General features: G+C 71.9%; 105 protein-coding genes, 1 tRNA gene and 2 pseudogenes (2 of these 108 cut by a window edge). 57 read left to right on the forward strand and 51 right to left on the reverse strand.

Features of this window, described 5'->3' with window-relative positions:
* The 3 genes from P2424_RS15540 to P2424_RS15550 form a co-directional block, all read right to left on the reverse strand.
* On the reverse strand, positions 1-380 hold the beginning of the coding sequence (locus tag P2424_RS15540; RefSeq protein WP_276476323.1) for a transketolase C-terminal domain-containing protein. The gene continues 1,537 nt to the left of window position 1, outside the view; 380 of the gene's 1,917 nt are visible here — the first part of the coding sequence; its start codon is at positions 378-380; the stop codon falls past the left edge of the window.
* Between the two features lie 79 nt (positions 381-459).
* Positions 460-1,293, reverse strand: coding sequence for an SDR family oxidoreductase (locus tag P2424_RS15545; protein ID WP_276476324.1), 834 nt, complete (start codon positions 1,291-1,293; stop codon positions 460-462).
* The gene (locus tag P2424_RS15550) at positions 1,290-2,453 is read right to left on the reverse strand and encodes an N-acetylneuraminate synthase family protein (protein WP_276476325.1); all 1,164 of its coding nucleotides are present in this window, start codon (positions 2,451-2,453) and stop codon (positions 1,290-1,292) included. Before P2424_RS15550 ends, P2424_RS15545 begins: the two co-directional genes overlap by 4 nt.
* 296 nt (positions 2,454-2,749) lie before the next feature.
* On the opposite strand from P2424_RS15550, the gene P2424_RS15555 reads away from it, so the two are divergent.
* Entirely contained in the window at positions 2,750-3,814 is a 1,065-nt protein-coding gene (locus P2424_RS15555; protein ID WP_276476326.1) for a LuxR C-terminal-related transcriptional regulator, read from the forward strand.
* 200 nt (positions 3,815-4,014) lie between these two features.
* Here the strand turns inward: P2424_RS15555 and P2424_RS15560 are convergent, their stop codons facing one another.
* Positions 4,015-4,209: a hypothetical protein gene (locus P2424_RS15560; protein WP_276476327.1), complete on the reverse strand. Its 195-nt coding sequence runs from the start codon at positions 4,207-4,209 to the stop codon at positions 4,015-4,017.
* Positions 4,210-4,587: 378 nt separating this feature from the next.
* Entirely contained in the window at positions 4,588-6,702 is a 2,115-nt protein-coding gene (locus tag P2424_RS15565; protein ID WP_276476328.1) for a regulator, read from the reverse strand.
* A 227-nt stretch (positions 6,703-6,929) separates the two neighbouring features.
* Between P2424_RS15565 and P2424_RS15570 the strand changes: the two genes are divergently transcribed.
* The gene (locus tag P2424_RS15570; protein ID WP_276476329.1) at positions 6,930-7,505 is read left to right on the forward strand and encodes an STAS domain-containing protein; all 576 of its coding nucleotides are present in this window, start codon (positions 6,930-6,932) and stop codon (positions 7,503-7,505) included.
* Positions 7,506-7,713: 208 nt separating this feature from the next.
* Here P2424_RS15570 and P2424_RS15575 read toward each other — a convergent pair whose 3' ends face one another.
* Positions 7,714-8,457, reverse strand: coding sequence for a DUF5324 family protein (locus P2424_RS15575; RefSeq protein WP_276476330.1), 744 nt, complete (start codon positions 8,455-8,457; stop codon positions 7,714-7,716).
* A gap of 202 nt (positions 8,458-8,659) precedes the next feature.
* On the opposite strand from P2424_RS15575, the gene P2424_RS15580 reads away from it, so the two are divergent.
* Positions 8,660-9,187, forward strand: coding sequence for a peptidylprolyl isomerase (locus tag P2424_RS15580; RefSeq protein ID WP_276476331.1), 528 nt, complete (start codon positions 8,660-8,662; stop codon positions 9,185-9,187).
* A 133-nt stretch (positions 9,188-9,320) separates the two neighbouring features.
* Positions 9,321-10,220, forward strand: coding sequence for a rhomboid family intramembrane serine protease (locus P2424_RS15585; RefSeq protein ID WP_276476332.1), 900 nt, complete (start codon positions 9,321-9,323; stop codon positions 10,218-10,220).
* A 362-nt stretch (positions 10,221-10,582) separates the two neighbouring features.
* Here the strand turns inward: P2424_RS15585 and crgA are convergent, their stop codons facing one another.
* On the reverse strand, positions 10,583-10,843 hold the full coding sequence (crgA, locus tag P2424_RS15590) for a cell division protein CrgA (protein WP_276476333.1): 261 nt from the start codon (positions 10,841-10,843) through the stop codon (positions 10,583-10,585).
* A 102-nt stretch (positions 10,844-10,945) separates the two neighbouring features.
* On the opposite strand from crgA, the gene P2424_RS15595 reads away from it, so the two are divergent.
* The 5 genes from P2424_RS15595 to P2424_RS15615 all read left to right on the forward strand — a co-directional run bounded on the left by P2424_RS15595 (position 10,946) and on the right by P2424_RS15615 (position 15,146).
* Positions 10,946-11,683: a DUF881 domain-containing protein gene (locus P2424_RS15595; protein WP_276476334.1), complete on the forward strand. Its 738-nt coding sequence runs from the start codon at positions 10,946-10,948 to the stop codon at positions 11,681-11,683.
* Between the two features lie 259 nt (positions 11,684-11,942).
* On the forward strand, positions 11,943-12,152 hold the full coding sequence (locus tag P2424_RS15600; protein ID WP_276476335.1) for a hypothetical protein: 210 nt from the start codon (positions 11,943-11,945) through the stop codon (positions 12,150-12,152).
* Positions 12,149-12,847 carry an aminodeoxychorismate/anthranilate synthase component II gene (locus P2424_RS15605; RefSeq protein ID WP_276476336.1) on the forward strand — a complete coding sequence of 233 codons (699 nt, stop codon included), beginning with the start codon at positions 12,149-12,151 and terminating at the stop codon, positions 12,845-12,847. The genes P2424_RS15600 and P2424_RS15605 overlap by 4 nt, the downstream gene beginning before the upstream one ends.
* Positions 12,844-14,196, forward strand: a complete 1,353-nt coding sequence (locus P2424_RS15610; protein WP_276476337.1) for a class E sortase — start codon at positions 12,844-12,846, stop codon at positions 14,194-14,196. Before P2424_RS15605 ends, P2424_RS15610 begins: the two co-directional genes overlap by 4 nt.
* Positions 14,197-14,255: 59 nt before the next feature.
* On the forward strand, positions 14,256-15,146 hold the full coding sequence (locus P2424_RS15615) for a class E sortase (RefSeq protein WP_276476338.1): 891 nt from the start codon (positions 14,256-14,258) through the stop codon (positions 15,144-15,146).
* 205 nt (positions 15,147-15,351) lie between these two features.
* Here P2424_RS15615 and pknB read toward each other — a convergent pair whose 3' ends face one another.
* The 6 genes from pknB to P2424_RS15645 form a co-directional block, all read right to left on the reverse strand.
* Positions 15,352-17,316: a Stk1 family PASTA domain-containing Ser/Thr kinase gene (gene pknB / locus P2424_RS15620; RefSeq protein WP_276476339.1), complete on the reverse strand. Its 1,965-nt coding sequence runs from the start codon at positions 17,314-17,316 to the stop codon at positions 15,352-15,354.
* A gap of 179 nt (positions 17,317-17,495) precedes the next feature.
* Positions 17,496-18,980 carry a penicillin-binding protein 2 gene (locus P2424_RS15625; RefSeq protein WP_276476340.1) on the reverse strand — a complete coding sequence of 495 codons (1,485 nt, stop codon included), beginning with the start codon at positions 18,978-18,980 and terminating at the stop codon, positions 17,496-17,498.
* A complete protein-coding gene (locus tag P2424_RS15630; RefSeq protein ID WP_276476341.1) occupies positions 18,977-20,401 on the reverse strand; it encodes an FtsW/RodA/SpoVE family cell cycle protein in 1,425 nt (474 codons plus the stop codon). The genes P2424_RS15625 and P2424_RS15630 overlap by 4 nt, the downstream gene beginning before the upstream one ends.
* A gap of 14 nt (positions 20,402-20,415) precedes the next feature.
* A complete protein-coding gene (locus P2424_RS15635; protein WP_276476342.1) occupies positions 20,416-22,110 on the reverse strand; it encodes a Stp1/IreP family PP2C-type Ser/Thr phosphatase in 1,695 nt (564 codons plus the stop codon).
* Positions 22,111-22,131: 21 nt separating this feature from the next.
* On the reverse strand, positions 22,132-22,641 hold the full coding sequence (locus tag P2424_RS15640; RefSeq protein ID WP_019356785.1) for an FHA domain-containing protein: 510 nt from the start codon (positions 22,639-22,641) through the stop codon (positions 22,132-22,134).
* A gap of 10 nt (positions 22,642-22,651) precedes the next feature.
* Positions 22,652-23,461, reverse strand: a complete 810-nt coding sequence (locus P2424_RS15645) for a DUF3662 and FHA domain-containing protein (protein ID WP_276476343.1) — start codon at positions 23,459-23,461, stop codon at positions 22,652-22,654.
* A 434-nt stretch (positions 23,462-23,895) separates the two neighbouring features.
* Between P2424_RS15645 and P2424_RS15650 the strand changes: the two genes are divergently transcribed.
* A tRNA-Leu gene (locus P2424_RS15650) sits at positions 23,896-23,979 on the forward strand.
* A gap of 120 nt (positions 23,980-24,099) precedes the next feature.
* Here the strand turns inward: P2424_RS15650 and P2424_RS15655 are convergent.
* Positions 24,100-24,756, reverse strand: coding sequence for an NAD(P)H-dependent oxidoreductase (locus tag P2424_RS15655; RefSeq protein WP_276476344.1), 657 nt, complete (start codon positions 24,754-24,756; stop codon positions 24,100-24,102).
* 108 nt (positions 24,757-24,864) lie between these two features.
* Here P2424_RS15655 and P2424_RS15660 point away from each other — a divergent pair, with 108 nt between their 5' ends.
* From P2424_RS15660 to P2424_RS15670, 3 genes are all read left to right on the forward strand, one after another.
* Positions 24,865-25,263, forward strand: a complete 399-nt coding sequence (locus tag P2424_RS15660; protein WP_276476345.1) for a helix-turn-helix domain-containing protein — start codon at positions 24,865-24,867, stop codon at positions 25,261-25,263.
* A gap of 125 nt (positions 25,264-25,388) precedes the next feature.
* Positions 25,389-26,294, forward strand: coding sequence for a J domain-containing protein (locus P2424_RS15665; RefSeq protein ID WP_276476346.1), 906 nt, complete (start codon positions 25,389-25,391; stop codon positions 26,292-26,294).
* Entirely contained in the window at positions 26,291-26,638 is a 348-nt protein-coding gene (locus P2424_RS15670; RefSeq protein ID WP_276476347.1) for a rhodanese-like domain-containing protein, read from the forward strand. Before P2424_RS15665 ends, P2424_RS15670 begins: the two co-directional genes overlap by 4 nt.
* A 292-nt stretch (positions 26,639-26,930) precedes the next feature.
* Here the strand turns inward: P2424_RS15670 and P2424_RS15675 are convergent, their stop codons facing one another.
* The 5 genes from P2424_RS15675 to paaA are packed head-to-tail and all read right to left on the reverse strand — an operon-like array spanning position 26,931 to position 30,772.
* The gene (locus P2424_RS15675; RefSeq protein ID WP_276476348.1) at positions 26,931-28,001 is read right to left on the reverse strand and encodes a 2Fe-2S iron-sulfur cluster-binding protein; all 1,071 of its coding nucleotides are present in this window, start codon (positions 27,999-28,001) and stop codon (positions 26,931-26,933) included.
* 2 nt (positions 28,002-28,003) lie between these two features.
* The gene (paaD, locus tag P2424_RS15680) at positions 28,004-28,555 is read right to left on the reverse strand and encodes a 1,2-phenylacetyl-CoA epoxidase subunit PaaD (protein WP_276476349.1); all 552 of its coding nucleotides are present in this window, start codon (positions 28,553-28,555) and stop codon (positions 28,004-28,006) included.
* Positions 28,549-29,271: a 1,2-phenylacetyl-CoA epoxidase subunit PaaC gene (gene paaC, locus P2424_RS15685; RefSeq protein ID WP_276476350.1), complete on the reverse strand. Its 723-nt coding sequence runs from the start codon at positions 29,269-29,271 to the stop codon at positions 28,549-28,551. Before paaC ends, paaD begins: the two co-directional genes overlap by 7 nt.
* Positions 29,268-29,552, reverse strand: a complete 285-nt coding sequence (gene paaB, locus P2424_RS15690) for a 1,2-phenylacetyl-CoA epoxidase subunit PaaB (RefSeq protein ID WP_276476351.1) — start codon at positions 29,550-29,552, stop codon at positions 29,268-29,270. The genes paaC and paaB overlap by 4 nt, the downstream gene beginning before the upstream one ends.
* Positions 29,549-30,772 carry a 1,2-phenylacetyl-CoA epoxidase subunit PaaA gene (gene paaA, locus P2424_RS15695; RefSeq protein WP_276476352.1) on the reverse strand — a complete coding sequence of 408 codons (1,224 nt, stop codon included), beginning with the start codon at positions 30,770-30,772 and terminating at the stop codon, positions 29,549-29,551. The genes paaB and paaA overlap by 4 nt, the downstream gene beginning before the upstream one ends.
* A gap of 235 nt (positions 30,773-31,007) precedes the next feature.
* Between paaA and P2424_RS15700 the strand changes: the two genes are divergently transcribed.
* The 3 genes from P2424_RS15700 (at position 31,008) to P2424_RS15710 (ending at position 33,853) form a co-directional block, all read left to right on the forward strand.
* Positions 31,008-31,643 (forward strand): DUF5819 family protein, encoded by a 636-nt coding sequence (locus tag P2424_RS15700; protein WP_276476353.1) that lies wholly within the window; start codon positions 31,008-31,010, stop codon positions 31,641-31,643.
* A 17-nt stretch (positions 31,644-31,660) separates the two neighbouring features.
* On the forward strand, positions 31,661-33,004 hold the full coding sequence (locus tag P2424_RS15705; RefSeq protein ID WP_276478993.1) for an HTTM domain-containing protein: 1,344 nt from the start codon (positions 31,661-31,663) through the stop codon (positions 33,002-33,004).
* Between the two features lie 105 nt (positions 33,005-33,109).
* Positions 33,110-33,853, forward strand: a complete 744-nt coding sequence (locus tag P2424_RS15710) for a TrmH family RNA methyltransferase (RefSeq protein ID WP_276476354.1) — start codon at positions 33,110-33,112, stop codon at positions 33,851-33,853.
* Positions 33,854-34,014: 161 nt separating this feature from the next.
* Here P2424_RS15710 and P2424_RS15715 read toward each other — a convergent pair whose 3' ends face one another.
* The 10 genes from P2424_RS15715 to pdhA (P2424_RS15760) form a co-directional block, all read right to left on the reverse strand.
* Positions 34,015-34,581, reverse strand: a complete 567-nt coding sequence (locus tag P2424_RS15715; RefSeq protein WP_276476355.1) for a bacterial proteasome activator family protein — start codon at positions 34,579-34,581, stop codon at positions 34,015-34,017.
* 141 nt (positions 34,582-34,722) lie between these two features.
* A complete protein-coding gene (locus P2424_RS15720; protein WP_276476356.1) occupies positions 34,723-35,346 on the reverse strand; it encodes a hypothetical protein in 624 nt (207 codons plus the stop codon).
* A gap of 734 nt (positions 35,347-36,080) precedes the next feature.
* Positions 36,081-37,064: an NAD(P)H-quinone oxidoreductase gene (locus P2424_RS15725; protein ID WP_276476357.1), complete on the reverse strand. Its 984-nt coding sequence runs from the start codon at positions 37,062-37,064 to the stop codon at positions 36,081-36,083.
* Between the two features lie 106 nt (positions 37,065-37,170).
* Entirely contained in the window at positions 37,171-37,338 is a 168-nt protein-coding gene (locus P2424_RS15730) for a hypothetical protein (protein ID WP_019356801.1), read from the reverse strand.
* Between the two features lie 84 nt (positions 37,339-37,422).
* Positions 37,423-38,502, reverse strand: coding sequence for a potassium channel family protein (locus P2424_RS15735; RefSeq protein WP_276476358.1), 1,080 nt, complete (start codon positions 38,500-38,502; stop codon positions 37,423-37,425).
* Complete coding sequence (locus P2424_RS15740; protein WP_276476359.1) at positions 38,496-40,190, reverse strand: molybdopterin molybdotransferase MoeA; 1,695 nt, start codon at positions 40,188-40,190, stop codon at positions 38,496-38,498. The genes P2424_RS15735 and P2424_RS15740 overlap by 7 nt, the downstream gene beginning before the upstream one ends.
* Positions 40,187-41,239 (reverse strand): DUF6457 domain-containing protein, encoded by a 1,053-nt coding sequence (locus P2424_RS15745; RefSeq protein ID WP_276478994.1) that lies wholly within the window; start codon positions 41,237-41,239, stop codon positions 40,187-40,189. Before P2424_RS15745 ends, P2424_RS15740 begins: the two co-directional genes overlap by 4 nt.
* 78 nt (positions 41,240-41,317) lie before the next feature.
* A complete protein-coding gene (locus P2424_RS15750) occupies positions 41,318-42,835 on the reverse strand; it encodes a dihydrolipoamide acetyltransferase family protein (RefSeq protein ID WP_276476360.1) in 1,518 nt (505 codons plus the stop codon).
* Positions 42,835-43,920 carry an alpha-ketoacid dehydrogenase subunit beta gene (locus tag P2424_RS15755; RefSeq protein WP_276476361.1) on the reverse strand — a complete coding sequence of 362 codons (1,086 nt, stop codon included), beginning with the start codon at positions 43,918-43,920 and terminating at the stop codon, positions 42,835-42,837. The genes P2424_RS15750 and P2424_RS15755 overlap by 1 nt, the downstream gene beginning before the upstream one ends.
* Entirely contained in the window at positions 43,917-45,107 is a 1,191-nt protein-coding gene (gene pdhA / locus P2424_RS15760) for a pyruvate dehydrogenase (acetyl-transferring) E1 component subunit alpha (protein WP_276476362.1), read from the reverse strand. Before pdhA (P2424_RS15760) ends, P2424_RS15755 begins: the two co-directional genes overlap by 4 nt.
* Before the next feature lie 269 nt (positions 45,108-45,376).
* On the opposite strand from pdhA (P2424_RS15760), the gene P2424_RS15765 reads away from it, so the two are divergent.
* Entirely contained in the window at positions 45,377-45,874 is a 498-nt protein-coding gene (locus tag P2424_RS15765) for an Lrp/AsnC family transcriptional regulator (RefSeq protein ID WP_276476363.1), read from the forward strand.
* Positions 45,875-45,886: 12 nt separating this feature from the next.
* Here P2424_RS15765 and P2424_RS15770 read toward each other — a convergent pair whose 3' ends face one another.
* On the reverse strand, positions 45,887-46,522 hold the full coding sequence (locus P2424_RS15770) for a TetR/AcrR family transcriptional regulator (RefSeq protein WP_276476364.1): 636 nt from the start codon (positions 46,520-46,522) through the stop codon (positions 45,887-45,889).
* A 229-nt stretch (positions 46,523-46,751) separates the two neighbouring features.
* Here P2424_RS15770 and paaN point away from each other — a divergent pair, with 229 nt between their 5' ends.
* On the forward strand, positions 46,752-48,458 hold the full coding sequence (paaN, locus tag P2424_RS15775; RefSeq protein WP_276476365.1) for a phenylacetic acid degradation protein PaaN: 1,707 nt from the start codon (positions 46,752-46,754) through the stop codon (positions 48,456-48,458).
* Between the two features lie 113 nt (positions 48,459-48,571).
* Here the strand turns inward: paaN and P2424_RS15780 are convergent, their stop codons facing one another.
* Entirely contained in the window at positions 48,572-50,299 is a 1,728-nt protein-coding gene (locus P2424_RS15780; protein WP_276476366.1) for a protein kinase, read from the reverse strand.
* 393 nt (positions 50,300-50,692) lie between these two features.
* Here P2424_RS15780 and P2424_RS15785 point away from each other — a divergent pair, with 393 nt between their 5' ends.
* Together P2424_RS15785 and P2424_RS15790 are read left to right on the forward strand one after the other, a co-directional pair.
* The gene (locus P2424_RS15785; protein ID WP_276476367.1) at positions 50,693-52,315 is read left to right on the forward strand and encodes a protein kinase; all 1,623 of its coding nucleotides are present in this window, start codon (positions 50,693-50,695) and stop codon (positions 52,313-52,315) included.
* Between the two features lie 123 nt (positions 52,316-52,438).
* Positions 52,439-53,470 carry a phosphotransferase gene (locus P2424_RS15790; protein ID WP_276476368.1) on the forward strand — a complete coding sequence of 344 codons (1,032 nt, stop codon included), beginning with the start codon at positions 52,439-52,441 and terminating at the stop codon, positions 53,468-53,470.
* Positions 53,471-53,631: 161 nt separating this feature from the next.
* Here P2424_RS15790 and P2424_RS15795 read toward each other — a convergent pair whose 3' ends face one another.
* Positions 53,632-54,327: a response regulator transcription factor gene (locus P2424_RS15795; protein ID WP_276476369.1), complete on the reverse strand. Its 696-nt coding sequence runs from the start codon at positions 54,325-54,327 to the stop codon at positions 53,632-53,634.
* Between the two features lie 395 nt (positions 54,328-54,722).
* Between P2424_RS15795 and pdhA (P2424_RS15800) the strand changes: the two genes are divergently transcribed.
* The 5 genes from pdhA (P2424_RS15800) to P2424_RS15820 all read left to right on the forward strand — a co-directional run bounded on the left by pdhA (P2424_RS15800) (position 54,723) and on the right by P2424_RS15820 (position 60,971).
* Entirely contained in the window at positions 54,723-56,129 is a 1,407-nt protein-coding gene (gene pdhA, locus P2424_RS15800) for a pyruvate dehydrogenase (acetyl-transferring) E1 component subunit alpha (protein WP_276476370.1), read from the forward strand.
* Positions 56,129-57,133: an alpha-ketoacid dehydrogenase subunit beta gene (locus P2424_RS15805; RefSeq protein ID WP_276476371.1), complete on the forward strand. Its 1,005-nt coding sequence runs from the start codon at positions 56,129-56,131 to the stop codon at positions 57,131-57,133. The genes pdhA (P2424_RS15800) and P2424_RS15805 overlap by 1 nt, the downstream gene beginning before the upstream one ends.
* A gap of 13 nt (positions 57,134-57,146) precedes the next feature.
* Entirely contained in the window at positions 57,147-58,673 is a 1,527-nt protein-coding gene (locus tag P2424_RS15810; RefSeq protein WP_276476372.1) for a dihydrolipoamide acetyltransferase family protein, read from the forward strand.
* A 271-nt stretch (positions 58,674-58,944) separates the two neighbouring features.
* Positions 58,945-59,652 (forward strand): GntR family transcriptional regulator, encoded by a 708-nt coding sequence (locus P2424_RS15815; protein WP_074998999.1) that lies wholly within the window; start codon positions 58,945-58,947, stop codon positions 59,650-59,652.
* Positions 59,649-60,971 carry an MFS transporter gene (locus tag P2424_RS15820; RefSeq protein WP_276476373.1) on the forward strand — a complete coding sequence of 441 codons (1,323 nt, stop codon included), beginning with the start codon at positions 59,649-59,651 and terminating at the stop codon, positions 60,969-60,971. Before P2424_RS15815 ends, P2424_RS15820 begins: the two co-directional genes overlap by 4 nt.
* A 133-nt stretch (positions 60,972-61,104) precedes the next feature.
* Here the strand turns inward: P2424_RS15820 and P2424_RS15825 are convergent, their stop codons facing one another.
* Complete coding sequence (locus P2424_RS15825) at positions 61,105-61,938, reverse strand: maleylpyruvate isomerase family mycothiol-dependent enzyme (RefSeq protein ID WP_276476374.1); 834 nt, start codon at positions 61,936-61,938, stop codon at positions 61,105-61,107.
* 155 nt (positions 61,939-62,093) lie between these two features.
* Between P2424_RS15825 and P2424_RS15830 the strand changes: the two genes are divergently transcribed.
* A complete protein-coding gene (locus P2424_RS15830; RefSeq protein WP_276476375.1) occupies positions 62,094-62,891 on the forward strand; it encodes a carbon-nitrogen family hydrolase in 798 nt (265 codons plus the stop codon).
* A gap of 75 nt (positions 62,892-62,966) precedes the next feature.
* On the opposite strand, the gene P2424_RS15835 is transcribed toward P2424_RS15830, so the two are convergent.
* Together P2424_RS15835 and P2424_RS15840 are read right to left on the reverse strand one after the other, a co-directional pair.
* The gene (locus tag P2424_RS15835) at positions 62,967-64,478 is read right to left on the reverse strand and encodes an FAD-dependent monooxygenase (RefSeq protein WP_276476376.1); all 1,512 of its coding nucleotides are present in this window, start codon (positions 64,476-64,478) and stop codon (positions 62,967-62,969) included.
* 76 nt (positions 64,479-64,554) lie between these two features.
* Positions 64,555-65,166: a TetR family transcriptional regulator gene (locus tag P2424_RS15840; protein WP_276476377.1), complete on the reverse strand. Its 612-nt coding sequence runs from the start codon at positions 65,164-65,166 to the stop codon at positions 64,555-64,557.
* Positions 65,167-65,364: 198 nt separating this feature from the next.
* Here P2424_RS15840 and P2424_RS15845 point away from each other — a divergent pair, with 198 nt between their 5' ends.
* The 3 genes and pseudogenes from P2424_RS15845 (at position 65,365) to P2424_RS15855 (ending at position 67,795) form a co-directional block, all read left to right on the forward strand.
* A complete protein-coding gene (locus P2424_RS15845; RefSeq protein WP_276476378.1) occupies positions 65,365-67,305 on the forward strand; it encodes an NHL domain-containing thioredoxin family protein in 1,941 nt (646 codons plus the stop codon).
* A 34-nt stretch (positions 67,306-67,339) separates the two neighbouring features.
* Positions 67,340-67,695 (forward strand): annotated as a pseudogene (locus tag P2424_RS15850) (hypothetical protein); the annotation flags it as partial.
* Positions 67,652-67,795, forward strand: a complete 144-nt coding sequence (locus tag P2424_RS15855; RefSeq protein ID WP_276479185.1) for a hypothetical protein — start codon at positions 67,652-67,654, stop codon at positions 67,793-67,795. The pseudogene P2424_RS15850 and the gene P2424_RS15855, both read left to right, overlap by 44 nt.
* A 63-nt stretch (positions 67,796-67,858) precedes the next feature.
* Here P2424_RS15855 and P2424_RS15860 read toward each other — a convergent pair whose 3' ends face one another.
* From P2424_RS15860 to P2424_RS15870, 3 genes are all read right to left on the reverse strand, one after another.
* Positions 67,859-68,086: a hypothetical protein gene (locus P2424_RS15860; protein ID WP_276476379.1), complete on the reverse strand. Its 228-nt coding sequence runs from the start codon at positions 68,084-68,086 to the stop codon at positions 67,859-67,861.
* Positions 68,087-68,275: 189 nt separating this feature from the next.
* Positions 68,276-69,574 carry a M18 family aminopeptidase gene (locus P2424_RS15865; protein ID WP_276476380.1) on the reverse strand — a complete coding sequence of 433 codons (1,299 nt, stop codon included), beginning with the start codon at positions 69,572-69,574 and terminating at the stop codon, positions 68,276-68,278.
* A 138-nt stretch (positions 69,575-69,712) separates the two neighbouring features.
* Positions 69,713-71,539 carry an acyl-CoA dehydrogenase gene (locus P2424_RS15870; RefSeq protein ID WP_276476381.1) on the reverse strand — a complete coding sequence of 609 codons (1,827 nt, stop codon included), beginning with the start codon at positions 71,537-71,539 and terminating at the stop codon, positions 69,713-69,715.
* A gap of 117 nt (positions 71,540-71,656) precedes the next feature.
* On the opposite strand from P2424_RS15870, the gene P2424_RS15875 reads away from it, so the two are divergent.
* The 4 genes from P2424_RS15875 (at position 71,657) to P2424_RS15890 (ending at position 77,621) form a co-directional block, all read left to right on the forward strand.
* A complete protein-coding gene (locus P2424_RS15875) occupies positions 71,657-72,232 on the forward strand; it encodes an SseB family protein (protein WP_276476382.1) in 576 nt (191 codons plus the stop codon).
* 484 nt (positions 72,233-72,716) lie between these two features.
* Positions 72,717-74,522 (forward strand): aspartate--tRNA ligase, encoded by a 1,806-nt coding sequence (gene aspS / locus P2424_RS15880; RefSeq protein ID WP_276478995.1) that lies wholly within the window; start codon positions 72,717-72,719, stop codon positions 74,520-74,522.
* A 462-nt stretch (positions 74,523-74,984) separates the two neighbouring features.
* Positions 74,985-75,248: a hypothetical protein gene (locus tag P2424_RS15885; protein ID WP_276476383.1), complete on the forward strand. Its 264-nt coding sequence runs from the start codon at positions 74,985-74,987 to the stop codon at positions 75,246-75,248.
* Positions 75,249-75,524: 276 nt separating this feature from the next.
* The gene (locus P2424_RS15890) at positions 75,525-77,621 is read left to right on the forward strand and encodes a PhoX family phosphatase (RefSeq protein ID WP_276476384.1); all 2,097 of its coding nucleotides are present in this window, start codon (positions 75,525-75,527) and stop codon (positions 77,619-77,621) included.
* Between the two features lie 92 nt (positions 77,622-77,713).
* On the opposite strand, the gene P2424_RS15895 is transcribed toward P2424_RS15890, so the two are convergent.
* A complete protein-coding gene (locus tag P2424_RS15895; RefSeq protein ID WP_276474614.1) occupies positions 77,714-79,393 on the reverse strand; it encodes an IS1182 family transposase in 1,680 nt (559 codons plus the stop codon).
* Positions 79,394-79,681: 288 nt separating this feature from the next.
* Here P2424_RS15895 and P2424_RS15900 point away from each other — a divergent pair, with 288 nt between their 5' ends.
* The 3 genes from P2424_RS15900 (at position 79,682) to P2424_RS15910 (ending at position 83,496) form a co-directional block, all read left to right on the forward strand.
* The gene (locus P2424_RS15900; protein ID WP_276476385.1) at positions 79,682-81,022 is read left to right on the forward strand and encodes an NAD(P)/FAD-dependent oxidoreductase; all 1,341 of its coding nucleotides are present in this window, start codon (positions 79,682-79,684) and stop codon (positions 81,020-81,022) included.
* A 124-nt stretch (positions 81,023-81,146) separates the two neighbouring features.
* Positions 81,147-82,136: a zinc-binding dehydrogenase gene (locus P2424_RS15905; protein ID WP_276476386.1), complete on the forward strand. Its 990-nt coding sequence runs from the start codon at positions 81,147-81,149 to the stop codon at positions 82,134-82,136.
* A gap of 178 nt (positions 82,137-82,314) precedes the next feature.
* Positions 82,315-83,496, forward strand: coding sequence for a magnesium and cobalt transport protein CorA (locus P2424_RS15910; protein WP_276476387.1), 1,182 nt, complete (start codon positions 82,315-82,317; stop codon positions 83,494-83,496).
* A gap of 105 nt (positions 83,497-83,601) precedes the next feature.
* Here P2424_RS15910 and P2424_RS15915 read toward each other — a convergent pair whose 3' ends face one another.
* On the reverse strand, positions 83,602-85,005 hold the full coding sequence (locus tag P2424_RS15915; RefSeq protein WP_276476388.1) for a gluconate:H+ symporter: 1,404 nt from the start codon (positions 85,003-85,005) through the stop codon (positions 83,602-83,604).
* A 43-nt stretch (positions 85,006-85,048) separates the two neighbouring features.
* The gene (locus P2424_RS15920; RefSeq protein WP_276478996.1) at positions 85,049-85,561 is read right to left on the reverse strand and encodes a gluconokinase; all 513 of its coding nucleotides are present in this window, start codon (positions 85,559-85,561) and stop codon (positions 85,049-85,051) included.
* 497 nt (positions 85,562-86,058) lie between these two features.
* On the opposite strand from P2424_RS15920, the gene P2424_RS15925 reads away from it, so the two are divergent.
* The 3 genes from P2424_RS15925 to P2424_RS15935 all read left to right on the forward strand — a co-directional run bounded on the left by P2424_RS15925 (position 86,059) and on the right by P2424_RS15935 (position 88,176).
* Positions 86,059-86,727: an FCD domain-containing protein gene (locus P2424_RS15925; protein WP_276478997.1), complete on the forward strand. Its 669-nt coding sequence runs from the start codon at positions 86,059-86,061 to the stop codon at positions 86,725-86,727.
* A 259-nt stretch (positions 86,728-86,986) separates the two neighbouring features.
* Complete coding sequence (locus P2424_RS15930; protein WP_276476389.1) at positions 86,987-87,490, forward strand: MarR family transcriptional regulator; 504 nt, start codon at positions 86,987-86,989, stop codon at positions 87,488-87,490.
* Between the two features lie 80 nt (positions 87,491-87,570).
* Complete coding sequence (locus P2424_RS15935) at positions 87,571-88,176, forward strand: potassium channel family protein (RefSeq protein WP_276476390.1); 606 nt, start codon at positions 87,571-87,573, stop codon at positions 88,174-88,176.
* Between the two features lies 1 nt (position 88,177).
* Here the strand turns inward: P2424_RS15935 and P2424_RS15940 are convergent, their stop codons facing one another.
* The 3 genes and pseudogenes from P2424_RS15940 to P2424_RS15950 all read right to left on the reverse strand — a co-directional run.
* A complete protein-coding gene (locus P2424_RS15940; RefSeq protein ID WP_276476391.1) occupies positions 88,178-88,390 on the reverse strand; it encodes a hypothetical protein in 213 nt (70 codons plus the stop codon).
* Positions 88,387-88,632, reverse strand: a complete 246-nt coding sequence (locus tag P2424_RS15945; RefSeq protein WP_276476392.1) for a hypothetical protein — start codon at positions 88,630-88,632, stop codon at positions 88,387-88,389. The genes P2424_RS15940 and P2424_RS15945 overlap by 4 nt, the downstream gene beginning before the upstream one ends.
* 149 nt (positions 88,633-88,781) lie before the next feature.
* Positions 88,782-89,030 (reverse strand): annotated as a pseudogene (locus P2424_RS15950) (helix-turn-helix domain-containing protein); the annotation flags it as partial.
* 211 nt (positions 89,031-89,241) lie between these two features.
* Here P2424_RS15950 and P2424_RS15955 point away from each other — a divergent pair.
* From P2424_RS15955 to P2424_RS15980, 6 genes are all read left to right on the forward strand, one after another.
* Entirely contained in the window at positions 89,242-89,691 is a 450-nt protein-coding gene (locus tag P2424_RS15955) for a DNA-processing protein DprA (RefSeq protein WP_276476393.1), read from the forward strand.
* A 107-nt stretch (positions 89,692-89,798) separates the two neighbouring features.
* A complete protein-coding gene (locus P2424_RS15960; protein WP_026004365.1) occupies positions 89,799-89,966 on the forward strand; it encodes a hypothetical protein in 168 nt (55 codons plus the stop codon).
* A 238-nt stretch (positions 89,967-90,204) separates the two neighbouring features.
* Positions 90,205-90,714 carry a DUF664 domain-containing protein gene (locus tag P2424_RS15965; protein ID WP_276476394.1) on the forward strand — a complete coding sequence of 170 codons (510 nt, stop codon included), beginning with the start codon at positions 90,205-90,207 and terminating at the stop codon, positions 90,712-90,714.
* Positions 90,715-90,828: 114 nt separating this feature from the next.
* Positions 90,829-91,443 carry a 2Fe-2S iron-sulfur cluster-binding protein gene (locus P2424_RS15970; protein ID WP_276478998.1) on the forward strand — a complete coding sequence of 205 codons (615 nt, stop codon included), beginning with the start codon at positions 90,829-90,831 and terminating at the stop codon, positions 91,441-91,443.
* A gap of 8 nt (positions 91,444-91,451) precedes the next feature.
* Positions 91,452-92,471, forward strand: a complete 1,020-nt coding sequence (locus P2424_RS15975) for a xanthine dehydrogenase family protein subunit M (protein ID WP_276476395.1) — start codon at positions 91,452-91,454, stop codon at positions 92,469-92,471.
* Between the two features lie 18 nt (positions 92,472-92,489).
* A complete protein-coding gene (locus tag P2424_RS15980; protein WP_276476396.1) occupies positions 92,490-94,628 on the forward strand; it encodes a xanthine dehydrogenase family protein molybdopterin-binding subunit in 2,139 nt (712 codons plus the stop codon).
* 60 nt (positions 94,629-94,688) lie between these two features.
* Here P2424_RS15980 and P2424_RS15985 read toward each other — a convergent pair whose 3' ends face one another.
* From P2424_RS15985 to P2424_RS15995, 3 genes are read right to left on the reverse strand one after another with little or no spacing between them, the layout of a single operon-like run.
* Positions 94,689-95,276, reverse strand: a complete 588-nt coding sequence (locus tag P2424_RS15985) for a hypothetical protein (RefSeq protein WP_276476397.1) — start codon at positions 95,274-95,276, stop codon at positions 94,689-94,691.
* A gap of 14 nt (positions 95,277-95,290) precedes the next feature.
* Complete coding sequence (locus P2424_RS15990; RefSeq protein WP_276476398.1) at positions 95,291-97,639, reverse strand: DUF6571 family protein; 2,349 nt, start codon at positions 97,637-97,639, stop codon at positions 95,291-95,293.
* Between the two features lie 12 nt (positions 97,640-97,651).
* Positions 97,652-98,239, reverse strand: a complete 588-nt coding sequence (locus P2424_RS15995) for a WXG100 family type VII secretion target (protein WP_276476399.1) — start codon at positions 98,237-98,239, stop codon at positions 97,652-97,654.
* A gap of 425 nt (positions 98,240-98,664) precedes the next feature.
* Here P2424_RS15995 and P2424_RS16000 point away from each other — a divergent pair, with 425 nt between their 5' ends.
* Positions 98,665-99,468, forward strand: a complete 804-nt coding sequence (locus P2424_RS16000; RefSeq protein WP_276476400.1) for a DNA-formamidopyrimidine glycosylase family protein — start codon at positions 98,665-98,667, stop codon at positions 99,466-99,468.
* 105 nt (positions 99,469-99,573) lie between these two features.
* On the opposite strand, the gene P2424_RS16005 is transcribed toward P2424_RS16000, so the two are convergent.
* Positions 99,574-100,113, reverse strand: a complete 540-nt coding sequence (locus P2424_RS16005; protein WP_276476401.1) for a CGNR zinc finger domain-containing protein — start codon at positions 100,111-100,113, stop codon at positions 99,574-99,576.
* Positions 100,114-100,229: 116 nt separating this feature from the next.
* Here P2424_RS16005 and P2424_RS16010 point away from each other — a divergent pair, with 116 nt between their 5' ends.
* The 8 genes from P2424_RS16010 to P2424_RS16045 all read left to right on the forward strand — a co-directional run bounded on the left by P2424_RS16010 (position 100,230) and on the right by P2424_RS16045 (position 108,722).
* Positions 100,230-101,135: an alpha/beta hydrolase gene (locus P2424_RS16010; protein WP_276476402.1), complete on the forward strand. Its 906-nt coding sequence runs from the start codon at positions 100,230-100,232 to the stop codon at positions 101,133-101,135.
* Between the two features lie 189 nt (positions 101,136-101,324).
* On the forward strand, positions 101,325-101,906 hold the full coding sequence (locus tag P2424_RS16015) for a GNAT family N-acetyltransferase (protein ID WP_346660095.1): 582 nt from the start codon (positions 101,325-101,327) through the stop codon (positions 101,904-101,906).
* 877 nt (positions 101,907-102,783) lie between these two features.
* Positions 102,784-103,533: a hypothetical protein gene (locus P2424_RS16020; protein WP_276476403.1), complete on the forward strand. Its 750-nt coding sequence runs from the start codon at positions 102,784-102,786 to the stop codon at positions 103,531-103,533.
* Between the two features lie 284 nt (positions 103,534-103,817).
* The gene (locus tag P2424_RS16025; protein ID WP_276476404.1) at positions 103,818-104,549 is read left to right on the forward strand and encodes a ferritin-like domain-containing protein; all 732 of its coding nucleotides are present in this window, start codon (positions 103,818-103,820) and stop codon (positions 104,547-104,549) included.
* Between the two features lie 300 nt (positions 104,550-104,849).
* On the forward strand, positions 104,850-105,365 hold the full coding sequence (locus tag P2424_RS16030; RefSeq protein ID WP_276476405.1) for a CPCC family cysteine-rich protein: 516 nt from the start codon (positions 104,850-104,852) through the stop codon (positions 105,363-105,365).
* Between the two features lie 109 nt (positions 105,366-105,474).
* Complete coding sequence (locus tag P2424_RS16035) at positions 105,475-105,654, forward strand: hypothetical protein (protein WP_276476406.1); 180 nt, start codon at positions 105,475-105,477, stop codon at positions 105,652-105,654.
* A 145-nt stretch (positions 105,655-105,799) separates the two neighbouring features.
* Positions 105,800-106,939 carry a hypothetical protein gene (locus tag P2424_RS16040; RefSeq protein WP_276476407.1) on the forward strand — a complete coding sequence of 380 codons (1,140 nt, stop codon included), beginning with the start codon at positions 105,800-105,802 and terminating at the stop codon, positions 106,937-106,939.
* Positions 106,940-107,285: 346 nt separating this feature from the next.
* Positions 107,286-108,722 carry a VCBS repeat-containing protein gene (locus P2424_RS16045; protein ID WP_276476408.1) on the forward strand — a complete coding sequence of 479 codons (1,437 nt, stop codon included), beginning with the start codon at positions 107,286-107,288 and terminating at the stop codon, positions 108,720-108,722.
* 102 nt (positions 108,723-108,824) lie between these two features.
* On the opposite strand, the gene P2424_RS16050 is transcribed toward P2424_RS16045, so the two are convergent.
* Positions 108,825-109,421, reverse strand: a complete 597-nt coding sequence (locus P2424_RS16050; RefSeq protein ID WP_276476409.1) for a hypothetical protein — start codon at positions 109,419-109,421, stop codon at positions 108,825-108,827.
* A gap of 190 nt (positions 109,422-109,611) precedes the next feature.
* Positions 109,612-110,703, reverse strand: coding sequence for a hypothetical protein (locus tag P2424_RS16055; protein ID WP_276476410.1), 1,092 nt, complete (start codon positions 110,701-110,703; stop codon positions 109,612-109,614).
* A 294-nt stretch (positions 110,704-110,997) separates the two neighbouring features.
* Between P2424_RS16055 and P2424_RS16060 the strand changes: the two genes are divergently transcribed.
* The 3 genes from P2424_RS16060 to P2424_RS16070 all read left to right on the forward strand — a co-directional run bounded on the left by P2424_RS16060 (position 110,998) and on the right by P2424_RS16070 (position 112,178).
* On the forward strand, positions 110,998-111,210 hold the full coding sequence (locus P2424_RS16060; RefSeq protein WP_276476411.1) for a hypothetical protein: 213 nt from the start codon (positions 110,998-111,000) through the stop codon (positions 111,208-111,210).
* A 175-nt stretch (positions 111,211-111,385) separates the two neighbouring features.
* Positions 111,386-111,727, forward strand: coding sequence for a hypothetical protein (locus P2424_RS16065; RefSeq protein ID WP_276476412.1), 342 nt, complete (start codon positions 111,386-111,388; stop codon positions 111,725-111,727).
* A gap of 127 nt (positions 111,728-111,854) precedes the next feature.
* Positions 111,855-112,178: a helix-turn-helix transcriptional regulator gene (locus tag P2424_RS16070; protein ID WP_276476413.1), complete on the forward strand. Its 324-nt coding sequence runs from the start codon at positions 111,855-111,857 to the stop codon at positions 112,176-112,178.
* A 356-nt stretch (positions 112,179-112,534) separates the two neighbouring features.
* Here P2424_RS16070 and tcmP read toward each other — a convergent pair whose 3' ends face one another.
* A protein-coding gene (tcmP, locus tag P2424_RS16075; RefSeq protein WP_346660127.1) for a three-Cys-motif partner protein TcmP crosses the window boundary here: on the reverse strand, positions 112,535-113,365 show its 3' portion. It continues 156 nt past the right edge of the window; only the last 831 of its 987 coding nucleotides appear in the window; its start codon lies beyond the right edge, outside the window — the gene reads right to left on this strand; its stop codon occupies positions 112,535-112,537.

Here is a 113,365-nt window from a genome sequence, read left to right on the forward strand (position 1 = left end):
AACGGCATGTGCGGGGTGCCCACGTCCGGATGGCCGGGCAGCCCGTCGAGCCGCCGCAGCCGGTGGATCAGCCCCTCGTCCAGGTGCCCGAGCCCGGCCAGCAGGGCGTACAGACCGGGCACGTCGTGTCCCTTGGACGAGAAGTAGACGTCCCCGTCGGTCGCGGCCGGGTCGCGCAGCTCGGAGAGGTACAGCTGCGTGACGATGTCGGCGGCGCTGAAGCTGGAGCCCAGATGGCCGGAGCCGGCCCGTTCGATCATGTAGAGCGTGTTGAGCCGGGCGAGGGTGCTGACCGCGGCAGCCCGGTCGTAGGGGTCGGCGATCTCCTCCCGTACCCGGGCGAACTCGGACGCGGGCACCCAGCTCGGGGCATGACTCATGGCGACTCCCTGCGTGTGCGTCGGGGCGGGATGGTCGTTGCGTCGGCTCGATGACGTGCACGTGCGGCGCGGACCGGGCTCACCAGGCGGAGAAACCGCCGTCCACGTGCAGCTCGCTCCCGGTGATGTAGCGGCTCATGTCGGAGGCGAGGAACAGCAGGGGGCCCACCAGGTCGTCCTCGGTGGCCATCCGGTTCATCGGCACCCGCGCGGTGAACTTCTGCTGGAACAGCGGGTCCTGGCCGCCCAGTACACCTCCCGGCGAGAGGGTGTTGACCCGCACCCCGTCCGGGCCCCACAGCGTGGCCAGATAGCGGGTGAGCGAAGCGACCCCCGCCTTCGACATGCCGTATGCGGGCGGCTTGAGGAAGGGCGGATCGACGCCGAGATGCTCGTACAGCGCGGGCTGCGGCGCCACCGACCCGTACAGCGAGCCGATGTTGATGACGGAACCGCGGCCCTGCGCCGCCATCCGGGAGCCGAAGACCTGGCAGGTCCGCAGCGTTCCGGCCGCGTTCACATCCAGCACCGCGGCCGACAGCTCGTCGGGGATGTCCTCGAAGTGGTGGTTCCGGGCTCCGGCCGACGGCGGCTGGTCGATGCCCGCGTTGTTCACGAGGACGCGCGGGGTGCCCAGCCGCTCGACGCAGAAGAAGAGCGCCTCGCGCAGCGAGGCCAGGTCGGTGACGTCGCCCCGGTGGAAGAGAAAGGTGCGGGACTGCTTCTCGGCTGTCTCCGCGAGCTCCTCCGCGACCTCGGGTGCCGGCTCCAGCCTGTCGAGGCCCAGCACATCGGCTCCCGCGTGCAGCAGTGCGGAAGTCCACACCCGGCCGAGCCGGCCGCTGACCCCGGTGACGACCGCGGGGGCGCCGCGCAGGCTTGCCAGTAACGGGTCGCTCCGCGACCCCGTCATCCGACCGGGTCCGGCTTCGGCGGAGCGGCCACGGCGGGATCGGCAGCGGCGACGGCGGACCCAGCGGCTTCGGCGGTCTCGGCGTTCACGGCGGTCTCGGCGCTCTTCGTGCGTGGCCGCAGCAGCTCGGGGGCGAACGCGCCGTCCGCCGGCAACGGCTGGGCCAGCACCCGGCCGAGCAGCTCGCCAGTCCGGTAGGGCTTCATCCCGTCCCCGGGGGACCGGTAGGCGATGTCGGCTTCCGTGACCGTGTGCCCGGCGGCCAGGTCGGACGCGGCGACCAGCTTCTTGCCCATCTTGCGTACCGCCGGCGCCTCCCGCTCGCTGCACACCTTCACCGGCGACCCGAGCGCGGCCCGGGTTCGTTCCAGCGACGCGGTCAGCTTCGCCAGCAGCGGCGGGTCGAGCGAGAAGTGGTGGTCGCTGCCGGGCCGGGTCTGGTCGAGGGTGAAGTGCTTCTCGACGACACGGGCGCCCACCGAGTAGGCCAGCGCGCTGGCCTCGTTGCCCAGGTCGTGTCCGGAGAAGCCGACCACGACCTCGGGGAACTCCCGGCGGTAGGTCTCGATCACCGACAGGTTCAGGTCCTCGGGCGCCGCCGGGTAGACCGCCGTGCACTGCAGCAGCGCCAGCCGGCTGTTGACCGGCAGAATCGTCTCGACCGCCCGCCGGACCTCGTCCATGGTCGCCCCGCCGGTGCTGACGATGAGCGGCTTGCCGGTGCCGGCCGCGTAGCGCAGCAGGGGCGTGTTCGTCACATCCGCCGACGCGATCTTGATGGCCGGCATGTCCAGTTCCGCGAGAAAGTCGACCGATGGAAGGTCGAAGGCGGTCGCGAAGAAGTCGATACCCAGCTCCTGGGCCACCTTGATGAGATACGCGTATTCGTCGTGGCCGAACTCCAGGAATTCCCGGTGTTCGCCGTAGGTGGCGCCATAGCTGTTCTTTCCGGTGTACGGCTGGTGGAACATCTCGCGAGTGAACAGCGTTCTGTTGTGGCGCTTCTGAAGCTTGGCGGCGGAGGCTCCGGCCTCGGCCGCCTTGCGGAACAGCTCCTCCGCTTTCGTCAGGCTGCCCTCGTGATTGTGGCCGATCTCAGCGATCACGTAGGCCGCCGAGTCGTCCGCGATCCGGTTGCCTGCTATCTCGATCTCACGCATGCGCCGTCTTCCTCTCGGAATCCCCACTTACGGCTTGTGTCCCGGACTTGCCGATGCCGGCTGGTCAAGGATTGGAATACCAGCCCGCGTATCGGAACTCGCGGCTCGCGGCGTTCCCGGGGTCGACGGAATTCGTCCCTCGATTCGGCCGACGGAATTGCTCGGCGTACGGGGAGGCGCCACGTTGTGCGAGCGGGACGAGCCTGGCACCGGGAAGTGGGTCGCGACCACAGGGGTGCGCTGTCATAAAATGTCCAGGCAGGTAGTGGATCCTGTCAAACAGGGGGAACTCGGACATGCAGCCGTTAAATGCCTTGCAGCCACCCGAACTGGATGAATCCTGCAGAGCCGCCTACTGGCACGCGTTGCGCGAGGGTTGCTTCGACGAAGAGGGGATCGCCGCCCTCCTCGACTGCGACCCTGCGGAAGTCCGGCGGATCCGCGCCACTCTGACCGAGCTGTGCCTGCTGGCCAGCCACGGCGTGGGGCGGCGGCCGGAGTTGGTCGACCCGGGCATCGCGGAAGCCGTGCTCGCCAACCGGCTCGAAGTCGACATCATCGAACGGCGCAGCCAAGTCGTCCGGGTCTCCCGGCAGATGCGCGAGCTGTCAGGAGTGTGGGCCGAGCGCCGCAAGCGCTCCTCGGCGGCGGGGCCGCCCGCCGTCCGCCTCGTCGAGGACGCGGAGGCCGTGCGCGGCGAACTCGCCCTGGCCGCACGGGAGTGCGAGGAGGAGGTGCTGTCGGTGCAGCCGGGCGGTGGGCGCAGCACGGCCGCACTCAGCGAGGCTTCCAGCCGGGACGCGCTCATGCTCACCCGCGGTGTGCAGATGCGGGTGCTCTACCAGCACACCGCCCGCGCCGACCTGGCCACCCGGGCCTATGTAGGGCACATCACCGAACTCGGCGGCGAGGTGCGCACCACGGCCGAGATCCACGAACGTGTGATCATCTTCGATGCGCGGGTGGCGTTCGTCCCGCAGAACAGAACGGGCCGGCGGGCCCCCGGCGCCGCGATCGTGACCGACCCCACCGTCGTCGGCTACCTCTGGCGCACTCACCACAAGTCCTGGCTCTCGGCGCACCCCTTCGACACCACCGAGGAGAGCGACGATCAGGGCACCTCGGAAGAGCTGAAACAAACGATTCTCCGACTGATGGCGACCGGCCTCAAGGACGATGTCATCGCCCGGAGGCTCGGCGTCGCCACCCGCACCTGCCGTCGCTACATGGCGGCCATCATGGAGGAACTCGGTGCCACCAGCCGCTTCATGGCCGGCGTCAAGGCGGTGGAACTCGGGCTCGTCCAGTCCGTTCCCCTGCTCACCGAGCCGGGCCAGGATCCGGGGCCGGAGGGACGTTGAGGGGTATCAGCGCGCGATGAGCGGCAACAGGGGGCGGGGAGCTGAGGTGCTGGAAGGCAGCGGCTCCGGGGCCGCCACAGCAGCAGGACGGGCCACGGGCTCTCCCTGAGCCGTCCCGTGACCCGCCTGTCGTTCGTGTCGCGCCGTCGATGTACGTGGTGCCGCCGTCCTGTGTGGTGCTGTTGCCGTAGCCGGAAGGCTCAGTCCCAGCCGGTGTCGTCGAGGCCCGAGGCACCGGCCATGCCGGACCGGGGCTCTGAGCCGGTGGCCGACAGGGAGGAGACCGCGGCCGAGGCGGTCCGCGGCGCGGCTCCCGTCAAGGCACCGCCCACCGCGAGCACCGACGCGGCGGCGAGCCCGGTAAGGGCGATACGAGTAAGAGAACGATCGATCATGCTGATTCCCCCGGATGAGTACAAGAGACGCCCGTACATCATTCATACGGTGATCGGAGCTGTGCCCGACAAAAGCCGATCCTGCCACCGATCCACTGACACCGGGCCCCCTTCCTCTGGCCGGAACCGGTCAGGCCCAAAGTGGTCGGCCACTGGACGATGGCGCCCGGCGGGGAGTCTGGCGTCGGACGCACCGCCTACCGGCGCCGCCGGGCCGGGCGCGCGGCGTCCCCGGGGCGGGTGCGGCGCCGTCGAGCGCGAACCCGCCGCAGGACGGACGCAGGCCGTGCACCGCGATGGCCTGGCCGGCCTTCGGGGACGGCTGCCGCACGGGCCGGGAACGGCGTTGGTCACCGGGGGCGCCGGCCGCGCCGCATCTCACCGGCGCGGTTCCGGATCGGGCCGGGTGGCCCAGCCAAGAGCCTGATCGCGGTCGGCGTGCAACGCCCTGTGGAACAGCGCCTGGTACGCGGTGTCTCCCAGCTGCGCCCGGGCCGCGGCCTGCCCCTCGTCCCGCAACGGGGCCACCTCGGGGGTGCCGCGCTGCGGGTGGCCCACGATCTCCCAGTGCTGCGCGGCGGCGCCGTAGGCGAGCGCGGCCCGCTCCGGCTCGCCCTCCCGCGCCTGGGCGGCGGCCAGCAACTCCAGCCCGAGAGCGATGCCGAAGCGGTCCCCGATGCGGCGCTTCGCGTCGAGCATGTCCCGCGCGTGGGCGCCCGCCGGGCCCGGCCGGTCCTCGAAGAGCGCGATCAGCGCCAACTGGTAGTCGGTGTACGAACGGGTCCAGTACTCCCCGAGCCGTACGCACTCCCGGCGCAGGGCCTCGGCCTCGCGGCGGGCCTCCTTGAGCCGTCCGGCGCCGGTGAGCGCGAACAGCCGGGCCAGCCGGCACAGGGTGCTGCCGAAGGCGGGTTCCGGCGCGCGGCCGGTGTCGCGCAGCGCCGCGTCGGCCGTCGCCAGGGCCGCCAGCGGGCGTCCGGCCAGCAGCGCGGCGAGCGCCTCCAGATAGGCGGCCCCGCGCAGCCCTTCCTCGTTCCGCGCGAGGCCGGCCTCCCGCCGGGTCAGCTCGGCGAGCGCGCGGCCCGACTCGTGGTCCCCGTGGAGCACTCGGGCCAGGCCCAGCGACCACAGGCCGCGCGTCCGCGCCTCGCTCGACCCCTCGGTGCAGGCCAGTGCCAGCTCCAGATAGTGGTGGGTCTCGTAGAGGTGACCGCAGCACACCCAGAAGAAGGCCACGTTCCCGGCCAGCTCCAGGGCCGCGGCCGGGTCGGAGGCCAACAGGAACCGCAGTGCCTCGCGCACGTCGTGGTACAGCTCCTCGATCCGCTCGTACCACCCCTGCTGGCGCGCCCCGGGCCACTCGGTGCGGGCCTGCCGTGACAGCTCCACGACCGCGGCGGCGTGCCGGGTGGCCAGTTGCTCGGTCTCGCCCAGTTCCCGCAGCCACATCCGGCCGTACTCGCGGATGCTGTCCAGCAGCCGGTAGCGGCCCCCCTCGACGGTGACGACCGACTTGTTCACCAGACCAGCCAGGCAGGAGCGCAGCTCCCCGGAGGTCAAGGGGCCGCCGCTGCAGACCTGTTCGGCGAGTCCGCCGTCGAATCCGGCGGGGAAGACGGTCAGCCGGGCCCATAGCAGGCGTTCGGTGGGGCGGCACAGCTCGTGGCTCCAGCCCACGGCCGTCCGCACGGCGCTGTGCCGTGCGGGGCGCCGAAGCTCCTCGCCGGGCCCGGACAGCCCGGCAGCGGCGCCGCCCGGCGGCCCGGAGCCGGTGGGCCCGGAGGGCCCTCCCGGGTCGGATCGGCCGGGATCGTCGAGCAGATCCAGCCCGGAGCGGATCCGGTCCGAGGTCTCGGCCAGCGTGTGGTGGCGCAACTGTGCCGCCGCCAGCTCCAGGGCGAGCGGCACGCCGTCCAGCCGGGCGCACAGCTCCGCGGCCAGCCGCTGCTCGGGGACCTCGCGCAGCGGTCTGCCGACCGCCTCCGCGCGCTGCTGGAAGAGGGCGAGGGCCTCGGTGCCGGGCGTCAGTGGCGGTACGGGCAGCACGGTCTCGCGGATGGCGCCCAGCGGCTCCCTGCTGGTGGTCAGCACGGTCAGCCGCGGGCAGGCGGTCAGCAGTTCGCCGACCAGGTGGCGGCAGGACGGGACGAGGTGCTCGCACGAGTCGAGGACGAGCAGCACCGCGCGGTCCGCCACCCAGCCGCACAGGGCGTCCAGCGGTATCCGGGGAGTGTGGTCGGAGAGGCCGAGCGCGTCGGCCACGGTGGCGGCGAGGAGTTCGTCGCTCCGCAGCGGCCACAGGTCGGCCCAGTAGATGCTCCCGACTCCGGGCTGGGCGGTGCTCAGCGCGTGCAGGGCGAGCCGGGACTTGCCCACTCCGGATCCGCCGACGAGGGTCACCAGCCGCTGTTCCCTGAGCGCTTCGGCCAGCCGCGCCAGTTCGGCGGCCCTGCCGACGAAGGACGTGGTCTCCTCGGGGATGTTCTGCTGCACGGGGCCAGTCTTCCTGCCGACCGGCCGGTAGTCCGCCACTTCGGGCATTCTCCCGGATGCGAAGGACTCGTGAGGATGAAGCGTCAACTCGCAAGCAGAATTGGGTTTTTACACTCGTTCGAGTGACGATGCAGGGGTGGCGCAGCGCCACCCCCAAAGGCCCTGCCTATGCTTACGGGCCGATTTCCTGGACTCCTACGGTCACAAGGTCATACGTGAGGGCACCGATGGCACCGCACCCCGACGCGAGCGGCAGCAGGCTGTCCTCCACCGCACCAGAGCAGCTCCGGGCCACCGCCGAACAGCCCTGGGCGGGCGGAGCCGGCACCCCCGGCGAGGGGGCGGAGGCTCCGGCAGGCACGGTGCTGACCCGCGCCGAGCGCGGTCGCAGCGTGGTGGAGCTGCACGGGGAGATCGACCTGGCCGTGGTGCTGGCCACCACGCCCCGGCTCTACGCGCTCACCGCGGCTCCCGCCCCGCAGCTCGTCGCCGACCTGCGGCCGGTCACCTTCATCGACTGCAGCGGACTGGCCCTCCTCGTGGACATCCGGGCCCGGGTGCTGGCGAGCGGCGGCTCCTTCACCCTGGTGTGCGCCGACCCGCGGGTCCTGCGGCTGCTGCGGATCACCGGCCTGGAGGACGTCCTGGTCCCCGTGCCGGCGCCGGAGGCGCTCCCGGAGCAACCGGACCGGAACGCCGCGAACGCCGCGCGCCCCGCCGACGGCAGGGCGGACGTGCCGGACCGGGCGGACGGCCGGGACGGCGCGGACGGTCCGGACGCGGCCGGAGGACGGAAGGGCTGACACCCCCGCTCACCCGACCGGAGCACCCGCGTGCCCGGCGGCGACGGCCGGCGCCCTCAAGGCGCCGCGGCACGCCGCCGCGACACCCGTGCCACGGGCCATCCACGCGCGGCGGGGCACCGCGCCGCCGACAGCCCCGCGCCGTCGCCGTTCGCACAGCCGAGGGGCGGCGCCACCGACGGTCGCGGCGCCGGCCCTCGGAGGCGGGCTACTGCTTGTCGCGGCCCTCGGACTCCGCGTCCTCCTGCTTGGCCCGGACCTCCGGGTCCAGCTCGCTCCCGTCGCTCCCGCTGCTCTCGGCGGGAGAGCCGTTCACGCTGGAGAGCGAGGTGCGGTCGTCGACCTCGGTCGCGGCCGGCGGCTCCACCAGCCAGTCCGGGTTCGCCTGCCGGTCCCACCAGCGCCAGGCGGCGTAGGCGCCGCCCGCCAGCAGCCCGATCAGACCGGCGCGCCGCACGAACCGGCCGGCGCGCGAGCGCCGGCGGCGGCGCCGGGTGAGCTTCTCGATCTCCTCGACCGTCACCTGACCGCGCAGCGCGGCCACCGCCGCGGCCCCGCGCGCCGCCGCTTCCTCGCGGGCCGGTCCGGCGGCGGCGCGGGCCTCCGTCATCGCCGTCTCCAGGCGCGGGCCTGCGTAGGCGGCCGCCCGGCGGGCCGCCTCCCGGGTGTGCTCGGCCGCGCGGCCCGCGGTCCTGTCCACCTCGGGAGGCAGGGCGTCGAGAGCCTGCGCGACCCGGGGGCCGACGTAGTGCTCGTATCCTTCACGGGCGGAGTGGCGAGCCTGCTCGGCGGCCTTGGAGACCTTCGGCCCGAGCCGCGCACTCGCCTCATGGGCATAGCGCGCCGCGGTGTCCTTGGCTTGGCCCGCGTGGGGCTTCACCACTTCCGCGGCATGGCGCACGTTCTCCTTGGCCGTGCCGGTCGCAGCGCGCACGCTTTCCTTGGCGGTCACGGTTCCTCCTCCTCGGTGGCTCATGACTCACGTGGCAGTCTCTCCGACAACGGAGGACAGGAAGTCGTTTTCCACCTGTTTCGAAGATCATGCCTGCCGGTGCTCCGCCCCGCTCTCCCGGTCGGGCATCCGGGTCAGCCATCGCCCCCGGCGTCCGTGGGAGGATCGGGGCGAGACAATGCAGGCAGATGGAAGGTAGACCGTGGCCGAGCAACTCCACGCCATCCTGAAGACCAACCACGGCGACATCCGCGTTCAGCTCTTCCCGAACCATGCGCCCAAGACGGTCAAGAACTTCGTCGAGCTCGCCGAGGGCTCCCGCGAATGGACGCATCCGCAGACGGGTGAGAAGACCACGGCGAAGCTGTACGACGGCACCGTCTTCCACCGTGTGATCAGCGGCTTCATGATCCAGGGCGGGGACCCGCTGGGCAACGGCACCGGCGGCCCCGGGTACGAGTTCGGCGACGAGATCCACCCCGACCTCGCCTTCACCAAGCCGTACCTGCTGGCCATGGCCAACGCGGGTCCGGGCACCAACGGCTCGCAGTTCTTCGTCACCGTCGGTGCCACGACCTGGCTGACGGGCAAGCACACCATCTTCGGCGAGGTCGCGGACCAGGCCGGCCGGGAGGTCGTGGACAAGATCAGCGGTACCGAGACCAACCCTCGCACCGACCGTCCGGTGCAGGACGTCGTGCTGGAGTCCGTCGTCATCGAGCGGCAGTAACCGCGGCAGGCGGCGGCAGCCGGCGGCCGGCACCCGTCGGCGGGCCGGCGGCCCGAGCGGCAGCGGGAACCACACGCCTCACCCGTCCGTATGTCAGGGCGGGTGGGGCGTGTGCGTACGGGACACTGGAGGGGTGAGCGTGGAGCAGGACGGACAACCCGGGGGCGGGGCCGCACAGCCGGCGCCGAAGTACTGCTACCGGCATCCGGACCAGGAGACGGGCATCTCGTGCACGCGCTGCGAGCGGCCCATCTGCCCGGAATGCATGGTGGCGGCCTCCGTCGGATTCCAGTGCCCCGAATGTGTGCGGTCGGGCTCCGGGACCGGACACCGGCCGGGTGCAGATCGGCCCAGGACGGTGGCGGGCGGGCGCGTCACGGGGGATCCGCGGCTGGTCACGAAGGTGCTGCTGGGCATCAACGTGGCCGTCTTCATCGCGGTGCTCGCGGGCGGCGACCGGCTGCTGGACGAACTGCTGCTGTTCGGGCGGGCGGTCACCGAGCCGTACGGTCCGGTGGAGGGCGTCGCGGAAGGGCAGTGGTACCGGCTGCTGACCTCGATGTTCCTGCACCAGGAGATCTGGCACATCGCGATGAACATGCTCGGCTTGTGGTTCCTGGGCCCGCCGCTGGAGTCGGCGCTGGGCCGGTTGCGCTTCGCGGGCCTGTATCTGCTCTCCGGGCTGGCCGGCGGCGCGCTCACCTTTCTGCTGGCCGTGCCGCAGCAGGCGTCGCTGGGCGCCTCCGGCGCGATCTTCGGCCTGTTCGGCGCGATGGCCGTGCTGATGCGGCGGATGCGCTACGACATGCGGCCGATCCTGATCCTGCTGGCCATCAACCTGGTCTTCACCTTCACCTGGAAGAACATCGCCTGGGAGGCGCACGTCGGCGGCCTGGTCGCGGGTGTGCTGCTGGCCTACGCGATGGTGCACGCCCCGCGCGCACGGCGGACCCTGGTGCAGGTCGGTGCCTTCGTACTGCTGCTGGCGGTGGTCGTGGTGCTGCTGGTGGTACGGACACTCCAGCTGACCTGACCTGACCTGACCTGACCTGACCTGACCTGAGCCGGGTCGGGTCAGGCCGGTCGGGCGCGCCGGGTCGGCCGCCGGGGGCCGCCCGCCGGCCCCGGTCTCCGGTGGACAACCGGGTTGCCGGGACCTTCGTACGGTGCTCGAAAGTGGGCTCGACCCTCGGTTGTCCACAGCGGGTGCGGAATCTTGTGCACGGCGTGGTCCACTCGAGGCCGTCTTCGCTCAGGTGTGCGCATCCCTTGCTATTGCAGGGTCGACCTGGGCTCTTCCCGGCGCCGGTGCAGTCACATCGGCGTCAACACCCAGAAAGTTATCCACAGATCTTGTGAGTTATCCAAGGCTGTGGATCAGCCTGTGGATAACTCTTATTTCCACTGGGTGGAGACGACGAAGCCGGTCGCGATGAAGCCGAAGCCGACCACGATGTTCCAGTTGCCCAGCGACTCGACCGGAAGCGAGTTGTTGGTGACGTAGAACACCACGATCCAGGCGAGGCCGATGCCGAACAGCGCCAGCATCAGCGGCGCGACCCAGCGGCGTCCGCCACCACGCAGGTCGATGTTGGTGGCCTTCTTCTCCGGCGGGGGCGTGAAGTCCGCTTTCTTCCGGGTACGTGACTTCGGCACGAGAGACTCTCCTGTCGATGCTCTGCTGACCGCCGTACGGCCCATGGGGACGGTGGTCCGTTAGCGTAGTGCTTTCCCAGGGTGGAGGGAGACAAGGGTACGGTGACCAGATCGTTGATCCGGCCTGCACGGCTGGCTGCCATAGGTGTCTTCGCCCTCGCGGGCCTCATCTTCTGGGTCAGCTTCAACACGGCGCAAGGGACGAACATCCGCAGCGACAGTTCGATGCTGCGGCTCTCCGACCTCATCCAGGAGCGCAGCAGGCAGAACGCGGAGCTGGACCGCCAGGCGGCCGGGCTCCGCCGCCAGGTCGACAAGCTCGCCCGGCGCGACGACGGCAGCACCCGCGACCAGGACCGCAGGCTCGACGACCTGGAGAAGCGCGCGGGACTCAAGAAGCTGTCCGGCCAGGGGCTGACCGTCACCCTGGACGACGCCCCCAGCAACGCCACCGCCAAGGTCCCCGGACTCCCCGACCCCGAGCCCAATGACCTGGTCATCCACCAGCAGGACCTGCAGGCGGTCGTCAACGCCCTGTGGCAGGGCGGCGCCAAGGGCATCAAGGTGATGGACCAGCGGCTCATCTCCACCAGTGCCGTGCGCTGCGTGGGCAACACCCTCATCCTCCAGGGCCGCGTCTATTCCCCGCCCTACAAGGTCAGCGCCGTCGGGGACCGGGAGCAGCTGCGCACCGCGCTCGACAAGGCTCCCGCGATCCGCAACTACCTCGAGTACGTGGACGCCTACGGTCTCGGCTGGAAGGTCGAGGAGCACAAGGCGATGACGCTTCCCGGCTACTCCGGCACAGTGGATCTCCAGCAGGCCGAGCCCGTGCGGTGAGCGTGCCCGCGCCGGGCCCTCCCGGGCCGAGCACGTCCCTGCCGAACAGGTCCGCGGCACGGATGTTCGCGGCCGACGGGAAGCGGGCCGGCAGCCACCGGTCGATCGCCTGGGCGCGGCCGGACGGCACCCGGTCGGCGAGCGTGGGGAAGACGGACGCGCTCACGCGCCGAGGCCGTACTCTGACGCCGTACTCTTGGGTGGGCCGAACGGCATGCGTGCCCGACGGGCGCGGGAGGAGAGAGGACGGCATCGCGGGATGTACGGCTGGATCTGGCGGCATCTGCCGGGCAACGTCTATGTACGCGCACTGATTTCGGCGGTACTGGTGACCGGGGCCGTCTTTCTGCTGTTCCAATACGTCTTCCCGTGGGCGGAGCCGCTGCTGCCCTTCAACGACGTGACCGTGGACGGTGCCGCCGGCCGGGCCGCCGGGATCGCGGGCACGGTCGCGGGAGGCACGCCGTGAGCGCCCGGATCCTGGTCGTGGACAACTACGACAGCTTCGTCTTCAACCTCGTCCAGTACCTCTACCAGCTCGGCGCCACCTGCGAGGTGGTCCGCAACGACGAGGTCGAGCCGGGACACGCCGAGGCGGGCTTCGACGGGGTGCTCCTCTCCCCCGGACCGGGCGCACCCGAGGAGGCCGGAGTCTGCATCGGCATGGTGCGGCACTGCGCGGCCCGCGGTATTCCCGTCTTCGGGGTCTGCCTGGGCATGCAGTCGATGGCGGTCGCCTACGGCGGCGTCGTCGGCCGGGCGCCCGAGCTGCTGCACGGCAAGACCTCCGTCGTCTCGCACGAGGGTGCGGGCGTGTTCGCCGGACTGCCCTCGCCCTTCACCGCGACGCGCTACCACTCGCTGGCCGTCCGCGGTGCGCTCCCGGACACGCTGGAGGTCACGGCCTGGACGGCGCCGGGCGGCGCGGACGCCGCCACCCCCGCTCAGGGGGCCGGCACCGGCGGGGCCGGCCTGGTGATGGGGCTGCGCCACCGCGAGCTGCCCGTCGAGGGGGTCCAGTTCCACCCCGAGTCGGTCCTCACCGAGGGCGGCCACCGGATGCTGGCCAACTGGCTGGTGCGCTGCGGTGACACCGGCGCCGTGGAGCGCTCCGCGGGGCTGGAGGTGCCGCGCGGCGCCGGTCTGGGGACGGTCACCGGGTGACCCCGGGCCATCGCGGTGGCGAGGAGGCGGACGGTCACCGGTACGGGTCCGGGCACGATCCCGAGTACGACCGCTATCGCGCGGCCGTCGACGCCCTCGCGGACCCGCTCAACGACCCGCTCCCGGGCGGACGTCCGCCGGAGCCGCCCCGTGCGCAGCCGGGGCCGGAGCGGCACCCGCACGCGCAGCCTGAGCCGCCGCCGTCCGGCTCCCCGGGACCGTCCGGGCCGCGGGCAGGCCACGAGCCGCCGCAGCCGCCGCCGGGGCCGCAGACGGCGGCTGGAGGCCCGTACGCGGCCGACGCGGGCCAGGAGGCCACCTGGTACTCGGCAGCACCGTACGAGCCGTACACGGGGGCCGCACAGCCGCAGTTCCCGCAGCAGTCGCAGTCTCCGCAGCCGCCCGTGGGGCAGATGCAGTCGGGGCGGCGGGCGCCGACGGCCGAGCCCGAGCCGCGGTTCGTCCGGGGGCCCGTCCCGCCTGCGGGCCCGGAGAACGGCCGGTACGGCGGCGGAGGGCAGCCGGACCGGGACGACCGCAGCACCGTGGGGCTGCGGCAGCCGCGCGCCGAGGAGTTCCCTCCCCGGTCGCGCACGGAGCGCCCGCCCGGGCCGACCCGGTTGGAGGCCCGCAGGGCCGCCCGGGCGCTGCGGCCGGGTCCCGGCATGATCGCCAGCCGGGCCATCGGCGAGGTGTTCATCACATGCGGTGTGCTGATGCTGCTGTTCGTCGCCTACCAGTTGTGGTGGACCAATGTCCGTGCCGACCAGCAGGCGAACGGCGCCACCGACAAGCTCCAGCAGCAGTGGGACGAGCGCGGTTCCGAGGACGGTGTCGACCCCGAACGCAAAGCCGGTGCCTTCAAGCCCGGTGAGGGCTTCGCGATCATCCATATCCCGAAGATCGACATCACCCGGCCCGTCGCCCAGGGCGTCTCCAAGGAGAAGGTGCTGGACAAGGGCATGGTCGGCCACTACGACAAGAAGCCCCTCAAGACCGCCATGCCCTGGGACGAGAAGGGCAACTTCGCCCTCGCGGGGCACCGCAACACCCACGGTGAACCGTTCCGCTACATCAACAAGTTGCAGGCGGGCGACGAGGTCGTGGTCGAGACCCGGTCGAAGTACTACACGTACAAGGTGACGCGGCAGCTTCCGTCCACCTCCCCGTCCGATACGGGGGTGATCGACCCGGTTCCGCCCAAGTCGGGTTTCTCGGAGCCCGGTCGTTACATCACGCTCACCACCTGCACACCGGAATTCACATCCAAGTACCGTCTGATCGTCTGGGGCAAAATGGTGGACGAACGTCCGCGCAGCAAGGGCAAGCCGGACGCGCTCGTCGACTGACACCCGACGGGCGGAGCCCGGGGTGGTGACCAGCGAGACGGCGGCGGAGGCGGCAGCAGGTGAGCAAGGGCAAGCGGGAGACCGCCGGTACGACGGAAACCCCGGACCCGGCCGACGAGACCGCCGCCGCGGAGGGTACGGAGCCCGCGCAGAGCGGTGACTCCGCGGAGTCCGCCGACCCCGCGGGGAGCGGGAAGTCCGCGGATGCCGACGTCCCCGCCGAGTCCGCCGAGTCCGACCAGTCCGGCGAGTCCGCCGAGGACTCCCCGGCGAATCCGCGGCGCGGGGCGATGGCGATGGCCGTGGCGGTGTTCGGCGAACTGCTCATCACCGCCGGGCTGGTGCTCGCGCTGTTCGTCGTCTACTCGCTGTGGTGGACGAACGTGCTCGCCGACCGGCAGGCCGCGAAGGAGAGCAACCGGGTGCGCGAGCACTGGGCGGCCGACCGCGGCCCCGGTAATCTCGACACCCGGGACGGCATCGGCTTCCTGCACGTGCCGTCGATGTCCTCGGACGACATCCTGGTCAAGAAGGGCACCGACCCGAAGGAGCTGAACCAGGGCATCGCGGGTTACTACACCGAGCCCGTCAAGTCCGGACTGCCGCAGGATCAGTCGGGCAACTTCGCGCTCGCCGCGCACCGCGACGGGCACGGGGCCAAGTTCCACAACATCGACAAGATGGACGAGGGCGACGCGGTCGTCTTCGAGACCAAGAACACCTGGTTCGTCTACAGGGTGTTCGCGACGCTGCCGCAGACCTCGAAGTACAACGTCGACGTGGTGGACCCGATCCCGAAGGAGTCGGGCAAGAAGCAGCGCGGCCGCTACATCACCCTCACCACCTGCACGCCCGTCTACACCTCCAAGTACCGCTACGTGGTCTGGGGCGAACTCGTGCGCACCGAGGACGTCGACGAGGACCGGACGCCCCCGGCCGAACTCCGCTGAGCCGCCCGCGCACCACCGGCGAACCCGCGCGCATCCGTCGTGCCCCGGACCCCGGACCCGGACCCCGGACCCGGACCCCGCGTACGCGAACGGCGGGCGCCGTCCGGAGCCGGTACTACCGGCTCGCGGTCGCCGCCCGCCGTCGAAGCGGGTCCGCCGAGCCCGGCCGGCTGTCAGCCGGCCCGGCCCCGGTGCGGACCGCGGGTCAGTCGGAACCCCAGTTCCCGCCGAAGAAGCCGTCGTCACCGCCTCCGCCGCCGTTGCCGTCGCCCGGGCCGCCGGGCCGCGTCATGATGTTGACCTTGTCGCCCTTCTTCCCCTGGGTGTTGGGCGGCGGGTTGGTGGTCATCACGACGGCATTGCCGTCCTGCGGGCCCCGGACGTTGCCGATCTGGAAGCCGGCGTCCTGGAGCGCCTTCTTGGCGTCCTTGAGCTTCTGGTTGGTGACGTCCGGGACGGTGGCGGGCTGGTCGGCGGGGGCCTTGGCGACGGTCAGCGTGATGGTGCTGCCCTCCGGCTGCTTGCCGGTGCCCGGGTCCTGCTTGAGCACGGTGCCGGCCGGCTTGTCCCCGTTCTCCTGCTCGGTCTTGGAGACCTTGAAGCCGAGCGCTTCGAGCTGGCTCTTGGCCTGGTCGAAGGGCTTGTCGACGACGTTGGGCACGGTCGGCCGGGACTCGGTGGCCACGGTCAGCGTGACCTCGGAGCCCTTCTTGGCCTTCTGGCCGACGCCGGGGTCCTGGCTGAGCACGGTCCCGGCCTGCTGGTCCTCGGACTCCTGCTGCTTCTTGACGACCTTGAAGCCCGCCTCGTTGAGCTTCTGCTTGGCGTCCGCGTAGACGTCGCCGGTGACGTCGGGCACGCTGCGGGGCGCCTCGTCCCGCGGTCCCTTGGACATGATCAGGCTGACGGTGCTGTCGGGCTCGACGCTCTCGCCGATGCCCGGGTCCGTCTTGCAGACGGTGTCCTTCTTCTCGTCGCAGTAGACGCTGTCACCCTTGGCCGCCTTCAGCCCGGAGTTGCCGAGTTGCTCCTCGGCCTCGGACGCGGACAGCCCGGTGACGTTGGGGACGTCGACATCGTTGCTGGGCGACTCGAGCAGCGCCTTGCCGACGAAGATCGCACCGACCAGCACCAGGATCACGGCGAGCGCCAGCAGGATCGTCGAGAGCGGGTTCTTGCCCTTGCGGCGGCTGCGCTGTTCGTCGTAGAAGCCGCCGTCGTCCGAGCGCATCGGCGGCAGCATGGAGGTCTGCGGCTCCTGGGCGCGCAGCGCCGCGGTGGGCTGGTCCTCGGGGTAGCCCACCGCGCCCATGGCCGCGGCGGCGACGGGCTGGCCGTCCAGGCACGCCTCGATGTCGGCGCGCATCTCGTCCGCGCTCTGGTACCGGTAGTCCGGGTCCTTGACGAGCGCCTTCATCACGATCGCGTCCATGGCGGGTGCGATCTCGGGGTCGAAGGCGCTGGGCGGCTGCGGCTCCTCGCGGACGTGCTGGTAGGCGACGGCGACCGGGGAGTCGCCGACGAACGGCGGCCGGACGGTCAGCAGCTCGTACAGCAGGCAGCCGGTGGAGTACAGGTCGGAGCGGGAGTCGACGGTCTCGCCCTTGGCCTGCTCGGGGGAGAGGTACTGCGCCGTGCCGATCACGGCGGCCGTCTGCGTCATGGTCATGCCGGAGTCGCCCATGGCGCGCGCGATGCCGAAGTCCATGACCTTCACCTGACCGGTGCGGGTCAGCATGACGTTCGCGGGCTTGATGTCGCGGTGGACGATGCCGTTGCGGTGGCTGTACTCCAGCGCCTGGAGGATGCCGACACACATCTCCATGGATCGCTCGGGCAGCAGCTTGCGCCCGGAGTGCAGCAGTTCACGCAGCGTGGAGCCGTCCACGTACTCCATGACGATGTACGGGATGGAGACCCCGTCGACGTAGTCCTCGCCCGTGTCGTAGACCGCGACGATCGCCGGGTGGTTGAGTGAGGCGGCCGACTGGGCCTCGCGGCGGAAGCGGGCCTGGAACGACGGATCTCGGGCGAGGTCCACGCGGAGCGTCTTGACCGCGACCGTGCGGCCCAGCCGGGTGTCCTGGGCGACGTAGACCTCGGCCATGCCTCCGCGGCCGAGCACCGAGCCCAGCTCGTACCGGCCGCCTAGGCGACGCGGCTCTTCCATAGTCTCCAGCCCTCTCCGGTCTTCCGTGCCGCCGGGCGTGGAGCTCCCCCAGCCTCCGGCTGGGAAGTACCCCCACGCTTGCGGCACGGCGGTGTGCTGCTCGGCATACGGTACCCGCCACAGGGTGCGTGCCCGGTGCGGCCGTGGTGACCGGCCTCACCCGATGCGGGCGGCGTCTGTCAGTGCTTGCCGTCGAGGACGGCCTCCATCACGCCCTTGGCGATCGGGGCCGCCAGCTTGCCGCCCGCGATGTCGCTGCGGAGTGTGTCGGAACTCTCCACCACGACGGCGACCGCGACGGGAGATCCGTCACCGGTCTTCGCGTACGAGATGAACCACGCGTACGGGTTGTCCTTGTTGTTCTCACCGTGCTGCGCGGTACCGGTCTTGCCGCCCACCGTGACGCCGGGGATCTTGCCCGAGGTTCCGGTGCCCTTCTCCACGACGGTCTCCATGGCCGACTGGAGCTTCTGCGCGTTCTCCGGCGAGACCGGCCGGCTCAGCTCCTCCGGCTTGGTCTGCTCGACCACGTTGAGATTCGGCGCGACGAGCTGATCGACCATGTAGGGCTTCATCAGCTTGCCGTCGTTGGCGACGGCCGAGGCGACCATGGCCATCTGCAGCGGGGTGGCGCGGTTGGACGCCTGGCCGATGCCCGCCATCGCGTTCTGCGGACGGTTGTCCTCGGGGTAGATGCTCTTCGCGGGCCGTACCGGGGTGTCCAGGTCGGGGTCCAGCGTGCCGCCCTTGACGTCCTTCTCGAAGCCGAACTTCTCGGCTTCCTCGATCATCTTGTCGTTGCCCAGCTCGTCGCTCATCTTCGCGAAGACGGTGTTGCACGACCACTGGAGCGCGACCCGGATCGAGGCGTTCTTGCACGCCGGGTTGTTGCCCTCGTTGCCCAGGTCGGTGGACGAGTTCGGCAGCCGGTACGGGTCCTCGGAGTCCGTCTTGGAGTCGATGTCGTAGTCACCGCTCTCCAGCCCCGCCGCCGCGGTGACGACCTTGAAGGTGGAGCCGGGCGGGTACGTCTGGCGCAGCGCCCGGTTGAGCATCGGCTGGTCCTCGTCGTCGTCCAGCTTCTTGAACTTCTCCCCGTCCTCGCCGCTGATGCCCGCGAAGGTGGACGGGTCGTAGGAGGGCTTGTTGGCCAGCGCGAGGATGGCGCCGGTCTTCGGGTTGATGGCCGCGACGGCGCCCTTCTTGTCGCCGAGCCCGTCGTAGGCCGCCTTCTGCGCCTTGGCGTTGAGCGTCGTGACGACGTTGCCGCCCTTCTGCGGCTTCCCGGTGATCATGTCGATGGTGCGGTTGAAGAACAGCCGGTCGTCGTCGCCCGTCAGGAACGAGTCGTAGAGCTTCTCCAGCTGGTTGGCACCGATCCGCTGGGAGGCGTACCCCGTGACCGGCGACCACAGCTTGCCGTTCTTGTAGGTGCGCTTGTACTTGAAGTCGGTGCCGTTGACGACCGTCGAGCCGGTGACCGCCTTGCCGTCCACGATGATGTTGCCGCGGGGCTGGGCGTAGCGCGCGATGTCCACGCGCCGGTTCTTCGGGTCGGTCTTGAGCTCGTCCGCCTGCACGAACTGCAGCCAGTTGGTCCGTACGAGCAGGGCCAGGACCAGCAGACCGCAGAAGATCGCGATGCGGCGCAGGGGCTTGTTCACGGTCGGACCACCTGGGTCATCTCGGCGTCGGGTGACGGTGCGGGTGCGGGCGCCGGGCGGCGGGCGGTGTCGCTGATCCTGATCAGGATGCCGATCAGTGCCCAGTTGGCGAGCACCGAGGAGCCGCCGGAGGCCAGGAACGGCATCGTCATACCGGTCAGCGGGATCAGGCCCATCACGCCGCCCGCGACGACGAAGACCTGGAGCCCGAAGGCGCCGGAGAGGCCGACGGCGAGCAGCTTGCCGAACGGGTCGCGGGCGGCGAGCGAGATGCGCACACCGCGCTCGACGATCAGCCCGTAGATGATCAGGACGGCCATCATGCCGGTCAGCCCGAGTTCCTCGCCGACCGTGGCGAGGATGAAGTCGGAGTTGGCGGCGAAGCCGATCAGGTCGGAGTTGCCCTGGCCCCAGCCGGTGCCGAGCACCCCGCCGGAACCGAAGGCCCACAGCGACTGGGCGATCTGGTCGCTGCCGGTGCTCTCGATGGTCTCCTTGGCGAAGGGGTGCAGCCACGCCTGGACGCGGTCCTGCACGTGCGGTTCGAACGTGGCCACGACCGTGGCGCCGCCGGCCGACAGCAGCAGACCGAAGACGATCCAGCTGGTGCGCTCGGTGGCGACGTACAGCATGATCACGAAGAGGCCGAAGAAGAGCAGCGAGGTGCCCAGGTCGGTCTCGAAGACCAGGATCATCAGGCTCAGTGCCCAGATGACGAGGATCGGGCCGAGGTCCCGGCCGCGCGGCAGGTACAGCCCCATGAAGCGGCGGGACGCCAGGGCCAGCGCGTCCCGCTTGACCATCAGGTAGCCCGCGAAGAACACCGCGATGATGATCTTCACGAATTCACCCGGCTGCAGGTTGATGAAGCCCAGCTTCACCCAGATCCGGGCCCCGTTGACCGGCGGGAAGAACACCGGAAGGACCAGCAGCACCAGGCCGACGGCCATCGAGATGTAGGTGTAGCGCTGCAGGACGCGGTGGTCCTTCAGCAGCAGCAGGATCGCCACGAACAGGGCCAGCCCGATCGCGGAGTACAGCAGCTGCTTGGGCGCGTCCGGGCTGAAGCTGCCGAAGAGGCTCTCGGCGCGCTGGCGCAGCCGCTCGGACTGGTCCAGCCGCCAGATCAGCACCAGCCCGAGCCCGTTGAGCAGGGTGGCCAGCGGCAGCAGCAGCGGGTCCGCGTACGGCGCGTACCGGCGCACCACCAGGTGGCCGACCCCCGCCAGCAGCACCATCCCGAAGCCGTAGCCGAGCATGCCGGAGGGCAGCTCGTCGTTGATCGCCAGTCCCACGTTGGCGTACGCGAAGACGGGGACGAGCACCGCGAAGACGAGCATCGCCAGCTCGGTGTTGCGGCGGCTGGGCAGTCCGCCCGAGGACACGGTGGTGTTGCTGCCCGTGTTGGTGAGGTTGCTCATGCCTGTGCCGCCCCCTACGGCCCGGTGCACTGCTTGGCCAGCTCCTGCTGCTTCTCCGAAAGCTCGGGGCTCGGCGAGGGAGTGCTGGAGGCGGCGTCAGTGGTGTCGTTGGTGGAGCCGGAGGTGAAGGCGGTGTGCGCGACGGTGCCCACACCGTTGCCGGCCTCGCCGACACCCGCGGTACCCGTGCCGGTGCCGCCGGTGGTCGCGTCACCGGGTGCGTTCTGCTCGTCCTTGCGCTTCTTCTCGGAGTCGTCCGCCCCGCCGGAGTCCTTGTCCTTGTCGCCCTTGTCGCCCTTGTCCTTGTCCCCGGAGTCGGGGTTCTTCTTCCGCTCGGCGACGATCTTGCAGACCTCGGACTGCGCGCTCAGCTCGTCCAGCTTGGCGCGGGCCTCGTCGCGGCTGTTCATCGCGATCGACTCGCGGAGTTCCTTGCGCTGGAAACCGGCGAGGTACTTGAGTTCGATCTCGGGGTGGTCCTGGTCGACCTTGTGCAGCTTGACGCCGGCCAGCTCCTGGTTGATGCCCCGGAAGAGAGCGACATGGTCCTCGTTGGCGCCGACGTAGTACTGCGTCTGCGTCCACCGGTAGCCGCCGTACAGGCCGCCGCCCGCCACGGCCAGCGCCAGCGCGATCCACAGCGAGCGCTTGAGCCAGCGGCCCTTGCGCTTGGCGGGCTTGGCGAAGTCCTCGTCGGTGTAGGGACCGAACGCGCCGGCCGGCGGGGCCGGGTCGGCGTTCGGCGGGCCGAAGCCCTCGGGGGCCGCGGAGCCGCTCTGCTGGGGCACTCCTCCGCCGCGTCCGAGCTCGGCCGCACGGGCCGCCGGGGTGCTGGGCGCCGTGCCGTCGCCGCCCGGTGCCTGCTGGCTCTCGGCGACGGCGCCCACGATGACGGGGGTGTCGTTGAGCCGGCCGTGCACGGTGTCCTCGGGGTGGAGGGCGTCCACGTCCAGCACGTCGGCGACGATGCAGGTGATGTTGTCGGGCCCGCCGCCGCGCAGCGCGAGCTGGATCAGCTCCTGCACGGTGTCCTGCGGGCCGTGGTAGCCGGCCAGCGTCTCCTCGATCGTCTGGTGCGAGACCACCGCCGAGAGCCCGTCCGAGCACAGCAGGTAGCGGTCCCCGGCCCGCACCTCGCGGATCGAGAGGTCCGGCTCCACATGGTCGCCGCTGCCCAGGGCCCGCATCAGGAGCGAGCGCTGCGGGTGCGTGGTGGCCTCTTCCTCGGTGATCCGGCCCTCGTCCACCAGCCGCTGCACCCAGGTGTGGTCCTGGGTGATCTGGGTGAGCTGGCCGTCCCGCAGCAGGTAGGCGCGGGAGTCGCCGACGTGCACCAGGCCGAGCCGCTGCCCCGTCCACAGCAGCGCGGTCAGGGTGGTGCCCATGCCCTCGAGCTGCGGGTCCTCCTCGACCATCACGCGCAACTGGTCGTTGGCGCGCTGCACGGTCGTCCCGAGGGAGGTGAGGATGTCCGAGCCGGGGATGTCCTCGTCGAGCTGGACCATGGCGGAGATCACCTCGGAGGAGGCGACCTCCCCGGCGGCCTGGCCGCCCATGCCGTCGGCGACCGCGAGCAGTCGCGGACCGGCGTAGCCCGAGTCCTCGTTGTGCTCGCGGATCATGCCGTCGTGTGATCCGGCGGCGAAGTGCAGTGACAGGCTCATGCGCACCTCGCCCGTCGGCTCCGGGTACATCCGCACGGTGCCCACCCTCCGGTCGTCATGTCGGTACTACTTCCGCAGCTCGATGACCGTCTTGCCGATACGGATCGGCGCTTCGAGCGGGATCGGCGTCGGTGTGGTGAGCCGGGTCCGGTCGAGATACGTGCCGTTGGTCGACCCGAGGTCCTCGACGATCCACTTGCCGTCACGGTCCGGGTAGATCCTGGCATGCCGGCTGGACGCGTAGTCGTCGTCCAGCACGATCGTGGAGTCGTGCGCGCGGCCCAGGGTGATGGTCTGCCCCTGGAGGGCCACGGTGGTGCCGGTGAGCGACCCCTCGGTGACGACCAGTTTGCTGGGGGCGTTCCGGCCGCGCCCGCGCCTGCCGCCGCCGCCCTGCGGGGCCTGCTGCGGCTGGGGACGCTGCGCGGGGCGCTGGGCTTCGGCGCGCCGGGCGGTGCGCTGCGTCACCCTGGTGCCGAACAGGTCACTCCTGATGACCTGGATGGACACGATGACGAACAGCCACAGTACGGCGAGAAACCCCAACCGCATGACCGTGAGGGTCAGCTCTGACATTGCCCCCGCTTCACCCTTCGGCTTGCCGGTAAATGATCGTGGTACTGCCCACGACGACGCGTGAGCCGTCGCGGAGCGTAGCGCGCGTGGTGTGCTGTCCGTCTACCACGATCCCGTTCGTGGAGCCCAGATCCTGGATCGAGGAGGGGTTTCCGGCCCGGATCTCGCAGTGCCGGCGGGAGACTCCGGGGTCGTCGATCCGTACGTCGGCCTCCGTGCTGCGGCCGAGTACCAGCGTCGGGCCGGAGATCTGGTGCCGGTTGCCGTTGATCTCGACCCAGCGCCGCGTCTCGGAGCCCGGCAGCGGCCCGGCCGAACCGGAGGGGCCCGGCGCGTAGGACGGCGGGGAGGCGGGCACGGGCGGCGCCGACGCGGGGCGCGGCGGGTATCCGCCGCCGGCGTCGGCCGGGGCCGCGCCGCCCTGCTGCGGGGCCTGCTGGGAGGTGCTGGAGGCGAGGGTGCGGCTGCGCACCCGGTACAGGCCGGTGTCGAGATCGTCGGCCTTCTCCAGATGGACCTTGATCGGGCCCATGAACGTGTAGCGCTGCTGTTTGGCGTAATCCCGCACCATGCTGGCGAGTTCGTCCCCGAGCTGGCCCGAGTAGGGGCTGAGCCGCTCGTAGTCGGGCGGGCTGAGTTCCACGACGAAGTCGTTGGGGACGACCGTGCGCTCGCGATTCCAGATCGTTGCGTTGTTGTCGCACTCGCGCTGGAGGGCGCCCGCGATCTCCACGGGCTGCACCTCGGATTTGAACACCTTCGCGAAGGTGCCGTTCACGAGTCCTTCGAGCCGCTGCTCGAACCGCTTCAGTACTCCCACGACGCACCTCCTTCCCAGCTGTTCTCCGGCCTAGTGCCCGCTACGTCCCTGGCGCCTGTCTCGATGTCTCCGTCCCAGTGTCCCCGGCTTTCGGGCACGACGCTTCCGCGGTACTGCTTACTGATCGTATCCACGCGCGGAGGGAACGACTGGTTCCCCATCGGGGCCCGGTGCTCAAGTGTTGCCCCTCACAGTGGTCCGCGCGTGCCCCCGCCCGCAGTCCCGTACCGCCCTACACCCTTGCATGGATAGTAGAGCGCCCGTGCTGAGTCCCGCACCGAGTGTCCGGTCGGGCACGCGGGCCCCGTGGGCGGTGCCCGGCGGAAGCCTCCGAGGTGGCGGGGTGGAATACGGATGTGAGTCCACCCCCGGCAGCGTGCTAATCTTCTGGATGTCGGCAGGCGCCCGCACCGGGCGAGCCGGCAACACCCAATGCGCGGGTGGCGGAATAGGCAGACGCGCTGGATTCAGGTTCCAGTGTCCGAAAGGACGTGGGGGTTCAACTCCCCCCTCGCGCACAGCGACGAAGGCCCTCACCGGGTTCGGTGGGGGCCTTCGTCATGTTCTGCGGGAGGCGCGGTCCAAGCGCCGGGTCCGGCGGCCGTCGGTCGGGCGCTCGTCAGCCGGGTGCTCGTCGGTCAGGCGGCGAGCCGGGCGGCCAGTTCCTTGCCGCGGCTCTCGGCGGCCTCGTGCGCCCGGGCTCGGGAGGCCCTGGACGGCTCGACGAGGTGCTCCATGCCCGGCGTCGTCTCCGCCAGCGTGAGCTCCGGCACGATGAACTCGACATCCAGCCCGAAGCCCTCGGGGCCCAGCACCGTCTGCAGGTAGGGCAGGACGAACTCGAAGTTCTCACGCGGGGTGCCGGGACCGTAGCCGCCGCCCCGGCTGGCGACCACGGTGGCGGGCTTCCCCGCGGCCGTCCGGGTCTCGGCGGCGGTGGTGCGCCCCATCAGGATCACGTGGTCCAGCCATGCCTTGAGAGTCGAGGGAATCGCGTAGTTGTACATCGGGGCGCCGATCAGCACGGCGTCCGCCGCCTCCAGTTCCCCGATCAGCTGCTCGCGCAGGGCGAAGGCGGCGGCCTGCTCGGCGGTGCGGTCCGCCGGGGGCGTGAAGCCGGCGCCGGCGCCGAGGCCCTCCAGGTGTGGGACCGGGTCCGCGTTCAGGTCGCGGTAGATCACCTGTCCGTCCGGGTGCTGGGCCTGCCAGGCCTCGCGGAAGGAGGCGGTGACCGAGCGGGAGACCGAGCCGCCGTCGGGGAAGACCGAGGCGTCGAGGTGCAGGAGGGTGGCCATGGGAAGCTCCTAGTGATTCGTAAGCTGTCGAACTTTCCGACGTAGCTAGGTATAACACAGGTACTTACTTTTCTGCATCCGCTTGCGGCGGCGCAGTATCCTGGAGCCATGTCAGAGCTTGGAGAGGTGTGCGATCAGTCGCAGGAGGGCGCCGCGGCCGCGATCTGCACCGAGCCGGACAGCGCCGTCACCCGGGTCTTCCACGTGCTCGGCAAGCGATGGACGGGGCTGATCCTGGCCGCCCTGATGAGCGGCCCGGGCCACTTCGCCGAGCTGCGCCGCGCCGTTCCGGGCATCAGCGAGCGGATGCTCTCCGACCGGCTGACCGAGCTGGCCACGCTCGGCCTGGTGTTCCGCTCCGTCGAGGAGGGCCCACCGCTGCGGGTCAGCTACCGCCTCACCGACGCCGGGCACGCGCTGAAGCCCGCCATGGTCGAGCTCACCCGCTGGGCCGACGGCCACCTCCCGGACTCCGCGGGATCCTGCCCCGAGGCATTCCGGCGCTGAGCAGGGGAAGCTCCCCGGCTCCCCGTCCCCGGCGCGGCCGACCCCTCCGGCCCGGTGGAGGTTCCGGCCCCGAGGCGGGGGCTTCCGGCCACGGGGCGGTGCGCGGCGGTCGTAGGGTGGTCCCGATGAACCCCAACTCCCCCGCCCAGGCGAGCGAAGATCCCCCCGCGAGCGGCACCCCGGAGCCACCTGTTTCCGGGGCGGAGGCCCCGGAGGCGAACCGGCCGCCCGGGGCGAGCGCGGAACCCGGCACCGAGCGCCTGGAGAAGGCGGTGCGGGCCGCGGAGGCCGCGCTGATCGAGTACGAGATCGCGGTCGAGACCTTCCGCGTCGAGGTGGAGAACTTCTCCCGGCTGCACCACCAGCGGCTGGGCCCCGTCTACGCGCGGCTCGACGAGCTGGAGGCGCAGATCGCGGAGACCGTCGCGGCCCGCACCGGCGACCCCGAGGACATCCGGAAGGCCGACGCGGCACGTGGCGCCGTCCTGCCCATGCCCCAGGTCGAGGAGCTCTTCTTCGGCTGGATCGACTCGACCGGCATGCTCCCCGAGGCCCAGGCCATGCTCAACGAGGAGCCCGTCAGCCCACCGGGCCGGGTCCGGCCCAGCGAGGAGGCCCGCAAGGCGTACCGGGACCTGGTGCGCAAGGCCCACCCCGACCTCGCGCAGGACGACGCCGAACGCGAGCGTCGGGAGGCCTTCCTCGTGCGGGTGAACAAGGCGTACGCGGACGGTGACGCATCCGCGCTCGCCGCGCTCGCCGAGGAGTGGGCGGCGGGCCCGCTGCCCGGCCCCGTGGCCGAACTGCTGCGCAGCGAGGAGCTGTACGCCCGGCTCGAGTGGCTGGCCCGGCGCAAGGAGATGCTCGCCGACATGGCCGCGGAGCTGGAGGAGAGCGCCATCGGGGCCATGCTGAAGCTGGCGCCGGACGACCCCGACGCACTGCTGGACGAGATCGCCGAGCAACTGCTCGGACAGGTGGCCGAGCGCGAGCAGGAGCTCGCCCGGCTGAGAGAGGGAGAGCAGGAATGAACCCCGTTCCCGGGCAGGTACGGCAGACCGACGCCGCCTCCGTGCCGGCCGACGCACTGCTGCTGGACGTCCGCGAGGACGACGAATGGGCCGCCGGACGCGCTCCCGGCGCGCTGCACATCCCGATGAGCGAGTTCGTCGCCCGGCAGGGCGAGCTGACCGAACGCCTCGGCGACAGCGGTCCGGTGTACGTCGTCTGCCGGGTCGGCGGCCGCTCGGCGCAGGTCGCGGGCTACCTCTCCCAGCAGGGCGTGGACGCGGTCAACGTCGACGGCGGGATGCTGGCCTGGCAGAGCGCGGGCCGCCCCCTGGAGGGCGACGCGGACCCGGCGTTCGTGCGGTGACGACCCACCGGTGACCCTCTCGCCGGGTGCCCTCTCGGGTCTGTGCCGGGCGCCTCTTCGGGTCTCGGCTCGGTGGTCCTTCGGCGCGGCCCGATGGCTTTCCGCCGGTGACCGGTTGCCCGCCCCGTGCCCCACCCCGGCCGCGGGCGGCGCGGGACGCGCCCGCCCGTGCGGCTCAGCGGATGGCCGGGAGTGCCCCGGCCCTCACCCATCCGTTGGGAGCAGGCGGGAATCTCCGGGCCTTCGGGCCTTCGGGCCTTCGGGCCTTCGGGCCTTCGGGCCGGGGAGGATGTCAGGCGTCGAAGTCCACCTGCACCTCCTCCGTGAGGGGGTGGGACTGGCAGGCCAGGACATAGCCGACCGACAATTCCTCCTCCTCCAAGGCGAAGTTGCGGTCCATATGCACCTCACCGCCCAGCAGCCGGGCGCGGCAGGTGCCGCAGACCCCGCCCTTGCAGGCGTACGGGGCATCGGTCCGGTTCCGCAGCACCGCCTCCAGCAGGGTCTCGCCCTCCCGCACCGGCCAGCTGCCGCTGCGTCCGGCGAGGGTGGCGCGCACCGTGGCGGAGCCGGGCACCGTCCGGGTGGGCGGTGGCGGAGCCGCGGCGGCCGCCTCCGCGTGAAAGATCTCCTGGTGGACGCGGTTCGCGGGCACCTCCAGCGTCCGCAGCGCCTTGGCCGCGCCCTCCACCAGCCCCAGTGGGCCGCACAGGAACCAGCCGTCCGTCTCCCTCACCCCGGGGGCGGACAGCAGCGCGGGCAGCAGCGCGGTCAACCGCTCCTCGTCCAGCCGTCCGGAGGGCAGTCCGCTGTGCTGCTCCTCGCGGGAGAGCGCCGTCACCAGATGGAAGCGCCCGGGATAGCGGTCCTTGAGGTCGGCCACCTCTTCCAGGAACATCGTCGAGTCCGTGCTGCGGTCGCTGCGTATCAGGCAGAAGCGCGCTTCCGGCTCGCGTGCCAGCAGCGTGCCCGCGATGGACAGCACCGGTGTGATGCCGCTGCCGCCGACCACGGCGGCGAACCGGCCCGCACGGGGCTCCAGCACGAACCGGCCCATCGGCGGCAGTGCCTCGACGGTGCCGCCCGCAGTCAGTTCCTTGAGCGCGTACGTCGAGAACTCGCCGCCCTCCACCAGCCGGATACCCACCCGGAGCGTCTCGGGTCGAGGTGTCGCCGGGTCGCACAGCGAGTAGGTGCGGCGGATCTCCTCGCCCCGCTCGTTCATCCGCCGCAGGGTGAGGTGCTGCCCCGGGAGGTAGCCGAAGGTCTCCCGCAGTTCGGGCGGCACCTCGAGGGTGAGTGCGGCCGCGTCGTCGGTCAGCGGCTCCACCGAGCGGACCCGCAGCGGGTGGAAGGCGGGCACCCTCACACCTCCTTGAAGTGGTCGAACGGCTCCCGGCATGCGGTGCAGCGCCGCAGCGCCTTGCAGGCGGTGGACGAGAACCGGCTGAGCAACTCGGTGTCCGCCGCGCCGCAGTGCGGGCAGCGGACCGGCTCCGGAGCGGGTGGCCGGGCGTCCTCCGCCGGGTGCCGGGTGGGGGAGAGGCCGACCAGCACCGGCCCCGGGGCGGCGGCGCGGGCCCCGGCGCGCGGCGGGGCGACGCCGTGCTCGGCGAGCTTGCGGCGGCCCTCCGTGCTGATGTCGTCACTCGACCAGGGCGGCACCAGCACCGTGCGGACCTCGACCTGTGCCGCACCGGCAGCCCTGAGCACCTGTTCGATGTCCGCGGCCATCGCCTCGACGGCCGGGCAGCCGGTGTAGGTCGGGGTCAGCTCGACCAGCACATGCCCCGGCTCCGGCTCCTCCACCCGGCGCAGCACGCCCAGTTCGGCGAGAGTGATCACCGGCAGCTCGGGATCGGGCACCTCTCCGGCCAGCGCGGCGTAGGAGCCCGGCCGGGCCGACGCGGTCACCATGCCGCCCCCGGATGGCTGCGGTGCAGATGCTGCATCTCGGCCAGCAGCAGTCCGAACGGCTCGGTGTGCAGCCCCTGGCGGCCCGCACCGGCCGACCAGGCACCCTCGCTCGGGCCTTCCGGGACGGTGAGTCCGGCGCGTGCGAAGACGTCGCCGATGGCGGCGTGCCACTCCTCCGCCAGCGCCGGCCAGTCGACCTCCAGCCCTTCGACGGGCTGGAAGAGCTCGCCCGTGTACCGCCACAGCGTGTCGGCGGCGCGCTGGGTGCGGGCGTGGCTCTCCTCGGTGCCGTCGCCCAGCCGCAGGGTCCACTGCTCGGCGTGGTCGCGGTGGTAGGCCGTCTCGCGGACGGCCTTGGCCGCCAGCGGAAGCACCGGGGACAGCCGGGCGAAGAGCGGCTGCTGGTAGGTGGAGAAGAAGAGCTGCCGGACGATGGTGTGGGCGAAGTCCCCGTTGGGCTGCTCGGTCAACTGGCAGTTGCGGAAGGCGCGTTCCTCCCGGAGGAAGGCGATCTCGTCCTCGCTGCCCAGGATGTCGGAGAGCCCGGCGTAGAGGGCGCGGGCCTGGCCCAGCAGGTCCAGCGCGATGTTGGCCAGCGCCACCTCCTCCTCAAGGACCGGGGCGTGTCCGGCCCACTCGCCGAGGCGGTGGGAGAGGATCAGCGCGTCGTCACCGAGTGGGAGGGTGGCCAGGGCCGGGGGTGCGGGGGCGGTCACAGGTTTCGCACCCCCTCGGGCACCTCGTAGAAGGTCGGATGACGGTAGGGCTTGTCGGCGGCGGGTGCGAAGAAGGGGTCCTTCTCGTCGGGCGAGGAGGCGGTGATCTCTTGGGAGGGGACCACCCACAGGGAGACGCCCTCGGAGCGGCGGGTGAACAGGTCCCGCGCGTTGCGCAGCGCCATCTGGGCGTCCGGGGCGTGGAGGCTGCCCGCGTGGGTGTGCGAGAGGCCGCGCCTGCTGCGGACGAAGACCTCCCACAGGGGCCATTCGGCGCTCATGCTCGACTCCTCGTGCTGCGGGTGGCGGACGGTGCGACCGCGCCGTCCGGTGCGGTGTCCGGCCGTGCGTGACCGGTGGCCGCCTGCTCGGCTCGGTGGCCGACTCGGCCCTGTGCGGCGCCCTCTTCGGTGACCTCCGCGGCATGTGCGGCCGAGGGCTCGGCGGCCTTCCCGGTGGCCTTCCCGGTGGCCTGCCCGGCGGTGTGCCCGGCGGTGTGCCTGGCGGTGTGCTTGGCGGCGTGGGCCGCTGCCGCCTCCCGGACCCAGGCGCCGTGCTCGTGCGCCGTGCGCCGCCGGTGGAGTCGCTGCTCGTTGCAGGGGCCGTTGCCCTTGAGTACCTCGCGGAACTCCTGCCAGTCGATGGCGCCGAAGTCCCAGTGGCCGCGCTCCTCGTTCCAGCGCAGTTCGGGGTCGGGCAGGGTCACGCCCAGCGCCTCGGCCTGGGGTACGCAGATGTCCACGAAGCGCTGCCGCAGCTCGTCGTTGGAGTGCCGTTTGATCTTCCAGGCCATGGACTGCGCGCTGTGCGACGACTCGTCGTCCGGGGGGCCGAACATCATCAGTGAGGGCCACCACCAGCGGTCCACCGCGTCCTGCGCCATCGCACGCTGGGACTCGGTGCCGCGGGTCAGGGCCAGCAGCAGTTCGTAGCCCTGGCGCTGGTGGAAGGATTCCTCCTTGCAGATGCGCACCATGGCACGGGCGTAGGGGCCGTACGAGCAGCGGCACAGCGGTACCTGGTTGGTGATGGCCGCGCCGTCCACCAGCCAGCCGATGGCGCCGACGTCCGCCCAGGTGAGCGTGGGGTAGTTGAAGATCGAGGAGTACTTCTGGCGGCCCGCGTGCAGCTTGTCGAGCAGTTCGTCGCGGCTCGTGCCCAGCGTCTCGGCGGCGCCGTAGAGGTACAGGCCGTGGCCTGCCTCGTCCTGCACCTTGGCCATCAGGATCGCCTTGCGGCGCAGCGAGGGGGCGCGGGTGATCCAGTTGGCCTCCGGCTGCATGCCGATGATCTCGGAGTGTGCGTGCTGGGCGATCTGGCGTACCAGGGTGGAGCGGTAGGTGTCCGGCATCCAGTCCCGCGGCTCGATGCGCTCGTCGGCGGCGACCGCGGCGTCGAAGGCGGCCTGCGCCGCATCGGCCTCCGGCCCGGGACCGGAGCCGTCCGGCTGCCCGTCCGCTTCCGCCGCGTGGCCGCGCGGCGGCGATGTCACCGGTGTCATAGAGCCCCCTGATCCCTCGGTTTCCAGCCGACCGACCGATCGTTCGGTTCAAGGATGAGCGCGGGTTCCGGGGCTGTCAAGAGCGAATGCCGCCGACCGGCGGGGCCGGTCGGCTCCGCCCCAGTACCCTCTGAGAGTCTCTGAGACGGACCAGCCCGGTCATGGGCATGAAGAACATGGGGAGCAGGGGTAGGGCATGGAGCCAGCGGCGCACCAGGCGCCCGGGGGGGAAGGCATGCGCGGAATCGCCGCGCTCTCGCTGCCCGCGCGGATCTTCGTCGCGATAGCCGTGGCCGTCGTCACGGTCGGAATCGCGTTCCACGTGGCGATGGTCTTCCTGCAGACAGCCCCGGACAACACGATCAGCAAGCGGCACGGCGAACTCGTCGACTCCTACGTCTACCCGGAGTTCGAGCGCAACTGGAAACTGTTCGCGCCCAATCCCCTCCAGCAGAACGTCGCCGTACACGCCCGCGCCTCCGTCGCCAAGGACGGCCGCACGGAGACCACCGGCTGGGTCGACCTGAGCGCCATGGACGGCGCGGCCATCCACGGCAACCCGGCCCCCAGCCACACCCAGCAGAACGAACTGCGCCGCGCCTGGGAGTTCTACGTCGACAACCACGACGAGAAGGGCAAGCCCGTCGGGCTCCGCGGCGCGCTCTCCGAGCAGTACGTCAAGCGCATCGTGATGCGGCGGTTCGGCCCCGAGCTCAACGGCGGCAGCGTCGAGCGCATCCAGGTGCGCTCCGCCGTCACCCCGGTCGCCCCGCCCGACTGGAGCGACGAGCGCACCGAGGTGAAGACCAGGTACACCGTGCAGCCCTGGTGGCACGTCACCAGCGCCGACCTGCCGGGAGGCGGCAAGTGAGCGACCAGGGACAGTACATGGGGGTGCACGGCCTGCGGGTACGAATCGAGCGGTGCGTCTCGCGCGGTCTGACCCGGATCACCGCGCAGGCGCTCGGCCCCTACCAGACGGCGATCGTCCGGATCGGGTTCGGCGCGGCGTGGTTCTTCTTCCTGCTGCGCGAGTGGCCGCACCGGCAGGAGCTCTACGGCCCCGACAGCCCGTGGTCGTGGGGGCTGGCGGAGCGGCTCATCGAGACCAACGACGCCTTCTCGGTCCTGATGTGGTCCAGCAGCGACAACTGGTTCCAACTCGTCTACGTCGTCGCCCTGGCCGCGGCCGCCGCCGTGCTGCTCGGCTGGCACACCCGGGCCGCCACCGTGCTGTTCATGGTCGGGGTGCTCTCGCTGCAGAACCGCAGCGTCTTCATGGGGGACGGCGGAGACAACGTCATCCACCTGATGTCGATGTACCTCGTCTTCACCCGCTGCGCGCAGGTGTGGTCCCTGGACGCCAGGCGCGCGGCCCGCACCCGGCGGCGCCGGGAGGCCGCGGCGGACCGCACGGAGGATTTCCGGGCCGCGGAGCAGGGAGCGGACACCGAGGCGCCGGACACCGAGACGCCGGGCGGTGGGCGGCCGGCCGGTGCTCCGGCGGCCGGGAGCGACGCCGGGGTCGGCGGCGTGGTCCTGTGGACCGTGCTCGGCGCGGTTCTGCTGGGCAGCACCGTCGCGGGCGGGTTCACCGTCGGCTGGGCCCTCTTCTACTGGGGGCTGTGGGCCGTGCACGGACTGTGGTGGTCCGTCCGGCGGGCCGCGGCGCGCGGCGGTGCGGCGGTGCGCGAGATGCGCGACGTGTGCGACATCCTCGCCAACCTGGTGCACAACGGCGTGCTGCTCGTCATCATGATCGAGGTCTGCCTGGTCTACTCGACGGCCGGCTGGTTCAAGATCCAGGGCACTCGCTGGCAGGACGGCACGGCCGTCTACTACCCGATGAACCTGGACTACTTCACGCCCTGGCCCGACCTGAGCCACCTGCTGGCGGCCAACGGCATCATGGTCTTCCTGGTCACCTACGGCACCGTCGCCACCCAGGTCGCCTTTCCGTTCACCCTCCTCAACCGGCGCGCGAAGAACGTCCTGCTGGCCTTCATGATCGCGGAGCACCTCAGTATCGCCGTGCTGCTCGGGCTGCCGTTCTTCTCGCTGGCGATGATCGCGGCGGACGCCGTCTTCCTGCCGACCGTCTTCCTGATCTGGCTCGGCCGGAGCACCACCGCGCTGGGCGGCCGAGCGCGAGGCCTGCTGCCGGGCCGCGGCCGCCGAGCGCCCCGGCCGGATCCGGAACCCGCGGCGGAGGTCCCGAAGGTCTCCGTCTGAGGGCCGCCCACGGCTCCCGGGGCACATCCGGGCCCGGGGATGCCACCCGCCGGAGTGCCGGAGGCCCGGGCCGGGTGGTCCGGGGCGCCGCGTAGGGTGGCTCGGATGACGGCGGAGACGGCTGAGAGCCGGTGGGCGCGCCATGCGGCCGACGGCGTGCTGCTGGACGGGTTCCACGCGCTCAAACACGCGCTGCGGTTCGGCGCGCGGGTGCCGGTCGCGCTCGCCACCGACCGCCGCGCCGCGCTCGCCCTCGCCGAGGAGCTCGCCCCCGACCTGACCGGAGCGCTCGACGCCCTGCTGCGGGAGGTGCCCGGCGCGACCCTGAGCGCTCTGGTGCCACGCGCGCACCCCACCGGTGTGGCGGCGCTCGCGCTCCGGGACCCGGCCTCGGACCCGACGGCCGTCGGACCGGGGGACCGGGCGGCGCCGCTCGTCGTCCTCGACGACCCGCGCAACCTCGGCAACGTGGGCGCGGTGGTACGGCTGGCGGCGGGTGCGGGGGCCGGCGGGGTACTCACCACCGGCGACCTCGACCCCTGGCACCCCGCCGCGGTACGGGCGGGTGCCGGACTGCACTTCGCCACCCGGGTCGCGCGGCGCCAGGTGGCCGAACTCCCGGACGGTCCGCTGCTCGCCTTCGATCCGGAGGGCGCCGATCTGCGCTCCGTCGCCGTGCCCGACAGGGCGCTGCTGGCCTTCGGCTCGGAGCGGCACGGCCTCTCGGCCGGGATGCGTGCCCGTGCCGACCGCCTGGTGGCGCTTCCGATGCGCCCGCAGGTCTCCAGCTACAACCTGGCCACCAGCGTGGCGATGGCGCTCTACCACTGGATGGCCGCACCGCGCTGACGGCCGGCCGCACCGCGCTGACGGCCGGCCGCACCGCGCGTACGGCCGGCCGTACGCCGGCGGACGCAACCGCGCCGACAAGGCCGGCCCGCGAGGCGGAACCGGCCCTGTCGCCCTCGATCCGGTGAGCCCCGCGGGCTCGGTCGCACGCCGCAGGCGGGCTACAAGTACGGGCCGCCCGTGCGGTGCTGCGCCTCACCGGGCTGTCCCGCGGCCTCCTCGGGCAGTACCCCCGGCGGCAGTGCCCTGCGCATCTGCTCCAACTGTGCACGCGCCGCCATCTGCTGGGCGAACAGCGCGGTCTGGATGCCGTGGAAGAGCCCCTCCAGCCAGCCCACCAACTGGGCCTGCGCGATGCGCAGCTCGGCGTCGGTGGGGGTGGACTCCTCCGTGAACGGGAGGGAGAGCCGCTCCAGCTCCTCGATCAGCTCGGGGGCGAGCCCGTCCTCCAGCTCCTTGATCGAGCTGGTGTGGATCTCCTTGAGCCGCGCCCTGCTGGCCTCGTCCAGCGGCGCCGCCTTCACCTCTTCCAGCAGCTGCTTGATCATGCTGCCGATCCGCATGACCTTCGCGGGCTGTTCCACCATCTCCGTCAGGGGGACCTCAGCCTGCTCATCGCCCTCGCCGTCGCCGCCCTTGGGGGTGGGACTGCCGAGAGCCATCCCGTCCGGGCCCACGACCAGAACCTGGGGGCTCTCCTGCGACTTCTCGTTGCTCGGCTGTGTCATGCCCCCCATTCTGCATCTGCGGGGAGACCGACGCCGAGCGAGGGCGGGAACATCCCGCGTCCGACCGGGCGGCGCCACCGCCGCCCGGGTCCCGCTCCTGGTGGCGGCGTCCTTCCCGCGCGCCCCCCGGCGAGTGCCCGGTCAGGCGCCGCGGCGAACGCGCAGGGCCAGGAAGGCGAGTCCCAGACCCATGAGCGTCAGACCGGTGCCGAGCGGCAGTACGGGCAGCACCTGCCCGGACGGCTGCGCGGCGAGCCGGCCGCGCCGCGGCTCCTCGCTCTGCGGGCTCGCGTCGTCCGCCGCGTACAGGTCGTGCTTGCCGATGGCCTGGCCGGACGGACGGGGAGCGGTGCCGTTCCCGAAAGAGGCGGGGGGCCGCAGCGCGGCCCGGTGGTTCGGCGGGTCGGTCCGGCGCTGCTGTCGCCGGTCCTGCCGCCGGTCGCCCTCTCCGTGCGCGGGCGGCTGTTCCCCTCGGCGCTCCCTGGGCGCGTGTTCCTCGTGCGCCGTGCGCTGCCGGCTTGTGCCCTGCCGGTGCTGGTCCTGCCGGTGCTGGTCCTGCTTCGCGGCGCGCTCCTCCTGCTCCTCCGCGCGCCGGCCGCCCGGCTGCTCCTCCCGCGGGTGCGGTTTCGGCTGTTCTCCCCCCGGCTGCCGGGCCTCGCGCTCGTTCTCCGCCCCCTGCCCGTGCGCGTCCTCTTCGCCGGGCCGCGGCCCGGTTCCGCTGTTCCCCTCGACGCGCCGTTCGGCCTCCCCGTTGTCCCACCGCACCGGGTGCCCCCTTCGGTCGGCGGGCGCCCGGAAGAACGGGGGGCCGGTGAGGGAGGGTGCCGCGCCGGGCAGTCCCGAGGGCTGTCCGGGGGCGCCGGGCAGTGGGGACCGGGGTTCCGTGCCGGGGAGGCGCGGCGATTCGGGCGGCTGCGGGAATCGGGGCAGCTTCGGCAGGTCCGGAAGCCGCGGCATCCGGGGGGCCTGGGGACGGGGCGCCCAGGTGCGCGGTGGAGCCGCGGGCGGCAGCAGGCCGGATGCCGCGTCCGGAGCGCCACCGGGCGCGGCGGTACCGGAAGCGGGGCCGCTGGGCGTGCCCCCGGACAGGGGAGCGCCGGGGGCCGAGGCGGCCCCGGACGCGGTGCGGTCCCCGTCGGGGACCGCGGGCTCCCCCGCAGCGGCGACAGGCGCGGGGAGTGCCAGGAACGCGCAGGTCAGCAAGGTGACCGCAGTGTTCCGTCGCTGAGTGTGCCGCACGACCGTGACCCTTCCGCACTGGATGGTCCGCAGACCGTCCCAGCGTCACATGAAGGGATAAGATCGGCATTTCGGACAGAGGGAACGGGTGACAGCGCCCGCGTGACTCCGCCGCAACCGGAGCGCGCGCAACCGGAGTCCGCCGTAACCGGGCTCGCGCGGGCGGGCACCGGTGGCGGGGTACGGGGTCGCACCGTGCGGCCCCACGCCCCCTCCCGCAGCCGGGCGCGGGAGGGAGGCGCCGTCAGCGGGTGCAGCCCTCAGCCTGCGGTGACCAGCAGGATCTTGCCGACGTGGCCGCTCTCGTCCAGGAGCTGGTGGGCGCGGGCGGCCTCGCGCATCGGCACCGTGCTGTCCACGACGGGGCGCACCCGGCCGTCCGACAGCAGGGGCCACACGTGTTCGCGGACGGCGGCCACGATGGCCGCCTTCTCGGCCGTCGGGCGGGCCCGCAGCGACGTGGCCGTCACGGCGCCGCGCTTGGCCAGCAGCGCGCCCAGGTTCAGCTCCCCCTTGGTGCCGCCCTGCATACCGATGACGGCCAGTCGGCCGTTCACCGCGAGGGCCTTGACGTTGCGCTCGAGGTATTTGGCGCCCATGTTGTCCAGGATCACGTCGGCGCCCGCGCCGTCGGTGGCCGCACGCAGCTCCTCGACGAAGTCCTGCTCGCGGTAGTTGATCAGGATGTCGGCCCCCAACTCGGCGCACCGCCGCAGCTTCTCCGCCGTGCCCGCCGTCACCGCGACCCGGGCGCCCACCGACTTGGCGAGCTGGACGGCCATCGTGCCGATGCCGCTGGAGCCGCCGTGCACCAGCAGGGTCTCGCCCGGACGCAGGTGCGCCACCATGAAGACGTTCGACCAGACCGTGCAGGTGACCTCCGGCAGACCGGCCGCCGCCGTGACGTCGACTCCTTCGGGTACGGGCAGGAGCTGTCCGGACGGCACCACGACCCGCTCGGCGTAGCCGCCGCCACCGAGCAGCGCGCACACCTGGTCGCCGACCGACCAGCCGGACACTCCGGGCCCGAGGGCCGCGATGCGCCCCGCGCACTCCAGGCCGGGGTAGGGGCTGGTGCCGGGCGGCGGATCGTAGAAGCCCTGGCGCTGCAGGACATCCGCGCGGTTGACGGCACTCGCCGCGACGTCGACGAGGACTTCGCCCTCCCCGGGCTCCGGGTCCGGGACCTCCGCCCAGACCAGGGCCTCGGGGCCGCCGGGTTCGGGAATCGTGATCGCATGCATGCGGCCGACGCTACCCGCACCTCCCGGCACCGGGACGGTTCCGGTCCCCGGCCGTCCCCGGCCGCCGGCCGTCCCCCGGGTACGTGCCACACGCCGGCCCCGGCGTTCAGGCCGCGTAGGTGAAGCGGAGTTTCTGGTCCGGAGTGGGCACGTACGCCTGATGGCAGCCGGTGCAGAACCAGAACCAGGAGTCCTCCTTGCCCGGCCCCGTCTCCCGGGTGTCCTTCCACAGCAGGCGCTCCGGGCAGTTGGGGCAGGTCGGTGGCGGGTCCATCGCGTCATCGTCACGCCTGCGCCCGGCGGTGGTCGGCCGGGCGCCGCACAGTCACCTGAAGGGATGAGGGGCGGGGGTGTGCTGCTACCGCAGGTCGCCGCGCGGTATGTCCGCTTCGGGGCCCTTCCGGGAGGCACGGTGGATGACGACCAACCGGTCCGTGAGCTCCAGCTCCGCGGCCTCCGGGTCGTCGAAGGCCAGTATCCGGTGCCCGCGGACGATGGAGACGACCAGGTCCGGGCAGTCGCGCGGGGAGCGCCCGGCCTCCGCCTTGGTGACCGGGCGCTCCTTCAGATCGAGGCCGGTGCCCTGCTGGATGAGGTTCTCTATCACCGAGCTGGCGTTCGGGCTGAGCATCGCCAGCCCGAGCAGCCGGCCCGCCGCGCTGGCGCTGGTGATCACCTGGTCCGCGCCCGACTGCCGCAGCAGCGGTGCGTTCTCCTCCTCGCGCACCGCCGCCACGATGTTTATCCGCGGGTTGAGCTGCCGCGCGGTCAGCGTCACCAGCACCGAGGTGTCGTCCCGCTGCGGGGCGATCACGATCTGCTTGGCCCGCTGCACCTCGGCCCGGATCAGTACCTCGCTGCGGGTGGCGTCGCCCTCGACCCCGGCGAACCCCTCCGCGTTGGCGGTCTTGACGGCGTGCCCGTGCGGATCGATGACGACGACCTGATTGCGGCCCAGCCCCGTCGACAGCAGGGTCTGGACGGCGGAGCGGCCCTTGGTGCCGAATCCGACGACGACGGTGTGGTCGCGCAACGCGGACCTCCAGCGGTTCAGGCGCCACTGCTGCCGGGTGCGGTCCGTCAGCGCCTCGAGGGTGGTGCCGATGAGGATGATCAGGAACAGCACGCGGAGCGGCGTGATGACGAGAATGTTGACGAGCCGCGCGCTGTCGGACGCGGGGGTGATGTCGCCGTAGCCGGTCGTGGAGAGCGTGACGGTGGTGTAGTAGAGACAGTCCAGGAACGACACGTCGCTGTCGGTGTTGTCGGCGTAGCCGCCCCGGTCCAGGTAGACCAGCAGCACCGTGATCCACAGCACGGCGAGCGCGGCGAACAGCCGGCGGGCGACCTGCCGCTGCGGGCTGATGTCCGGACGCGGCAGCAGCACCGAGCCCAGCCGCTCGGTGGTCGCGCCGGCCCCCTCCGGCCGCCTCACCACGGCAGGTCCAGTACCGGAACGTCCGTACCGGGTGCGCCGCCGCCGGGCGGCACCACCGCCAGCGCGTCGCAGGAGGCCACGCCGCGGAGCATCGCCGGACCGGCGTAGCGCAGCGGCCGGATGCGCGCCCGGAGGCCCGAGCCCTCGTACCGCACGGGTACCAGCCGGGTGTCGTGCGGGTGTCCGGACACCTCCGCGCCCAAGGTGGCCTCCCGCGCTTCGGGCGCCCCGCGCCCGGCCAGTGCGCGCAGCAGCGGTGCGGCCAGGGTGACGAGGCCGGAGAGCGCGGCCAGCGGATTTCCGGGCAGCCCCACCAGGAACCGGTGGCGCGGCTGTCCGCCGGTGCTCTGCCGGTCCCCCGGTCCGAGCACGGCCAGCAGCATGGGATGCCCGGGGCGGACGCGCACACCGTGCACCAGGAGCCGCGCGTCGAGGCGGCGCAGTGTCGGCCGGAGGTGGTCCAGCGGTCCGGCCGCTGTGCTGCCGGTGGTGACGAGCACATCGGCCGTCGAGCCGGCCAGCGCCTCGTGCAGGGCCTCGGCGTCGTCGCCCAGCAGCCGGGTGACGGTCACCTCGGCCCCCAGAGCCGTCAGCCAGGGCTCGACCATCGGTCCGAGCGCGTCCCGGATCCGGCCGTCCCGGGGCAGTCCGCGGTGCAGCAGTTCGTCGCCCAGGACGAGCACTTCGGCCCGCGGCCGGGGCACCGTCGGCAGATCGTCGTACCCGGCTGCCGCGGCCAGCCCCAGCACGGCAGGGGTGACGGCCGCGCCTGCCGGGAGCAACTCGTCGCCCTTGCGGCACTCCTGGCCGCGCGGACGGATGTCGGTACCGGGCTGCGGCGGAGTGGCCGTACGCACCCGCGCGCCGGCGTGCCGGACCGCCTCCCGGCGCAGCACGGCGCTGGCGCCGGGCGGGACGCGGGCGCCGGTGGCGATCCGGACCGCCTCCCCGTCGGCGAGCTGCGGGGGCTCCGCGCGGGCGCCCGCCAGCAGACCGGGGCGCTCGGTGCCGTCCGCCGCGCGGGCGGGCTCCCACGGGCCGGGGCCGGACACCGCCCAGCCGTCCATCGCCGAGGTGTCGAACGGTGGCAGGTCGGTGAGTGCCCGCAGCGGTGCGGCAAGCGTACGGCCCAGCGCGTGTGCGAGGGGGACGGTCTCGGGGGGGAGCGCGGTGACGGCCGAGGACGCCAGCGCCACGGCCTCGGACCAGGTGACCGCCGGCTGCCGGGCCCCGTCGTCGCTCCGGTCCTGCGGGTGCTGCCGCGACTGCCCCCGTCCGTGCGGGTCCTGGCCGGTACCTTCCGTGGTGCCGGTGCCGGTGCCGGTGCCGGTGCCGGTGCTTGTGCTCGTGCCCGTCGGCTGCCGGGTTCCGTCCGCCGCGCCGCTCCCCGGGTGCCCGGCCGGGCCGTCGCCGCCGTGTCCGGACCGGCCGCCGCCTGCCGCGACCCCCTCGGGCGGGTGCGCGCCGCCCGGGACGGCTCCGCGGCCCGTGTCACCCGCAGCAGGCCGGGCCCCGCCCGGGTGCTCGGCGGGGCCGGGGGCGTCGCCGCCGTCGGGGCCCTCGGTGCCGTCGGCGCCCCACTGGATCCGCCGGATGCGTTTGAGGCGCGGTGCGGGGGGTGGATCCTGGCGGATCCGGCCGCTGTTGGCCAGGGCGATGGCCTCGTCGAGTTCGTCGGCGTCGCTCATCGGCCGTCTGTCTGCTCGGAGGGGCTGCCCGGGCCGTCCGTGGCGGGCGGCCCGGGGGTGTTCCCGGAGCCGTCCGCTCCGGGGGTATCTCCGCCCGACTCGTCGGCCCAGCGCCGGGCGAGCCGGGCGGCCGCCTCCGCCGCCCGCGCGACGTCCTGTGGCGAACCGCCCGCCCGCGCCGCCGCATAGCCCACCAGGAACGTGGTCAGCGGCGCCGCGGGGCGCGCGACGCCGTGCGCCGCGTCCCGGGCGAGAGCGAGCAGGGCTGAGGTGTCGACGTCGAGTTCGATGCCGAGCTCGGTCTTGACCGCGGAGATCCATTCATCCAGCACGCTTTCATGCTCCCTGATGCGGGCCCTCGCTGTGGCGATGTCGCCCCAGGTGTCGCAGTCGAGGGCGGCGGCGGTGACGGAGGGCGCGGTCACCCGGTGCAGCATCAGCCCTTGGAGCACCATCCGCAACGGCAGCCCCGTCAGGGAACCGTACTCGGTTCGCAACAGCGCCAGTTCGCGGCGCAGCGGGTCCACCCGGTAGGCGGCCAGCAGCGGTTGGTCGCGGCCGTCGTGGCCGACGGCGGCCTCGGTCCCGTCCGGCACGGACACCAGGGTGCGCACCGCCGACGGTGAGAGGAACGGCAGATCGGCGGAGACGACGAGCACCGGACCCTCCGCCCCGGGCATGCCGTCCCCAGGCCGTCCGCCCGCCGCCCCGTGCCCGGGGCCGGTTCGCCCCGCGCCGGAGCCCGTGCGTGCCCCCGCCCGCGCGTCCGGAGCCGCCGCCAGTGCATCCAGACCCGCCTGCAGGGCCGCGAGCGGGCCGCCGCCGGGGGGCTCCTCGCGAGCCCACAGCACCGGGCGGCACGTCGGACGGCGCGGCCCCACCACCACGGTGGCCGTCGCGTCGCCGCACGCCGCGAGGACCCGGTCGAGCAGCGTGCGGCCGCCGACCGTGACCGCGGGTTTGTCGGCCCCGCCCAGCCGCCGCGCGCCGCCGCCCGCGAGGACGAGGGCCGTGTACGGGCGGCCGGCGCTGTCCGGTGCCGGGCGCACCCGCCCGGCACCGCCCGCCGGGTGCGGGCGGTCGGGCGGTCCGGCTGCCGAGGGAGGTCCTGGGGCCTGCGTCACGCCTCAGAGGGTACGGAGTAGCCGCGCCGGACGCTCCACGCAGTCCGCGACATGGCGCAGGAACCCGCCCGCGGTGCCGCCGTCGCACACCCGGTGATCGAAGGTGAGGGACAACTGCACGACACTGCGGACGGCCAACGCGTCGCCGACCACCCACGGTTTGCGGGCGATGCGGCCGACACCGAGCATCGCCGCCTCCGGGTGGTTGATGATCGGGGTGGAGCCGTCCACGCCGAACACGCCGTAGTTGTTCAGCGTGAACGTGCCGCCGGTCAGCTCGCCGGGGGTGAGGGTCCCGGCGCGGGCCGCCTCGGTCAGCCGGGCCAGCTCCGCGGTGAGCTGCTCGGCGCTCAGCGTGTGCGCGTCGCGGACCACCGGGACGACGAGGCCCCGGTCCGTCTGCGCCGCGAACCCCAGATGCACCTCGGGCAGCACGACGATCTCGCGCGCCTCGGTGTCCACCGTCGAGTTCAGCTCCGGGAAGCGCGCCAGCGCCGCGGTGCACAGCCGGCCCAGCAGGGCCGGCAGCGAGATCGGTGCCGCGGCCGGGTCGCCGTCGGCGGCGGCGTTCATCTCCTTGCGCGCGGCGAGCAGTTCGGTGGCGTCGGCGTCCACCCAGCAACTGGCGTCCGGGATCTCCGCGCGGCTGCGGGTGAGCCGGTCGGCTGCCGTGCCGCGCATGCCGCGCAGCGGAATGCGCCGCTCCTGCCGGGCTGCCCCGGCCCGGGCCCCGCCGGGCTCCGCGGTGCCCTCCGGCACGGGCGCCTCCCGCGGGGGTGCGTCCTCCCGCACGGCGTGCACCGCGCGTTCCACGTCCGCGCGCAGGATGAGCCCGTCCGGACCGCTGCCCGTCATCGCCCGCAGATCCAGGCCGTGCTCCCGGGCCAGCCGGCGGACCAGCGGAGAGATCACCGGGACGGGGCCGGCCGCAGCCCGTCCGCCCCGGGTGGGGCGCTCCGGCGCCGTACGGCCCGCCCCGCGGGCGGGGGCACCCCGGTCGGCTCCGGACCGGGACTCCTCCCCTGCCCCCGCTCCGGGCGCCGCCGCGATTCCGCCGAGGCCGGCGCCGGGCGCTCCCGCACCGGCCGGGCCGGACAGTCCGGACAGCCGCAGCGCCGCCCGGGGCCGGCGCGCAGGCGCCTGCGCCGTCCCGTAGCCGACCAGCACATTGCCCGAGCCGCCGACGTGCTCCGCCTCGCCCGCCCGGTCCGCTTCGTCGGCCCGCTCATCGGGTGTCCCCGCGGCTCCGCCGCCCGGGCCGGACGCACCGCCGTCGGGGCTCATCGCGACGGTGACCAGCGGCGCGCCCACGGCCACCTCGGCTCCCTCGTCGGCCGCGTGCGAGGTGACCACGCCCGCGAAGGGGCAGGGGACCTCCACGAGCGCCTTGGCCGTCTCGACCTCGACGACCGGCTCGTCGACCCGCACGGTGTCGCCCACCGGTACCAGCCAGCGGACGATCGTCGCCTCGGTCAGCCCCTCGCCCAGGTCCGGCAGCGCGAACTCGCGCACCTCACCCATCAGAGCGCACCCCCGCCCCGGCCCTCGGCGCCGTCCCGGCCGCTGGTGAAGCCGCTCTCCCACTGGAGCCGCGCGACGGCGTCCAGCACCCGGTCGACACCCGGAAGGTGGTGCCGCTCCAGCATCGGCGGCGGATAGGGGATGTCGAAGCCGGCGACCCGCAGCACCGGCGCCTCCAGATGGTGGAAGCAGCGCTCGGTGATCCGGGCCGCGATCTCACCGCCCGGGCCGGCGAAGCCGGGGGACTCGTGCACGACGACGGCCCGCCCGGTGCGCCGTACCGAAGCGGCAACGGTCTCCTCGTCGAACGGGGACAGCGTACGCAGGTCGACCACCTCCAGGTCCCAGCCCTCCGCGCCGTCCTCGCGCGCCGCCTCGGCGGCCTCCAGGCAGACCGGTACGGACGGGCCGTAGGTGATCAGCGTCGCGGAGCTGCCGCGGCGGCGCACGACGGCCTTGCCGATGCCCGGCACCGCGTCCGGCTCCTCCGGGTCCCAGTCGGCCTTCGACCAGTACAGCCGCTTCGGTTCGAGGAAGACCACCGGGTCGTCGGAGGCGATGGCGGCCCGCAGCAGCCCGTAGGAGTCGGCGACCGTGGCCGGGGTGACGACGTGCAGGCCCGGTGTGGCCAGGTAGTACGCCTCGGAGGAGTCGCTGTGGTGCTCCACACCGCCGATTCCGCCGCCGTAGGGGATGCGCACCGTCAGCGGCATGGGCAGCCTGCCGCGGGTGCGGTTGCGCATCCGGGAGACGTGCGAGACGAGCTGCTCGAACCCGGGGTAGGCGAACGCGTCGAACTGCATCTCCACCACCGGCCGCAGCCCGTACATCGCCATCCCGACCGCCGTGCCGAGGATGCCCGCCTCCGCCAGCGGGGTGTCGGCGCACCGGTCTGCGCCGAACTCCGCGGTCAGCCCGTCCGTCACCCGGAAGACGCCGCCGAGCGTGCCGACGTCCTCGCCGAGGACGTGTACCGCCGGGTCGTCGGCAAGCGCGTCGCGCAGGGCCCGGCGCAGTGCCTGCCCCATGGTGGCGGGCCTGCGGTCGGTGCGTGCGGCGGTGTGCTGCCGTACCGCGGTGCTCATCGGGTCTCCTCCCCCGCAGCCGGGTTCCCGGCGGGCCGTGCGGCGGCCGCCTCTTGCTCCGCGGCCAGCTCGGCGCGCAACTGCGCGGCCTGCTCGCGCAGTTGCGGTGTCGGTTCCGCGTAGACGTGCGCGAACAGTTCCATCGGGTCCGGCTGCGGGTCCTGGTGCATCCGCTCGCGCAGCTCCGCCGCCTGCCGCTCGGCTGCCGCCTCGGCCTCCCGCACGGTCTCCTCGTCCAGCAGCCCGCGGTCCCGCAGCTCGCGCTCCAGGAGCGTCACCGGGTCGTGCGCCCGCCACGCCTCGACCTCGCCGTCGGCGCGGTAGCGGGTCGCGTCGTCGGCGTTGGTGTGTGCCTCCAGCCGGTAGGTGACCGCCTCGACGAGGGTGGGGCCGCCGCCCGACCGGGCGCGCTCCAGCGCCTCGGCCAGCACCTCGTGCACCGCGACCGCGTCGTTGCCGTCCACCAGCCGCCCCGGGACGCCGTAGCCGACCGCCTTGTGGGCCAGTGAGGGCGCCGCGGTCTGCTTGGCCAGCGGTACGGAGATCGCGAAGCCGTTGTTCTGCACCAGGAAGACGGCGGGCGCCTGCCATACGGCGGCGAAGTTGAGCGCCTCGTGGAAATCGCCCTCGCTGGTGCCGCCGTCGCCGACCAGTGCGAGCGCCGCCACCTCGTCGCCTTTCAGCCGGGCGGCGTGCGCCAGCCCGACCGCGTGCGGAAGCTGGGTGGCCAGCGGGGTGCACAGCGGCGCGACCCGGGTGCCGGGCGAGTCGTAGCCGTGGTGCCAGTCGCCGCGCAGCAGCGACAGCACCTCGACCGGGTCCAGACCGCGCGCCACCGCGGCGAGGGTGTCGCGGTAGCTGGGGAAGAGCCAGTCCTCCGCACGCAGCGCCAGCGCCGCGGCGACCTGGCACGCCTCCTGCCCCCGTGAGGAGGGATAGACCGCCAGCCGGCCCTGCCGGGTCAGCGCGGTCGCCTGCTCGTTGAACCTCCGCCCCCGCACGACGGCGGCGTACAGCCGGCGCAGCAGGTCCGCGTCCGGACCGGTGTCGCCCTCGCGTTCCGCCGTCCGGGTGCCCAGGACGCGGTAGGGCTCGGCCTCGGGGAGGAGCGGCGCGGCTTCGGTGCGGGGGCGCCACGAGGGAGGAGGGGCGGGGGTGTAGGTTCCTGGCTGCTCTAGGACCGTCATGACGAGCACCTCCTCGTGGGCGGGCTGCGGCGCGTGCGGGCTGCGGATACGCCCGGCCCGCGCCGGCCTTCTGGCGCGCCGGCCTGCCGATGGCCGTACCACCGGCAGGCCGGGCCGGGTGGCCGGGTGGGCCACCCCTACCGATTGTTCGGTCGACGGCACATTTTGGCTACGGGTGGCCTCTGCCTGTGGACAACTGGCCCGCAAAACCGTTCGATGTCCGCAGAGTGTCCATGCGGGGGAGGCGAAGGACCGTGCGGGGTGAACATATGGCCAACGGCCCCGGGGAAACCGACCCGCCGGCCGGGCACCGGCTTCCCGCCCGGCCGCTGGACTCCGTCGACCGCGACATCCTGCGGCTGCTGCGTGCCGACGGCCGGGCGTCCGTGCGGTCGGTCGCCGAGCGGGTGCACGTCTCACGTGCCAACGCGTACGCGCGCATCAACCGGCTGCTCGACGACGGCGTGATCCGCGGCTTCAGCGCCCGCGTCGACCAGGAGCGCGCGGGCCACGGAGCCTCGGCCTACATCACCCTCAAGATCGTCCAGGACTCCTGGCGCAGCGTCCGCGAGAAGCTCCGGGAGTTGCCGGGCGCGGCCCACATCGCGCTGGTCAGCGGGGATTTCGACGTTCTGCTGCTGGTGCACACCCCGGACAACCGGGCCCTGCGGGACCTCGTGCTGACCCGCATCCAGTCCATGCCGGAAGTGCTGAGCACCCGCACGCTGCTGGTGTTCGAGGAGACCGACCTGGAGCCGGGGCCGTAGGCCCGCGGGCTCTCAGCCGGTGCGCAGGCCCGCGAAGGCGGTGCGGACGACGGCCTCGGCCACCTCGGCGCTGCTGGTGCCGGCGCCGCCCGCCTCGGGCGCCGTGCCCTCCGGCCCGCCGGGGTGTGCCGCGCGCTCGGGGCGATACCACTCGGCGATCGAGTTGATCATGCCGAACAGCAGCCGGGTCGCGAGCCGGGCGTCGACGTCGGAACGCAGGTCCCCGTCCGCCGCCGCCTGCTTGACCAGCTCGGCCACCCGCTGGTCGAACTCCCGGCGCCGGGACATCGCCCAGATCTCCGTCTCGGTGTTTCCGCGCACCCGCAGCAGCAGCGTCACGTACGGCAGCTCGGCCAGCAGCACCTCGACCGTGCGGCGGGTGACGTGCTCCAGCCGCTCCACCGCCCGCCCCTCGCGCGCCCGGGGCTCCTCCAGGACCGCGAACAGCTCGTCGAGCGCCCGGCTTATCCCCCTGCGCAGCAGCTCTTCCTTGCCGCGTACGTGGTGGTAGATCGACGACTTGGAGATCCCGGCCGCCTGGGACAGGTGCTCCATCGAGGTGCCGTCGTAGCCCCGCTCGTTGAACACCCGCACGGCGACGGAGAGCAGCGAGTCGGGCGTGTAGGTGTCGCGCTTGACCGTGGGCATGCGGCCGATGCTAGCCGGGCCGTCCTCCGGTGCCGCCGGGCGCCGGGAGGGGGGCCGTGCGGCCCGTGGCGCCGGGCCCCGCGCGTGCTGCCGAGCGGAGTTTTCCACAGCTTCCCGGGCCCCCTTGCACCGACCGATCGTTCGGTAGCAGTATCTACCAGGTGAGCGGCTCCGGCAACGCCGTGCCCACCCCGCATCCCGTCCCAGCTCAGCGAGGAGTTGGTCCTGCGTGACCACCGGTATCGGAACGACCACTGCCCAGCTCGTCGACACCCACCGCCCCACCCTGGACCGCGCACTGGAAGCCATCGCGGGCCGGGAGTTCTGGACCCCGCACCCCGAGCACCCGAAGGCGTACGGCGAGGGAGCGGCCGAGCAGGGCAAGGCGGCCTTCGACGCGCTGTGCGGCAGCCGCTTCGAGCTGCCCGGCCAGCCGGTCTCCGGCGAATGGGTGGCCACCGAGGTGTCGCCGTACGGGCCCGAGCTGGGTATCTCCTATCCGCGTATGGACGAGGGAGCCGTCGACGCCCTGCTGCCGGTCATGCGCGGCGCGCTGCCGACCTGGCGGAAGGCCGGGGCCGAGGTGCGCGCCGCGGTGTGCCTGGAGATCCTGGCGCGGATCAGCGCCCGCACCCCGGAGTTCGCGCAGGCCGTGATGCACACCAGCGGCCAGGCGTTCATGATGGCCTTCCAGGCGGGCGGTCCGCACGCGCAGGACCGCGGTATGGAGGCGGTGGCCTACGCCTACGCGGAGCAGGTGCGCACCCCCGCGCGGGTCAGCTGGGAGAAGCCGCAGGGCAAGCGTGACCCGCTGCGGGTCACCAAGGAGTTCACCCCCGCCGGGCGCGGTGTGGCGCTGCTGATCGGCTGCAACACCTTCCCCACCTGGAACGGCTTCCCCGGGTTCTTCGCCTCGCTCGCCACCGGGAACGCCGTGCTGGTCAAGCCGCACCCGCGGGCCGTGCTCCCGCTCGCGCTGACGGTGCGGATCGCCCGCGAGGTCCTCGCGGAGGCGGGGTTCGACGCCGATCTGGTGGCGCTGGCTGCCGAGGCGGAGGGTGACGGCCTCGCCAGGGACCTGGCCGTCCGGCCCGAGATCCGGGTGATCGACTACACCGGGGGCTCGGCCTTCGGCGAGTGGCTGGAGTCCCACGCCCGCCAGGCGCGGGTCCACACGGAGAAGGCCGGTGTCAACACGGTCCTCATCGACTCCACCGACGACTACCAGGGCATGCTCGCCAACCTCGCCTTCTCGCTGTCGCTCTACAGCGGCCAGATGTGCACCACGCCGCAGAACCTGCTGATCCCGTCGGCCGGCATCACCACCGAGTCCGGCCACAGGAGCTATGACGAGGTGGTGGCCGATCTGGCCGCCGCGGTGGACAAGCTGCTCGGTGACGACGCGCGGGCCAACGCGCTGCTGGGCGCCCTGGTCAACGAGCAGGTGCGCACGCGGCTGGAGGCGGCGCCCTCGCTGGGGGAGGTGGCTCTGGCCTCCCGTAGCGTGCAGAACCCGGAGTTCCCCGACGCCACGGTGCGCACCCCTGCGATCGTCAAGCTGGACGCCACCGAGCCGGAGTCCGAGGGCGCGTATCAGGACGAGTGCTTCGGCCCGGTCTCCTTCGCGGTGGCTGTCGGCTCCACGGAGGACGCTCTGGAGCTGTTGCGGCACACGCTCCAGGCCAAGGGCGCCATGACGGTCGCCGGATACACCACCTCCTCCGAGGTGGCCCGGCAACTGGAGGAGGTGTGCTTCGACGAGCCCGCGCAGCTCTCGCTCAATCTCACGGGGGGCATCTACGTCAACCAGACGGCCGCCTTCAGCGATTTCCACGGCTCGGGTGGAAACCCGGCGGCCAACTGCACGCTGTGCGACGGGGATTTCGTCTCGGGCCGGTTCCGCGTGGTGGAGGTGCGGCGGATGGCGGAGGACTGACGAGCATGCCCCCGGGTGGCGGACACCCGGGGGCATGTGAAGGCGTTGAGTCGATGCGGACCGCGGACCGCGGGCCCTTGTCGTCGTACGGACCCCGGCTCTTCGGGCGGACCTCAGTCCGCGGGCTGGCCGGTGGAGACGGTCAGGTCGATCTTGTCCTTGTCCGGGTCGAAGTCGTCGAGGTAGTCCGGGGTCTGCTCCAGGACGGTGTTCTTGCCCCAGACGTTCTCGTCCTCGGTGGTCACCTCGCCGAGCTTCCACCCGGCGGCGCGCAGGCACGCCTTGACCGAGGTGAGGTCCTTGTAGGTCAGCTCGGGGACCATGATCTTGCTCTTGTCGCTGTAGGACTTCGTCGCGTCGGTGCAGCGGGTGGAGTCGATGGTGCGGCTGGGGTCCGGGCCCTTGTAGCCGCCGGAGTCCGAGCCGCCTTCGTCGCCGCTGTCCCCGGAGTTGCCGGCGGGGTCGGCGCTCTGGGTGGGCTTCGGCTTGGCGGTGGGCTTGGGGTCGGGGTCCTCCCCGCCGCTGTCGGTGAGCCCGATGATCACGAAGACCAGGGCGACGACGACGGCGACAGCGGCCAGGCCGTACCCGGCCATGGCACCGGCCGACGGCTTCTTGCCCGAGCCGCCGTTGCCCGGGCCGGAGCCGGTTGCGTTCATCGTGTAGGGCGGCGGAGTGGAGGGGCCGCCGCTGCCGTAGGGCGACTGCGGGTATCCGTAGCCCGGCGCGGGGGAGGTCTGGGTGGGGGGTGGGGGGGTGGAGGGGCCGAAGCCCCCGCTGTTGTACGGACCCGGCTGCTGCCCCGGCTGCCCCTGCGGCTGGTAGGGGGTCTGTACTCCGCCCTGCTGGGGCTGGGAGTTCGCGTCGACCGGCGGGAAGACGGCCTGTCCGACCCCCGCACCGCTGTTGGCCGGCGGTCCGCCGCTGATGATGATCGGCGAGGCGCCGGAGGCGACCCCGGAGCCGCCGATCCGGTTGGCCTCGTCGTGCATGGCCTCGGCGGAGGGGAAACGCTCGTTGGGGTTCTTCTTGAGGGTCCGGGCGACCAGCGCGTCCACGGCCGGGGGGATGGACTGGTTGATGGAGGAGGGTGTGGGCGGCTCCTCCTGGACGTGCGCGTAGGCGATGGCCAGCGGCGAGTCCGCGTCGAACGGCAACCGCCCGGTGAGCAGCTCGAAGAGCATGATGCCGACCGAGTACAGGTCGGAGCGGGCGTCCACCCCGCGGCCGAGGGCCTGCTCGGGGGAGAGGTACTGCGGGGTGCCGACGACCATGCCGGTCTGTGTCATGGAGGTCACACCGGACTGCATGGCCCGGGCGATGCCGAAGTCCATGACCTTGACCACACCGCGCTTGGTGAGCATCACGTTGCCGGGCTTGATGTCCCGGTGCACGAGGCCCATCTCGTGGCTGACCTCGAGGGCCGCCAGCACATCGCCGGTGATCTTCAGCGCCTTCTCGGCGGGCATCGCCCCGAACTGGGCGATGTCCTCGTCCAGGACCGTGCGCAGCGGCTTGCCCTCGACGTACTCCATGACGATGTACGGCACCAGGGCGCCGTCGATCTCGTCCTCGCCGGAGTCGAAGACCGAGACGATGTTGGTGTGCGTCAGTTTGGCGACCGACTGCGCCTCGCGGCGGAAGCGCTCGCGGAAGGACTGTTCCCGGCCGAGCTCGGTGTGCAGGGTCTTGACGGCCACCTGCCGGTCGAGCACGGAGTCGTAGGCGAGATATACGGAGGCCATCCCGCCGGCGCCGAGCAGTGAACGGAGCTGGAAGCGCCCCCCGCCGACCATGCGGCCCAAGTAGTTGCCGGCCGCCTGTGCGCCGTCGTCGCTCATCTGACTGCTTCCCCCTCGGCGGCGCTGCCCCCGTGCAGGTACGTTGAGTGATCCCTGACCCTGATACTGGCCCAAGTTTGCCCGGGGGTTCGGTCACGTCAAGTTGGTTGCCCGTTCCGTGACCGAATGCGCATAAGCCCTTCGCGAGCGCCGCCCCGAAGCGTTCCACGAGCCTAGAGGGTGTCTCTCGGCAGGCGCGGACAGGGTGTGTGCGGGGGCGGTCCGGCGCGATTCCGAGACCGACTTGCGGGGCTGCTTCCGAGCTTGTTGGATGACCGCTCGTTGGCTTCGGTACTCCGTCCCACCCATTGCACCCCCCGCGTGCCTGTAGCCTCCTCGGGGGGAGTGTCCACCGCGTGAAAGTCCGCGGATTCGAATCTACGGCGAGGACTCATGGCACAGACGCAAGCCGCTGGGGGCCCTTCGGACCCCGACGCGACGGGCGGCGGCTCCCTGCCCGATTCGCCGGAATTGTGGGGTAACAACGGCCTGGTGGGTGACGGCAGGTACCGCCTGACGCACCGCCTCGGCCGTGGCGGTATGGCCGAGGTGTTCGGCGCCGAGGACGTGCGGCTCGGCCGCACGGTCGCGGTCAAGCTGCTGCGCTCCGACCTCGCCGAGGACCCCGTCTCCAAGGCCCGCTTCACGCGCGAGGCCCAGTCGGTCGCGGGCCTCAACCACCATTCGGTCGTCGCCGTCTACGACTCCGGCGAGGAGTTGATCGGCGGCAACATCACCCCGTACATCGTGATGGAGCTGGTCGAGGGCAGCACCATCCGCGATCTGCTGCTGAACGCCGACGCACCGCCGCCGGACCAGGCGCTGATCATCGTCTCGGGGGTGCTGGAGGCGCTGGCCTACAGCCACCAGCACGGGATCGTGCACCGCGACATCAAGCCCGCGAACGTGATCATCACGCGGGGCGGCGCGGTCAAGGTGATGGACTTCGGTATCGCCCGCGCCCTGCACGGCGCTTCCAACACCATGACCCAGACCGGCATGGTGATGGGCACCCCGCAGTACCTCTCCCCCGAGCAGGCCCTCGGGAAGACCGTCGACACCCGCTCCGACCTCTACGCCACCGGCTGCCTGCTGTACGAGCTGCTGACCCGGCGGCCTCCGTTCACCGGGGAGACGCCGCTGTCGGTCGTCTACCAGCACGTCCAGGACGACCCGGTGCTGCCCTCGCAGGTCTCGGACAGCACCCCGCCGGAGCTGGACGGCCTGGTGATGCGGGCGCTGGCCAAGGAGCCGGACGACCGGTTCCAGTCCGCGGAGGAGATGCGCGGGCTGACGCAGTACGCGCTCCAGATGCTGAACGAGCAGGGCAGCCACACCGGCGGCCTGTGGAACACCGGCCCGGTGGCGCACCAGGGGGCCGCCACCCAGGTGATGGGCGCCGCGGGAGCGGGTGCCCGGCCGCACCCCTCGCACTCCGACACCTCCCAGATGGGCGCTCCGATGCCGGCGGGCGCCCGGGAGGACGACGGCGGCTTCGACGGCGGGCCCCGGCGCGGCGGCAAGGGCGGCGGGGGCGGCAAGGGCGTCCGGTACGCGCTGTTCGCCTTCCTCGCGGTGGTCGCCATAGCGGGCGGGATCTTCTTCGCCCTCAGCGGCGACGGCGCCAAGGACAACAAGCAGGACAAGCCGAACCCGAGCACGTCCCAGTCGGAGACCGACAAGCCTTCCGAGAAGCCCTCGTCCACTCCGACGGAGACCGAGGAGGATCAGCCGGGCAGCAACGAGGGCAACGGCGACTGGACCCCGACCGACCGGCCGTCCGAGTCGTACCCGAGCGACACGCAGCCGAGTGAGACGCAGCCCTCCGAGACGGGCGACCCGAGCCAGACGGGCAGCGGCAGCAACGGGGGCGGTTCCGGGAACGGCGGCAGCGGCGGCAAGCCGACGAAGAGCCAGTCGCCGCCCACCGGGGACGCCGACGGCGGTGGCGGGGGCAACGACGGCGGCAGCGCCGGCGAGAGCGACGCGGGTACCGACAGCGGAACCGAGCAGTAGGGCCGGAGCCCGGGCCCTGCGCCGGGACGGGGCGCGGACCCGCTGGTCAGCTTCGGTTGACGGTGCGTCCACCGGGGGTTGACGAGGCGGCGCGCGGCCCCCTGGGGGCTCTACGATGCGGCCGTGCAGCCGTCTTCCCCCGCCCTCACGGAGGGCACGCTCCACTCTCTGCTGCGGCAGTACGACGGTGTCGGGGAGCCCCTCTCGTGCACACCGGTCTCACACGGACTGCTCAACAGGGGCTACCGACTGACGACCACCCGCGGCGGCTACTTCCTCAAACACCACCTGGACGGACCGGGCTCGCTCGGCCGGATCGAGCGCCAGCACCGTGCCACGGACCGGCTGCGCGAGCTGGGACTGCCGGTCGTGCCGGTGGTGCCGGGGTCCGGCGGCGGGACCGTCACCGTGGCCGAGGGGCGCTGCTTCGCGCTGCATCCGTGGATCGAGGGCACCCATCGGCACGGCAGTGAGCTGACCGCGGGGCAGTCCCGGCAGCTGGGCGCCCTGCTGGGGCGGGTCCACGTCCGGCTGGCCCGGGCGCTGCCGGAGGCGCCGCGCACCGGCCACGAGAGCGCGGACCCGGCCGCTACCTACGACATGATCGGCGAGCTGCTGGAGCGGGTCCGCGGCCGCCGCAGCCGGGACAGTTTCGACGAGCTGGCCGAGCACCGGCTCACCGAGCGCCGTGAGCTGCTGCGCCGCCACGCGGACGCGCGGCCCGCCGCCGTCCCGGACCGGTTCACCGGCTGGGTGCACGGGGACTTCCATCCGCTCAATCTGCTCTACGCGCCCCCGGGCCGCAGCCCCCGTCCGGTGGCGATCCTGGACTGGGACCGGCTGGGGGTCCATCCGCGGGCCGAGGAGGCGGTCCGCGGTGCGGCGATCTTCTTCCTGCGCCCCGGCGGCACCCTCGATCTGCGGAAGGTGCGCGCCTTCGCCCGTGCCTACCGGGGAGCCGCGGGAGCCTCCCGCGCGGAGCTGGCCGCCGCCGTGCACCGGGTGTGGTGGGAGCGGCTGAACGACTTCTGGATGCTGCGCTGGCGCTATCAGCTGTGCGATGTGCGGACCGATCCGCAGTTTCCGGCGGCTGCGGCGCTGGTCGTGTGGTGGACCGGTCACTACACGGCGGTACGGTCCGCGTTCTGCGGCTGACGCGCCGCCCCCTGCGCGGGGGCGTTCTTCGCGGGGTCCGTTCCCCTTCTCCGCGGGGTGCGTTGCGTAGTGGGGGCACGCCCCCGACAACGGTGCCGTACCAGGGCGGACAACCGATGGGGGCACCGCGGCAGCCGGGACCGCCCCGCGGAGGGGGCGGTTCAGTCGTGGTGACTGTCGCCGCGGGGACTGTCGTGGCTGTCGGTGGCGCGGATCCGCGCGATGTACGCGGCGGCCTGAGAACGCCGCTCCATGCCGAGCTTGGCCAGCAGTCCGGAGACGTAGTTCTTCACCGTCTTCTCGGCGAGGTGGAGCCGTTCCCCGATGGCCCGGTTGGTCAGCCCTTCCCCGATCAGCGTCAGGATCGTGCGCTCCTGGGTGGAGAGGGCGCCCAGCCGCTCGTCCCGGGGGCCGTCGGTGCCGCGGTCGCGCAGTCGGTCCAGTACCCGCCGGGTGTCGGCCGGGTCGAGCAGCGAGACGCCTGCCGCGACCTGGTGCACGGCGTGCAGGAGTTCGCCGCCGGTCAGCCCTTTGAGTACGTAGCCGGAGGCGCCGGCCACCACGGAGGCGAGCAGCGCCTCGTCGTCGGCGTAGGAGGTGAGCATCAGGCAGCGCACGCTCTCGTCGCGGGAGCGTACTTCGCGGCAGACCTCGATGCCGCTGCCGTCCGGGAGTCGTACGTCGAGGATGGCCACGTCGGGCCGGGTGGCGGCGATGCCGGTGAGTGCGTCGGCTGCGGTACCGGCCTCTCCGGCGATTTCGACGCCGGGGTCGGCCGCGAGCATGTCGCGTACGCCTCTGCGGACGATCTCGTGATCGTCGACCAGGTATACCCGCGTTCGTCCACTTTCGGGCATTTTCTCAGTCTCACATATTGATCGGCTCTCCACTCTTCCCGGGCTCCCGCACCCCGGGTTACCGTGCGGAGGTCCGCGGCTCGCGAAGCCGTGACCAGTGATGTCCCGATTCTTCGCACAATTGCTCGGGGTTCCTCGTTCTTACTTGGATATCCGAGCAAAGTTGCAGGTCAGGGCCGCCTCGTGCGTCTATGGAGATGCCAGCCATGGCTGGGGTGTCCCGGCCGGGGTCGGGACAGCGTGGCCGCGACCGGGACAGCAGTCACCGCCCGGTGCCGACCGCGACGCTCCCACCCCGTGCGCCGCACGGGACCGGGCGAGCCTCCCCCCGCCAGTGGGTGGGGGAGCCCCAGGTCACCGGCAATCCCGGCGGCCGGACAGACGGAGGAGCACACGTGACCGTGGAGAGCACTGCCGCGCGGAGCGACGCGCGCCGCAGCGGCACCGGAGGAAAGCGCGCCACCCAGGCCGCCACCGGCAAGGCCGCCGGGAACGGCAAGGCCGACTCGAACGGGACGGCCGAGGCCCCCGAGGGCGCGACCGCCTCGGGTACGTCCCGCAAGGCGGCGGCGAAGACGTCCCGCAAGCCGGCCGCCAAGAGCACCGGCAGCACCAAGAGCACCGGGAAGACCACCCGTAAGGCCCCCGCGAAGAGCGCCGCGAAGGGCTCTGCCAAGGCCAAGGCCCGCACCCGGGCCCCCGGCGACGGTCCCGGGCGGCCCGAGCCGGAGCTGGTCCAGCTTCTGACCCCCGAGGGCGAGCGCGTCACCCATCCGGACTACGACGTCGATCTGAGTGCCGAGGAGATCCAGGGCCTCTACCGCGACATGGTGCTGACCCGGCGGTTCGACGCCGAGGCCACGGCGCTGCAGCGGCAGGGTGAGCTGGGGCTGTGGGCCTCGCTGCTGGGCCAGGAGGCCGCGCAGATCGGCTCCGGCCGCGCGCTGCGCCCGGACGACTACGTCTTCCCCACCTACCGTGAGCACGGCGTGGCCTGGTGCCGCGACGTGGATCCGACGATGCTGCTGGGCATGTTCCGCGGGGTGAACAACGGCGGCTGGGACCCGAACACCAACAACTTCCACCTCTACACGATCGTCATCGGCTCCCAGGTGCTGCACGCGACCGGGTACGCGATGGGTGTGGCCAAGGACGGCGCCGACTCGGCGGTGATCGCCTACTTCGGTGACGGCGCCTCCAGCCAGGGCGACGTCGCCGAGGCGTTCACGTTCTCCGCGGTCTACAACGCGCCGGTGGTCTTCTTCTGCCAGAACAACCAGTGGGCCATCTCGGAGCCCACCGAGCGCCAGTCGCGGGTGCCGATCTACCAGCGGGCCCAGGGCTTCGGCTTCCCCGGGGTGCGGGTGGACGGCAACGACGTGCTGGCCTGCCTCGCGGTGACCAAGGCCGCCGTGGAGCGCGCCCGTACGGGTGAGGGCCCGATGCTGATCGAGGCGTTCACCTACCGGATGGGTGCCCACACCACGTCCGACGACCCCACGCGCTACCGCTCCGACGAGGAGCGCACCGCGTGGGAGGCCAAGGACCCGATCCAGCGGCTGCGGGTCCACCTGGAGCGCGCGGGCCTGGCCGACGACGCCTTCTTCGCCGGTGTGGAGGAGGAGAGCGAGGCCATGGGGCGGCATGTGCGGGAGGCGATCCGCACCATGCCCGACCCCGACACCATGGCGATCTTCGAGAACGCCTACGCGGACGGACACGCGCTGGTCGACGAGGAGCGCGCCCAGTTCGCCTCGTATCTCGCCTCGTTCGCCGACTCGGATTCCCAGGAGGGCCGCTGATGGCCGCCACCGGCACGGCCCCCGCGGCCGCCCAGAAGCTTCCCGTCGCCAAGGCGATCAACTCCTCGCTGCGCACGGCGCTGGAGAACGATCCCAAGGTCCTCGTCATGGGTGAGGACGTCGGCAAGCTCGGCGGGGTCTTCCGGGTCACCGACGGGCTCCAGAAGGACTTCGGCGAGGACCGGGTCATCGACACCCCGCTGGCCGAGTCCGGCATCGTCGGCACCGCGATCGGGCTCGCGCTGCGCGGGTACCGTCCGGTGGTCGAGATCCAGTTCGACGGTTTCGTCTTTCCCGCCTACGACCAGATCGTCACCCAGCTCGCCAAGATGCACGCGCGGGCTCTGGGCAAGATCAAACTGCCGGTCGTCATCCGTATCCCCTACGGCGGCGGCATCGGTGCGGTGGAGCACCACAGCGAGTCGCCGGAAGCGCTGTTCGCGCATGTGGCGGGACTCAAGTGTGTCTCGCCCTCGAACGCCTCGGACGCCTACTGGATGATGCAACAGGCCATCGAGAGCGACGACCCGGTGATCTTCTTCGAGCCGAAACGGCGCTACTGGGACAAGGGCGAGGTGGACCCGTCCGCCATCCCGGCGCCGCTGCACTCCGCGCAGGTGGCCCGGCCGGGCAGTGCGGTGACCGTCGCGGCGTACGGCCCGATGGTGAAGGTCTGCCTGGAGGCGGCGGCAGCCGCCGCGGAGGAGGGCAACTCGCTGGAGGTCGTGGACCTGCGCTCGATGTCGCCCATCGACTTCGACACGGTGCAGCGCTCCGTGGAGAAGACGGGCCGTCTCGTGCTCGTCCACGAGGCCCCGGTCTTTCTCGGCACCGGAGCGGAGATCGCCGCCCGCATCACCGAGCGGTGCTTCTACCATCTTGAAGCACCGGTACTGCGGGTGGGCGGTTTCCACGCGCCGTACCCACCGGCCCGGCTGGAGGACGAGTACCTGCCGAACCTGGACCGGGTGCTCGATGCCGTCGACCGCGCGCTGGCGTACTGAGGAGAGCGTGACGATGACCAACAGCGCACAGACCGGACAGGCGGCAGCCGGAGTCCGCGAGTTCAAGATGCCCGACGTCGGTGAGGGGCTCACCGAGGCGGAGATCCTCAAGTGGTACGTCCAGCCCGGTGACACGGTCACCGACGGCCAGGTCGTCTGCGAGGTGGAGACGGCCAAGGCCGCGGTGGAACTGCCCATCCCCTTCAACGGGCTGGTGCACGAGCTGCGGTTCGACGAGGGCACGACGGTCGACGTCGGTACGCCCATCATCACCGTCGACACCGGTGGCCCGGCCACCGGCACCGGCGGCGGGGACGCCTCCGCCGCCCAGCCGGCGATGGAGACCGGTCCCGCGGCGGCCGCCGAGGTCGCGGGCGAGGCGGAGGCCGCGCAGGCCGGCGGTGAGGAGGCCGAGCCCGAGGGCCGGCAGCCCGTGCTGGTCGGGTACGGCGTCGGCGCCAGTTCGACCAAGCGCCGCCCGCGCAAGCCCGCGGCCGGTGCGGCGGACACGGCGGCACCGGCTCCGGCCGCGGAGCGGGTCACCGCTCCGGCGCCGGCTCCGGCACCCGCGAGCAACGGGAGCGGGGCCGCGGCCCCGGCCGTGCCCGGCGGGCCGCGGCCGCTCGCCAAGCCCCCGGTGCGCAAGCTCGCCAAGGACCTGGGTGTCGATCTGAGCACCGTCACTCCGACCGGCCCGGACGGCATCGTCACCCGCGACGACGTGCACGCGGCCGCGGCGCCGGCCCGGACGTCCGCGTCCGCGACTCCCGCACCGTCGTCCGTCGCCGCGGCGACGGAACCGGTGGCGGAAGCGGCACCGGAGCCCGCGGCCCCCGGCGCCCGCGAAACCCGCATCCCCGTCAAGGGCGTGCGGAAGGCCACGGCGCAGGCGATGGTCGGCAGCGCGTTCACGGCGCCGCATGTCACGGAGTTCGTGACGGTGGACGTCACGCGCACGATGAAGCTGATCGGACAGCTCAAGGAGGACCCCGACCTGGCCGGGGTCCGGGTCAATCCGCTGCTCTTGGTCGCCAGGGCGTTCCTGCTGGCGATCCGGCGCAACCCGGACGTCAACGCGTCCTGGGACGAGGAGCACCAGGAGATCGTGCGCAAGCACTACGTCAACCTGGGGATCGCGGCGGCCACGCCGCGCGGGCTGATCGTTCCCAACATCAAGGACGCGCAGGACAAGACCCTGCCCGAACTGGCGTCCGCGCTCGGTGAGCTGGTCGGTACCGCCCGCGAGGGGAAGACCAGTCCTGCCGCGATGAGCGGGGGCACGGTCACGATCACCAATGTCGGCGTCTTCGGCGTCGACACCGGTACGCCGATCCTCAACCCCGGCGAGTCCGCCATTCTGGCCTTCGGCCGGATCCGCGAGCAGCCCTGGGTGCACAAGGGCAAGGTCAAGCCGCGGCACGTCACCACGCTGGCGCTCTCCTTCGACCACCGGCTGGTGGACGGGGAACTGGGCTCCAGGGTGCTGGCGGACACCGCGGCGGTGCTGGAGCGGCCCAAGCGGCTCATGACGTGGTCCTGACCACGCGGGGCATGGCGTGCTCCTGACCACGCGGGGCATGGCGTGCTCCTGACCACGCGGGGCATGGCGTGCTCCTGACCAGGTGGCCGTGAGGTGAGCCTGACACGCGGCGGCCGCGAGCCGTGAAGCGAACGCACCGGGGGTGCGGGGCACTGTCCCGCACCCCCGTTCGCGTGCCGGCGCCCGGACGTCCTCCGGGCGCCGGATTCGCGCCGTCCCACATCGCGGATGGCGTCTGCGCAGGCATGCGTGTTGTATCTAAGGTGTGCGCATGACCTCCCCCGCGCCTGCCTCGGCCGCCAAGGACGCCCGGCGTACGCCCGCTGCCGAGCGGGTGTACGCGCATGTCAAGCAAGCCGTCCTCGAACGGCGCTACGAGGGCGGGGTGCTGCTGACGGAGGGCGAACTCGCGGAGGCGGTGGGGGTGTCCCGGACCCCCGTGCGCGAGGGGCTGCTCCGGCTGGAGGTCGAGGGCCTGATCCGGCTCTACCCGAAGAAGGGCGCCCTGGTCCTGCCGGTCTCCGCGCAGGAGATCGAGGACGTGGTGGAGACCCGCCTGCTGGTGGAGCAACACGCGGTGCGCCGCGCCGTGCCCGTCTCACGCCCGCTGGTCGACCGGCTGGAGGAGACCCTGGCCGAGCAGATCGCCCACGCGGAGACCGGCGACCTGGCAGCCGTCTCGGCCGCCGACCGCTGCTTCCACGCCACGATCGTGGAGGCCACCGGAAACCAGATCCTCACCCGCCTCTACGACCAGCTCCGGGACCGCCAACTCCGGATGGGGGTCGCGGTGATGCACGCGCACCCGGACCGGGTGGCCAAGAACATCGCCGAGCACGCGGACATCCTGCGCACCCTGCGCGAGGGCGACAGCGAGGCGGCGGCGCTCGCGGTGCACCAGCACGTGAGCCGGGTGCGCCATCTGGTGCGCGGCGAGGACCTGCGCGGGTACGGACTGGGACAGGGCGGTCCGCGATGACCGCGACACCGTCCGCCGGGGTCAGGCTGCCGGGGGATCCGCCGGGCGGCCCGCGCGCGATGTGGGTGTGGGGCATCGGCGTCGCGGTCTACTTCGTCGCGGTCACCTTCCGTACGAGCCTCGGCGTGGCCGGCATCGACGCCGCGCAGCGCTTCGACATCAACGCCTCGGCACTCTCCAGCTTCTCGATCCTCCAACTGCTGGTGTACGCGGGGATGCAGATACCCGTGGGCCTGCTGGTGGACCGCTGGGGGACGCGCCGCGTCCTGCTGCTGGGCATCCTGCTGTTCACCGCGGGCCAGTTCGGCTTCGCGCTCGCGTCCGGCTACGGCACCGCGCTGGCCTTCCGCGCACTGCTGGGCTGCGGCGACGCGATGACCTTCATCGCCGTACTGCGTCTGGGCGCGCGCTGGTTCCCCGCGCGCCGTGGGCCGGTGATCGCGCAGGTCGCCGCGCTGATCGGGATGTCGGGCAACCTCGTCACCACGCTGGTGCTGGCCCGGGTGCTGGACGACTTCGGCTGGACGCCGACGTTCGCCGGGAGCGCGGCGGGTGGTTTGGTCATCCTGCTCCTGGTGCTCTTCTGCCTGCGGGACCACCCGGAGGGGTACGAACCGCCGTCGGTCCCCAGGGCAGGCGACGGCGCGCCCGGACCGGGCTTCGTGCGGCGGCAGATCGGCGCGGCCTGGCGGGAACCGGGCACCCGGGCGGGTATGTGGGTCCACTTCACCTGCCAGTTCCCGGGCATGGTCTTCCTGCTGCTGTGGGGGATGCCGTTCCTGGTCGAGGCCCAGGGGCTGGACAAGGGGACGGCGGGCGAACTGCTGACCCTGGTCGTGGTCTCCAACATGTGCTGCGGTCTGGTGTACGGGCAGGTCATCGCACGCCACCACGCGGCCCGCACACCGCTGGTGCTGGGTACCGTGGCCGCCACCGCGGCGGCCTGGGCGGCGGTCCTCGCCTGGCCCGGACAGGCGCCGATGTGGCTGCTGGTGCTGCTGTGTGTCGTCCTCGGCGCCTGCGGGCCCGGTTCGATGATCGGCTTCGACTTCTCGCGGCCGGCCAATCCGCCCGAACGGCACGGCACCGCCTCCGGCATCGTCAACATGGGGGGCTTCACGGCGTCCATGACGACGCTGTTCGCTGTGGGCGTACTGCTCGATCTGACCGGCGAGAACTTCCGGATCGCCTTCGCCTGCGTCTTCGTCCTGCAGGCCCTCGGCCTGGTGCAGTTCGCCAGGCTGCGGGCGCGCGCCGTGCGACGGGAGCGGGAGCGCGTCGTGGCCAGCCGGGTGGAGGCGGTGCACGTCCCCGTGTGAGCGGACGGGCTCCACGGGTCCGGCACGGCGGCGGGCGGGACGGCAGGCGCGGGCGAACAGGCCGGGGCCCGGAACGCCGGGGCCCGGGGTCAGGCTCCGACGGGACCGCGCCCCACCCGCGCGGGGACCGGTGTCACGGCGTGACGGCGAAGTGCTTGAGTACGGCGTCGGCCAGGTCGGCGTCCCCTTCGATCTTCACGCGGTCCGCGACGGCCTCGGGCCGCACCCGGCCCGCGGCGAGCCGGGAGTAGGTCTCCCAGTCCATGGCCAGGGTGACGGCGGGACCCAGCGAGACGCTGCTGTCCACGGTCCCGCGGCCGTCCTGGTCAACCCGCACCGTCCGCATGAACTCGACCGGTCCGCTGACGTCGAAGACGACGGCGCAGTTCGGCGGCGCCCCGGCGTCCTTGGCGACCACCTTCGGCAGTCCGGCCAGGAACACGTCCCGGGCCACCTGCGCACCCGGCGAGTCGAGGTTGCCCGGCTTGTCCAGGGCGCGCCGCAGGTCCTGCTCGTGCACCCACACGTCGAAGGCGCGCAGCGTCAGTTGCCGCTCCAGCGGCAGCTTCCGCGGCCCGAACGGCAGCACGCTGTTGACCTCGGCCTCCGCGCTGCGCTTCTCGTTGCGCAACTGGCGTGCGCGGCGGATGAGGGTGTACTCGAACTCGCTGGTCATCTCCGGCCCGGTGTGGTGCCGCCGCACGTCCACCTGCACTTCCATGTGCCGGCTGACCTCGTCGCGGACGTGGTAGATGTCGCGCGGGAGGGAGTGGATCGGCCGGGGATCGCCCAGCAGTTCGCATTCCACGCCGATGATGTGGGAGACCACATCGCGGACCGACCACCCCGGGCACTCGGTCCGCCCGTTCCACTCCCCTTCCACAAGGGAAGTGACCAGCTCGGATATCGCTTCCATGGACTGCGTCCAGGCGTCAACGTAGGGCTGAAGGCTTGGGTGGTCGGTCACGGGACCCCTCGGCGTTGCGGTTCGTTCGCGGGCTGTGCAGGGCAGGGTGCTCATGATGGGTGCTCTCAAGTTACGCTGCGCCCGGGCACCCCGGCAGTGGTTTCGGGACGATGCTAGGCCCAATCGCCCCCCTCGATCGCATGGACGGTGGTACGGTGCGCGCTTCGCTTCTGCAGATTCAAGTCGACCCGGACGAGTCGGTGGCTTCCCGGCGCGAGCGGGTGGCCTCTCTGGTACGGGCCCAGGCAGGGGCCGACCTGGTGGTCCTGCCCGAGCTGTGGCCCGTCGGTGCCTTCGCGTACGAGCGCTTCGCCGCCGAGGCCGAGGAGGCGGATCCGGCCACCGGGCCGACGGCGCTGGCCATGTCGGCGGCGGCACGGGACGCGGGCGTGTGGCTGCACGCGGGTTCGATCGTGGAGAAGGGGACGGAGGGCGGCGCCCTCTACAACACCTCGTTGGTGTTCTCCCCCTCCGGCGAGCTCGCCGCCACCTATCGCAAGATCCACCGCTTCGGCTTCGACCGGGGCGAGGCCACCATGATGTCCGCGGGCACCACCCCGGTCACCGTGCCGCGCCCTGAGGCCGTACTCGGCCTGGCCACCTGCTATGACCTGCGCTTCCCGGAACTCTTCCGGGCCCTGGTGGACGCCGAGCCCGCGGGCGCCCAGGTGCTGGTCGTCCCGGCCGGCTGGCCCGCCAAGCGCGCCGACCACTGGACGCTCTTCGCCCGTACCCGCGCCGTGGAGAACCAGTGCTTCGTCCTGGCCTGCGGCACGGCGGGCAGCCACGCGGGTGTCGCGCAGGCCGGCCGCAGCGCCGTCATCGACCCTTGGGGCGAGGTCCTGGCGCAGACCGACAGCACCGAGGAGACCGTCGTCACCGCAGATCTCGACCTCTCCCAGGTGGCGAAGGTGCGGGAGTCCTTCCCGGTCCTCAAGGACCGGGTGCTCTGAGCCCCGGGCGTTCCGGGGCCCGGGCCGCGGAACGCCCCGGGGCCGGGGGCTCGGGCTGCGAGGGCCGCCGCCCGCTCAGCGGTCGTCGGCCTGGTCCGGCTCCCGGGCGTCGCCCAGCGGGGCGCCGAACCACTGGTGCAGTGCGGCGCGCAGCCCCCTGACGTCGTCCGGTGCGTGTCCGGTCCATGCCACGTGGCAGTCGGGGCGCAGGAGCAGCCCGGTCGCGCTCGTGCCCTCCGCCGCGGTGCCGCTGACGATGTCGACCCGGTCCTGCCAGGGCTTCGCGGCCGCCGCGAAGCCGCCGCACAGGTCCAGCAGCAAGGGCCGTGCGGTGCGCGTCAGGTCGGCCAGCCGGCGGGTGCCCGCACCGTTGTGCACCACGAGGTCGGGCACGAAGCCCTCGGTGGTGCCGGCGAGCAGGCGGGCCATGCGCGCGGTGCCGCCGGGTGCGGCCAGCAGGTCGCCGAAGACGGTCCGCAGGGCACTGACTTCCGGTCCCGGCCGCATCAGCGCCGCCTGGGCCAGAGTCGAGGCCATGACACGTTCGGCGACGGGCCGGCGTTCCTCGTCGTAGGTGTCGAGCAGCCCTTCGGGAGCCCGCCCCCGCACTGTCGCGGCCAGCTTCCAGCCCAGGTTGACCGCGTCCTGCAGACCGAGATTGAGGCCCGGGCCGCCGATCGCCGAGTGCACGTGGGCCGCGTCGCCCAGGAGCAGGATCCGCCGGTCCCGGTAGCGTTCCGCCAGCCGGGTGTTGCCGCCGACCAGCCGCCGCAGCAGGTGCGGCCCGGCTCCCTCCGGCGGATCCAGCGGGACGGGGACGCCCAGTACGCGTTCGGCGCTCGCCCTCATCTCTTCGAAGGTCATCGGGGTGGTCGGGTCGAGCGGCGCACCGGTCTCGGTGGTGTGGAACGTGGGCGCACGGCCGGGCAGCAGCCCCCACACGGCAGTGCCGCGCTCCGTGCGCACGTACAGCGAGGGCGGCAGGCTGCCGTAGCCGGGGACGAGCAGTTCGCTGTCCGGGCTCAGACACGTGTCCGCCACGGACACGTTGGCGGAGCGGAGCACGAAGTCGTCGGTCGTCACTCCGGGAAAGCCGATGCCGGACAGCCGCCGCACGGTGCTGCGGCCCCCGTCGGCACCGACGAGGTAGCGGGTGGTGAGGGTCCCGCCGTCCGCGAGGGCGACCCGGACGTGGTCGCCGTCCTGGTCGAGCCCGGTCACCTCCTGCTCCCTGCGCAGGTCGACGCCGAGTTCCAGGGCGCGTTCGGTGAGGACCTGCTCGATCCGCTCCTGCGGTGCGGGGAGCAGGTACAGGGGGTTCTCGTCGAGGCCGGTGAGGTCCAGCGTCAACGCGCCGAACATGTAGCGGGACGCGGGCCGGGGCGGCTCGCCGGATCCGCTGACGCGCGCGTGGAGCCCCCGTCGGTCGAGCATGCGCACCACCTGGCCGACCAGGCCGTTGGCCCGGGGCTCGGTCTTCGGGCCGGCGAGGCGTTCCAGCACGGTCGGCTGCACCCCGGCGAGTGCCAGCTCACAGGCCAGCATCAGTCCGTTCGGGCCGCCGCCGACTATGACCACATCAAGCATGATATTTCTCCTCTTCGTGGCATGGAGGGGCGGAGGCCGCGGCCGGCAGCCTCGGTGCGGGGTGGAGCGAGTGGACCTAAGGGGTGGGGAGTCCGGTGGCCACCATGCGCAGTGCCCGGGACAGCAGGGTCTCCATCGACTCGTCCGTGTCGCCCTGCACGAACAGTTCGAGGGCGACGTTGTTGGCGGCCAGCACGCTCGCCGCCATCAGGCGGGGATGCAGTTCGGCGCCCGAATCCGCGCCCGTGCGCTCCGCGATGGCCGCGGCGAGTTCCTTCTCCGCGGTCTTGCTCGCGCGCAGCATCTCGGCTTCCAGCGCGGGTTCGGCCAGCATCACCCGCAGGCCGGCCGCCCAGGTGTCGGGTTCCTGGGGCGGCATGCGTGCCACTTCGGGGCCGGGCTCCAGCTGCCGCATCGCCGCACGTGTGATGGCCTCCCACAGCGGTTCGCCGGGCGGCCCGGCGCGGAGTTCGGCCGCGAGCCCCAGGGCGCGTTCGAGGTAGCGGAACGCGATGGCCTCGGCCTTGCTGGAGAAGTAGTTGTTGTAGGTACGCGGAGAGACGCCGACCGCCGCGGCGATGTCCTCGACCTTGACCCCGCCCCACCCGTGCTCGACGGTGAGCCGGACCGCGGCCCAGCTCAGCGCTGCGCGCGTGGCCTCCTTCTTCCGTTCCCGCAGACCGCTCATGGCACCCACGCTAACAAAAACTGCGTGCCACGCAAATATACGTGCCACGCAATTCCGGCGGGCCGGGCTCCGCCGTGCCGCTGCCCGGGACCGGACGTGGGCGTTGCCTGCGCCGCCGGTCGCCGACGGGCTCGCGTGGCATCGCCCGCTGTCCACAGCCCCGGCCGCGCGTCCGGGGGGAATGGCAAGCTTGAACCCATGAACGATGCCGCCCCGGCGCCCAGCTCCGCGTCCGCCCCCGAGCCCCGCAGCCGTGCCCGAGTCCGCGCCCCCGAACTGCGCGGACGCTCCTGGATCAACACCGGTGGCGAGGAGCTGTCCCTGGCCGACCTCCGGGGCCGCACGGTGATCCTGGACTTCTGGACCTTCTGCTGCATCAACTGCCTGCACGTCATCGACGAGCTGCGGGAGTTGGAGGAGCGGCACGAGGACACGGTGGTCGTCGTCGGCGTGCACTCGCCCAAGTTCGTGCACGAGGCCGAGCACGCCGCCGTGGTGGACGCCGTGGAGCGGTACGGGGTGGCCCACCCGGTGCTGGACGATCCGGAGCTGGCCACCTGGAAGCAGTACGCGGTGCGCGCGTGGCCGACGCTGGTGGTGATCGACCCGGAGGGGTACGTCGTCGCGCAGCACGCCGGCGAGGGGCATGTGCACGCGATCGAGCGGCGGGTGACCGAGCTGGAGACCGAGCACGTTGCCAAGGGGACGCTGCGGCGCGGCCTCGCGCCGTTCACCCCGCCGGAGCCGGTCGCCGGTGAGCTGCGCTTCCCGGGGAAGGCGCTGGTCCTGCCGGGCGGGACGTTCCTCGTCTCGGACACCACGCGGCACCAGGTCGTGGAGCTCGCCGCGGACGGCGAGACGGTGCTGCGCCGGATCGGTTCCGGGGAGCGCGGGCTGGCCGACGGCGCGGCGGAGGCCGCGCGGTTCAACGAGCCGCAGGGACTGGCGCTGCTGCCGGACGGCGAGGTGCTGGTCGCGGACACCGTCAACCACGCGCTGCGCCGCCTCGATCCGGCCACCGGCGCGGTGGCGACCGTCGCGGGCACCGGCGCGCAGTGGTGGCAGGGGGCGCCCACCGAGGGGCCCGCGCGGGAGGTGGCGCTCTCCTCACCGTGGGACGTGGCCTGGTTCGCGGGCCGCGTGTGGGTCGCGATGGCCGGAGTGCACCAGTTGTGGACGTACGACCCGGCGAGCGGCACCGTCGCCGTCGCGGCGGGCACGACGAACGAGGGGCTGGTGGACGGTCCGGCCGCCGAGGCGTGGTTCGCGCAGCCGTCCGGGCTGGCGGTCGCGGCCGACGGCAGCAGGCTGTGGGTCGCCGACTCCGAGACGAGCGCCCTGCGCTGGATCGAACGGCAGAGCGCGCACAGCGGCGAGGACGCCGAGAAATCCGAGGCCGACGAGCCCACCGACGGCGGTGGGTTCGTGGTGCGGACCGCGGTCGGCACCGGCCTCTTCGACTTCGGCCACCGCGACGGCCCGGCCGATCAGGCGCTGCTCCAGCACCCGCTGGGCGTCACGGCGCTGCCGGACGGGTCGGTCGCCGTCTGCGACACCTACAACCACGCGCTGCGCCGCTACGACCCCGCAACCGGCGAGGTGAGCACCCTGGCCACCGAGCTGCGGGAGCCCTCGGGCGCGGTCCTGGCGCCCGGCGCCGCGGAGGAGGCGGACGGCGCACCGGAGATCGTCGTCGTCGAGTCGGCGCGGCACCGGCTGACCCGGCTGCGGCTGCCCGAGGACGCCGTGCGGGTCGAGGGCGTGGCACACCGCACCCAGCGGGCGGCCACCGAGGTGGCGCCCGGCGCCCTGCGGCTGGATGTGGTCTTCCAGGCCCCGGCGGGGCAGAAACTCGACACCCGGTACGGCCCCGCGACCCGGCTGATGGTCAGCTCGACCCCGCCCGGGCTGCTCGCCGAGGGCGAGGGCACGGGCACCGAACTGCACCGCGAGGTCCGGCTGGCCGGAGCGGAGGGCAGCGAGGGAGTGCTGCACGTCTCGGCGATGGCCGCCTCCTGCGACGAGGAGGGCGAGTACCCCGCCTGCCATATGCACCAGCAGGACTGGGGCGTCCCGGTGCGGCTGACCGCCGGCGGCGCGGACCGGCTGCCGCTGGTGCTGGCGGGGCTGGACAGTTGACCGCTGGACAGTTGACCCCACCGACCGACGAGACATGGTGACCGGACACCACGCGGCTGCCGGCCACCCGGCCGCGTATGTCGGCCCGTTGACCCTGGCGTGGGTCAGCCGGCACCTGGCGGCGGGCGAACGGATCGTCAGGACCGAGGCACTGCAAGGCGGCATCACCGCCGCAATGCGGCGGCTGACCATCGGCCGCCGCAATGCGGCGGCTGACCATCGGCCGCCGCAATGCGGCGGCTGACCATCGGCGCGGCGGACGGAAGCACCCGTGACCTGGTGCTGCGGAGCTTCGTCGATCCGCTCTCAGCGGGCCATGCCGAGGACTGGCTGAACCGGGAGACCGATGCCCTCACCCTGCTCAAGGGGACGGGCGTGCGGGCTCCTGGCCCGGCCGTGGCGGGAAGCGGGGAGGACGGAGCTGACGACGCGGGTCGTGGAGGAGCGGCTGGACGCCTATGTCACGGCGCTGATGAACGCTTCGGTCTGAGCCACGGCGGTCCGCGGCGGCTTCGCCGTCCACCGCGCGGCCGGGTCCGGGCGGGAGCCCGGCTCACTCCAGGTGGTGGCGGTTGTACTCCTCGACCACCGGGGCGCCGGGGGACGGGGGCTCCACCCGGCGGCGTTTGAGGATGCTGATGTAGGCGCACAGTCCGATCGTGCCGACGATCAGCAGGATGATGCCCATCAGGTCGACGTTGATCCCGCTGATGTCGATGTTGACCGCCAGGGTCAGAATCGCCCCCAGGGCCATCATGCCGATGCAGATGACGATGCCCATGCGTTGCCTCCAAGCACGGTTGAGCCGTCTCGGCTCATTCGGGCCGAACTGGCTCTTCGGCCGGGCGGATTCGCTTACCGCGCGCGGGTACCCGGATCCGTCGGAGGCAACCACCGTGCCGCGCGGTCCCGGACTCCGCGGCTGCGCGGGGTCCGGCACCGCCGGTCGGTCGGGGGCTCGGTGGCCGGGTCAGCCCTCGAGGAACGCCGTGAGGCAGTTGGCCAGCAGGTAGGGGTCGTCGGCGCCGCACAGCTCTCGGGCCGAGTGCATGGAGAGGATCGCGACGCCGATGTCGACCGTGGTGATGCCGTGGCGTGCGGCGGTGATCGGGCCGATGGTGGTGCCGCAGGGCACGTCGTTGTTGGAGACGAAGCTCTGCCACGGGACGCCCGCGCGTTCGCAGGCCGCGGCGAAGACGGCGCGTCCGGAGCCGTCGGTGGAGTACCGCTGGTTGACGTTGACCTTGAGGATCGGACCGCCGTTGGGCAGCGGGTGGTGGCCGGGCTCGTGCCGTTCGGGGTAGTTGGGGTGCACGGCGTGCCCGGTGTCGGAGGAGAGGCAGACGGTGCCCGCCCAGGCGCGGGCCCGGTCCTCGTAGGAGCCGCCGCGGGCGAAGACAGAACGCTCCAGCACCGAGCCCAGCAGCGGCCCGTCGGCGCCGGTGTCGGACTGGCTGCCGTTCTCCTCGTGGTCGAAGGCGGCGAGCACGGGGATCGCGGTGGGCTCGGCGTCGGTGCCGCGGCCCGCCGCCGCGATCAGTGCCGCGACCCCGGCGTGCACCGACAGCAGGTTGTCCATCCGCGGGCCGGCCACGAGTTCGCGGTCCCGTCCCAGGTAGGCGGGGGGCTCGACGCTGTGGGTCATCAGGTCCCAGCCGGCGATGTCCTCGACCGGGAGTCCGCTCTCCTCGGCGAGGAAGCGCAGCAGGTCGCCCTCGTCGGTCCTGCCCAGCCCCCACACGGGTGTCATGTGACGCTGGCGGTTCAGCTTGAGGCCGTCGTTGACCTGCCGGTCGAGGTGGATGGCGAGCTGCGGTACGCGCAGCAGGGGGCGGTCCACGTGTACCAGGTGGGTGGAGCGGTCGCGCAGGGTCAGTCGGCCGCTGAGGCCCAGATCGCGGTCGAGCCAGGTGTTGAGCAGGGCGCCGCCGTAGATCTCGACGGCGATCTGCCGCCAGTTGTGGGCGCCGGTGTCGGGTACGGGCTTGACGCGCAGGTTGGGCGAGTCGGTGTGGGCGCCGACGATCCGGAAGGGGGTGCTCGGCAGGGCGCCCTCGGGGACGTACCAGGCGATGAGCGCGCCGCCGCGCAGGACGTACTTGCCGCCCGTGGTGGCGTCCCAGGCCTCGGTCTCCCGCACCTGCCGGAAGCCGGCTTTCTCCAGTTGCGCGGCCGTGTTCGCCACCGCGTGGTAGGGGGAGGGGGCGGCGGCGAGGAAGGACAGCAGACCGTCGGTGTGAGCGCGGTCGAACGGCGTGGCGTTGCTCATGGGCCCACCTTACGGCGCGGTGTCCGGGTGCCGGGCGTGTGGTCGTCCCCGCTCGGGACGGGCAGCGCCCCGCTCCCAGGGCGGCGGGAGCGGGGCGCGGGGGCCGGGTACGGCCCGGCATCAGGGGTGCGGGAGGGCTCAGAACGCCTTCTCGTCGAGCTCCATGATCGAGAGGTCCACCGTGTCGGCCAGCTCGCGCTGGACGGCGACCTGCGGCAGCACGTTCGCGGCGAAGAACTTCGCCGCGGCGATCTTGCCCTGGTAGAACGGCACGTCCTTGGCGGCGGCGCCCGCCAGCTTCTCGGCGGCCACGGCGGCGCCGCGCAGCAGCAGGTAGCCGATGACGACGTCACCCGCGGTCATCAGGAAGCGGGTGGTGTTGAGCCCCACCTTGTAGATGGACTTGACGTCCTTCTCGGTGGCGGCCAGGTCGGTCAGCATGGTGCCGACGATGGCCTCCAGCTCCCCGGCGGCCTTGGCGAGGTGGTCGCGGGAGGCGGCCAGCTCCTCGCCGCCCTGCGCCTCGGCGAGGAACTTCTTGATCTCCTCGGACAGCGCGGTCAGCGCCTGGCCCTGGTCGCGGACGACCTTGCGGAAGAAGAAGTCCTGGCCCTGGATGGCGGTGGTGCCCTCGTAGAGGGTGTCGATCTTGGCGTCCCGGATGTACTGCTCGATCGGGTACTCCTGCAGGTAGCCGGAGCCGCCCAGGGTCTGCAGGGACTGCGCGAGCTGCTCGTAGGACTTCTCCGAGCCGTAACCCTTCACGATCGGCAGCAGCAGGTCGTTGAGGCGGTGGGCCGCGGCGGCGTCCTCGCCGCTGTGCTCCTTGAGCAGGATCTCGTCCTGCACCGTGGCGGTGTAGAGGACGAGGGCGCGCATGCCCTCGGCGTACGCCTTCTGGGTCAGCAGCGCGCGGCGTACGTCCGGGTGGTGGGTGATGGTGACCCGGGGCGCGGTCTTGTCCGTGAACTGGGCCAGGTCGGCGCCCTGCACCCGCTCCTTGGCGTACTCCAGCGCGTTCAGGTAGCCGGTGGAGAGGGTGGCGATCGCCTTGGTGCCGACCATCATCCGGGCGAACTCGATGATCTTGAACATCTGCCGGATGCCGTCGTGCTTCTCGCCCAGCAGCCAGCCCTTGGCGGGCTGGTTGGCGCCGAAGGTCATCTCGCAGGTGTTGGAGACCTTCAGGCCCATCTTGTGCTCGACGTTGGTGGCGTGGACGCCGTTGCGCTCGCCCAGCTCGCCGGTCTCCCAGTCGAAGTCGTACTTGGGCACGATGAACAGCGACAGGCCCTTGGTGCCGGGGCCGTGGCCCTCCGGACGGGCCAGCACGAAGTGCACGATGTTCTCGGACATGTCGTGCTCACCGGAGGTGATGAAGCGCTTCACGCCCTCGATGTGCCAGGTGCCGTCGGCCTGCTCGGTGGCCTTGGTGCGGCCGGCGCCGACGTCCGAGCCGGCGTCCGGCTCGGTGAGCACCATCGTGGAGCCCCACTGCTTCTCGGCCATCAGCGCGGCGATCTTGTGCTGCTCCTCGGTGCCCTCCTCGTGCAGCACGCCCGCGAAGGCCGGGCCCGAGGCGTACATCCACACGGCCGGGTTGGAGCCCAGGATCGTCTCGGCGAAGCCCCACAGCAGCGAGCGCGGCGCCGTGGTGCCGCCGATCTCCTCCGGGATGCCCAGGCGCCACCACTCGGCGTCCATGTACGCCTGGTAGCTCTTCCGGAAGGCGGCGGGTACCGGTGCGGTGTTGGTGTCCGGGTCGAAGACCGGCGGGTTGCGGTCGCCCTCCTCGTAGGAGGCGGCCAGCTCGTTCTCGGCCAGCCGTGCGATCTCGGACAGCACGTTCTTGGCGGTCTCGACGTCCATCTCCGCGAACGGTCCGGTGCCGTACACCGTGTCGCGCCCGAGCACCTCGAAGAGGTTGAACTCGATGTCGCGGAGATTCGACTTGTAATGCCCCATGGCGACGGCTCCGTAGTGGCTCGCTCGTACTTGTCGGTAGTCCCATAGATGATGCTACCCGCCGGTAATAAGAAGCAACCCCTCACCACCCCTCTGTGACTCGTTACTCTTTTCGCTATGTACGGTTACGACCAGACCGGCGCCCCACCCGGACAGGGCCACGGGCCGCAGCCCGGGCAGGGCCACGGCGGGCACGGCTACCAGCACGCCGGGCACGGCCCGCATCCCGGTCAGCAGGGTCACCAGGCGCCGCCCCCGCCGCCGTACGGAGCGCATCAGGGGCCGCCGCAGTACGGCCAGCCGGGAGCGCAGCAGCCGCTCTACCCCGAGCCGTCGCCGCCCTCCCTCCAGGAGTCGATCCGCGCCTTCACCACGGGCTCGATGAGCGCCGAGGACTTCCAGGGGATCTTCTCCACCTCCAGGGTGTACTGCCCGCGCGGCGACACCCCCGGCTTCCTCGCGCTGCACAACACCCAGCAGCCGGTCATCCCGATGTTCAGCACCCTCAAGGAGCTGCGCGCCTACGCCGGCAAGGAGTCGAAGTACTTCGTCATCACCGGCGCCGAGGTCCTCGACCTGCTGCCGTCGGGCTACGGCTTCGTGCTCGACATGGAGGGCGAGCACCGCGTGGTCTTCGACGCCAAGGCCGTCGAGGAGATGGTCGACTTCGCGATGCGACGGATGTACGGCTGAGCCGATGTACGGCTGAGCCGATGTACGGCTGAGTCGACAGGCGCGCGGGCGGTCGCCGCGCGCCGGCGTACGGAGTGACGTGCGCCTCGCCGCACCGGGCTGCCGCGAACGTCCCCGCGAACATCCCGCGGCGGCCCGCTCCGGCCCCCTGAGCTCCTCGGCCCTCGTGCGGCAGCGGCGGCAGGGGCGGCAGGACGCCTCCGGGTCCGGGCGGACGGGCGGCAGGAAGCCTCCGCGTCCAGGTCCTCCCACCGGTCCGGGGACGGCTGCTCCCCGGCGCTCTTCCGTGTTCCCTCGCCGGGGCCTGCCGCGTTGTCCCAGGTCCAGAGTCCGGCGCCTGGAAGGCCGGGCGTCGTCGGTGCATGTTGCACCACTTTGTACCGACTCGTCGGGTCGGGGAAACGGGGGCGAGGCGGGGTGGGACAGGGCGGTACTCTGAAGGGCACTCCACTGTGACCCCTGAGCCGAACGACTTGGATGAATGATGCATCGGTACCGGTCCCACACCTGCGGCGAGCTTCGCGCCTCGGACGTCGGCACTGACGTCCGGCTGAGCGGCTGGCTGCACAATCGCCGGAACCTTGGCGGCATCCTCTTCATCGACCTGCGCGACCACCACGGCATCGTCCAGCTCGTGGTCCGGGACGTGGCCGGTAAGATCGACGAGCAGCTCGGCTCGCTGGCCAAGGAGACGGTCCTGCGGGTGGACGGCAAGGTCACGGCCCGCGGTGCGGAGAACGTCAACCCCGAGTTGCCCACCGGCGAGATCGAGGTGGAGGTCACCGAGGTCGAGGTGCTGGGCGGGGCCGAGCAGATCCCGTTCACCATCAACGCCGAGGACGGTGTCAACGAGGAGCGGCGGCTGGAGTACCGCTTCCTCGACCTGCGCCGGGAGCGCATGCACCGCAATGTGATGCTGCGCAGCAAGGTCATCGCCGCCATCCGCGAGAAGATGGTCGCCCAGGGCTTCAACGAGATGGCGACGCCCATTCTCTCGGCCACCTCTCCCGAGGGGGCCCGCGACTTCCTCGTCCCCTCCCGGCTGCACGCGGGCAGGTTCTACGCGCTGCCGCAGGCGCCGCAGCAGTTCAAGCAACTGCTGATGATCGCCGGGTTCGACCGCTACTTCCAGATCGCGCCCTGCTTCCGTGACGAGGACGCGCGCGCCGACCGCTCGCCGGGCGAGTTCTACCAGCTCGACATGGAGATGAGCTTCGTCGAGCAGGAGGACGTCTTCCGGGTCATCGAGACGGTGATGACCGAGCTGTTCCAGGAGCTGGGCGAGGGCCGCGAGGTCACCTCGCCGTTCCCGCGCATCCCCTTCCGCGAGGCGATGGTCAAGTACGGCTCGGACAAGCCGGATCTGCGCGCCCGGCTGGAGCTGACCGACGTCTCCGCGCTCTTCGCGGGCTCCGGCTTCAAGGCGTTCGCCGACAAGCACGTGAGGGCGCTGGCGGTGCCGGACACCGCGGCCCAGCCGCGCAAGTTCTTCGACTCGCTGGGCGATTTCGCCGTCGAGCAGGGTGCCAAGGGCCTGGCCTGGGTGCGGGTCGGCGAGGACGGCTCGCTGGCGGGCCCGATCGCCAAGTTCCTCACCGAGGACGACGTCAAGGCGCTCACCGACACGCTGGGCCTCGTCCCCGGCCACGCGGTCTTCTTCGGAGCCGGTGAGTTCGACGAGGTCTCCAAGATCATGGGCGCGGTCCGTGTCGAGGCCGCCAAGCGCGCCGGGCACTTCGAGGAGAACGTCTTCCGGTTCTGCTGGATCGTGGACTTCCCGATGTTCGAGAAGGACGAGGAGACCGGCGAGATCGAGTTCTCGCACAACCCGTTCTCCATGCCCCAGGGCGGTCTCGAGGCGCTGCGCACCAAGGACCCGCTGGACGTTCTGGCCTGGCAGTACGACATCGTCTGCAACGGTGTCGAACTGTCCTCCGGTGCGATCCGGAACCACGAACCGGAGATCATGTTCGAGGCGTTCGGTATCGCGGGCTACTCGGAGGAGGACGTCGAGCGCGAGTTCGGCGGCATGCTGCGCGCTTTCCGCTTCGGCGCTCCGCCGCACGGTGGGATCGCGCCGGGCATCGACCGCATCGTCATGCTGCTCGCGGACGAGCCGAACATCCGCGAGACCATCGCCTTCCCGCTCAACAACAACGCGCTCGACCTGATGATGGGCGCCCCGAGCGAGGTCGACGAGGCGCGGCTGCGCGAACTGCACCTCTCGCTGCGCAAGCCCCCGCAGGTCAAGCAGGCCGAGAAGGCCAAGCAGGCCCCGCAGGCCGAGTAGCCCGCCGAGCCCGCCCAGCCGGGCGGGTCCGGCGGGACGAGTGGCTGCGCGCCGCCCGGGGCTGCCGGGTCGCCGGATGGTGGCGCGGCGGCTCGGTCCGGGCCTCCTCCGCGTCCGACGCGTCCGCCACGGTCCCCTCCGTACACATACGGAGGGGACCGTGTCGTTTTCGGTACCCGGGCGTCAAGCGGCCGATCGAGCGGTCACTCTTGGTGGAGAGCGTGGCAACGGAAGAACAACGGTCATCGATCGGCTACATATGTGCACGGAGACGGCGACGATCGCTCCAACGCGGGCACGCCCCGGGCACGATGCAACAGGTGCGGTGGTCAGCCCTCGGGGGACGGGACGTGGGCCGCCGCACGGCGTCCCGCCGAAGGCGTCACGCACGGTGATACACCGCAGGTGTCGTGTGCAATGTGGCGGTCGAGCGACGAGAGTGACGGCGAAGGAGGTGGCGGTGTGCACGCCGAGGGCCCCAACCCGGGCACGTGTTGCCGCTGCGGTCTGCCGGTGCGGCACCGGGCCCTGATCGCGATCATCGAGACGGGTTCGGGACCCGGCGGCAGCGCGTACGCGTGCCTGCCCTGCGCCCGCGACTACGCCAAGACCTCACTGGCCCCCGAGTGGATCGGCGAGACGATCGCCCACGCGGAAGCGATGCGGCTGGCATGGGACGAGGAGCGCGAGGACGGCGGCCGCCGCGGCGGCCGGCCCCCCGTCTGACCTCGCGCCTCCCCGAGCGCTGACGGGCCGGCCATGCTCCGCCCGGGGCCGGCCCCCGCCTCAGGCCACTCCCCGGGCCCCCCGTCCCGCACCCCGCGGGCCGCCGAGACCCCGCAGTGCCGTCCTCCCGGCGACCGGGACGGCGCCGGCCCGGCGGTCGGCGCCGTATTCACCCGCGGTTCATTCCGCGGTCGCCCTGCCGCGTATCCGCGGCCTTAACGTCACGGCGGCGTACGGCGTACAAGCGCACACCGCGCCCGGACCGGAGGAACGACCATGCGAAAGCCGCTGCCGCTGCTCACCGCGCACCCGACGGGAAGGTCGGCGATGACCTGCCGCTACCGCTGCGGCGACGCCTGCTTCCACGAGGTGCCCAACACCAGCACCAACGAGTACGCGGGTGACGTCATCGCCCGGGCCCTCTCGCGCCGCTCGGTGCTGCGCGCCGGCGCCGTCGTCGGGGTCGCCGCGGCCGCGGGCACCGGGATCGCCGGACCCGGCGCCGGAACCGCCGCCGCCGCGCCGCAGGGCAGTGGCCACCACCCGCACGGCGGGCCGCACGGCAAGCCGGCCAAGGGCCTGCGGTTCGAGCCCGTCGCGCCCAACACCGCGGACACGGTGACCGTCCCGGAGGGCTACGGACAGAACGTCGTCATCCGCTGGGGCGAACCGATCCTGCGCGGGGCGCCGGACTTCGACCCGGCGCGGCAGAGCGCGAAGGCCCAGGCAGGCCAGTTCGGCTACAACAACGACTTCCTCACGCTGCTGCCGCTGCGCTCCCGGCAGCACAGCCACAGCCACGGGGCCGACCAGCTCCTGGTCGCCAACCACGAGTACACCGACGAGGAGTTGATGTTCGCCGGGTACGACCCGGAGAAGCCCACCCGCGAGCAGGTCGAGATCGCCTGGGCCGCGCACGGCCTGTCCGTCGTCGTGGTGGCCGGTGAGCGGCGTACGGGAGCGCTGCACGCCGTGCCCCGCCACCCGCTCAACCGCCGGATCACCGCCACCACCGAGTTCGAGCTCACCGGTCCGGCCGCGGGCGGCGCGCTGCTGCGCACGAAGGCCGACCCGCGCGGGCGCCGGGTGCTGGGGACGCTCAACAACTGCTCGGGCGGCACCACGCCGTGGGGCACGGTGCTCTCCGGCGAGGAGAACTTCAACCAGTACTTCGCCCACGCCGAGCGGGTGACCGACCCCGAGCGCGCCGCGACCCTGAAGCGGTACGGCATCTCGGGCGGCGCCAGCGGGCGGCGCTGGGAGGAGTTCGACGAGCGGTTCGACCTGACCGCGGAGCCGAACGAGGTGCACCGCTTCGGCTGGGTGGTGGAGCTGGACCCGTACGACCCCGACTCCACGCCCCGCAAGCACACGGCGCTCGGCCGGTTCAAGCACGAGGCGGCCCAGCCGCGGCTGTCCCGGGACGGGCACGCCGTCGTCTACATGGGTGACGACGAGCGCTTCGACTACTTCTACAAGTTCGTCTCCAAGAACCGGATGCGCCGCGGGAAGAGCGCCGAGGACCGGCGGCACAACCTGTCCCTGCTGGACGAGGGCACGCTCTACGTCGCCAAGCTGACCGGCGACAGCCCGGCGGACGAGATCGACGGCGCGGGCACGCTGCCCGAGGACGGCGAGTTCGACGGCAGCGGCCGGTGGATCCCGCTGGCCGCCGGGGACCGGTCGTTCGTGCCGGGGATGAGCGCCGAGGAGGTGTACGTCTTCACCCGGCTGGCCGCCGACAAGGCCGGCGCCACGAAGATGGACCGCCCCGAGGACATCGAGCCCAGCCCCCGCACCGGCCGGGTGTATGTGGCGCTGACCAACAACACCGACCGCGGCAAGGACGGCAAGCCGGGCCCCGACGAGGCCAACCCGCGCAACGCCAACAAGCACGGCCAGGTGCTGGAGTTCGCCGAGCGCCGCAACGACCCGACCGGGAGTACCTTCTCCTGGCGGCTCTTCCTGGTCTGCGGTGACCCCCAGGACCCGGGGACCTACTTCGGCGGCTTCCCCAAGGAGCAGGTCAGCCCGATCTCCTGCCCGGACAACGTCACCTTCGACGACTACGGCAACCTGTGGATCTCCACGGACGGCAACAAGCTCGGTTCGCACGACGGGCTGCACGGGGTCGCCACGGCCGGGCCGCGGCGCGGCGAGGTCCGGCAGTTCCTGACCGTCCCGACCGGTGCGGAGACCTGCGGGCCGCTGGTGCAGGACCGCCGGGTGCTCGTCGCGGTCCAGCACCCGGGCGAGGTGGACGGCGCCTCGGTGGAGAAGCCCGCCTCCACCTGGCCGGACGGACCGGGTCACTATGTGCGCCCGGCGGTGGTGGCCGTCTGGCCGGAGGACGGTTCCCACGTCGGACGCTGACCCCGGCCGCCCGCGTGGGCGGGTGGTCGGAGTCGGACAGCAGGAGCGCGGGCCCCGTCGGTGACGTCCGATGCTGTTGGTAAATCCGGGGCCTACGCCTTCTTCGCCCCGTCGATCGTCTGGTCGGCGGGGCGAAGTCGTGCGAAATGACTGGTGCGGGTGCGTGCTCGTGGGGTGCCGGTGAGGTGGGCGTCGACGCGGGCGAGGTTGATCGCGGCGCCGGTGAGCTGGTGCTGGAGGCTGGTCTTCGTCAGACCGCGGTAGCGGGATCTGCGCAGGCCGCAGCGCTGAACGCCCTGGGCGATGGTGCCCTCGACCCCCGCCCGGACCTTGTAGCGTTCCTTCCATTCGTCGCTCTTCTGCTCGGCTCTGGCCGTCTGAAGCGCGTGGTGTTCGTCGTGATGGCGTAGTCGCAGCTCACGGCTCTTGCCGGAGGGCGAGTTGATGCACTCCCGCCGCACCGGACAGGGACGGCAGTCAAGCACGGAGAACCGGACCCGCAGCACGGGCTGTCCTGTCTGGGAGAGCCGTTCGCTCCAGTTGATGCTGGTCTTGCCGCCGGGGCAGGTGGCCTGCTTGCTGCCCCAGTCGATGATGAAGGCGTCCTGGCCGAAGCCACTGTCCGTGCTGGACTGGGCGCTGTTATCGGCCTGGAGCGGCCCGTGCAGGGCGATGCCGTGCTCGTCCCGGGCGCTGATCAGGGTGGCACCGGTGGGATAGCCGGCATCTACCCAGTGCTCGCCGGGCGTGCAGTCCCGTGCGGTGAGCTGGGTGTGGATCGTCTCGGCCATCGACCGGTCGGAGACGGTGGCCACCGTCGTGGCGACGTTCGTGATCAGGTTCGGGGTGTCCGGTTCGCAGGTCTCGGTGAGGTGGACCTTGTAGCCGTCCCACGCCGTATCGCGTTTGATGCTGGTGCGCGCGTCGGTGTCATAGGGGGTGACCGGGCGCAACGCGCCCGGCGGGCGGTCTTTTGGGTCCCGCCGCCTCACCTCACCTTCCACCTGGTGGAAGTGCTGGACCCACATCTGCCGCAGCGTCTCCACCTCGGCGAGGGCGCGGAGACCGTCGGGGGCGCCGGGCGCGAAGACGGCTGCCAGCAGGCGTGTTCCGTCCAGGCCGATCCGTAGCCCGACCTCGTCCCGCTTCGCCCGGCTGGTGGGGAACCGGCTGTCCTCGGCCCTCGTCGCGTAGTGCCTGAACCAGTCGGGCTCGGCGACACCGGCCAGCCAGTCCGGGGCCGTCTGCGCCAGCGCGTTCAGCGCCGACCGCAGCGTCTCCGCCACCATCTCCAGCCAGCACAGGTCACGCGCCGCCGACAACACGTGCGTGGAGTCCGTGCGGGCCCGGCCCGCCTTCTTGACCAGCCCCTTCTCGCGGGCTGCTGTCAGGATGCCGTCCAGCACCCGGCGTCCGCCGTCCGCCTGGGCGAGCCGGTCCCTGAACTCCGACAGAACCGAGAAGTTGAAGCCCGGATCATCCAGTTCCAGGCCGAGCGCGTACTTGACATCGATCCGCGCCCGCACCGCCTCCGCGGCCTGCCGGTCGGTCAGCCCCTCCACGAACTGCAACACTGACACCAGCGCCAGTCCGGCCGGTGACCAGGCATGACGCCCCCGGGCGGGGAAGAGATCCGCGAACTCCTCATCCGTGAACAACGGCCCCAGTCCGTCCCGCAGCCGGATCGCCAGGCTCCCCTTCGGAAACGCGGCCCGCGCCACCCGCACCGTCTCCGCCGGGATCTCCCCAGACCCCTTCGGCTGCATCGACATCCGCACCCACCCCATACGACAACGTCGGCCTTCAAGACCACAACCGGGTCTTGAAGGCCGACGTCACGTACAGGCCCCGGATTTACCAACAGCATCGGTGACGTCCGGCGGGGCCCGGCCCGGTCCCGCACACCCGGCCGGCGGGCCGGTGGGAGGACCCGGGGCAGCGTGCGCGGTGGCGGGGCCCGCGTACCCGTGCGAGGGTGACGGCAGGGCATCTGCGACAGAGATGCCGAATTCAGGCGGAACGCCCCCCATCATGCCAACCTCGCGGGTGCAGGTGCAGCCATGGAGCGAACCAGGATTCTGATCGTCGGCGGCGGCTTCGCCGGAGTCGAGTGCGCACGCGGACTGGAGCGCGGACTGCGGCCCGAAGAGGCGGAGATCAGCCTGGTCACCCCCGCCAGCTACGAGCTGTACCTCCCGCTGCTCCCGCAGGTCGCGGCCGGGGTGCTCACCCCGCAGTCGGTCGCGCCACCGCTGCGCAGGCTGGTGCACCGGACCGCCATCGTCCCCGGCATGGTCATCGGGATCGATCCGCACGACCGGATGTGCGTGGTCCGCCTCATCAGTGGCGAGACCGTCAACCAGCCCTACGACCGGCTGATCCTCACCCCCGGCAGCGTCACCCGCAGCTTCGACATCCCGGGCCTGAACGAGCAGGCGCGCGGGATGAAGACGCTCGCCGAGGCGGCCTATGTGCGCGACCACGTGATCGCCCAGCTCGACCTGGCGGCGGCCAGCACCAACGAGCAGGAGCGGGCCGAGCGGCTGCAGTTCGTGGTGGTCGGCGGCGGCTACGCGGGCACCGAGACGGTCGCCTGTCTGCAGCGGCTGACCAACTCCGCCGCCAAGCGCTATCCGCGGCTCGATCCCGACCTGATCAAGTGGCACCTGGTGGACATCGCCCCCAAGCTGATGCCGGAGCTGGGCGAGAAGCTGGGGCGGCGCGCCCAGCAGATCCTGCGCGAGCGGGGGACGGACGTGTCGCTGGGGGTCTCGGTCGCCAAGGCGACCGAGCGGCGGATCACCCTGACCGACAACCGGGTGCTGCCCTCCCGCACCCTGATCTGGACGGCGGGCGTCGCCGCCAGTCCGCTGATCAGCACCCTCGACGCGGAGACGATCAAGGGGCGGCTCGCGGTCAACGCGGACTTCACGGTGCCGGGCCACCCCGGGGTGTACGCGCTGGGCGACGCGGCGGCGGTGCCGGATCTGACGAAGGTCGGCGGCGCGGTGTGTCCGCCCACCGCGCAGCACGCCGGGCGCCAGGGCAAGCACATGGCCCGCAATCTGATCGCCGCGCTGCGGGGCGAGCCCATGACGCCCTACCGGCACAAGGATCTCGGGCTGGTCGTGGACCTGGGTGGGACCAACGCGGTGGCACGGCCGCTGGGGTACGAGTTCTCCGGGTTCCCGGCGCAGGTGATCACCCGTGGCTATCACCTGATGGCGCTGCCCACCTTCACGGCGAAGGTCCGCACGGTGGCGAACTGGAACCTCAACGCGCTGATGGGCGACGACTTCCTACGCACCGGCTTCCTCTCCCGCCGCCCCGCGACCCTCCAGGACATGGAGGCCACGGATGCCTACCTCACCCAGGAGCGGGCGCGCGAGCTGACACCGTGAGGCGGGGCCGTATCCGGCGGCGCGGCGGGCGGCAGCGGACGCGACGCTTTGACTTGAAGTGAAGTTCAAGTAGCAGAGTGGGGGTCTCGCAGCCAGCGAGAGTCCCCAGCCGGAAGGCATCACCATGCACGCCGTCGTCCTGCACACCTTCGGCCCCGCCGAGAACCTCCGCCGCGAGACGCTGCCCGACCCCGAACCCGGACCGGGCCAGGTCCGGATCGCCGTCCGCGCGGCCGGAGTCCACGCGATCGAGACCGTCATGCGCGCCGGAGTGACCGAGGGCCTGGTACCGCCGCTCCCCGAGCTGCCGACCGTGCTCGGCGGCGAGGTCTCCGGGCGCGTCGACGCGGTCGGCCCCGACGTCGGACCCGAATGGCTGGGCCGCGACGTGGTGACCGCGAAGGGCGCCCCCGGCGGCTACGCGGAACTCGTCGTCGCGGACCTCACCGAGGTGCTGGAGCGCCCCGCCGGGCTCGACCACCAGGCCGCGGTCGCCGCGATCGTCACCGGCGGGACGACCGTCGGGGTGCTCGCCCAGGCCGGCCTGGGCGAGGACGACGTGGTGCTGGTCAACTCGGCTGCCGGCGGCATGGGACGGCTGCTGGTGCAGCACGCCCACGCGCTGGGCGCCGTGGTGATCGGCGCCGCCGGCGGCCCGGAGAAGACCGCGGCCGTCCGGGAACTCGGCGCGGACCTGGCCGTCGACTACAACCGCCCCGACTGGCAGCAGCCGGTCGCCGACTGGCTGGCCGGGCCGGGCGGCGGCCGCTCCGTCACCGCCGTCCTGGACGGAGTCGGCGGCGAGCAGGCCCGCACCGCCTTCGGCCTGCTCGCCGCCGGCGGTCGCTTCGTGACCTACGGCGCGATCTCCGGTGCCGAGTTCACCCCGGGGCCCGACGAACTGGCGGCCCGCCGGGCCACCCACATCGACGCCCTCCGCGGCATGCTCGCCCACCCCGAGGACATCGCCGGCCATCGGGCCGAGGGGCTCCGCCGTACCGCCGCGGGCGACTTCACCCACACCACCCACCTCTTCCCCCTCGCCGAGGCCGCCCGCGCCCACAAGGCCCTGGAACAGCGCGAGACCACGGGGAAGGTCGTCCTGATCCCCTAGCGACGCCTCCGGCGACGGGAAGCCCGGCACCGCGGCCTCCCCGGGCGGCCGGTTCCGGTGGCGGTTCCGGCCGCCGGTTCCGGTGTGCGGTGCCGACCGCGTGGGGCACGCATTCGGTCGGGGAATCCGGGCACAGTTGGGGGAGAGCAAGGAACGACGAGCAGTCCGAGGAGCCCCCATGCCCACGGTGCCGGTGGTGCGCAGCCTGCGCAGGGTGGTGCGGCCCCGCGTGCCGCGCCCCGTGGTGGACCTCTCCCACCCGGCGCGCTCCCCGCTGGGCACCTCCGTGGTGAGTTGTGTGACCTACGACCGCGAGGGCACCCGGCTGATGGCGGAGTGCGGCATCGCGGAGGCGCTGGCCTGCGTCCGCAAGGGCGGCTCCGCAGACGACGCAGGCGACACGGCCGACGGTGACGGCGCCGCGGGTGACGGCGGCTTCGTGTGGATCGGGTTGCACGAACCGGGGGAGGCCGAGTTCGAGGGCATCACCGAGCTGTTCGGGCTGCATCCGCTCGCGGTGGAGAACGCACTCGAATCCCATCAGCGGCCGAAGGCCGAGTGGTACGGCGGCGAGATGATGTTCGCCGTCTTCAAGACCGTCAGCTATGTGGAGCACGAGAAGGTGTCCACCACCAGCGAGGTGGTGGACACCGGCGAGATCGTCGTCTTCACCGGCGCCGACTTCGTGATCACGGTCCGGCACGGGCGGCACGGCTCCCTCGGCCCGCTCCGCGAGGAGTTGGAGTCCGACCCGGAGCGGCTCGCGCAGGGCCCGGCCGCGGTGCTGCACGCGATCGCCGACCGGGTCGTGGACGACTATCTGCTGGTCGCCGACGAGGTGCAGACCGACATCGACGAGCTGGAGAGCCAGGTCTTCGCCTCCGAGACGCCTTTCGGGGGCAGCGGCGGCGGGGGCGGCTCCGGCACCAGCCGGGTCTACCAGATCAAGCGCGAGCTGCTGGAGCTCAAGCGCGCCACCCTCCCGCTGGCCCGGCCGCTGGAGCTGCTCTCCGACCGCCCCAACCGGCTCATCGACCCCGAGATACGCAAGTACTTCCGGGACGTCGCCGACCACCTCGCGCGCGTCACCGAGCAGATCTCCTCCTTCGACGCGCTGCTCGACTCGATCCTCCAGGCCCATCTGGCGCAGGTCTCCACCGCCCAGAACGAGGGCATGCGCAAGATCAGCGCCTGGGTCGCCATCGTCGCCGTCCCGACGATGGTCTGCGGCATCTACGGGATGAACTTCGACCGCATGCCGGAGCTGCACTGGCGCCTCGGCTATCCACTGGTCCTCGCCGTCACCGCCGTGACCTGCGTGGCCATGTACCGCGCCTTCCGCAGGAACGGCTGGCTGTGAACCGCGCGGCACCCCCTCCGGGGAACCCCGGGGCACCGCTTTCCGGAAGCCCGGGAGGGCGCCCCGCGGTGAGGGGCGCCCTCCCGGGCGGGTACCGGCGTGGCGCTAGAGCACCAGCGACAGCAGCAGCAACAGCACCAGTCCGACGACGGAGATGATCGTCTCCATCACCGACCAGGACTTCAGGGTCTGCCCGACGTTCATCCCGAAGTACTCCTTGACCAGCCAGAACCCGGCGTCGTTGACGTGGCTGAAGAAGAGCGAGCCGGCGCCGACCGCGAGCACGACGAGTGCGGTCTGCGGCGTGGACATGTCGGCGGTGAGGGGGCCGACGAGCCCGGCCGCCGAGACGGTGGCCACGGTCGCGGAGCCGGTCGCCAGCCGGATGCAGACGGCGATCAGCCAGCCGAGCAGCAGTGCCGGGATGGACCAGTCCTCGGACAGGTCCAGGATCATCTGTCCGATGCCGACGTCCACCAGGGTCTGCTTGAAGCCGCCGCCCGCGCCGACGATCAGCAGGATGCCCGCGATCGGACCGAGCGAGGTCGCCACGGTGGAGGACATCCGGTCCTTGGTGAAGCCCGCGGGGCGTCCCAGGGTGAACATCGCGACCAGGACCGCCACCAGGAGCGCCGTCATCGGGTCGCCGATCACGTCCATGACCCGCTGCACGGTGTCCTCGGGGTCGTCGACGACGATGTCGGCGAGCGCCTTGGCGAGCATCAGCACCACGGGCAGCAGCACCGTGGCCAGCGTGCCGCCGAAGCCGGGTCGCCGGTCCGGTTCGGCGTCGGCCCGCTCGGGCACGACACCTTCGGGCGGTGTGGTGTCGACCCAGCGTGCGGCGACCTTGCCGAACAGCGGACCGGCCACGATCAGGGTGGGGATGCCGACGACGAGGCCGAGGGCCAGCGTCACGCCCAGGTTGGCGTCCATCGCGTCGATGGCGACGAGCGGGCCGGGGTGCGGGGGCACCAGCCCGTGCATCACCGACAGTCCGGCGAGCGCGGGGATGCCGACGCGCATCACCGAGTAGTTGCCGCGCTTGGCCACCAGCAGCACCACCGGGATCAGCAGTACCAGGCCGACCTCGAAGAACATCGGCAGCCCGACGATGCCCGCGATCAGCGCCATCGCCCACGGGATGCTGCGCCTGCTCGCCCTGGCCAGGATCGTGTCCACGATCTGGTCGGCCCCACCGGAGTCGGCGAGCAGTTTGCCGAGGATGGCGCCCAGCGCGATGAGCACGCCGACGCCGGAGACGGTGTCCCCGAGGCCGGTGCTGAAGCTGGCGATCACCTTGTCGAGCGGCGCGGCGGCCGCGGCACCCAGTGCGAGGGTGCCGACGCTCAGCGCCAGGAAGGCGTGCAGCTTGAACCGGGTGATGAGTACGACGATGACGGCGATGCCGACGAGGGCGGCGATCCCCAACTGGACGTTGCCGGCGGAGGTGATGGGGTCCGGTTGCTGCGACCCCGCGGCCAGCATCTCGGCACTGAGATGGCGCACGGCTCTTCCTTCTTCGTGGGTGGTGAGGTGGGGCGGGTAGGGATCAGGGGTTGTTGACCAACTGGTCGGTATGGACAGGGGAGAGGCGGCTCAGTGCCGCCAGGGCGTGCCGGGTGACCGCGCGGGGTCCCGGCGCGACATCGACGGCGGTGCCCGGCTCGTCCGGCGCCAGCGGTTCGAGGGTGGCGAACTGCGAGTCCAGGAGTGTGACGGGCATGAAGTGGTCCGACCGCCCGGCCATCCGCTCGGCGATCAGCGCGCGGTCGCCGGTCAGATGCAGGAAGACGACACCGGGTGCCGAGGCCCGCAGCCGGTCGCGGTAGCCGCGCTTGAGCGCCGAGCAGCTCACGACCCCGCCGAGCGCCTGGTGGCGGTGGGCCCAGGCGCCGATGGCGTCGAGCCAGGGTGCCCGGTCGGCGTCGTCGAGCGGGGTTCCGGCGGACATCTTGGCGACGTTGGCGGGCGGGTGGAAGGCGTCGGCCTCGGCGTAGGGCACGTCGAGGGCTTCGGCGAGCAGGCGTCCCACGGTGGTCTTGCCGGTACCCGCCACTCCCATGACGACGACCACGGCGCCGGTGGCGGGGTGCACCGCCGATTCGGCCGTCCGGTCGGCCGCCCCCTCGAGTGGCTCCACCGCCGGTCCGGGTGCCGCGTCGGCCACCGGGTCGCGCCCCGTGTCCTGCTCGGGCCTTGTGCTCCGCACCGCTCTCACCGTCCTCGTCGACCTTGCTCGGCGCGCAGGACACTCAACCCCATAGGTCACATGTATTCAATAGCTGGAAGCGATGTAGTCATACTTATTCGCGGTGACGAGAAGCACGTAGGCTGAGCGTCCCGGGCGCTCGTCGAGTGCGCGGGGAGGGGTGGAGACAAGTCGGGAGAGGCATGACCAGCCAGGACGACGGCGCCGACCGGGAGTACGGTCCGGCGGACCCGCAGCGCGCGGCGGCCAAGGACGCCGGGGACGCCGCGGCGGACCCGGCCGGCGCCGCGTCCGCGGACGGTGCGAAGCGCGGCCGGGGGGTGCGCCGCGAGCGCGGACTGCACGGGCGGATGCTCGCCTCGCTCGGCCCCGCGATCACGGCCGGTGAGTACCCGCCCGGCACGGTGCTGCTCACCGAGGAGCTGGCCGCCCGCTACGAGGTCTCCCGCACGGTGGCGCGGGAGGCGGTGCGGGTGCTGGAGTCCATGCACCTGGTCGAGTCGCGCCGCAGGGTCGGAGTCACCGTGCTGCCGACCGAGCAGTGGAACGTCTACGACCCGCAGGTGATCACCTGGCGGCTGGCCGGTGCCGACCAGGGGCGCCAGTTGCGCTCCCTCACGGTGCTGCGGTCCGCCGTCGAGCCGGTCGCGGCCCGGCTCGCCGCCGAGCAGGCCACTCCCGAGGAGTGCGCCGCGCTGACCGAGCACGCGCTGGGCATGGTCGCCACCTCGCGGGGGCGGCAGCTCGACAACTACCTGGTGCACGACATCGCCTTCCACCGCGCCGTGCTGCGGGCCTCCCGCAACGAGATGTTCGCGCGGCTCGGCGACGTCGTCGCGGCCGTCCTCACCGGCCGCACCCAGCACGAGGTGATGTTCAGCGACCCACGCCAGGAGGCCGTGACCCTGCACGTCAAGGTCGCGGAGGCCGTCCGGGAGGGGGACGGTGCCCGTGCGGAGCGCGTGATGCGCACCATCACCGAGGACGCGATGGCCGAGCTGGACGTGCTGGCACCCTGACCGTCCGCCGGGGCGCCGGACCTGGCCCCGGCTCCCGGCCCACGCTTCCTGTCCGGTCCCGGCCGTCCCGCCGGGCCGCGGGGTGCGGGCGTCCTGTCGCCTTCGGGCATCGTCGGGCGCGCTTGCGGCGTCCGTCTCGGTGACGGCGGTCGGCGCGTTCCCCGGGGTGGTCCGGCCGCCGCCCACTGGTTAAGCTCACACAGAAGTTCTCTTGCGGATATCTTCATAGAAGCAGAGAAATCGGGAGGGGTTGGCTGCGATGACCGACGACGACGCGTCCACCGACGCACATCTGGTCTTCCGCCAGTACCTGGACGCGGTCGGGCTGCACGGCATGGCCGGTGCCGAAGCGGTGGGACTACAGGCCACCGAGTGGTACGCGCTCAGCGTGATCTCCGTGGAGGGCCCGCTCACGCCCGGCGAACTGGCCGTCCGCACCGGGCTGACCACGGGCGCCACCACCCGGCTGATCGACCGCCTGGAAGGCGCCGGATACGTCCGCCGCGCCGCGGACCCGGCCGACCGCCGCCGGCTGCGTGTCGCGCCCGCCGCCGACTCCTTCCCCGCGCTGGAGGAGACCGCCGCGCCCGCCCGCCGCCGCATCACCGAGCTGCTGGAGCGCTACACACCCGAGCAGCGGGCCCTCCTCTTCGACTACTTCAGCCGCGCGGCGCCCGCCTACCGCGCAGCCGCCGAGGAGGTCCGCGCCGCCGCCACCCCGCCGCACCGCCGCCCAGGCCGCAAGCCGTCGTCGGCGCGCTGACCCGGCGCCCCGGGACCACCGGCCCTCCGACCGGCCCCCTCCACAGCGCGCCCGGCGGCGCCGGAGCCGACGATGGCCCCATGGCCCAGCGCTCCGACGAGCCGTCCGACGCTCCTTCCGGCTCCCCCTCCGGCCCCCCGTCCGGCGGCGGCCGGGGCCGCCGGCCACTGTGGTCCGGCCACGGGTGGCCGCTGCTGGGCCCGGTGACCGCCGCCCTGTTCGTGGCCTACTTCCTGGTGCCGGAGCACACCCTGGGCCCGGAGAGGCCGGTACTGAGCTGGACCGTGTTCGGCATCGGGCTGACGGCCATCGCCGTTCTGCTGGTCAAGCACATGCGCGACGCCCTCTTCGACCGGCCCGGCACGGTCGTAGCACTGGTCTCGCTGATGTGCCTGTCCGTGCTGCTGTTCTCCTCCGCGTACTTCGTGATGTCCCACCACCCCGGCGAGTTCACCGGCCTGCGCACCCGGCTGGACGCCCTGTACTTCGCGCTGCTGACGCTCGCCACCCTCAGCTACGGCGACATCACCCCGCACGGCCAGTCCGTGCGGCTCGTCATCCTGCTCCAGATCGTCTACACGCTGGTCTTCCTCACCGCCGCCGCGACCTCGCTGACCGGAAAGCTGCGCCGCAACGCCGCGAGCCGGCCGCCCCGCGGCCGGGACCGGAAGCCGGACCCGGACTGAGTCAGCCGCCCGCGTCCAGCGCGTCCAGCACCGCGAGATCGTCCCGGAGCCACTGCGGGGCCTCCGGAGCCGCCGCGTACTCCCGCGCGTGCGGCAGACAGGCCTCGACGGCCCGGCCCGGCCCCGAGTTCGCGTGCACCAGCGCCACCACCACGGTCTCCGCGCGCCGCTCCCCGCACGGCAGGCAGTACCCGGCACCGGCCACGCCGCTCACCGGGCGGCCGCCCCGCCCGCGAGGGCAGCCCGCAGCCGCAGCGGATCCGTCAGCCCGCGCCCGTCCGCGCCGCCGTACGGCATGGCCCAGTACGGGCCGGGCGGCTCCGTCCGGGCCCGCGCCGGGACGGGCAGCCGGCAGGCGACCGACAGCCGCACCACCTCGCCCTCCCGGGCCGGGAGTCCGCCGCCCCCGGGCGGCACCAGCCAGTACAGCCACGATCGGTGCGGGTCCCCGATCACGGCCCCGCACGCCTCCCCCAGCGTGCGGACGACCCCCCACCCCCGCGCATACGGAACCCGCACCGCGTCCCGCCACACCCCCACGGGCAGCAGCGCGAACGGCGCGTGGACCGGCGGGGACCAGGAGGTGTCGGGCTCTGCGGTGGCGTGGCGCTCCCGTCCGGCCGGGCCTCGAACGTGACCGGCGTTCCGACCAGCACCGACACGTCGACATCCAGGGCCCGCGCCAGCTTGTTGAGCGTGGCCATACGCGCCGTTCGGCGCCTGTTCTGCTCCAGCTTGCGGACGATGTCGACGCAGACCTCGGCCGACTCCGCCAGCCGCTCCTGGGTCAGGCCGCGGCGGGTTCGCAGCCGCCCGAGCCGGTCACCGATGCTGGTATCGAACCCCTCGTGCATCGCGCACCCCCACACGTGGACAACTCCACGCCACCCGCGAGGAGGGCGCCGCACCGCCCTGTTCGGTCCCCGGAACCGTCCCGCGGGGCGCGGACTCGCTCACCGCCGGGGTGTCGGCCCCGCGTGCGAGGATGCGAAGCGGCCTAGCGAGCGATCGCGCACGGGTGGATGGCCGTCCGAAGCCACCGAGTCAGGGACTGGGGCACTGACGATGCGTACCGTGACCATCACCGGAAGCCGTACGGCGGGACACCACGACACCGCCCACTATGCGCAGCTCTTCACGGCGTACCTGGCGCCGTTCGCGGCCGAAGCGCACTTCTACCTCGGCGGCGGCCGCGGCATCGACAGCCTGGCGCTCAAATGGCTGGCGGAGGAGACGGAGGCCTGGCTCACCGTCGCGGTGCCCGGCACCCTGGACCAGCAGCCCCCGGAGGCCAGGAACGCTGTCAACCGCACCTGGGACCGCATCGCGGAGATCGTCGAGCTGGCCGCCGATCCGCTGGACGACGCCGCCCACCTGGCCAGGAACCGGTGGATGGTCGACCGCTCGGCCATGGTGATCGGCTTCCCGGTCGGCACCAGCACCCAGTCGGGCACCTGGCAGACCCTCGACTACGCGTCCCAGCAGGGGAAGGCCCGGCTGGTCGTCCCGACGTGACCTGACTCGTGCGCGTTTCGAACCCGTGCGTGTTCTGGCCCGTGCCCGTCAAGTTGGGCGGTTGCGGTCGGGAAACGGGGGCACTCGGGCCGCGGAGGTGAACGATTGTGGGTCCTTTGCTCCTCGTCCTGCTGCTCGCGCTGATCCTGTTCGGCGCGGGGTTCGCGCTGAAGGCGCTGTGGTGGATCGCGGTGATCGTGCTGGTCGTCTGGCTGCTCGGTTTCCTCGTCCGGCCGTCGGTCGGCGGTCGGCGCGGTCGCTGGTACCGCTGGTAGCCGATCCGGCCGTATCCCTTCGGCGCTGCTGTCGGAGGCGCCGGCCCCGCCCGCCCGCTCCGCTTCCGGGGCGGGGCGGGCGGGGTTCACGTACGCCCGGAAGCGGTTGCGCGCAGGCCGGGAGGCCGGGGTGCGCGGCGGGGAGGGCCGCCGGGGCCTGCCGGGGACGCGCCCGTCCCGGCGCACGGCGGCCGGCGGAAGTGCATCTGGCGCACCCCCGGATCGTAAGGTCGCAAACATGGACACAACCGCACTTCTCGCAGACGCCTTCACCCGGGTGAACGGCGAGGTCCACGCCGCGCTCGGGGGGATCCGCAAGAAGCACCTCAACGAGCCCCCCGACCCGGGGGGCAACAGCGTCTGCTGGCTGGTCTGGCACCTCACCCGGGTGCAGGACGATCACCTCGCCGACGCCGCGGACACGGAACAGGTGTGGCACGCACAGGGGTTCGAGGAGCGCTTCGAGCTGCCCCTTCCGGCCGACGACACCGGATTCGGCCACACGCCCCAGGAGGTGGCCGCCGTCCGGGTGGACTCTCCGAGACCGCTGCTGGACTACCACGACGCGGTGCACGAGGAGACTCTCACCTATCTGGGCACTCTCGGTTCCCGATCCCTCGACCGCATCGTCGACGACGCATGGGATCCGCCGGTCTCGCTCGGGGTACGTCTCGTCAGCGTCCTCGGCGACACCCTGCAGCACGTCGGCCAGGCCGCCTTCCTGCGCGGCGTGCTGGAACGCCGCTGACCGCAGCCACCACCCCGCCCCTCCAGCCCCCACCAGTCCGCACCAGCCGCAAGAGCCGACGAGAGGCGCGCCCCCGTGATCCCCCAGCGCACCGCCACCAGCTCGACCCTCACCCTGCACGTCAACGACACCGCGCACACCGTCACCGTCGACCACCGGGCGACCGTCCTCGACGTACTGCGCGAACAGCTCGACCTCACCGGCAGCAAGAAGGGCTGCGACCATGGCCAGTGCGGCGCCTGCACGGTGCTGTTGGAGGGGCGCCGCGCCAACAGTTGCCTGCTGCTCGCGGTGGCGCACGACGGCGCGCACCTGACCACCGTCGAGGGGCTCGGCGACGCCGAGGACCCGCATCCGCTGCAACGCGCATTCCAGGAGCGGGACGCCTTCCAGTGCGGCTACTGCACGCCGGGCCAGATCGTCTCCGGGGTCGGCATGCTGTGCGAGGCCGCCGAGGGGCACCCCTCGCACGCCACCCCGGACGAGGTGCTGCAGCAGACCACCGGGGAGCCGGCCGAACTGAGCCGCGCGGAGATCCGGGAGCGGATGAGCGGCAACCTCTGCCGGTGCGGCGCCTACCCGCACATCGTGGCGGCCCTGGAGGACACGAGCGGCCACGTCGGCCGGCGCTCCGGCACCGTGCACCCCGCCTCCGACGGCGGCCCCGCATCCGACCGTGACTCCGCCTCCGACCGCGACTCCGCCTCCGACACGGCATCGGCGAGGTGACCCGCGCCATGAAACCCTTCACTTTCGAACGCGCAACCAGCCCCGAGCAGGCCGTCTCCGCCTTCGCCGCGCAGCCGCACGCGTACTTCCTGGCGGGCGGCACCAACCTCGTCGACCTGATGAAGCTCGGCGTGGAGGCCCCCGGGCACCTCATCGACGTCTCGCGGCTGGGCCTGGACACCGTCGAGACCGCACCCGGCGGCGGCCTGCGGGTGGGCGCCAACGTCCGCAACAGCGACCTGGCCGCACACCCCGCCGTCCGCGGCGACTACCCGGCGCTCGCCCAGGCGCTGCTGGCCGGGGCCTCCGGGCAGCTCCGCAACCTGGCCACCACCGGCGGCAACCTCCTGCAACGCACCCGCTGCCCCTACTTCCAGGACCTCTCCGCGCCCTGCAACAAGCGCGAGCCCGGCTCGGGCTGCTCCGCCCGCGAGGGCGCCACCAGGGACATGGCGGTACTCGGCCACTCCGAGCACTGCGTGGCCACCCACCCCTCCGACATGGCCGTCGCGCTGGCCGCCTACGACGCGGAGGTCGAACTGCTCGGCCCCGAGGGGACCAGGACCGTGCCGGCCGCCGCGTTCCACCGGCTGCCGGGCGACACCCCGGAGCGGGACACCGTGCTCCGGCCCGGCGAACTCGTCGCGCACCTCACCCTGCCCGCACCGCCAGCCGGGGCCCGCGCGGGCTACCGCAAGGCCCGCGACCGCGCCTCCTACGCCTTCGCACTGGCCTCTGCCGCCGCCGTCCTCGCGCTCGACGAGGACGGGACCGTGCGGCACGCCGCACTCGCGTTCGGTGCACTGGCACACCGCCCGTGGCGGGCCCGCACCGCCGAGGAGGTGCTGGTCGGGACCCGCGCCGACGCCGACACCTTCGCCCGCGCCGTGGACGCCGAACTGGCCGCGGCCGAACCGCTGGCGGACAACGCCTTCAAGGTGCCGCTGGCCCGCGGCGTGGCCGTACGGCTGCTGACCACCCTTGCCGAGCCCCCGCAGCCCGCCGCGAACCGCCCCGCAGGGGCCTGAGGACCCGAGGACGAGACGATGGCCGTGGACGACACCACCTCCCAGGACCGCACCACCTCCCGTGATCGCGCCGGTTCCGGGGACCGTGCCGGCGAACCCGTACTGGGCTCCCCCGCCGCCCGCCGCGAAGGGCACGCCAAGGTCACCGGCGCGGCCCGCTACGCCGCCGAACACACCCCGCCCGCCTGCGTGTACGGCAGGCCGGTGCCCGCGACCGTCCCGCACGGCAGGGTCACCGGCATCGACGACAGCGAGGCCATGGCCCTGCCCGGCGCACTCGCCGTCCTCACCCACGAGAACGCGCCCCGGCTCGGCGAACCCGACGACCCCATCCTCGCCCTGCTCCAGACCCCGCAGGTGCCGCACCGGGGCTGGTACGTGGCGCTCGCCGTCGCCGAGACCCCCGAGACGGCGCGCGAGATGGCGCAGGCCATCCGGGTCGACTACGCCCAGGAGCCGCACGACGTGCTGCTCCGCGCCGACCACCCCGGGCTCTACCACCCCGAGGAGGCCAACGGCGGCTATCCGGCCGACCAGGAGACCGGTGACTTCGACGCGGAGTACGCCGCGGCGCCGCACCGCTTCGACACCACCTACACCCTCAGCCCGCTGCACAACCACCCCATGGAGCCGCACGCCGCCACCGCCGTGTGGGAGGGCGGCCACCTGATCGCCTACGACTCCAGCCAGGGCGCCACCCTCGTCGGCACCACACTCGCGGCGCTGTTCGGCCTCGAACCGGCACAGGTCACGGTCGTCTCCGAGCACGTCGGCGGCGGCTTCGGCGCCAAGGGCACCCCGCGCCCGCAGGTCGTGCTCGCCGGCATGGCCGCCCGGCACACCGGACGCGCCGTCAAGGTCGTCCTGCCCCGGCGCGAACTGCCCGGCGTCGTCGGTCACCGCGCCCCCACCATCCAGCGGCTGCGCCTCGGCACCCGCGACGACGGCACCCTGACCGCACTCGGGCACGACGTGGTCACCCACACGGCCACCTTCAAGGAGTTCGTGGAGCAGGCGGCGGTGCCCTCGCGCGTCATGTACGGCGCCGCGGGCATCCGCACCGGCCACCAGGTGGTCCCGCTGGACGTCCCCGCCCCCTCCTGGATGCGGGCCCCCGGCGAAGCACCCGGCATGTACGCGCTGGAATCCGCGATGGACGAGGTGGCCACAGCCCTCGCCATCGACCCGGTCGAACTGCGGCTGCGCAACATCCCCGACCGGGAGCCCGACAGCGGCAAGCCGTTCAGCAGCCACCACCTGGCCGACTGCCTGCGCGAGGGCGCCCGCCGGTTCGGCTGGGAGCGCCGCGACCCGCGCCCGGGCACCCGCCGCGACGGCGACCTGCTGCTGGGCACGGGCGTGGCCGCGGCCACCTACCCGGTCTACGTCTCCCCGTCCACCGCGTCCGTCCAGGTGCTGGGCGACGGCTCCCGCCCCGGCTACCAGGTGCGCATCAACGCCACCGACATCGGCACCGGGGCCCGTACCGTGCTCGCCCAGATCGCCGCCGAGGAGCTCGGCGTGGAACTGGACGCCGTCCGGATCGACATCGGCAGCAGCGACCTGCCCACCGCGTCGCTGGCCGGCGGCTCCTCCGGCACCGCCTCCTGGGGCTGGGCCGTCCACAAGGCGTGCCGGGAGCTGCGCGAGTCCGGCGGCAGCATCGTCACCGTCGACACCACCACCGACGTGCGCTCCCAGGAGGACTACGCCCGGCACGCCTTCGGCGCCGTCTTCGCGGAGGTCGCGGTCGACACCGTCACCGGGGAGGTGCGCACCCGCCGGCTGCTCGGCGTCTTCGCCGCGGGCCGGATCCTCAACGCGCGCACCGCCCGCTCCCAGTTCATCGGCGGCATGACGATGGGCCTGGGCATGGCCCTGACCGAGCACAGCACGCTGGACGCCCGGCTCGGCGGCTTCGTCGAACGGGACCTGGCCGCCTACCACGTCCCCGCGCACGCGGACGTACCCGACATCGACGCGCACTGGATCGAGGAGCACGACCCGCACCTCAACCCCGTCGGCGGCAAGGGCATCGGGGAGATCGGCATCGTCGGCACCCCCGCGGCCCTCGCCAACGCCGTCCACCACGCCACCGGCACCCGCCACCGCACCCTGCCCCTCACCCCGGACCGGGTGGGGGTGAGCGACGGGTAGGCGGAGAGGAGCCCCTGGTCGCGCCATCGTCCTCGCCGGGGACGATGGCGCCATGCCTGGTCAGTCGCGGTCGCCCTCGGCCGGGGCACTGTTGCAGGCCGTGGTCCGATGGGCCTTGACCGCCTGCTCGACGATCCGCACCATGTCCTGGCGCAGCTTTCCGTAGTTCTTCCGCCACGCCTGGGCTTTGACGTACAGATTGGTGGCGTTGTCGTCACCCGTGTCCTTGGTGCAGGGGACGACGACGGCGGCGGCGTCCCGGGAGGACCAGCTCCGCTCGAAACCGGGGACGCTCTCGGTCTTGCCGTGTCCCGGTCCGGCACCCACCCGGTCGGGTTTGTGCACCGAGTTGTGCTGCTCGACGGAGACCCGCAAGACCTGCTCGCCGTCCACCGTGATGCCGCACTGGGCGTTGTAGCCGAGCTCTTCCCGGGTCAGCCGCTTCCAACGGTCCGCGTAGTGGGACACGGGAACGACCCGGTCCACCACCGACTCGGCGGCCCAGCAGGTGGTGTCCCCCGAGACGTCGGAGAACTTTTTGGCACTGTTGCGGTCCTCATGCTGGGAAAGCGCCCCGGCCAGCGCCCCGGCGGCGACCAGTGCCACGGCGAGGACGGAGAGCAGGGTGATACGGAGCGGGCGGTTCATGTGTGTGCGTTCCACTATTTCTGTACGGCCATGTGCCTGACTTGTTCTATGGAAGTGAGGAACGGCGCCGTGGATGCCACCCTGCTGTAGCCGTGGGTGAAGCCCTCCTCGGAGTACAGCTCCGACCAGCTCTTCGAGACATCGACGTTGTACTCCTTCCCGATGGCCTCCAATATCTTCTCGTTCTGCCGCACGTCCCGCCCGGCCATCTCGTCATAGATCGCGCCGGCTCTGTCCGCCGCCGGGGCGGACTTGTTGCTGCTCCAGTGCGCGGCATCGTGGTCGTTGAGGGCAGCCCCCTCGGCTCCGATGAGCAGCGCCGCGGCGGTCGCGGTTGTGACGGGATGTGCGGCAAAGGGCCCCATGACGCTGGCGCCCGTCACCACAGTGCCGAATGCGCCGTTGGTCCACAGGCGCTTCTGCAGAGTGCCCTTGTCGTATTCCTGGTCCTCCACGACTGCCGGGCCGATGATGGCCTCCTGAGCGCCGGAGGCCAGTGTGCCCGCGGTCTCTCCCGAGACCTTGAGGACCTCGTGCACGAGGTCCTCCGGGGGAGCGTCGTACCGCTGATTCACGGGGATTTCCCCGCTCAGGTGCTGATCGAGCACCTGAGCGGTGTAGAGCTTCTGGCCGGCGGTGATCGCCGCATGGGCTTCCGGATCCTGTCCGAGCTGCACGAGGAACTTCGTGGCGTCGCGGTGTTCCATCGTGGCCTGTTCCCCGGACATGGGGAACAGCTTGTCCTCGTCCGAGCCTTCCTTCATGGCTCGGAAGAAGTCCGGCGCGTACTCGGCTGCGGCGTTCCCCAAGCCTTGACGCATGCCCGGGTACATCGGCATCTCCGCGTTTCCGTTGTCGTCCATCTCCCCCATGCCCTTGATGAGGTCGGACATCACGTCGGCCTGGTCCGTGGTGTGCTCAGCCGGGACATGCAGCGGTGCGTCCCAGGCATGGCCGGTCGTCGCGGCGCCGAGCGCGTGGCCCGTCGCCACGTGCCCGCCCTGCCAGTCCTTGTGCGGCCCGGAGTCGGGGATCGGACCGTCGGGGAACCACTTGCGGTCCTTGAGGACATAGTCGAAGTTCTCCTCGTCCGAGAAGAAGTCGATCGAAGCCTCCGCATTGTGCCCGAGGGCCTCCATGTACCCGGTGAACGGGTCCTGGCCCTGGTCGTACTCGGCGCCGAAGTTCAGATAGTTCGGCGGGTTGAGGCCGTAGCTCAACCACTTCCGCTCGGGTACGGCCTTCTCCAGATCGGAGTAGGGGCCCGGGGTCATGAACGGCTTCTCGTCGGTCTTCTTCAGCTCGGCGCCGTAGTCGTTGAGGAAGTCGGTGTCCCACTTCCCCGTCCGCATCAGGTTGCTCATCACCTGGAATCCGTAGGGCGGGGACGCTCGGTAAGGGGCTGCCTGCGCCGACTCGGGCCCCATCCGCCGGTAGCCCAAGTCGAGTACATCTTGCTTCCACTTCTCCATGGCGGGCGAGTCCGAGTGGCTGGCCAGGGCCAGGGTGGGGCCGAGATTGTCCTGGAGGGCGGCCAACTGCTTGTCCACCCCTTTCGGACGATCTTTCGGGTTCGGCGGCATCGCGTCTTCGTAATCCGGCTGAGCCGCCTTGTACCAGAGCTCCAGGACCCCCTTCGCTCCCTTACGGGTGGCGAACTCCTCGGCGAACTCGGTGTTGCCGGCGTTCATCGCGAAGATGCCGTTGGCCTTGGCGAGCAGCTTCGGATCCCGCTTGAAATCCTCGTCGCCCGCCAGTTTGTACAGCGCGTCGACGTCCTTCTCGGCCTGTATCTTCGGGGTGTCGCCGCTGAAGCCGTCGCCGTGCGGGTCGAAGGTCAGGGCCTTCTTCAGGTCCGCGTCGGCCTCGGCCGCGTCGCGGAGGGCCTTCTCGATTTTCTTGTTGAGGTCCGTGATGACCTCGTGGTACGCCTTCCTGATCCCTGAGCTGTCCTCGCCTTCGGGCGGGTCGACATAGACGACGCCGTCCTTGGAGTTCAGCTTCAGGTAGTTCTTCCCGCCGCCTGTGGGTTTCTCCGACACCGTGGACTCGACGTCCTGCAGGTCCTTCTTGGCGCCCTCGAAAACCTTGAGACAGCGGGACATCTCCTTCCCCAGCCACTCGGCCTGTCCGGCAGCCTCTGTGACCTGGTTCTGGACGACGGTGAAATGCTTGACCGCTGCCGTGTGTGATTCGCCGTGCCAGCCGCTCCGTTCGGTGCTCATCGGCTTGGTGACCGTACGGTCGAAAGACGTGTGGACTTCCCTGAAGTCCTCGGGGAGCTTGATCCACGCCTTCACCACCGCGCGCAGCGCCGTCAGATCCACATGACGCACCGTCTGGTAGTCGAGAGTGTCGCTCATGAGTCGGCTCCCCTAGGATTTCGGCCAACTCGCCGAGGGTGCTGTCGGCAACGGCGGCCCGTACACGGGATTCTCCGACGACGGTGGCTTCAGCAGCGGATACCGGTCCGTGGAGAACGGGTACTGCGGCGTCGTGGAGAGCAGCGGCTTCCGGTTCGGGTCCAGGAGGTACTTGAGCGGGTGCTCCTTCCGGTCCCGGTCCTCTGCGATCTTGTCCACCTGCTCCTTCGTGTACACGTCCCCCTCCAACGTCTTCGCCGTGACGTTGCGAAGCGCCGTGGCCGTGTTCGCGAACTGCTTGCGCAGATGCTTCATCTGGCCGCGCCACATCTCCTGGAAAGTCTTGAAGGCCTCGTCGCTGGCGAAGCCCTTCATCGACCCGGGGACCTGTTCCATCTCCCGCATGGCGGCGTTGTCCACCTTTTGGAAGGCGGTGTCGACCTTCTCCACCTTCTTGGCCGTTGCGTCGAGTACCGACGGCGTCACTTGGAGCCACTTTCCGTCGCCCTTGCTGTCGGCGCCGTTCAACTGCGTGGCGGTGGAGGACTGCTTGTCCCGCGCTTCGGCTACCAACCCGGCCCATTCCTGCTCGAATGACACGAATCCCCGCTTCCGCCGGTGAACACTGCCGATCCTCTGATGAACTTACAAGGAAAGTGGGTGGAACGTCTCCCAGATACACGTGTGGAAGGTGCGGTTGGTTCCGGAACCGTCCCCGGTGTCGTTCCCATGGGTCTGTGTCAGGAACCGTGCCGCCGTGTCGGGCTCCTGTGCCGGAGTCGCCTCTTCAGTCCTGAGGGCGCCCTGTCCGGTGTCCTGAGGGCGTCCTGTCCGGCCGGGGGCGGGCAGGCCCGGCACGCCCCCGGGGCGAGTCCGCGTGCGGCGGGCTCCGGGCGCTCGTACGGTGAGAAGGGTGGGGCACACGGAGAGAACATGCTCTGCTGTGTGGCAAATATGCAGAAGTGGTCTCGCCGGGTGCCGAGCGGCGGAACCGGCGGAACTGCGGGACGAGGTGGCGGTCGGCCATGCCCGAACTCCCGGACGTCGAGAGTTTCCGCAAGGTTCTGGCCGAGTGCGCCCAAGGCCGGACGATCCGGCGGGTCGAGGTGCGCGACGCCGGCGTGCTGCACGGCACCAGCGCCCGGCGGTTCAGCCGAGACCTGGCGGGGCGCGAGGTGCGAGAGCCCGAGCGGCACGGCAAATGGCTCCTCGTGCACACCGACGGGCCCACACTCCTGCTCCACTTCGGCATGACCGGCCGCCTCGTGTGCGCGGAGGCGGACGATCCGCCGCACCGCCACGACCGGATCCTGTTCACCCTCGGTGCCGCCCGTCGGGCGCGCCAGCTCCGCTACCGGGATCAGCGCAAGCTCAAGGGACTCTGGTACGCGGACGACCCCGAGGCGGCCCGCCGCCTCGACGAGCAGGGCCCCGACGCGCTGACCGCCTCGCGAGCCGACCTCGACGCGGCCCTCGCCGCCCGCCGTGGTCACCTCAAGTCCGCGCTCCTCGACCAGTCGGTCCTCGCCGGGCTCGGCAACCTGCTCACCGACGAGATCCTGTGGCAGGCCCGGCTGCACCCCTCGCGCACCACCCGCTCCCTCACCGAGGACGAGCGCGCAGCCCTGCACCGGACGCTGCGCCGCGTGCTGCGTGCCTCCGTCCGCGCCGGGTACGTCCCGCCCCGGGACACCTGGCTGACCGGCCGCCGCGACGTCCCCGGCGGGGCGCCGCCGTGCCCCCGCTGCGGTACCCGGCTCCGCACCGCCCCGGTCGCCGGCCGGACCACGCTCTGGTGCCCGCACTGCCAGCCCGAGGCTTCCCGGTAACGGACGGCACCCGGCGTGCGGGGGCGTCGTGACACGGCGGCGACCGCCGTCAGGGCGCGGGGGCGGGCCCGGCCGCGTCCGGGCCCCGGACCGGGCGCGAGGCCGTCATGAGGTCTCCGTGCCGGTGCCGGTGCCCGTTCCCGTCTCCGTTCCCGTCTCCCGGGTGCGGGCTTGGTGCCGACGGGCTTTGAGCCGGTTCCCGCAGGTCTTCATCGAGCACCACCGGGCGGTGTTGGCGCGGCTGCGGTCCAGGAGGAAGAGGCGGCAGTCGGGGTTCCCGCACGGCCGCAGCCGACCGGGCAGGCGTTCTTTGACGTCCGCCCAGGCGAGGACGAGTTCCACGGCCGTCCTGCGCTCCGGCGGCATCTCCACCTGCCACTCGATCCCGGAGGGGCCGGGCCGCGGGACCTTGCGGACGCCGGCCAGGATCCGGCGCAGCCGCGGCTCCGCGGGCGTGCCGGACTCCACCGCCTGGAGCGCGTCCCGTGCGGTGCGCAGCCACCGGCGCTCCGCGTCGCCGCCGTCACCGCCGTGCTCCCGCGCCCACCTGTCCACCTCGTGGTCGTCACGCCACAGATCCCGGCGTCGGCCGTCCACGACCGGTGTGCTGTTCAGCGCCTGCATCAGGGCCTGGTCGTCCAGCACGACACTCACCTTCCCGCTTTGCTCACATAACCCCGTCAAGCTGTTTGACAGGTTACTCCATGGGCTGTGTACTGGCGCTCGACGGTAACCCTCATAAGATATTGAAGGGGTTAGATATGGTTGAGATCCGCCACCACTACGCGACCGTGCGGGGACACCGGCTCTTCTACCGGGAAGCCGGATCGCGCGAGGCGCCCACGCTCGTCCTCCTGCACGGCTTTCCCACCAGCTCGCGCATGTTCCGCCACCTCATCCCGGCGCTGGCCGACCGGTTCCACGTCCTCGCCCCCGACCACCTCGGCTTCGGCAACTCCGACGCCCCGGCCGCCGATGCCTTCACCTACACCTTCGACTCCCTGACCGACCTCACCGAGGCCCTCCTGGCCCAGCTCGGCGTCACCCGCTACGCCGTCTACGTCCAGGACTACGGCGCCCCCATCGGCTGGCGGCTGGCCCTCCGCGCCCCGGACGCGGTCACCGCCGTGATCACGCAGAACGGAAACGCCTACGACGACGGCTTCGTACCGGACTTCTGGGACCCCGTCTGGGCGTACTGTGCGGATCCGGGACCCCGCACCGAGTCCGCCGCCCGCGCCGCGCTCTCCCTCGACGCCATCCGCTGGCAGTACCTGCACGGAGTGGACCGCCCCGAACTGGTCGACCCCGACACCTGGGCCGCCGATCACCGCGAGGTCAACCGACCTGGCCTCGACCTCGTACAACTCGCCCTCTTCCGCGACTACGCGAGCAACCCGCCCCTCTACCCCCGCGTGCACGCCTGGTTCCGGGAACGGCGCGTACCCCTGCTGGCCGTCTGGGGCGCCGGCGACGAGATCTTCGGCCCGGCCGGCGCCCGCGCCTTCGCCCGGGACCTGCCGGACGCGGAGATCCATCTGATCCCCGGCGGCGGACACTTCCTCCTCGAGAGCCACCTGGCCACCGTGGCCGGGTACCTTCGGGCCTTCCTCACCGGCCCGGCGGCAGCGGCGCTGAGGCGTGCGGAACCCTCCGCGGACGGATGACCGCGGAACGTCCCCGCGGGGCCGGAGCCGGTGGGACGGGACGGGGGGGCGTGACGAGGCGCCGGGGCCTGCCCGAAGAGCCAGGCCCGACGGTCGACTCGTCCATCGAGGCCGTGTCCGTCCGAACGGGACGGTAAGGGACCGGGGATCGTCGGCGTGGGGCGGAACACCGCCGCATACGATCGGCAGGTGAATGACATCGTCACCCTGCATGCGGGCGGGACACCATCCGCTCCCGCACTCGTCCTTCGCCCCTGGCGCGGGGAGGACGTTGCCGCCCTCCTCGAGGTGTTCCGTGATCCCGCACTGCGCCACTGGACCAGCTCGGCCGTTGAGAACGAGGGCGAGGCGATGCAGTGGCTACGGGACCAGGAGCGAGGCTGGACGGTGGGGAACCGGTTCGGGTTCGCGGTTCTCGAAGTGCAACCCGAGGCATCACAAGGCCGGTTGGCGGGCCAGGTCGTTCTCAAGGAGGTGGCGTCCGGCAAGCCGTCCGCCGAGGTGGGCTACTGGACCGCGACGCATGCCCGAGGACACGGAGTGGCGCCGCGCGCTGTGGAGGCTCTCACCGGCTGGGCCTTCGACGTCGTGGGAGCCGGCACGCTGGAGCATCTGGAACTCCTGCACCAGGTGGACAACCCGGCCTCGTGCCGCGTAACGGAAAAGAGCCGGTACCGCCTCGACACGGTCCTCCCCCCCGGCGCCGCCGTCCTTTCCCCGCGAGGGGCACCTGCACATACGGCGCAGGGATTCTTGAGCTCCACTACGTAAGGCCGCGCAGCACGCGCCGGTGGTCTGCGCGGAATCCGGGAGCCCAGAACCGGCCCGAGTGCGGCAGCCGGGCGGCCCGCACCGCGGTGCCCTGCGTCGGAGCTCGACCGTGGAGAGGGCTCGACGGCTCGATCGGGTTCGCAGTGCGCAAGAGGATCCGATGTCCGGCGGGAAAGCCCGCTCGCCACTCTTGCTGCGCCCTACCGTGCGCGGACGAGCGGTCAGAGGTTCCAACCGGACAGAGGAACCCGGACAGAGGAACAGGGGGAAATCATGCGGAGACGGTTGCGGAAGCTGTCCGTGTCCGGGCGAGAGTTCACGTGGTCGGGCCGCGTCCTCCACGTGGCCGGTGAGCGCGACTGCCACAGGTGCGTCCGGCTCCGCATCTGGGGCGCAGGGAAGAACGGCTGGGCGCTCCAGGCGGATCTGTTGTCCAAGGCGGTGCTGCCGTGGGGGTGTGCGACCGATGGCGCATACCCCCACCCGGCCGACGTACGGAAGGTCGTCGAATACGCCCTGACACACGGTTGGGATCCCGGCCCTGCCGGTGGGACGTTCTTTCTGAACGAGGCCGGACACGGACCGGCATTTGAGTCCGACCGCTTCCTGCTCACCGACCGCCTCAGGGACGAAGCGGCACCGGACCCGACAACCCGGGTGCTGCGCGCCCTCGACGAAAGCGGCACCGGGTCTCCCGGCACCGGCGCCCAGCTGTCATCCGAGGACCGACCTGGCTCCACAGCTCCGGCTCAGGACCGCGGGAGTCCCGGGGTGTAGAGTGCTCTCTTCGCCAGGCCCCCTGTGCGGAGTCCCACCGGCAGGTCGCTTCATGTCCCTCCCTCCTGACTGCGATCCGTACACCGCGTGGCGGCACGCGTTGGCGGAGGCCGACCGAGTCTTCGCCTCGCCTCCCGAGCTCGACCGCCCGGTGGACGGCTGTACGCACTGCACTCCGGAATCGGAGCTGCACATCCTCGGCGGCGAGCCCGCTGCCGTGCCGGACGATCTCCTCGGGCAATTCATCCGTGAGGTCCCCAGCCACTGGGAGGCGGACCAGTACCCCGTCCTGTGGCGTCGCCTCATGCCCCGCGCGCTGCGCTACTGGGGACCGGACGGGCACGGTGCCGATCCCTCCGAGGAGCTCGGTCACCTCGGCCGACGCGGTGCCGGATTCGTCGACTGGCCCGCGCCGGAACGCGCTGCTGTGGAGCAAGCCTTCCGCGCATTGCTGGCCATCGCTCTGGTCGACGGTCGTCTCCCTTCGGACATCACCGAACTCATCGAGGGAATCGCGCACGCGACGGATGGTGTGGAGCCGTGGTTGGTTCATCTTGCCGGGCTTCCCGGACCAGCGGCGGATGCCGGGCTCGTCCGTCTCACTCTCGACTGGGCGACCGAGCTCCTCTGGGAGGAGCTCGAGTTCACGTGGTGGCACGAGGGCGATCCCCAGGTGATTGCCGCCTGGCTTCCCACCCAGCGACCCCGCATCGCCGCCTTTGCCCGGCGGCATCCGAGCTGCAAGACCGCTGCGGACGCGGTGATCGCGGTCGACCGCCTCCAGGCCGGTGACCACAGCCCATGGCTGTACCCGTACGGCGTGAACGAGTTGCTCGAGCTGGCCCCATGAGCACGATCGCGGAGCACCCGGGAAGCGCCGTCCGACCGGGTTGTGAGTGCCGGACGCGACGGGGTGACCGGATGAGCTGACGTGCCAGGCCGCTCAGCGGAGTGCATGGCCGTTCCCAGTCGCCCTCCGGGACGGTGGCCGCGACACCTCCGGCTGCTCGGATCCCCGGACTGCCCGGCGCTGACGTCAGCTGCTGGGCCTGGCAGCAGTGGAACGGTTCGGGCGTCCGCTTGCGTCGTCCCTTTCCAGGACGCGGTGGCTGTGCCCTGGAAAGGGGGAACCAGGTGTATACGGGTGGCTTCGCCAAGTGGACAAGGCGGTTCGAGGACGAGCGTGCGCACCGGCACGCACAGGGTGATCCGGACTGGGAGCAGGGCGCGGCGCTGCCGTCGGCGGTGTGGGCCAGCATCCAGCGCTTCCAGGTCGGCGAGGACGGGGACGGCGCCAACCTGATCGACAAAGCGGACCAGGCCGGCGACCCCGACTACGGGCAGGCCGTCCGGCTCTTCGTCGCCGAGGAACAGAACCACGCCCGTCTTCTGGCCCGACTGCTGACCGCCGGGGGCACAGGCACGCTGCCCGGGCACTGGAGCGACGCGGCGTTCGTGCGGTTGCGGCGTCTCATGGGCCTCCGTACGGAACTGCTGATGCTGATGATCGCGGAAGTGGTGGCGCTGCGCTACTACCGCGCCCTCCGCGACGGCACCGACGACTCGCTCACCGCGGATGTGGCGGGGCGGATCCTGGCCGACGAGCAGCGCCACGTCCCCTTCCACTGCGAGCGGCTGCACGCCTCCCTGGCGGAGCTGCCCCGCGCACTGCGCCGCCCGACGATGGCCCTGTGGCGACTTGTTCTGCTCGCGGTCTCTCTCGTCGTCGCAGCCGACCACGGTTCGGCACTGCGCCGACTCGGCATCAGGCGCATGCGGTTCGTCGCCGAGGTCATGGCCTCGTCCCAAGCGGTGGTCTCCGCGGTACTGTCGCCCCGCCCGGATGCCTGGACGCACGCGGGCTGACAACGGTCACGACGGTGGGGGGGAATCGGGTCCGGCGGGCGATGGCTCTCCTCGGGGGGTCGCCGTAGGCCGCTGGAGGACCATGCGCGGTTGAGTACGCGCGGCCGGAGACACACTCGACGGGGCCGCACTGGACCAGTGGGTCGGCACGGAATGGGGGTACGTCGCGACACTCCCGGCGAAATAGCCGTCCCCCGGCGGAGGGTGGTCCTTCGTGAGGACTCGGCCGTTGTCGGAGGACGTCCACTCCGCTCCATTAAGGCGTGGATTCGACCGTAATACCCCTCATACGATCGTTTGATGGACAACGTGGACGACCAGCTGCGCGCTGAGCTTGCCGAATTGGAAGCGCTGGAGGCCGCAGTCGAGCGGGGGGAGCCCCTTCCGGAACCGGAGAATCATGTGCAGCCACCCCCCGAGGGGTGGTTCCCCTGCCCTTGCTGCGGACATCAGATGTTCGCCGAGTTGGGGGGATACGAGATCTGCTCCGTGTGTTTCTGGGAGGACGACCTCGTGCAAATGCGTTGGCCTTCGATGGGCTGGGGGGCGAACGCCGTCTCGCTGATCCAGGCCCAGCAGAACCACCAGCGGTTCGGCGCGATGGAAGAGCGCTTCCGGAACATGGTGAGGCCGCCGAAGGACGATGAACCGCTCGATCCGGGCTGGCGGCCCATCGACCTCACCCGGGACTCCTTCGAGGAACCGGGCAGCAGCGCTTCGTGGCCCGACGACCAGACAGCGCTCTATTGGTGGCGTCCCACCTTCTGGCGGCGCAACCAGCGGCCGACGGCCGAGCCCGGACAACCGGACTCGTGAGGAGCTGCCCTGCGCGACAGCGCAGGGGGAGACGCTGGCTGTACCGCACACCCGGCCACGTCCGGCGTGGTCGACGCTTACCCCGGCCCGAGGAGGGTACGAGCGCTCCGTGATCCTGTGGGGGAAGCGCATAGGCGTGGCGATGGCGTACGGGGCGCTCATCGGCGTGGTGTCACGCCTGTGGGAGGACCCCTGGTCGGACAGCCTGACGTTCGGAAGCAGCATGGCCGTGCTGATGCTCGGTGTCGCTGTGGCGATGGACGTCCGAAAGCGCGCGGGCAAGGACTGACATCCCGCCCGGCCACTCGGGCGACCTCGGTGACGTAGCGCCGGGCGGTGGCCGCTCCGGCGCTGAAACCGACTGCGAGCCGGATACAGGTGCGACCGTTGTCAAGAGACCGCTCCTTGTCAGACCCCCGCACCATGCTTGGTCCATGCGCACACTCTTCAGCGGCGAAGTGAGGGTGGAATACGGTCAGCTCCACGTCTGCAGCGACGAAAGCCACGCCCTCGAGCGCTCCTTCGCCGGGCAGCGGGCTGGGCTGTGCGGTGGGGCGGTGCCCGGCCATCTCCTTCTGCTGACCGGCACGCACACCGGCCGTGTCCCGATCACCATTGAGCTGCACGAGGCGGAGCCGCCCCTGGAGACCGACGTCTGGGAGGACATCGTCGAGGTGTCGTTCCGGCCCGCGGCGGACGAGGTCGTGCTCGCCGAGTGGGAAAGCGACTGGTATCCACTACCTCTCGCCGCGCTCTCGTACCGGGTCAGGTACTGCTGCCGGGGCATGGACGGAGTGAGGGGCGCTGTACACGACGCCGGCGAGCCCCCACGGGATGAGTATCTGCTGCGCTTCTGGCCGAGTCCGCCGTCCCCGGACCGTGTGGTCGAAGAGACCAGCCGAACCGCCGCCTACTGGCACGCGTTCGCGCGCGAGCAGCCCCGCGTACCCACCTCCGAGGAGCAAGCCGAGGCAGAGCGGCAGGCCCGCGAGGCGAAGGAGAAAGCCGAGCTGCGACAGCAGAGGAACGCGTGGGGCGGGCGCCTGCCCAGCGACCGACTGCGGGAGGTCCGGAACAAGCTCCGGAAATTCCAGGATCACCCCAAGGGCATCGTGGGCCTCGACGCCGCACTCGTGCACGCGATCGACGCCGCAGGCGCCGAGGAGCAGCGTGCGCTCGCCTGCTGGGCAGCGCACCGCGCCTGTGCGGCGGCAGGGCTCAGGGAGATCGACTGGGTCGCGCGCGGACTGGCGGAGCTCGACCTGGGGAAGCCCTTCTCGCCACCGCTGGACGACTCACGACGGCTGCGGAACGCAGTGTTCGCCGACGCACGTGTTCCGAGGCCGCACGACGGAACCCCCGGCTTGCCCCAAGCCGCCGCCCTCGCCGCTCTCTCGGATGCTGCTGCCCCTGACCCCCTCAAGGCGGCGCTGGACGCGCTCCTCGCCGCGGCGGTCACCTATGACACCGGCTATCCCCACCTCTTCGCGGAGGTTCGCCACGCTTTCCCGACGACTGCCACCGAGCCGAAGGCGGAGGGGATCGGCCCAGCCAGTAGCGTCACCGCGCGCTGACCTGTTGCCTCCTGCCCGAGCGCAGCACCTGCCCGGCTGCCCGCTTGCCCGCTTGCCCGCTTGCCCGCCTGCCCGGCCGGCCGGTTCGGACCGAGGAGGGACGACACTCTCGCCGTCCGCCTCGACCCAACCGCGGTCCGGGGAGTTGGCCGGAGGCGACGCGTGCTGCGGCGAATGCGATACGGCAGCCTCTGCGCAAGACATACGGCACCCGAGCAAGCCGGGCGGCCCACCGCTTTCCCCGGGTGCCCGCCTCCCGCCTCCATGTCCCGTACGCACAGGTTTCTCCGGTCGAAGGCCGCCGTGTACGGTCGTCGTCGCTCGGCCGGCGTCAGATGGGGGGCCCATGAGGAGCAGGACGACCGTGGCCGCGGCGGGTGCCGTGCTCGCCGCGCTGCTGTTCGGCGCGTGCACCACCGACAGCGGAAGAACCACGGACGACGGAGGCCCGCCGCGGCCGACACCCCCGAAGCCCACCGGGAGCCCCGGCGACCTGCGCCCGGGACCCGAGCGGCCCCCCGCCGGATCCGCCGCGGACCGCCCCCGGCCCGGCGACTTCAACGGCGACGGCCACGACGACCTGGCCATGGCCACCGGCGCCCACATCGCTGTGGTCTACGGCTCCGCCGAGGGACCCGAACCGCGCACCCGCGCCACGGTACGCATGCCCGAGGACGCCGGAAACGGGCTGTCGCCTGCCACCCGGCTGCACCGGAGCGATCTCGACCAGGACGGATTCGTCGACCTGCTGGCCACACTCAGCGACGGTCGCCAGTACGCGATGTGGGGCGGGGCGCGCGGCGTCAGCGCCCCCAGGCTGCTCGCCACGGGATACGCTGCCGACCCCGCACCACCCTCCGCGGGCTGGGAGCCGGGCGGAGCGGGCGACTTCGACGGGGACGGCAGCGGTGACGTCCTCTGGCTCGGCACGGGGTCGGGAGCGCTGGGGGTCATCCACTACGGCCCGTTCAGCCGATCCGGGGAGCCCACCCGCACCCAGACCCTCGACGCCGAACACGCCGACCACAGCGAGCCGTACGAGGCGACCGTCGGGGACTGGAACGGCGACGGCCGCAGCGACTTCACGGTGTGGTTCCGCTGGACGGACCCGGAGAACGAGGGCGACGGCGACCCCCGGATCGACGACGTCCTGCACTTCCGCGGCTCCGAGAAAGGAGCGGACTACCTGCGCGAATACCCCGACCACCGCGCGCTGCAAGGCTTCATCTGCGATGTGGAGGACGACGGGACGGACGAGATCTGCCGCGTCGGCTTCGACGCCTACCGGGAGGAGTTGACGGTGAGCGTCACCGCCAGCTCCGGCAAGGGTCCGGGAACGGGCGCCGGCACCCGTGTCACCTTCCGCGACGTGCCCGGACTCGACGCGCCCAAGGGCTTCAACGACGGCGATGTGACCGGCGAGACCGTGGGAGACGTCACCGGCGACGGAAAACCCGACCTCGTACTGGGCCTGGCCGGCGCCGACAAAGCCCACGGCGTGGTGCTGCTGCTCCCGGACGTGGCGCACGCCGACCGAAACTCCCGGCTCCAGTCCGCCGACCTGGACAGCGCCGGCGTTCCGGGGCAGAACACGCCACACGCCCGCCCCCGCTTCCGTCCACGGCCCCCGCTGCTCGATGTCGACGGGGACGGCTCTCTCGACGTCCTCGCCACCACCACATACGAACCCCGGCAGTTCTGGCTGCTCCCCGGCTCGGCCGAGGGCCTGAACACCAAGGCCACCCGGCGGCTCTCCCGACCGGACCTGGGCGTCCCGCGCTGACCGCCGTACGACTCCGGACCGGACGATGCGCCGTACGACCGGACGATCGGCAACTCGACACCCTGTTCAGGACCAGCTACAAGCTACTCCCGTTACGGGCAGCTATCGCGCCGGGCGCCGCACGATCCCCCCTGTGCCATGGCAACGGGCCGCGACCTGCCGGGCCAGCCGCACCGGGTCACGGGAACTCAGCTCCCAGTCCTGCGCGTACCCGGAGCCGCACGCTTCGTCCCAAGAGATCTTTCCCTTGGCCAGTTCCCTCGCCGGCTCCGGATCGAGCCCGGTGAAGCCCACCACCTCTTTCAGCAGCGGATTGTGGCGGAACCGTCGGTCCACCCGGGGGGCCGCCGTGGCGTCCTTCGGCATCCTGGCTCGCGGTGCGACCCCGATGCGGGCGGGCTCGACCCCCGGGAGGGGCACGACGTACGTGTACGTACCGGGGAGGACGGTACGCAGGACGAGTGCGTTCTCGTGGACCCGGTGCTCGAGCAGGAACCACTCCGCGAACATGTAGAGAAGCGGCACGAAGGTCATTGCGAACACGGTCAGTCCCACCAGCGGTCCGGGCGGCCCGACGGCGAACAGCACGGCTATCGGTACCGACACCCCGAGCGGCAGGATCCACCCCACAGGGTGGTGCGGGCGGTGCACCTCGATCAGTTCGCCGAGCTCTTCCGGCAGTTTGCGGTGCAGCAACACGCCCCCTCATACGTTGGCCGGTAGGACGCTGCCATGTCTGGATGCAGTTCCTCGCCACGGGCGACGAAGCCGAGGAGACGCGGGACCGACAGCATCCGCCATCTGCCCAGGGTCCACGGTGAACTGCCATCGGACCAGTTGCTCACCCGCGACGAGAACGCAGACGGCTGTCCGTGGGGCGCCGGTGGCGTCAACCGCTGTCGCAGACGGCCCCGTCCGCGTGCAGCGGTCCCGGGGCGACGTGGCGGATCATCCGGCCGAGGCCGGTCCTGCAGAACCAGCCGGTGGCCAAGAGACCACCCGCCGAGCCGGCTGTGAAGAGGGCGCCCACGAGCGCCTCTGTCCATCGCTCCGCGCCCTGCGACGACAACAGCCCGTCCCAGACGAACTTGGCACCGATCAGGCAACCCGACAGAGAGATCAGCAGGCAGACGAGGATCGTGCAGACTCCCCAACACCTCAGGAAGCCTGCCACGACGACCCGTCGGGTGCTGCGGGGGCGGCTGTCCACCTGTGATGTGCCGCCCGGCGACGTGCTGTTCGGCAGGGGCTCGGTGATGACCGTGCCGTCGCTCCCGAAGAGACGGCGAACGCCCCGACAGTAGGCGATACGGGTCAGCCACAAGGCGCCGAGCACGCCGCCGAGGCTTCCCAGCGTGACCACGATGCCCAAGAGGCCGGCGAGCGGTGCGTACCAGCTGTGAAGGGGAGAGGCCCGCCCGGCGACGAGTACGCCCGCACCCATGCCCACCAGGGTGAGGAACAATGCGACGAAGAGGGTGCAGAGCGTCCAGACCCCCAGCAGCAGAGTGACGAAACGTGGGCGGGTCGAGACGGACCCCCTCCGGTCGCGCGGACCACTTCGGCGCGGGACGGCCCCGGGCGGCAGGACCCTCCGGTCGGCGGACGAGACCGTCTCGAAGAAGCCTCCCCCGCCACCTCCGAGGCCGTCGGTCATCTGCGCCAGGGCGGTCCCGGCCACGCGCGCCCCCAGCCATCGAACGCCGTACCCCGCCGCCCAGAGGGTGACAGCCAGGGCACAGAGCCCGAAGAGAGTCACGACCAACCCGAACGTCCCCTCGATCAACCGCTCCACGTCGCTTCCGCCCGCGCCGTCGACCCACCGTTTCCAAGTGAGCTGCGCGCCGAGGGCCGCACTGACGGAGGAGAGGAATATCCCGATCGGCACCACACCCAAGGCAAGAAGCTGAACGAGGCGCGCCGCAATGATCCGGCGACGGTTGGGCACCTTGCGACCCTTCTCCAGGAGGGGTGAACGCATGCTCGCCTCCGATTCCGAGCGGGCGCGGATCACGGTCCACTACGCCATGCCGCGCTCATGCGGTTCCGTTCCCGGAACGGGACCCGGTGGAACCGCCGGCCATGGAGGCGAAGTACCGGATGACCGGAGGGCGTGCGATTGGCACGTCCAGGACGGACTGTCAGACAACCGTGCCCCGACCCGGGGCCGTCCGACGGACATGGGCCTGTTCATCCGCACAGCCGCATCCGCAGGAGCGACTACGTGTCGCCGTAGGGCTCTTCCTCTTCGATTCGGTGGTGGTGTTCCCTGCCCATGACCAGCTTCACCCAGGACCGCCACTACTACGGCGACGGCGGCGCACACAGCAGGGAAGCTCAACATGGCCTCATCCAGTCCCCCGTCACCGCAGCCGCCGTGTCGGGCCCTCCGCTATTGCTCTTCAAGTACCGGATCACCGGCACGGTTCAGCTCCTTGCATCGGGCGGTTCAACGTTGGGCCCTGCCACACCTGATCTTCCAGCTTGATTCTCTCGGGAGAACCGGTAGATCTTCGTTGGCGTCCCAGGACCCGTCGAAGTCCCTGCTGACCGTCATTCACCGTCCGATCGGGCACGGACCGGGCACGGGCCCGTACTTCGAGGAGCCGTAGGCTGCCCTGCGACTCGGGTCGGCTTTTCATCAGATGAAGGGGCGAGGGCTCGTGAAAGGGTGTCTGGTCTTGGGCTGTGCGCCGCTTGCCGCGCTGCTGCTCCTGCTCAGCTTCATGTTCACGATGGAGCAAGAGTCGTTCTCAGGGCTTCGGGACAACCGCAGTGGGCTTGCACTGCACATCCTCGTTGTCGGTGTCGGGGCAGCCCTGTGTGCGCTGGCCGCGGCCGCCCGAGCGTCCGGGGTACTGCGGATCACCACGTTCGTGGTGTGCGGCCTGCTGCTCATCGCGGCCGGCTACAGGGCGTACACGCTCGTACCGATGCTGAAGTGCGGTGGCGCCAGCGCCACCGCGCGGGAGCAGGATGGCTCGTTTACCTGTTACGACCGCTGACGGTGACCTGGTGCGAGCGCCGCGGTGCACCGGGGCGCCCTGTCGACCGGACCCATCAGGCGCAGAAAGCCTGCGAGGCCGAGCATGGTCCGGCCCAGCACATCTACGACCGAGTCAGGGAGGCGTGATGAACCACAACCAGTGGAAGACGCGTCGTACCAAGCAGCTTCTCGGCGAAGCTGTGGAGTACGACCAGGAGTACATCGACACACGTCTCGCCGGTGACCTCGGGCAGGCCATCTACGACCGCTGCGTCGAACTCGGCCTGTCTCAGACCGAACTGGCCGCTTGTGCGGAGATGACGCTACCGCGGATCTCGCGCATCGAGGGTGGAGACACCGTCCCGACGCTTCCTCTGCTGCGTCGCCTTGCCAAGGCCCTGGACGGCTCGCTGAACGTTGCGCTCACAGCGGAGGACTCCCGGGTAACCTTCACCCCGTATGCGGCCTGAGCGGTGCATGTTGCTGCTCGACAATGAACGAACCCCCGGGTCCATGACCTGGGGGTTCGCGTTGGAGCGGGCGACGGGAATCGAACCCGCGCTCTGAGCTTGGGAATCACCCGGAGTTGCGGGCCATGTAGCTTTCTGACCAGGCGAGATGCATCGGCTGCCCCGTCCGCGCACGTGACCGTGGTTACGCATAGTGGCCGTTGTTTACCGGTTCGAATGGCACGTAATGGCACGCGTGCGCACAGGCGTCCCTGCCGGCGCGGCATGAAGAGCCCCCTACAGGTGAGACTAGGTTCGGCCTGACGGCTGATGGACGGCGGCAACGAGCCATGCAGCGCCACAGCGCCGGCACGGATTCACCAGAGGGCGGCCTGCTCTGCCGTGCTTGGTGTGGGATGGCTCGCGGGCAGGAGTACGCGGGTCTTCTTGGTGACGCCGTTGGGTTCGGTTCTCACAGCCTCTGCGTCGCGCATTCGGCGGATGACGTTGATGACTTGGGCCGGCCGGAAGACGGTCTCCAGCAGGGTGTACGCCTGAAGCTCCTCGACGGTTCTCCCGGCGTTGGACGAGGCGACGTGGTCCAGGAGGATCCTGCGGAGCGGCGCCGTATTGGGCTCCAGCGCGAGGTCGAGCTGCTGTTGGCCAGGGTCTTTGGGGTCGCGGTACCGGATGCCGTGGGATGGGTCGACTCCCCACATGGCGTCCTTCATCTTCTCGAGGCCCTTGGCGTGGCTGGTGCCGAAGATGAGGTAGAGCAACCTGCCGCCCTCATCGAGCATCTCGAACTGCAAGGTGTGGGAGAAGCCCGCACGGTGGAGCGTCTCTTTATACCGGTCACGGAGAAAAGGGAACTTGTCAGACTTTGGCTTCCTGAATACTTCCTGCCACTCCTGTCCGCCGAAGGCGGCGTCTCCGCGCTGCCGGTGGGCGGCGTCTTTCTCTGCGAAGCGTGTCAGGAAGCTGGGAGCGAACGTCACCATCACCTCCGTGCTCGGCTGCTGCGCGAGCTCGTGAAGCAGCGAGTACGGGATGTCCGGCCCTCCGTAACCGTCCAGCAGGACGAATAACGGTTTGCCTAACGAGCCGGTAGCGCGCAGCTTCTGTATGAGGGCCGGGTGGAAGTCGCCTTCCCGCACGTCCACGCTCAGCCGGTTGCGCAGGTCGCTGGGGCGCCTGGCCTGAGCCAG

It is taken from the genome of Streptomyces sp. WMMB303 (genome assembly GCF_029351045.1).
In the GTDB taxonomy this organism is placed as follows: domain Bacteria; phylum Actinomycetota; class Actinomycetes; order Streptomycetales; family Streptomycetaceae; genus Streptomyces.

Bases quoted from the DNA above. Each gene is read 5' to 3' on its own strand.
- P2424_RS15655 (WP_276476344.1), bottom strand. From the start codon at position 24,756: ATGGCCACCCTCCTGCACCTCGACGCCTCGGTCTTCCCCGACGGCGGC.
- P2424_RS16055 (WP_276476410.1), bottom strand. From the start codon at position 110,703: ATGCGTTCACCCCTCCTGGAGAAGGGTCGCAAGGTGCCCAACCGTCGC.
- P2424_RS15935 (WP_276476390.1), top strand. From the start codon at position 87,571: ATGGCCCAGCGCTCCGACGAGCCGTCCGACGCTCCTTCCGGCTCCCCC.
- P2424_RS15815 (WP_074998999.1), top strand. From the start codon at position 58,945: ATGACCTCCCCCGCGCCTGCCTCGGCCGCCAAGGACGCCCGGCGTACG.
- P2424_RS15835 (WP_276476376.1), bottom strand. From the start codon at position 64,478: ATGCTTGATGTGGTCATAGTCGGCGGCGGCCCGAACGGACTGATGCTG.
- P2424_RS16030 (WP_276476405.1), top strand. From the start codon at position 104,850: ATGGACAACGTGGACGACCAGCTGCGCGCTGAGCTTGCCGAATTGGAA.
- P2424_RS15980 (WP_276476396.1), top strand. From the start codon at position 92,490: ATGGCCGTGGACGACACCACCTCCCAGGACCGCACCACCTCCCGTGAT.
- P2424_RS15710 (WP_276476354.1), top strand. From the start codon at position 33,110: ATGACGGCGGAGACGGCTGAGAGCCGGTGGGCGCGCCATGCGGCCGAC.
- P2424_RS15660 (WP_276476345.1), top strand. From the start codon at position 24,865: ATGTCAGAGCTTGGAGAGGTGTGCGATCAGTCGCAGGAGGGCGCCGCG.
- P2424_RS15930 (WP_276476389.1), top strand. From the start codon at position 86,987: ATGACCGACGACGACGCGTCCACCGACGCACATCTGGTCTTCCGCCAG.
- paaD (WP_276476349.1), bottom strand. From the start codon at position 28,555: ATGGTGACCGCGTCGGCCCGGCCGGGCTCCTACGCCGCGCTGGCCGGA.
- P2424_RS15870 (WP_276476381.1), bottom strand. From the start codon at position 71,539: ATGGGGCATTACAAGTCGAATCTCCGCGACATCGAGTTCAACCTCTTC.
- P2424_RS15700 (WP_276476353.1), top strand. From the start codon at position 31,008: ATGCGCGGAATCGCCGCGCTCTCGCTGCCCGCGCGGATCTTCGTCGCG.
- P2424_RS15985 (WP_276476397.1), bottom strand. From the start codon at position 95,276: ATGAACCGCCCGCTCCGTATCACCCTGCTCTCCGTCCTCGCCGTGGCA.
- P2424_RS15780 (WP_276476366.1), bottom strand. From the start codon at position 50,299: ATGAGCGACGACGGCGCACAGGCGGCCGGCAACTACTTGGGCCGCATG.
- P2424_RS15740 (WP_276476359.1), bottom strand. From the start codon at position 40,190: ATGAGCGACGCCGACGAACTCGACGAGGCCATCGCCCTGGCCAACAGC.
- P2424_RS15770 (WP_276476364.1), bottom strand. From the start codon at position 46,522: ATGCCCACGGTCAAGCGCGACACCTACACGCCCGACTCGCTGCTCTCC.
- P2424_RS15900 (WP_276476385.1), top strand. From the start codon at position 79,682: ATGGAGCGAACCAGGATTCTGATCGTCGGCGGCGGCTTCGCCGGAGTC.
- P2424_RS15895 (WP_276474614.1), bottom strand. From the start codon at position 79,393: ATGTCGATGCAGCCGAAGGGGTCTGGGGAGATCCCGGCGGAGACGGTG.
- P2424_RS16045 (WP_276476408.1), top strand. From the start codon at position 107,286: ATGAGGAGCAGGACGACCGTGGCCGCGGCGGGTGCCGTGCTCGCCGCG.
- P2424_RS15975 (WP_276476395.1), top strand. From the start codon at position 91,452: ATGAAACCCTTCACTTTCGAACGCGCAACCAGCCCCGAGCAGGCCGTC.
- P2424_RS15875 (WP_276476382.1), top strand. From the start codon at position 71,657: ATGTACGGTTACGACCAGACCGGCGCCCCACCCGGACAGGGCCACGGG.
- P2424_RS15805 (WP_276476371.1), top strand. From the start codon at position 56,129: ATGGCCGCCACCGGCACGGCCCCCGCGGCCGCCCAGAAGCTTCCCGTC.
- P2424_RS15545 (WP_276476324.1), bottom strand. From the start codon at position 1,293: ATGACGGGGTCGCGGAGCGACCCGTTACTGGCAAGCCTGCGCGGCGCC.
- P2424_RS16060 (WP_276476411.1), top strand. From the start codon at position 110,998: ATGACCAGCTTCACCCAGGACCGCCACTACTACGGCGACGGCGGCGCA.
- P2424_RS15810 (WP_276476372.1), top strand. From the start codon at position 57,147: ATGACCAACAGCGCACAGACCGGACAGGCGGCAGCCGGAGTCCGCGAG.
- P2424_RS15750 (WP_276476360.1), bottom strand. From the start codon at position 42,835: ATGGGTGAGGTGCGCGAGTTCGCGCTGCCGGACCTGGGCGAGGGGCTG.
- P2424_RS15795 (WP_276476369.1), bottom strand. From the start codon at position 54,327: ATGCCCGAAAGTGGACGAACGCGGGTATACCTGGTCGACGATCACGAG.
- P2424_RS15705 (WP_276478993.1), top strand. From the start codon at position 31,661: ATGGGGGTGCACGGCCTGCGGGTACGAATCGAGCGGTGCGTCTCGCGC.
- P2424_RS15820 (WP_276476373.1), top strand. From the start codon at position 59,649: ATGACCGCGACACCGTCCGCCGGGGTCAGGCTGCCGGGGGATCCGCCG.
- P2424_RS15855 (WP_276479185.1), top strand. From the start codon at position 67,652: ATGCCCTCACCCTGCTCAAGGGGACGGGCGTGCGGGCTCCTGGCCCGG.
- P2424_RS15840 (WP_276476377.1), bottom strand. From the start codon at position 65,166: ATGAGCGGTCTGCGGGAACGGAAGAAGGAGGCCACGCGCGCAGCGCTG.
- pdhA (WP_276476362.1), bottom strand. From the start codon at position 45,107: ATGACGGTCCTAGAGCAGCCAGGAACCTACACCCCCGCCCCTCCTCCC.
- P2424_RS15725 (WP_276476357.1), bottom strand. From the start codon at position 37,064: ATGCATGCGATCACGATTCCCGAACCCGGCGGCCCCGAGGCCCTGGTC.
- paaB (WP_276476351.1), bottom strand. From the start codon at position 29,552: ATGAGCGCCGAATGGCCCCTGTGGGAGGTCTTCGTCCGCAGCAGGCGC.
- P2424_RS15905 (WP_276476386.1), top strand. From the start codon at position 81,147: ATGCACGCCGTCGTCCTGCACACCTTCGGCCCCGCCGAGAACCTCCGC.
- P2424_RS15860 (WP_276476379.1), bottom strand. From the start codon at position 68,086: ATGGGCATCGTCATCTGCATCGGCATGATGGCCCTGGGGGCGATTCTG.
- P2424_RS15765 (WP_276476363.1), top strand. From the start codon at position 45,377: ATGGCCAACGGCCCCGGGGAAACCGACCCGCCGGCCGGGCACCGGCTT.
- P2424_RS15755 (WP_276476361.1), bottom strand. From the start codon at position 43,920: ATGAGCACCGCGGTACGGCAGCACACCGCCGCACGCACCGACCGCAGG.
- P2424_RS15670 (WP_276476347.1), top strand. From the start codon at position 26,291: ATGAACCCCGTTCCCGGGCAGGTACGGCAGACCGACGCCGCCTCCGTG.
- paaA (WP_276476352.1), bottom strand. From the start codon at position 30,772: ATGACACCGGTGACATCGCCGCCGCGCGGCCACGCGGCGGAAGCGGAC.
- P2424_RS15865 (WP_276476380.1), bottom strand. From the start codon at position 69,574: ATGAGCAACGCCACGCCGTTCGACCGCGCTCACACCGACGGTCTGCTG.
- P2424_RS16000 (WP_276476400.1), top strand. From the start codon at position 98,665: ATGCCCGAACTCCCGGACGTCGAGAGTTTCCGCAAGGTTCTGGCCGAG.
- P2424_RS15920 (WP_276478996.1), bottom strand. From the start codon at position 85,561: ATGGGAGTGGCGGGTACCGGCAAGACCACCGTGGGACGCCTGCTCGCC.
- P2424_RS15955 (WP_276476393.1), top strand. From the start codon at position 89,242: ATGCGTACCGTGACCATCACCGGAAGCCGTACGGCGGGACACCACGAC.
- P2424_RS15965 (WP_276476394.1), top strand. From the start codon at position 90,205: ATGGACACAACCGCACTTCTCGCAGACGCCTTCACCCGGGTGAACGGC.
- pknB (WP_276476339.1), bottom strand. From the start codon at position 17,316: ATGGAAGAGCCGCGTCGCCTAGGCGGCCGGTACGAGCTGGGCTCGGTG.
- P2424_RS15990 (WP_276476398.1), bottom strand. From the start codon at position 97,639: ATGAGCGACACTCTCGACTACCAGACGGTGCGTCATGTGGATCTGACG.
- P2424_RS15845 (WP_276476378.1), top strand. From the start codon at position 65,365: ATGAACGATGCCGCCCCGGCGCCCAGCTCCGCGTCCGCCCCCGAGCCC.
- P2424_RS15550 (WP_276476325.1), bottom strand. From the start codon at position 2,453: ATGCGTGAGATCGAGATAGCAGGCAACCGGATCGCGGACGACTCGGCG.
- P2424_RS16010 (WP_276476402.1), top strand. From the start codon at position 100,230: ATGGTTGAGATCCGCCACCACTACGCGACCGTGCGGGGACACCGGCTC.
- P2424_RS15925 (WP_276478997.1), top strand. From the start codon at position 86,059: ATGCTCGCCTCGCTCGGCCCCGCGATCACGGCCGGTGAGTACCCGCCC.
- P2424_RS15560 (WP_276476327.1), bottom strand. From the start codon at position 4,209: ATGATCGATCGTTCTCTTACTCGTATCGCCCTTACCGGGCTCGCCGCC.
- P2424_RS15910 (WP_276476387.1), top strand. From the start codon at position 82,315: ATGCCCACGGTGCCGGTGGTGCGCAGCCTGCGCAGGGTGGTGCGGCCC.
- P2424_RS15600 (WP_276476335.1), top strand. From the start codon at position 11,943: ATGTACGGCTGGATCTGGCGGCATCTGCCGGGCAACGTCTATGTACGC.
- P2424_RS15715 (WP_276476355.1), bottom strand. From the start codon at position 34,581: ATGACACAGCCGAGCAACGAGAAGTCGCAGGAGAGCCCCCAGGTTCTG.
- aspS (WP_276478995.1), top strand. From the start codon at position 72,717: ATGCATCGGTACCGGTCCCACACCTGCGGCGAGCTTCGCGCCTCGGAC.
- P2424_RS15665 (WP_276476346.1), top strand. From the start codon at position 25,389: ATGAACCCCAACTCCCCCGCCCAGGCGAGCGAAGATCCCCCCGCGAGC.
- P2424_RS15555 (WP_276476326.1), top strand. From the start codon at position 2,750: ATGCAGCCGTTAAATGCCTTGCAGCCACCCGAACTGGATGAATCCTGC.
- P2424_RS15570 (WP_276476329.1), top strand. From the start codon at position 6,930: ATGGCACCGCACCCCGACGCGAGCGGCAGCAGGCTGTCCTCCACCGCA.
- P2424_RS16070 (WP_276476413.1), top strand. From the start codon at position 111,855: ATGAACCACAACCAGTGGAAGACGCGTCGTACCAAGCAGCTTCTCGGC.
- P2424_RS15730 (WP_019356801.1), bottom strand. From the start codon at position 37,338: ATGGACCCGCCACCGACCTGCCCCAACTGCCCGGAGCGCCTGCTGTGG.
- P2424_RS15785 (WP_276476367.1), top strand. From the start codon at position 50,693: ATGGCACAGACGCAAGCCGCTGGGGGCCCTTCGGACCCCGACGCGACG.
- P2424_RS15890 (WP_276476384.1), top strand. From the start codon at position 75,525: ATGCGAAAGCCGCTGCCGCTGCTCACCGCGCACCCGACGGGAAGGTCG.
- P2424_RS16040 (WP_276476407.1), top strand. From the start codon at position 105,800: ATGCGCACACTCTTCAGCGGCGAAGTGAGGGTGGAATACGGTCAGCTC.
- P2424_RS15630 (WP_276476341.1), bottom strand. From the start codon at position 20,401: ATGAGCAACCTCACCAACACGGGCAGCAACACCACCGTGTCCTCGGGC.
- P2424_RS15640 (WP_019356785.1), bottom strand. From the start codon at position 22,641: ATGTCAGAGCTGACCCTCACGGTCATGCGGTTGGGGTTTCTCGCCGTA.